Source organism: Kribbella soli (assembly GCF_004331345.1).
GTDB classification, from domain to species: domain Bacteria; phylum Actinomycetota; class Actinomycetes; order Propionibacteriales; family Kribbellaceae; genus Kribbella; species Kribbella soli.
In genome coordinates, this window is record NZ_SJJZ01000002.1 from 1,138,939 (window position 1) to 1,251,860 (window position 112,922).

Sequence of the window (112,922 nt, forward strand, 5' to 3'; positions counted from 1 at the left end):
TGTCTGCCGCCGGCCTGGTCGACGTACACACGCTGGAGTACTCCGAGACGACGGCGGGCGGCACCGACGGCTGCCTCCTGCACCGCAACCTCAACCAGCAGGCAGAAGCCCTCCTGCTGTCCGTCGGCGCCGCCCCGGCCGAACTGACGCGCTACCGCGAGCTGATGACCGACCCGTCCTTCAGCGCGTGGTTCTACCAGTTCTTGTGTACGTCGGGACAGCGCCCTAAGTGCTCCGTCGTCTAGAGGATGGGCGCCTCCGGCTTCATCGTGTCGGCGGGGTTCGCGTCGTCGACGCGTTCCAGCTCGTCGACGGCGATGCGGGTGGTCCAGCGTTGGTCGGGGTCGGGTTGGGGGATGGAGTCGAGGAGAAGCTTGGTGTACGGGTGGGACGGCTCGTGCATCACCGTGGAGACCGGGCCGCGTTCGACGATCTGGCCCTTGGTGATGACCATGACCTCGCCGCCGAGGTAGTACACCGTCGACAGGTCGTGGGTGATGAACAGCGTCGTCATCCCGTGCTCGGTCTGGAAGTCGAGCAGGATGTCCAGGAAGTGCCTACGCACCTGGGCGTCCAGCATCGACACCGGCTCGTCCGCGATGATGAACGACGGGCGCAGCATGTGGACCCGGGCCAGCATGATGCGCTGGCGCTGACCGCCGGAGAGCTGGTGCGGGTACCGTCCAAGCACGTTCTCCGGCTCCAGCCGGACCGCGCGCAACGACTCCTCGATCAGCTCGAGGCCGGCGGCACGGGTCGACGCCAGCTTGAACTTCTGCACCGCCTTCCAGAGCACGCGATCGACCCGGTAGAACGGGTTGAAGATCGCGTACGGGTCCTGGAACACCGGTTGGACGTCGCGCCGGTACTCGTCGTACTCGGCGCGGCTCAGCTTGAAGATGTCCTTCCCGCCGTACAGCACGGATCCGGCCGTGGGTTTCTGCAGGCCGAGGACGTTGCGGGCGATCGTGCTCTTCCCGCTGCCGCTCTGGCCGACCAGGCTGATGATCTGCGGCGGCGACGCGGCCAGGCTGAAGCTCACGTCGTCCACCGCGGTGATGTAGCCGTCGGCGACCCCACGGGCGTGGAATCGTTGCTGTACGCCACGAAGTTCGAGTTCCGACTTCACGATGCCCTCCGTCCTAGCTTCGGGATGGACTCGATCAGCTGCCGCGTGTAGGGATCCCGCGGATCCTTGAACACCTGCCGTACGTCGCCGACCTCGACCAACTCACCCTCGTACATCACCGCGACCCGGTCCGCGAGCTGTGCGTGCACGCCCATGTCGTGCGAGATCACCATCAGGGTCACGCCGAAATCGGTGCGCAGATCCGCGAGCGACTGCAGGATCACCCGCTGGATCGTCACGTCCAGCGCGGTGGTCGGCTCGTCCGCGATCACCAGGTCGGGTTCGAGCGCGACCGCGATCGCCATCAGCACCCGCTGCTTCATCCCGCCGGACAGCTCATGCGGGTACATCTTGGCCACCCGCGGCTCGAGACCCACCTGTGCGAGCAACCGCGGGATCATCTCGTGCAAGGAGTTCCTGCGATCCGGCGCGTGCTCCAGGATCACGTCCTTGAACTGGTCCTGCACGCGCATCACCGGGTTCAGCGAGCTCATCGAGCCCTGCGGGAGATACGAGAGAGAGCTCCACCGCAGGACCCGCAGTTCCTCGCCGTGCACCTTCAGCAGGTCCACGGGCGAACGGCCGGCCGGGTTGAACACCACAGAGCCGCCGGTCACCTTGCCCGGCGCCTTCAGGAGCCGGAGCAGTGCGACCGCGAGCGTGCTCTTCCCGCTGCCAGACTCCCCCGCGATCCCGAGGATCTCACCGCGGCGTACGTCGAGATCGATCCCGCGGACCGCTTTCACGTCGCCACGGTTCGTGGAGTAGACGACCTCGAGCCCGTTGATTTCCAGGACGCTTTCCGAGACGTTATTCACCGGCCACTCCTCTCAGCCGCGGGTTGTAGACCTCTTCCAACCCGATGTTCACCATGTTGAGCGCCGCGAACAGCAACGTCAGCAGCACGATCGGGACCACGAACATCGGCCACGCCCCGAGCGTCAGCGCGCCGGTGGTGATCGCGTTGTAGATGATCTGGCCGAGGTCGACGACACCGCCCGGCCCGAGCCCGATCACCTCCAGGCCGACCAGTCCGAAGATCGCGCCGAGCGCCGAGGACGCGAACCCGACGCCGATGAACGGCAGCAGGTTCGGCAGCAGTTCGGTGACGATGATCTCCAGGTCGCGGGCCTTGCTCACCCGCGCCAGGTCGACGTACGGCCGGGTCCGCAGGCTGAGCACCTGGGAACGGATGGTCTTGGCCGCGAACGGCCAGGCGAAGATCGAGATCATCACCCCGACCTGGAACAGCGTCACGTTCTTCGCGTACGCCGAGAGTGCGATCAGCAGCGGGAACGTCGGGATCACCAGCAGGATCCCGGTGAACGTCGACAGGATGCCGTCGATCCAGCCGCCCTTGTAGCCGGCCACGAACGCCACGATCACACCCACGACGGTGGAGATGATGCCCGCGATCGCCCCGATCTGGAGAGAGACCGACAGCGCCTTCATCACCATCGCGAACACGTCCCGGCCGAACTGGTCGGTGCCCAGCAGATGTCCCGGCCCGGGCACCAGCCACTTCTCGTACGCCGCCACCTCGATCGGATCCTTGCCATTCCCGATCGCGTTCACGATCAACGGGCTGAACAACGCCAGCAGGACCATCACCCCGAGGATGATCAACCCGGCCGCCAGCCGCCGGCTGTTCCGGATCGTCCGTACCACCGCGGTCAGAATTCTCATCGTCATCACTACTTCCAGTACTTGACCCGCGGGTCCAGCAGCGGGAGCAGGAGGTCGAGGAGGAGTACGGCCGTCAGCACCGAGAAGATCGCGATGTTGGTGACACCGAGGATCGTGTTGAAGTCGAGCTGCTGGATCGCGGTGACCAGCGTCGTCCCGAGACCCGGGTAGTTGAACAGCTGCTCGACCAGGACGTTGCCGTTGAAGATGAAGCCGAGCGAGATGCCGAACGCGGTGATCTGCGGCAGGTAGCAGTTCCGCAGCGCGTACCGGGTCAGGATCCGCCAGCCCTTCAGGCCCTTGGCCTCGGCGTACACCAGGTAGTCCTCACCGAGGACCGGAACCATCAGCATCCGGGTGGACAGGATCCAGCTGAACGTCCCGATGATCACGATCGACAACCCGGGCAGCAACCCGTACTTGAGCACGCTGCCGATGAACTCCAGCGAGAGCCCGGGAGTGATGTTGGAGTCGTACGCCGATCTCGCCGGCAGCACGCCCAACGAGTACGCGAAGATGTACACCAGGATCAGTGCGACGAAGAAGTACGGAACGTGGGAGAGCGCGATCGACAGGTTGGTCGCGATCGCGGAACCGAGTTTCCCGCGCCGCCAGCCCGCGATCGCGCCGAGGATCACGCCGAAGATCCAGGCCAGCACCGCGGAGATCCCGAGCAGACCGATTGTCCAGGGCAACGCTCTCAGGATCACGTCCTGGGCCGGCGTCGGATAGTTGATGAGGCTCGGCCCGAGATCACCGTGCAGAACGAGTTTCTCCATGTACTTCAGGTACTGGGAGAACAGGTTCCCGGTGAGACCGAACTCCTGCTGGTAGCGCGCGATGAGCTCGGTGCTCGCCTGCTGGTTGTACATGTAGTTCTGCTGCAGCGTCTGGATCAGCGTCTGGATCGGGTCGCCCGGGATCAGACGGAAGAAGAAGAACGCGATGGTGAGCGCTCCCCAGAGCTCCACGAAGTAGAGGCCGACCCTTCGGATCGCGTACGCCGCCAGCGGATGCCGCGACAGCCAGACCCGCACCCCCGAAGGTGGTGGTGCGGAGTCCTGGCTCTCGTCGACAACTACCACCGGCGGGGCATCCGCCGTCACGCCGGTCCCTTCTGGCCGGTGGCCTGGATCTTGCCGAGCACGAGGATGAAGTGCGGCCACCAGTTCAGCGGCACCTCGTACAGGTTGTCGTCGGTCGGCCAGTCCTTCCAGAAGGCGGTGTTGAAGAACTGCGGGTACCCGGTCTGGATCACCGGCAGCAGCGGCAGTTTCTGGAAGTAGATCTCCAGCGCCTGCTTGAGCAGCGGCTTCGCCTCCTCGCTGTCCGGGTCCATCCCGGACAGCTTCTGGGAGATCGCGTCGAAGGCCGGGTCCTTGAAGCGCATCTTGTTCTTACCGGCGGCGTTCTTGCCGATCGGCTGCGCCTTGCCGCTCTCCCAGTCGGTGTACAGCTGCTCGGGGTCGATGGCGAACCCGGCCCAGCTCGAGTCGATGTCGTACTCGCCGCGCTGGAACTTCTCGTCGTGCACGCTGCCGGACAGGCTGCGCAGCGTCGCGGGCACCCCGACCTTGGCGAGGTCGGCCTTCAGTACGTTCGCGATCGCGTACTCGGCCTTGTCGACCTGCGCGGGCGTGATGATCTCGAGGTTGATCTCCTTGCCCTTGTAGGTGCGCTTGCCGGCCGCGTTCTTCGGCGCGATCTCGTCGAGCAGCTGAGTCGCCTTGTCGAGGCTGAACTCGAACTTGTACTTTCCTGCGAGCTCGTCGTCCTTCCACTTGTCGTTGGTCGGGTAGTCGGCCCACGGGTAGATCGCGGGCGGCACCTTGACGTCCCAGACCGACGTACCGATCTTCTCCCGGTCGAGGCAGTAGTTGATCGCCCAGTGCATCTTCTCCTCGGCCATCACGCCGCGGGCCGGGTCGCAGTTCAGCCACATCACCCGCGGGTTCGGGTCGTGGAACTGCGTCGTGACCAGGTTCGGGTAGCCGGTGTTGGCCAGCTGCGTGGCGTGCTGCGCGTCGATCGAGCCGACGTCGAACTCGGCTCGCTCGAACGCCAGCGACGCCTGGTCGAGCTGCTTCGAGGTGCTCTGGAAGATCACGTACTGCGGCTTGACGTCGAGCTTGTCCTTGTTCCAGTAGTTCGGGTCCTTCTCCCAGACGAACATCTTCTGGTTCCGGATCGCCTGCTTCAGCTTGTACGGACCGGAGCGGACCGGCGGGTTGTCCTTGTACTTCGTCAGGTCCTGCGACTTCCAGATGTGCTCGGGCATGATGTTGTTCGGCGCGCCCGCGATCGCCGCGATGAAGTTGTAGTGGAACCGCGGCGTCGGCTTCAGGAACTTGACCACCGCGGTCTGCGGATCCGTGACCTCGACGGTCTTCACGAACTCCTTCAGGTCGCCGCCGCCGCCGAACAGGTCGGCCCGGTCCTTCAGCGCCATGACCGTGAACTTGAAGTCGTTCGCGCCCAGCGGCTTCCCGTCGTTCCAGTGCGCCTTCGGGTCGAACTTGATGGTCAGCTCGGAGTGGTCGTCGTTGTACTTGTACTCGGTCGCCAGCCACGGCGTGAGCTTGCCGGTGGCGAAACTGAGGAAGAACAAGGGCTCGGTGGCCAGCTCCACGCCGGCGCCGCCCGGTGATCCGTTGGGGATCATCCCGTTGAAGCTGTCGAAGACGGTGTACTCGACCTGACCGACGATCACCGACTGGTCCCGTGGGACCGGGATGTTGGCCTTGCCGATCTGGATGGACTTGGTGGCGACCGGCTTGTTGCTGTTGGCCGGTTTGTCGGAGTAGGAGCCGCCGCTGGAACAGGCAGCCAGGAAGGCGGTCAGCGCGGCGGCACCGCCACCGATCATGCTTCGCCGGGTCAACTGGTACCGGACGACGTCTTCAACATCTTCGTACTGCGGGCGCGGCGCTGGGGCTTCGTTCATGACGAAGGTCACCTCCGTTTTACATTGCGTGGACTGGCGGATCACCGACCGAGAGGTGCCACGGACTATAAGTAGCGTTGACAACGTTGACAAGAGTTCGTTGCCACGTTGAAGCGGAGACGTCATATCCGCAGCTCAGTCGATATACCAACCTTTGACAACGTTGCTCGCTCTGCGTGACTCCCGTAGGCGGAAACGCTTCCAACGACGTCACGCCGCGTAGACGTTCCGGTCCAGGACGGCCGGTTCCGGTCAGTCGTAGACGGCGTCGACCAGAAGTTCCACGGAACGGTCCGGTTCGTTGAGAACCGCGCGGATCACATGCCGCCGGTCCCAGCGCCCGGCGGCCCACGCGAGGGCCTTCGCCAGCCCGTCGAACGTCGCCGCGTGCGGAACACCGTCGGCGTCCACCCACCACGAGACCTCGACACCGTCGACGGTGAGCTCCTCGTGTTCCCACCACGTCGCCGGGACCTCGGGCACGAGTTCGCGGACGATCGCCGGCACGTCGGCCGCCGTACCCTCGCCGTTGATCTTGCCTTCGGCAACTTCCTGGGCGAGCGGTACGTCGAACAGGTCGCTGAGCCCGTCCGCCGCGGCGCCGGATCCGACCACGAACCCGCCGAGGTCGTCGCGCTGCACCCACATCGGCCCGTCGACCACCATCGCGCCGTCCGCGTCGGTGACCCGGGTCCCGCGTCCGTCGGTGTCGAGCACGCGGACCTGGGCCGGCGGGGCGCCCGGGAACAGCGCAAGCGTCCCGAGCCGGTTCCACAGCCGCAGGATCGACGCCTCGTCGACCTCGCGCTCAGGGTCGGCCAGCCGATCGAGAACGAGGCCGATGCCGTCCGCATCAAGGTCGCCGACGTCGCGGACCAGGCCGACCGCCGTACGGACCTCGGGATCGAGCCCGGCCGTCCAAGCAGGGGCTTCGTCGAGGAACGTCGCGAGCACCGGTTCGGCGTCGGGATCCGCGCGTCCGGCGAGCGGCTCGCCGTCATCGAGCAGGACGTGTTCACGGATCCACCAGGCCGCGTACGACGGTACGCCGAGCGGCCGGTCGTCCGGGCCGACGACGCGGACCTGGGTGACGAGCGCGCGGCGCAGTTCGGGCTCAGAACCCAAGATCTGCAGGGCTTTCGGCCAGCTGTCGTCGGTGATCCAGTCGAGGTCGCGGATCGCTTCGAGCTCGCCGATTGTGGCCCCGTACCGGGATCCGTCGGGCGCGACGTCGTGCGCCCAGTCCTCGATCCCGTCGAGGTCCTGGAGGGCCTCGGGGAGGCGGTCGAGGGCGACGTCGGACGCGCCGACGACACCGAGCGAGGCGAGGACGCCGACGGCCTCCAGTGCGGGCAGACCGTACCGGTCGAGGACGTCGCCGGCGATGGATGCGACCTCGTCGGCGTCGAGGACTGCTTGCGCGTCGGAACCCTCGACGACCAGGGCGTTCGCGGGAACGAGTTCGCCGTCCGCGTCGCGAAGTACGAGGTCGGACAGCCACCACAGGCCTTCCGCCTGGGTCGGGTCGGCGGCGACCAGGCTGAGGACGGCGTGCGCGATCGCGTCCGGGTCGTCGGCGTCCGCGGAGTGCTCGACGGCAGCACGGACGGCGCCGTCTTCGAGGAGCGAGCGTGGGGTGGCGGGGATCGCGCCGAGGCGTTCGAGGACGGGGTCGACGGCATCCGGGTGTACGACGCGGACGCCGTACTCACCGAATGCGGCGAGCGTGTCGACCGGAATCTCGGGTCCGGGCAGCAGAAGACCGCGGGCGCCGCGGACGAGCCGGCCGTCGGCGAGCGGAACCGGGAGGGTCCCGAGCGATTCGCGGATCAGTGGGTCGGTGACCATGGTCGAGAGCCCGGCGTAGAGCGTGCGCCACCAGCCGGGCGGTGCCTCTCCCCCGAGCTGATCAACCACCTCCGCCAGCTCGAGGCGTCGTACCTGCAGGGCGTCCAGCGCGAACCGGTCCTCGCGGCGCGCGTGAATCAGCCCTGGTACGAGTGGCGCCAGCACCTCGTTGAACGCCTCGTCGGCGCCGTCCACCACGACCGCCTCGCTCGGTTGCAGCATGGTGCCGTCGACGGCGGACAGGATGGGGATGCTCGGCAGGACGCGGAGGATCTCGTCGCGGAGCATGCGATCGAGTGCACCCGCCGCTAGGCCGGTTGGCACCAGCGGCAGTACGTCGTCTCGGTTCTCGGCTCGCTGGCGCAGCAGTTCGCCGTATGACGTCGCCGCTTCCCGGACCAGGCGATCCGTCAGTGGTCCCGTTGCCACGTGGCGCCGGGTGGAGTCGAGCGGGAAAGTTGCCAGGAGCAAGGCTGGGAGGGAGAAGGGTTCGTCGGTGGGTGTGGGTGCGTGGACTACAGGCGGTAGTTCGGTGAGAGGGCTGCGAGGGAGCGCCCAGACGACCGACCAGGTCGGGCGGGTGCGTTCTTCGGTGGGGCGGTCGGCGAGGAGGTGTTCGCGTTCGACGGTGGTGAAGGTGCCGGCGGCGCGGTGGATGTGCCAGCGGTCGGCCGCGTTCTCGAGGATCCGGTGGGTGTCGTCGGTCTCGATCTCGATGCGTTCGAGGCCCGGGAGCGCCAGGAGGAGCGCGTCGTCGGCTTCGGTGAGCAGGCGGCGGACGAGGTCCGCGGCGGCCTCGTCGCGGAGCGGGAGGATGACCGCGGTGTCGTAGCCGGCAGGCGGTTCGCCTTCGGTCGCGAACGGGAGCCGCAGGACGGGCACCTGGCCGTCGCGACGCCGGAGTTCGGTATCCAGGGACGCGCTGCCGAGGTCGGCGATCGCCGCGGCGGTGTCGGCCTTCGAGAACCGAACACCCCCGGTCCGCGACATCACGACCGGCTCATCCGTCACCGCAAGCACCGCAGAGAACCCCACCCCGAACCGCCCCACCGAGGAAGCCACCCGCTCGTCGCGTTTGGCTGATGCTCGGAGGGTGGCGAGTGACTCCACGCCGTCTGCGTCCAGTGGTGCGCCGGTGTTGGCGACTACGAGGGTGTTGGCGCGGAACTCGTACAGCACGCGCCCCGGCGTACCCGCGCGAGTGGCCGCGTCGGCGGCGTTCTGGGCGAGCTCGATCACCAGCCGGTCGACGTACCCGCCGAGCGCGAGTTCCTCCTCGGCATTCGCGTCCTCTCGGAACCGCACAGGCGCCGCCGCCCACCCAGCCAGCACCCGCTCGCGAATCCCCGCAGTACCGAACACATCGTCAGTCACCGACGCAGTATGACGCACCCCCGGGCACCCACTTCCGTCCCAACAGGCAGTCGTGGGGTTTGGTCGGTCCCCTAAACCGCGAGTCGTGAAATGAGGCTGCATCTGGCCGCCGAAACCCACGACTCGACGGACAGTCCATCGTGGAAGTGCCACGCGGCGGCAACGGCGGGTCATCTATCGTGGTGCGGTGATCGCTTCCGGCAGTCGGTATGTCGCACTCGGCAGCTCGTTCGCGGCCGGGCCGGGGATCCGCCCGATCGTGCACCCGCCCGCGGGACGCTCGGGCAACAACTACGCGCGACTCGTCGCGACCGAGCTCGGCCTCGATCTCGTCGACGTCTCGTACTCCGGCGCGACCACCGCGCACGTGCTCGACACCCCGCAGGACGAGGCGCCGCCGCAGCTCGACGCGCTCACGCCGGAGACCGCTCTCGTGACGATCACGGTCGGCGGCAACGATCTCGAGTACGTCGGGACGTTCCTCCGCGGCAGTTTCCTCAACACGGTCGCGAAACCGGCGTCGATCCTCGGCCGCCGGGTGGCGAACCGGATCCGCGCGCGAGTCAGCTACCTCAAGGACGACGCGTCGTACCAGACCGTCTCGGATTCTCTGACCACGGTGGTCGAGAGAGCCAGAGAGCGCTCTCCGGAGGCGCGGATCCTGCTGGTCGACTACCTGAGCCTGGTCGGGCCGGCGACCCGGCCGCGCCTCGACGTACCGCTGAACGAGGAACAGCTGCCGAGCATCGCGCTGATGGCCGACGGTCTGGCGGCTGCGTTCGCGAAGGCGGCCGCCGCGTCCGGGGCCGACCTGGTGGCGGCGTCGGCGGCGAGCCGGGATCACGCGATCGGATCGGCCGAGCCGTGGACCACCGGATTCACGCTGCGGCCGTCCTATCTGGGCGGCCACGTCTCGTACCACCCGAACGCGGTCGGCATGCGCGCCGTCGCCGACCTGGTTCTCAGGACCCTCCGCACATGAAGGTGCGCGAGGCAACCATTTCGGACGTCGACGCCGCCGTCACCACACTGACCCGTGCCTTGGCCGACTACCCGATGAGCCGCGCGTGCTTCGACCCGGATGGGTACCTCGATCGGCTCACGGAGTACCACCGCTTGTTCGTCAGTGGCATCGGGCTGCCGCACGGTCGCGTCTGGGTCACCGACGACGTGAGCGCGGTCGCCGTCTGGCTCCCGCCCGATCTACCGGCCGATGCGTTCGCGCCCCACGCGGCCGCGTTCCAGGAGCTCGCTGGGTCCCAAGGCCCACTCACAGCGGAGTACGGCCAGGCGATCGCGCTCTTCCATCCTCGCGATCCTGTCTGGCTCCTCGCACTGGCCGCCGTCGACCCGGACCACCAGCGTCAAGGGCTCGGTCGCGCGGTCATCAGCCCCGGTCTCGCAACCGCGGACGCCGCGCACTCCCCCGCCTTCGTGGAAACTCAGGACCCGGCGAACCTCAGCTTCTACGAATCACTGGGCTTCACCGTCATCGCCGAACTGGAACTCCCCCACAACGGCCCGATGCACTACGCGCTCTACCGCCCACCCGCCTGAGCCGCACTCAGCAACTCAAGGGCGTCCAGCGCCTCGCGCGCTATCCCCGGGTCCTCGTCACGCGCCAACGCTGTCAGCGCCTCGGTGAACTCGGGCCACGCCGCGTAAACCATGGCCCACAGCGCAGCCCGCCGTACCGGGACGTCGGCGTGCTGCGCCGAGAACACCAAGTGGTCCAACACCCGCTCGTCGGCTACGACAGGCGCGCCGGCTCCGAGCCGCAGTACCGACTTCGCCCAGCCGGCCGGATAGACGTGGACGTAGCTGTCCTCGATCAGCTCGTCGAGTGTCCACACGGAGAGCGCATTCTCGATGGACGCGTGCGCCGCGTCCGGCGCCAGCAGATAGACGACGTCGGCGAACTCGTCCACGACGTAGTGCGCATCGCCGCCGTCAGTCGACCACTTGGCCTCGTATCCGATCCCGTGCTCGAGATCGCGGTCGATCTGACCCACGAAGGTCCAGCCGGCGGCATCGACGAACGCACGTACGTCGGCGTTCCCGACGTGGTCGCGCAGAATCAGGCGGCGACTCGTCCGGTCGAGAGCAGGCTGCGGCGGCGTCGGCATGCGCGTCACCGTAGCCGAGGCCAGGTTTAACCCGGGGTGTGGACGTACGGCGTCGTGGTGGTGACTGCGAGGAAGCCGAGGCGTTGGAGGATCGGGGAGCTGTCGTCGGAGGCGTCGACGTGGAGGTACTTGTAGCCGAGCTCGACCGCCCGCGCCGCACGGACCGCGACCAGCGCCTTGTAGATGCCCTTGCCGCGCCACTCGGCCAGCGTCGAACCGCCCCAGAGACCGGTGAACTCGGTGCCCTTCTTGTAGACGGCCCAAGCGGCGGAGACCACCTGGCCGTCAACCTCGGCGACATAGACCTCGGTGCCGCCCGCGTGCCGGCGTACCAGGTCGTCGGTCAGCCAGGACCAGTCCTCACCCCAGACCGTCGACTCCATTGCGGCGATGCGCTCGAAGTCCGCGCGCTCGCCGACCATCCGGATCGTGATGCCGTCGACCGCGTCGCGGCCCTGCAGGCGCTCCGCGATGTCCGCGCTCTCGGCGACGAGTACGGTCTCCTGCTCCTCGGGTTCGAACCCGGCGGCCTTCAGCCGGTCCGGAAGGTCGGCCGGCTGGTCGTGACCGCGCAGCTTCCACTCGACGGCCTGTCTCTTGGCGGCGAAGTAGTCGCGTTGCCGGGCAATCAGCGCGTCGATCTCCGCGCCGTCGAGACCGTCGAGGGAGCGGTAGCTGACGAAGCCGCGGTTCGGGTACTCGACCCGGATCACCGGCCCGTCGGTGCTCGTCGGCACGTCCGCCGTCTCACTGGTCCCCCGCAGCTGATCGTCGTACGCCGCGAGCAGGTCGTTCTTCAAAGCATCGGTCACGGGAGGACTCTGGCATGCCTTGTCCAGATCCGCCTCACATTTCGTCCTGCTGAGAACTTCCACGCCTTCCGCTCGGCGCGGCGGCCACGCCCGGCCGGCTCGCTCAGGCCGTGCTTGTTCTCACGCTCGGCGTTCGCGAAGTGGCTCAGCGACACCATCAGGTTCAGCGGTTCCATCGGTCCGTCCTCCGGTCTCTCGGTGCTTACACGGAGACGTCGGATCCGATCGGCCGAACTCGACATGCGGCAGCTAGGAATCCTTCTCGGTGACGAGCACGAGGCGCCGGAGCAGGCTGTCGAGGCGGGTCCGGTCGGCTGCGGGCAGGTGGTGGATCAGTTCCTCCTCGACCCGCAGGATGTCGTCGATTCCGCGTTCCCAGAGAGCGCTCCCCGAGTGCGTCAGCGTCGCGACGACCTTGCGGCGGTCGTCGCGGTCGTGCGTGCGTTCGACGTACCCGCGGCTCTCGAGCGCGTCCAGCCGATTGGTCAGCGCGGCCGGAGACATCCCGAGCTGCCGGGCCAGTTCGCCGGGCGTCGCACGGTACGGCGTGCCGCCGCGGCGCAGCATGTGGAGCGTCTTGAACTCCCACAGTTGCAGCCCGTACGCCGCCAGCACGGCTTCTCGCCGGCGCTCGAGGTACCGCGTCAGCACCTGCAGACGGACGGTGATGCCTTCGACGTCCCGGTCGAGGTCGTCGAGCTCCCCTGCCCAGAGGTCGACGTGTGCGTCTACGAAGTCTTTCACCCGACTAACTTTTCAGCCGCTGAAGGTTAGTTGTCAAATATTTCGATGTCGAAATACTGTGATGGGCATGAGCCAACTCGCAGCCGTCGATGTCGTCACCGCCGCCACCCACCTGATACGCGCCGGCCAGTGGGCCGCTGCGACCGACCTGCTGACCGCCGCCCGGCCTGACGATGCCGCCGAGCGTGAGGTGCTCGCGTTGGGACTGGCCGAGGTCACCGTCGACCAGGACTTCGGGCAGCAGACCGACCACGCCTCTCCCGCGCTCGCAGCCGTCCCCGGCGATTCGTGGGACCTCGCGATGCTGAAGTTCCGCAAGGACTATGCGAGCGCGCTGTTCCAGTCCGGCGGCAAGAACCTGAGTGAGCGCGCTCTCACGCTCATCGACGAGGCTCCCGACGACGGCCGACGCGGCGCCGCGAACTTCTGGGCGGGCGCGATGGCCGACAACGTGTACGAGCAGCCCGCGGAGGCCATCGAGTACTACGAGACCGCCTTGGAGCTGGGTGAGAAGTGCGACGACGAGTGGCTGACGTCGATGGCGCTCCGGCATCTCGGGTACCACACTCATGCAGCCGGCGATCTGGCGCTCGCGCGGACGCAGTGGGAGCGGTCGACCGAGCTCCTGCAGAAAGCCGGGTACCTGCGCCCCGCGCTTGCTCAGCAGACCATGCTCGCCGTCCTGCTCCGCGACGAGGGTGACGCCGCGGGCTCACGGGCGCTCGCGACCGAGGTCAACCGCTGGGCCCGTCAGTTGGGCATCCCGTTCATCATCCAGGAGACCGCGGAGCTCATAGCCTGAGCGGTACGCCGAACTCCGCGGGAACGCCGGCGCTGAACGCGACATGGTCCGGCGGGCGGTCGGGCGGCACGAGGCCCACGGATCGCAGCAGCCCGTCGACGTCCAGCGCCGTAAGGCTTGCGGCGTGGAGGATCCAGGGCGGGTGCTCGTTCGGCAGGTACCAGGTGCGACCGGCGCGGTGGACGTGCAGTCCCCACCGCGCGGTGAGGAAGTCCTCCAACGGCCCGGCCTGCAGGCGTTCGCCCATCTCGACGCCGACGAGCGCTTGCACGCCGGACTGACGGACGGTCGACGCGTACGTGTGATGGCTTTCGTGCCGTTCGTGGCACATCCGCGCCCAGCGGTACGGGAGCCCGAACACCGTGCGCGCGGTTGCCACCACAGCCAGCCGGTTCGCGTCGAGGCTCAGGAACACCACACCACGCCGGCCCGTCTCGTCCACGGAGTACAGCCGGATGTTCGTCTCCAGGAACGATCCGAAGTACGGAACGGACGGGCCGTGCGGGAGTCCGGTGTCGATCATCCGGAACGGGACCAGGCCGACGTACGTGCGTCCCTCGAAGGTGTCCGGCCGGGTCCCCGGCGGGAAGAAGTACGCGACGTCGGCCGGCGCGAAAGCCCAGTGCACAAACGTCAGATCCAGCCACCGCTGCCGCAGAATCCGCGTCCGCGGCAGCCCCGGCGCTACCGGCCAGCTCATGCAACCGAGCGTATCCCCCTAGGACGAGAACGCGGCGTCGAAGGACGCGGTTGGTGGGTCGAAAGCGAGGGAGCGGACGAACTGGAGGGCTTCGGCGGCGCCGACCAGGCGGTCCATGCCGGCGTCTTCCCACTCCACCGAGATCGGGCCGTCGTACCCGATCGAGTTGAGCATCCGGAAACACGCCTCCCACGGGACGTCCCCGTGCCCGGTCGAGACGAAGTCCCAGCCGCGGCGCGGGTCGCCCCAGGCCAGATGCGAACCCATCCGGCCGTTGCGCCCGTTGCCGACCTGACGCTTCGCGTCCTTGCAGTCGACGTGGTAGATCCGGTCCTTGAAGTCCCACAGGAACCCGACCGGGTCCAGGTCCTGCCAGACGAAGTGCGACGGGTCCCAGTTCAGCCCGAACGCCTCCCGGTGCCCGATCGCCTCCAGCGTCGCGGTCGTCGACCAGTAGTCGTATGCGATCTCCGACGGGTGCACCTCGTGCGCAAAGCGCACGGCCACCTCATCGAACACGTCGAGGATCGGGTTCCACCGATCCGCGAAATCCCGGTACCCGGCCTCGATCATCGCCGGCGGCACCGGCGGGAACATCGCGACCGTCTTCCAGATCGACGAACCGGTGAACCCGACCACCACGTCCACGCCGAGCGCCCGCGCCGCCCGCGCGGTCGTCTTCATCTCCTCGGCCGCACGCTGCCGGACACCCTCCGGATCGCCGTCGCCCCAGATGTGCGCGGGCAGGATCGCCTGGTGCCGCTGGTCGATCGGGTCGTCGCAGACCGCCTGCCCGAGCAGGTGGTTGGAGATCGTCCACACCTTCAGGTTGTGCTTCTCGAGGATGTCCAGCCGGTCCCGGACGTACGCCGGGTCCTCGGCGGCACGTCGTACGTCGAGATGGTCGCCCCAGCAGGCGATCTCGAGTCCTTCGTATCCCCACGACGACGCGAGCCGAGCCACCTCCTCGAACGGCAGGTCGGCCCACTGGCCGGTGAACAACGTGATAGGTCGAGCCATGTCCTTCTCCTTGTCAGGGGATCCCGGCGTTCCCGCCGCCGGCCCGGATGACGGGTTCATCAGGCCGCGATCAGGGCGAGCACGAGAAGGCACAGCAAGGTGCGCTCCATCACTAGGATCCCGTGCTCTGCCCTGCGCGGGAGTACTACCGGCTAGATCAACGGACGCCGAGCAGGTGCTCCATCGCCAACTGGTCCAGCCTTTCGAATCCGAGACCGCGCTCGGCCAGCGCGTCCCGGTCGTACGTCGCGTTGCGGAGGTCGTCCAGCGACTCACCCTCGGCCAGGGTGGGTTCGGACAGCTCCGCGACACGTGCGGCGGCGAGTGCCTCCGCGACCTCGGGGTCGGCACGGAACGCCTGCACCTTGTCGCGCAGGATCAGGTAGTTCCGCATGCAGCCACGAGCGGTCTCCCAGACGCCTTCCTCGTCCTCGGTCCGCGGCGGCTTGTAGTCGAAGTGGATGTGCCCGTCGTACGCCGGGTAGCTTCCGGACCCCTGCAGTACGTCGACCGTCCAGAAGGCCTCGCGCAAGTTCCCGGCGCCGAACCGCAGGTCCTGGTCGAACCGCGGACCGTGCTGACCGTTCAGGTCGATGTGGTACAGCTTCCCGTGCCACAAGGCCTGCGCGATCCCGTGCGCGTAGTTCAGCGACGCCATCTGCTCGTGCCCGACCTCGGGGTTGATCCCGACCAGTTCGGGGTCGGCGAGATCGTTGATGAAGGCAATCGCGTGCCCGATCGAGGGGAGCAGGATGTCCCCGCGCGGCTCGTTCGGCTTCGGCTCGATCGCGAACCGGATGTTGTACCCCTGCTCGCGCACGTACGCGCAGAGGATGTCCATCGACTCCTTGTAGCGATCGAGCGCGGCCCGCACATCCTTCGAGCCGCCGGACTCCGCACCTTCACGACCGCCCCAGAGCACGTACGTCGTCGCGCCCAGCTCGGCCGCGAGGTCGACGTTGCGAAGCACCTTCGCCAGCGCGTACCGCCGTACCTGGCGATCGTTGGCGGTCAGACCGCCGTCCTTGAACACCGGGTGGGCGAACAGGTTCGTGGTCATCATCTCGACGGCCATGCCGGTCTCGGCCAGCGCCTTGCTGAACCGCTCCAGCACCTGTCCGCGGGTGGAGTCGTCGGGTACGACGTCGTCGTCGTGGAACGTGACCGCCGCGGCGCCCAGTTCCGCGAGCTTCTCGACCGCGTGCACCGGGTCCATCTTCGGGCGGACCGCCGTACCGAAGACGTCGACGCCTTCCCAGCCGACGGTCCACAGACCGAAGGAGAACTTGTCGTCCTTGGTCGGGGTGTAGTCATTCATTCAGGAATCTCCTGCCATTGTCGGGATGCCGAGCTGGCCTCGACCGCGGCCAGCACGCGCTGGACTCGCAGCCCGTCGGCGAACGACGGTTCCGGATCGGCGCCTTCGGCGATCGCGGTGACCAGGTCGACGACCTGATGGGTGAACCCGTGCTCGTAGCCGAGCAGGTGGCCGGGTGGCCACCACGCCGCGACGTACGGGTGGTCGGGTTCGGTGGCGAGGATGCGGCGGAAACCTGCCGTCCTCGAGTCCTCGGTGGCGTCGTAGTAGTGCAGGAGATTCATGTCCTCGAAGTCGAACGCCAGACTGCCGAGGCTTCCGTTGATCTCGATCCGGATCGCGTTCTTCCGGCCGGTCGCGAAGCGGGTCGCTTCGAAGACGCCCAGCGCGCCGGAGCGGAACGTGGCCAGGAACACGGCCGCGTCGTCGACCGTGACGGGTCCACGCTCGGTGCCCGCCGTACCGGCCAGTCCCGAGTGCTCCGCGGCGACAGGCCGCTCCTTGACGAACGTCTCGAGCCGCGCACTCACCTCACCGATCGTGTCGCCGGTGATGTACTGCGTCAGGTCGATGATGTGCGCGCCGATATCGCCGAGCGCGCCCGACCCCGCCTTCTCCTTGTCCAGCCGCCACGACAGCGGCGCCTCCGGATCGGCGATCCAGTCCTGGAGGTACTGCGCCCGGACGTGGCGGATCGTGCCGAGCTTGCCGTCGGCAACGAGCCGGCGGGCCAGCCCGATGGCCGGCACCCGGCGGTAGGTGAACCCGACCATCGACCTGATCCCCTTGGCCCTGGCCGCCTCGGCGGCCGCGGTCATCGCCTCGGCCTCCTCGACGGTGTTGGCCAGCGGCTTCTCGCACAGGACGTGCTTGCCGGCCTCCAGGGCTGCGATCGCGATCTCGGCGTGGCTGTCGCCCGGCGTGCACACGTCGACCAGCTGGATGTCGTCGCGACCGAGCAGCTTGCGCCAGTCGGTCTCGGTCTCCTTCCAGCCGAGTTTCGTCGCGGCCGCCTGGACGGCCTCGGCGTTGCGGCCGCACAGCACGTTCATGGCGGGGTTCAGTGGCAGGTCGAAGAAGCGCGGCGCGCTCCGCCAGGCCTGCGAATGGGCCGCCCCCATGAACGCGTAGCCGATCAGGCCGATGCCCAGGTTCTCCATGACTCTCCTAGCTCTCTCGAATCAGCTCTCGAATGCGGTGGGCAGGTACTGGTCCACGTTGTCCTTGGTCACCACCGGCGCGTACAGCTGCACGGTGCGCGGCACCTCGACCTCCACCAGGTCGCCGAGGGCCTTCTTCTGCACCAGCAGCCGCGCCAGCCGGACGCCGTCGGCGCCCTGCGTGGACGGGTAGATGACGGTGGCCTTGAGCAACGAGCTGCCGGACTTGATGTCCCGCATCACGTTCGCCGAACCGGCCCCGCCGACCACGAAGAACTCCTTGCGGCCGGAGTTCTTGATCGCGGCCATCACGCCGACGCCCTGGTCGTCGTCGTGGTTCCAGATCGCGTCGAGCTTCGGCGCCGCCTGCAGCAGGTTCGCCGCGGCCTTCTCACCGGACTCCACGGTGAACTCGGCGGCCACCCGGTTGCTGACCTTCAGGCCGCAGTCGGCGAGCGCCTCCTTGAAACCCTTGCTGCGGTCCTGAGTCAACGGCAGCGAGTCGATCCCGGCGATCTCCGCGACCACCGCGTCCTTCTTGCCCTTCAGCTGCTGGCAGACGTACGTGCCGGCCGACACGCCCATCCCGTGGTTGTCGCCGAGCACCGTCGTACGGGCGGCGAACGGGCTGTCGAACTCGCGGTCCACGTTCACCACCGTGATGCCGGCCTCCATCGCCTTCGTCGCGACCGGGGTGAGCGCGGCCCCGTCGAACGGCAGCAGGACGATCGCGTCGACCTTCTGGTTGATGAACGTCTCGACCTGGCTGATCTGCAGGTTCACGTCGTTGGTGCCTTCGGCGACGATCAGTTCGACGTCGGAGAACTTCTTCGCCTCCGCCTGGGTGGCCTTGGTGATCGCACCCATCCAGCCGTGGTCGGCGGCCGGTGCGGAGAACCCGATCTTGACCTTCTTGCCGGGTTCGTCGTTCTTCACCGCGGCCTGTTCGGCCGGTGCGGCCTTGTCCTCCTCGGCCTTGGGTGTGTTGCTCGTACAGGCGGCGAGTGCGAGCACACTCAACCCTGCGATCACGAGTGTTCGAGCGGTACTTCGGGACATCGTTGTCCTCCTCTGTCAGCTGGTGGAACGACGCGCCAGCCGTTGCTGGAGGAGGACGGCGACCACGATGATCGCGCCCTTCGCCACCGACTGGGCGGAGATGCTCAGGTTGTTGAGGGTGAAGACGTTGTTCAACGTCGTGAAGATCAGTACGCCGAACACGGTGCCGACGATCGTGCCGCGGCCACCGGACAGCAACGTGCCACCGATCACCACCGCCGCGATCGCATCGAGTTCGTACAACTGACCGTGGGTCGAGCTCCCCGTTGTGGTCCGCGCCATCAGCATCACCGCGGCGATCCCGCAGCACAGCCCGGCCAGGACGTACAGCGCCACGGTGTGACGCTGGACCTTGATGCCCGCCAGGCGGGCGGCCTCGGCGTTCCCGCCGACAGCGAACGTGCGGCGGCCGAAGGTGGTCCGGTTCAGCAGCACCCAGCCGGCCGCGGCGACCAGCAGGAAGATCCAGATCAGCACCGGTACGCCGATCAGCGAGCCGCCGAAGAAGTCCTCGAACGAGTTGACCGTGATGATCTGGGTCTTCCGGTCGGAGATGATCTCGGCCAGACCACGGGCCGACGCCAGCATCGCCAAGGTCGCGACGAACGGCACGATCTTGCCGTAGGCAACCAGCAGGCCGTTGACCAGACCACACGCGGCTCCGACCGCGAGCGCCGTACTGACCATGAAGATCCAGTGGTAGTCGGCGGCCAGCTGCTGGGTCGCCAGCGTGGTCGCCCAGACCGACGCCAGCGCGACCATCGCGCCGACGCTCAGGTCGATCCCGCCGCCGGTGATGACGAACGTCATCCCGACGCTGACCACCCCGATGACCGCGGCCAGCCGCAGGATGGTCAGCACGTTCGCACCGGTCGCGAACGTGTCGCCCGCGGTCGCGACGCCGACGATGCACAGCAGCACCAGGGCGACGACGAGCCCGAGGTTGCGACCGAAGCCCGACCTCAGCAGGTCGGTCCTCGACCGTGGCCTCGCCGGCTGGGTGACCGTGTCCTGTTTCGATGGAGTCGTGCCACCCTCTTCTATTCTGTTGGCCTCACTCATCACCCCGCACTTCCTTCCATCACCAGGTCCAGGACCTGGTGCTCGTCGATCTCTTGCGCGGGCCCCGTGTGGACGGCACGCCCCTCCCGCAGTACGACGACCCGGTCCGACAGACCGAGCACTTCCGGAACTTCGCTGGAGACCAGCACGATCGCGACCCCGTTGGACGCCAGCTCCCGAATCAGCGCGTAGATCTCCGAACGCGCCCCGACATCGACACCCCGGGTCGGCTCGTCGAGAAGCAGCACCCGGCAGTCCCGCAGCAACCAGCGCGCGAGCACCACCTTCTGCTGATTGCCACCCGACAGGTTGCGCACCGGTTGGTCCACGCCCGGGGGACGCACATCCAGCTCCAGGGCCAACTTCCCGGCCGCCTCCCGTTCGGCCCGACTGTTCAGGAATCCGCTACTGGCGAACCGGCCCAACGTCGACACCGTGATGTTCTTGAACACCGCCTCGTCGAGCAGCAAAGCCTGGCTCTTCCGTTCCTCCGGTGCGAGTCCGACACCGGCCTTCACCGCATCCTGCACCCGGCCCGGCCGCAGTACGGCACCGTCGACCCGGACGAATCCGGTCGCCGCGCGTCGCGCGCCGTACACGGTCTCCAGTACTTCGGAACGCCCGGAGCCGACCAGCCCGGCCAGGCCGACGATCTCGCCGGCGCGAACCTCGAACCCGATCCCGGCGAACTCACCGGGGCGGCTCAGATCGACGACGTCGAGCACGACGGGCGCGGCGTCCGGCATCTCGTTGCGGGGCGGGAACACGTACTCGATCGAGCGCCCGGTCATCAACTGGATGAGTTCCTTGGTCGGCGTCTCGCGGGCGTCGAGACCGGTCGCCACGGTCGCGCCGTCCTTGAGCACCGTGACCCGGTCGCCGATCTCGCGGATCTCCTCGAGCCGGTGCGAGATGTAGACGACCGCGACCCCGCTCTCGGTCAGGCCGCGGATCACCCGGAACAGGTTCGACACCTCCTCCGGATCGAGCACCGCGGACGGCTCGTCCATCACGATCAGGCGGGCGTTGCGGGACAGCGCGCGAGCCATGCTGACCACCTGCTGACCGGCGGCCGGCAGCGAGCCGACGGATCGGTTGGTGGGAATCTCGGGGTGCCCGAGGCCTTGCAGGATCGAGCGTGCCTTGGTGTTCGCCTCGTGGGTCCGGCTGAAGCCGTAGCGGGTCGGTTCGTGGCCGAGAAAGATGTTCTCGGCAACGGTCAGGTCCGGTACGAGGTCGAGTTCCTGGTAGATCGCGGCGATGCCGCGCTGGATCGCCGCGGTCGGGCTGTTCAGCTGCACTGGCTCGTCGTTGATCCGGATCATGCCCGCGTCCGGCTGGTGGGCGCCGGTCAGCACCCGGATCAGCGTGGACTTGCCCGCACCGTTCTGCCCGAGCAGGCAGTGCACCTCACCGGCCCGTACGTCGAGGTCCACACCGTCGAGCGCCCGTACCCCGGGGAACTCCTTGACGATGCCCATCATGTTCAGCAGGTCCGTCATGGCGTGGCCCCGATCCGCGTCGGGTCGACGAAGACCTGGTCGAGCGAGATCTGCGCGCCACCGCGGACAGCCGCCGCGAAGCCGAGCTCCGACCGGACGACCCGGCAGCCGCCGCCGTCCGGTGCGATCACCCGGTCCTGGATCGCCTTCTCCAGTGGTTCTTTCAGCCACGGCCCGAGCACGGCGAAGTAGCCGCCCAGCACGAGCACGTCCGGGTTCAGGATGTTCACCAGAATCGCTCCCCCAATCCCCAGCCAGGTGCCGACGTCCTTCAACGCGGACAGCGTCCGCGGATCCCCCGCTTCGGCCCGCCGGGTGATCCCGGCCAGCCGTTGCTCCACGTCCAGCGACGGATCCCGCACCGGGTCGTCCCTGTCCGTTGCCTTGTGCAACAGTGCGGTCAGTCCGACGACCGTCTCCCAGCATCCGGTCCGCCCGCAGCCGCAGGTGCGCCCGGGCGGGGCGACCGGCATGTGCCCGACCTCGCCGCTGTACCCGTGCCCGCCGCGCATCAGATGCCCACCGGCCACCACACCGCCGCCGACACCGACCGCTCCGGTCAGCAGCACGAGATCATGCAGGGATTCGTCCTCGGTCCGCCGAAGTTCGGCGTACGCCGCCAACGCCGCCAGGTTCGCCTCGTTGTCCACGTGCAACGGGTACGTCGGCTCACCCAGCCGCCTGCGCATCTCCTGCGCGACGGACAGCTCGCCCCAGCCCAGGTTGGGCGCCAGCTTCAACTCACCCGTCTCCACTTGCACAAGCCCGGGCACAGCGAGCGTGACCCCGGCCAACTCTCCGTGCCTCACGTCGACCGCTGTGACGGCTTCCCGGACCAGCTCGGCCAACCGATCGAGCGTCGTACCGGGTTCGAGATGCGCGACGTCGACCGGGACCCGCTTCTCGAGCACGACGTCGCCGGCCAGGTCGAGGGCCGCGACCGCGAGGTAGTCGACGTTGATCTCCGCGCCGACGCCGCAGACCCCGGTGCCGTCGAGTTCGACGAGCTGTCCCGGACGCCCGAGGGCGCGGCTGGAGTCAGCCAGGCCTTCGCGGAGCAGGCCGCGTTCGACGAGTTCGGCGACCAGGCTGCTGACGGTCGCCTTGTTCAGGCCGGTCTCCTCCGCGATCCGGGCCCGGGACCGGGGGCCCAGATCGCGGACGTGCCGCAGTACCACCGAGAGGTTGTTGCGCCGGAGCGACACGTGATCGGCGGCAACGCCCCGGCTCCCCGGGCGACGGCCGTCCGTCAGCGTCATCTGGGCACCCCTCTCCAGATTTTGTCTGTTGAGCCAACAAACTAAGTTCAGGCAGAGAGGCAGGTCAAGAGTTCGCAACAGTCAAGTTATTGCAGGATTTTGTAGCCGTTTGTACGCTCACCGCAACCTCTCCTGCCCGAACGGGCAAGCGGCTCGGCTGTTCTCGTCGTACGACCAACAGACCGTGAACACGCACTTCCAGTGGATGCAGCAGAACGGCTGCGACACGGTCGCGCTGCAGCGGTTCAACCCGACCTGCAGTCTCGACGAGGACGGTACGGCGTGCTCGTCCGACTACTACCTCCGCCTGACGAACGACGGCGGGCGCATGTTCAAGGGACAGGCGCCGTTGACCTCAGTGCGGCCGACGGCGCCGATCGTCTAGAAGAGTTCCATGCTGTCGGCGGTCGCTGTGATCACCGGGTTGTCGAAGTAGAGACGGCAGGCGATCGCGTGGCCGGCGCAGGTCAGCAGCGACGGGCCGGCGGCGTCGACAACCCGGTATCCAACCGGGTGCACGCACCGTTCCACCTCGCCCTCGTTCTCGCGGCCGCAGCCGAGGACGTGGCAGGTGACGGTGTCGCCGACGTTCATCAGCGTCAGGCCGTGCTCGGGACAGACGCCCCAGCCGACGCCACAGGCCTGTCCTTCGTTCGCGGCCAGCCGGACGAGCTTGCCGGCGGTGACCTCCAGCTTGGTCGCCAGGTCGCGGAAGGTGGTCGCGGCCTGGTCGAGATCGCGCCGGAACCGCCGCAGCTCGACGGACTCGGGCATGTTCTGCGTCGCGGCGTGCAGGTCCTCGGCGAGCGTCATCGCCGCGACCGCGATCTCGTCGACCCGCACGGGCGTGTTGAACTGGCGCAGCGTCGGACCGCTGGACTCCCGCGGCCGGTCGCGCACCTCGGACAGCCAGTCCGAACGCGGTACGACGTCCTGCGGCTGGTCCAGGTGGATCTCACCGACCTGCTGCTCCGTCTGCCACTCCGATGGTGGATCAAGGTGAGTGGTTGATTGCGGAGCGTGACCGTTGGCTCCGTTGGCCGGTCCGGTCCCGTTCATCGGGATTCGGCTTTCCTGCGCTGTCCGCCCGTTCATACAGCCTCACTCGTCCAGTGCATGACACCCGCCATTGCGCGTCCCCTGTAGTGCCTCTGGTGGCCGATCGTGCCATGCCTGCGGTACCCACGACCAGAGGAACAACAACGGCGTCACCCACCGCTCCCCCGCGCATGCGGACCGCAACAATCAACCCCCAGGCAACAGCCAGAGTTCCCTACCGCGGGGGCACCAAATCACACCGTGCGGGTTACTCAACGTGGTTTTGACATTTCCACACGGACCGTCGTCAGGCCGTTGCTGTCAGATGCTCCCGGAGGAACTCCACGACCCGTGTCCGGGCGTGGTACGCCGAGTTCGGCGGGTCCTCGCGCAGGTCCCGGGTAAGCACCGAGTGCGCGCTCCGCCCGTACCCGTCCGGGTTCCCCGGCGCCGAATTCAGCTCGATCACCTCGAACGCGTCACCGAGCTGTGCACGGAGCGTGACGAACCGCTCCGCCGGCGCCATCCGGTCCTTGCTGAACCGCATCCCGAGGATGCAGAGCCCGTCGGTACGGACGCGTTCCTTGACCGTTTCGAGCTCCCGCTCCGACAGGCCGGGATCGCGGCGCAGCTTCGTGCTCACCGCGAACGGCGTCGACGGCTGGCTCAGTACCGGCGCCTTCACCACGTCCTCGACCGCGGTGGCGAGCGCGAACCCTCCGGTGAAGCACATCCCGATCACACCGACTCCACGGCCCGGCGTCCGCGCGGCCAGGTCGGTCGCGACGGCCCGCAGGTACTTCGTGATCGGGCGCTCGGCGTTCGCCGCGAAGCATCGGAACTCCTTCGACACGCACAGTCGCGCGATCACGCCCAGCGCGTACCCGGTGGTCTCCGGGCGTCCCGGCGTACCGAACGGCGACGGGATCACCACCGTGAACCCCTCGCTCACCAGGTGCTCGCCGAACGCGGCCACCTCGGGCGTGAGCCCGGGGATCTCCGGGATCAGCACGACACCGGGCCCTTCGCCCTTATCGAAGCAGTCATAGGTCAGGCCGCCGCCACTGAACGGCGCCCTCCGCCAGGAACCCAGCTCTGCATTCACGGCGAGAAGTCTGCTGCATCAGGGGGCGTAATGCTGGACGGCACCCCCCGTGGAGAGGTCTACGAGGGTATGGGCGAGGGCCTTCGCGTCGACCAGGACTTCTGGTAGGTCCATGGTCGTGAGTTGGCGGTCGCGCACCACGACCTGGCCGGCGACCAGCACGGTCACGACATCGGAGGCGCGGACGGAATACACCAGCGCGGCACGTGGGTCGTGAACCGGTTGGTTGTGTGGTGCGCTCAGGTCGACGAGGGCGATGTCGGCTTGACGGCCGGGCTCGAGTACGCCGATCTGGTTCTCGAGTCCGGCGGCTGCGGCACTGCCTCGGGTGGCGAGGCGGAGCGTGTCGGAGAGGGTCATCCATTCGGCGTCGTGTTCGCGCTGCTTCTGAGTGAGGGCGACCATGCGGATCGCTTCCCAGACGTCGAGAGTGTTGTGTACGGCGGCTCCGTCGGTGCCGACGCCCACGTCGACGCCAGCTGATCGCAGGGCCTTGATCGGGGTGACCTCGCCCATCGCGAGCTTGAGGTACACCTTCGGGCAGCACGCGACCGTCGTGCGGTCGGCGTACCGCTCGAGAATCGGCAGGTCCTCGGCGCGGATGCCGCAGCCGTGCGCGATGAGGGCACCGGCCTCGAGGACACCTGTCCGCTCGAGCACCTGGATCGGCGTGACTCCATGCTTGTCGAGCGAGGCCTGCGTCTGGTCGTCGGTCTCAGCGGCGTGCAGGTGGATCCGTCGCCCCTCGGCCCGCGCGAGGTCCGCCGTACGCCGCAGATCCTCGTCGGTCACCGTGTACGTCGCGTGGGGTCCGAGGCTCGCGGTGATACGTGGATGTCGGCTGCTCAGGTCGCGGGTCGTCTCGAACGCGGCATCGATCGCGTCCTCGCCGGCGGAGGAGAAGAACGTCGGCGCGAGATCCGCCCTGATCCCGGACTCGATCGCGGCGGCGGCGATCTGGTCGGCGTGGAAGTAGTGATCGACGAACGTGGTCACGCCGGCCAGCAACATCTCCGCACACGCCAGCCGCGCACCGACCCGCACCCGCTCCGGCGTCAGATTCACCTCCATCGGCCAGATCCGCCGATTGAACCAGTCCTCGATCGCCAGATCCTCCGCCCCACCCCGCATCATCACCATCGGACTGTGCGTGTGCGAGTTCACCAACCCCGGCACTGCCAACAGCCCACTCCCGTCAACCACCTCGGCCGCCGGTTCACCTGCCCCCGGAGCGCCTCCGTCCAGCGTGATGGACGTCGGCATGATCGCGACGATCCGGTCATCCTGGACGTAGATGTCCTGCGCCTCGTCGACGCGGCACTCCCCCTGTTCGGGGACGATCAGGACGGAGACATTGCGGATCAGTACTCGCGACATTCATCCTCCCGGCGCGCTGCTCGACGTACAGCAGTCTTGTCGATCCGCAGGTCCACCACTGCGGGATCCGGGTGGTTGGGGCTGGTTGGTAGGGGAACGTTTGTTCGAGTGTCGGGTATGGTGGGGGGATGGGTGGTGAGCTTCAGGGGTCGTTGCTGGATGCTTTTGCGGATCCTGTGTTGGGGTCTTTGGGTGGGCTGGCGCGGGCTGAGTTGGGGCGCGGGGCCTGGGTTGATGTGCTGCCGGGGTGGTTGACGGGGGCGGATCAGGTGTACGAGCGGCTGGCTCGGGAGGTGCCTTGGCAGGCGGAGCGGCGGCAGATGTACGACCGGGTGGTCGATGTGCCTCGGTTGTTGTGTTTTTACGGGGAGAACGCCGAGCTGCCGGTGCCGATCCTGGATGAGGCCCGGGAAGCTTTGAGTGCGCACTACGCGGACGAGCTGGGTGAGCCGTTCCGGACCGCTGGGTTGTGTTTCTACCGGGACGGTAAGGACAGCGTTGCGTGGCACGGGGATCGGATCGGGCGCGGGAACCATGAGGACACGATGGTGGCGATCTTGTCGGTGGGTGAGCCTCGGATGCTCGCGCTGCGGCCTCGGCCGGGGGCGTCGAGTGGGCCGGTCGGGTCGACTGTGCGCTATCCGCTGGGGCATGGGGATCTGATCGTCATGGGTGGTTCGTGTCAGCGGACCTGGGAGCATGCGATTCCGAAGGCGACGGGGCGCGTTGGGCCGCGGATCAGCATTCAGTTCCGGCCTCGTGGGGTGCGGTGACAGCGTTCAGGCGGCAGCCGGTTCGGTGAGGGCTGGTTGGTAGATGCCGTCCTTGGTGGCTACGTAGAAGCCGAGTAGGCGAATGCCGGCTGCTTGGCAGATGGTGGCGGCGGCTTGGGCCCATTGGGCGTCCAGGTCGGCCATACGGGCGGGGCCGGGGCGGCCCAGGGCGAGGACGAGAGCGGTGCCGGGTGCGGTGTGGACGGCGGGGATGATCGGGTGGAGGGCGGTCGCACAGAGGTAAGCGGGGTTGCCGCTCGGACTGGAGCCCAGAGTGAAGTCTGGGGGAAGGTCGATGGCCACGGTGGCTCGGTAGTGGTTGTTGGGGTCGCAGATGAGGACGGTGAAGGTGCCTTGGCGGCGGTCGCCGAGGCTGACCATCAGGTCTACGGCGTCGGCGGCAACGCCGGGGTCGGTGAGTGGTTGGTCGGCCCAGGTCGCGGAGAGGTTCTCGAAGCTCATGCCTGTAAAGGTGCCGTGATTCCGGCCGCCGATCCGGGTTGTCCACAGGGCAAAGTGGCCCATGATTTCGCAGCGCAAATGGATCTCTCATCTGGGCCGCCGAAACCCTAGGCTCAAGGACATGAGCAGCAGACTTGGGCAGATGCTTCCCCCGGCCGGAGCGCCGCGGGACCTGGCGATGGCGCAGTTGGCGAACGCGGTCGGCGACGGTGCGTTCGTCGTCACCTCGGCGTTGTTCTTCACCCGCGTCGTCGGGCTCTCGACCGCGGAGGTCGGGCTCGGGCTGACGATCGCCTGGCTGGTCGGATTCCTGGCGGGCGTACCGCTCGGGAACCTCGCGGATCGGCGCGGAGCACGCGGCACCGCGGTCCTGCTGGCGCTCACGACCGCGACGGCTGTCGCGTCGTTCCTGGTCGTCAGGAGCTTCGCCGGCTTCCTCATCGCGGCCATCGTTTACGCGTGCAGCCAGACCGGGCTCACCGCGGCGCGGCAGGCGTTGCTGGCCGGGTTGGTCGCCCCGGCGGAGCGGACCAGGATCCGCGCGTTCCTGCAGTCCACGGTGAACGCCGGGCTCGCACTCGGCGCGCTCCTCGGCGGTGTGGCGCTCCGGTTCGACAGCGAAGCGGCGTACCTGATCGTGTTCGGGATCGATGCGCTCAGCTTCCTGATCGCGGCCGGGCTGCTGCGTCGGGTGCCGTCGATCGCGACGACCCAGCGGGTCATGGGCGAGCCGCGGCTCGCGGTGCTGCATGACCGTCCGTACGCCGTTCTCGCGCTGATCAATGCGGTGATGCTGCTCTTCATGCCGCTGATCAGCCTGGTCGGCCCGCTGTGGATCGTCACCCGGACCAATGCTCCCAGCTGGGTGGTCGCCTCGCTGATGATCGTGAACACGCTCGGCGTCACGTTCTTCCAGGTCCGGATCGCGAAGAGCGTCAAGGATCTCCGCACTGCCGCCCGTTCGGTCCGGTACGCCGGTGTTGCCATGCTGGCCGCCTGCGCGGTGTTCGCCGTCACGGCCGCCGATCTCGGCGCGGCTTCCACCGCCGGTGTTCTTGTGATCGCCGCCGCGCTGCTCACCCTCGGCGAGATGAAGCTCGCGTCCGGCGCCTGGGAGATCAGCTTCGGACTCGCGCCGGCCGACAAGCAGGGTCAGTACCAGGGCTTCTTCGGCACCGGCCCCGCGGTGGCCCGAATGCTCGGCCCCGCGCTGCTCACCACGGTCATCCTGGGCTGGGGTCCGATCGGCTGGCTGGTGGTCGGTGCACTGTTCCTGGGGACCAGTTGCGCAACTGGTCCCGCCGTACGATGGGCTGCGCGGACGAGGGCCGTCAACGAGGACGCCACGCCGTCGCTGGTAGAGGAGAGCGCCGCCTGATGGAGATTCCCGGACTGGTCGAAATCACTACGCAGGACGAGCTGCGGGAGATCGTCCCGCAACCGCTGGCCGCAGCAGCCGGCAAGACTCGCAAGGAGTTGCACGAGCTGGATCGCGAGTGGCTCGCGGCGTCGCCGTTCTGCCTCGTCGCCACCTCCGCCGAAGACGGCACCTGCGACGTCTCCCCCAAGGGCGACCCGGCCGGATTCACGAAGGTCCTCGACGGCTCCACCATCGCGATCCCCGAACGAGCCGGCAACCGGCGCGTGGACGGGTTCATCAACATCCTCTCCAACCCGCACGTCGGGCTGATCTACTTCCTGCCCGGCCGCGGCGACACGCTGCGGATCAACGGCCGCGCGCGGATCGTCAGCGAGGCGCCGTTCTTCGACGAGATGATCGTGAAGGGCAACCGCCCGCAGCTCGCCCTGCTGGTCGAGATCGAGGAGATCTTCCACCACTGCTCGAAGGCGTTCCTGCGCTCGAAGCTGTGGAAGCCCGAGACCTGGGAGCCCGACGCGGTGACGACCCGGGCGCGGATCTCGCAGACCCTGGAGCGCACCGACGAGGACCTCGCGACGCTCGAGGAGTACTACGGGCAGGCGTACGAGGAGAAGATCTACAAGGTCAAGTACTGAACTACCGCAGCGGGCGCAGGCCCAAGTACTCCGTGGCGACGATGACATCGCCCCGGCCGCCCTCTACGGTTTCGTAGTGTGAGCGAACCTGTCCACGTCCCGACCTTCGGGGCCCGCGTGCGCCGCGTCCTGCTGCCGGTGGCGCTGGCCGTGTTCTCGGTGGTGGGGGCGTTCGGCGCATCGCGTGGTCAGACCGACCGCCACGAGCCCGACTGGCTCATGGTGGTCCTGCTGCTGGTCGGCGCGCTCTCCCTCTACTGGCTGCGCACCAAGCCGATCCCGGTGCTGTGGGCAACTGTCATCTCGACGCTGATCTACATGCTCCGCGAGTACCCGTGGGGCCCGGTCGTGTTCGCGTTCGTGATCGCCGTGTTCACCACGATCCGGCTCGGTCACCGGCTGGCGGGCTGGCTCGGGCTGATCACGCTGTACGTCGGGCATGTCGGCGGCCGGATGATCCTCGGCATCAACGAGCAGGGCGTGTACCAGGTCCTGCTCGTCGGCACGTGCTTCTGCGTACTCGGGTTCCTCGCCGAACTCTTCCGGGCCCATCGCGACCGCGTCATGGCCGCGGCGCGGACCCGGGAAGAGGAAGAGCTGCGCCGCGCCGGCGAGGAACGCCTGCGGATCGCGCAGGAGCTCCACGACGTCGTGGCACACCACATCTCGCTCATCAACGTGCAGGCGTCCACCGCGCTGCACCTGGTCGACCGGCAGCCCGAGCAGGCCGCCCCTGCGCTCGCCGCGATCAAGGACGCGAGCAAGGAGGCCCTGGTCGAGTTGCGCTCGATCGTCGGCGTACTGCGTCAGTCCGACGAGTCCGCGCCCCGTACACCGGTCGCCGGGCTGGATCACCTGGACCACCTCGTCAGCCGCACGGCGCGGGCCGGTCTCGAGGTGCACAAGATCGTTCACGGCGAGCCGCGGCCGCTCCCGAGCGGGCTCGACCGGGCCGCGTTCCGCATCATCCAGGAGTCGCTGACGAACGTCGTACGGCATGCGCGCGCGACATCGGCGACGGTCCGGATCCAGTACGGCGAGCAGACGCTGGTGCTCCAGATCGACGACAACGGGGACTGTCTGACCGCGGCACCGAAGGAAGGCAACGGCATCTCCGGGATGCGCGAACGTGCGACCGCGCTCGGCGGCACGCTGACCGCGAACCACACGCCGGCCGGCGGTCTGCGGATCACGGCCACCCTGCCGCTGTAGGTTTCCTGTGAATGCGGGCGCTCGCCGGACTCGCGCCGGAGCGGATTCACAGAGTTCTCCCAGAAACTCCCGGTAAGCACTCAGATCGGTTCGTCAGGCTGCGAGGCATGACAACGATCGAAGTGCGCGGGCTGACCAAGCGGTACGGCTCCGACGTCGTGGTGGACGACCTGTCGTTCTCCGTCGCGCCGGGCCAGGTGACCGGGTTCCTCGGGCCGAACGGCGCGGGCAAGTCCACGACCATGAAGATGATCATCGGGCTGGCCGCGCCGACCCACGGCATCGTGACCGTCGGCGGCCGGCGGTACCAGGACCTGCCGGTGCCGCTGACCGAGGTCGGCGCGCTGCTCGACGCGAGCGCGGTGCACGGCGCGCGGACGGCGTACGACCATCTGCTGGCGCTTGCCGTGAGCAACGGTCTCCCCCGGCGCCGGGTCGACGAGGTGCTCGCCCGGACCGGGCTCGAAGGGGTGGCCGGCAAGCGGGCCGGCGGGTTCTCGCTCGGGATGCGGCAGCGGCTCGGGATCGCCGCGACGCTGCTCGGCGATCCGAGGGCGCTGATCTTCGACGAACCCGTGAACGGGCTCGATCCGGAAGGGATCCGGTGGATCCGCGACTTCATGCGCTCGCTGGCGGCCGAGGGCCGGGCGGTGCTGGTGTCGAGCCACCTGATGAGCGAGATGGCGCAGACGGCGGACCACCTGGTCGTGATCGGTCGCGGCCGGCTGATCGCCGACATGGGCATGGCTGACCTGATGCACGCGAACGGCGACGGTACCGTCCTCGTCCGCACAGGTGAACCGTTCGCCCATCACCTGACCGCAGCGGGCGGCACGGTCCGGGACGGGCTCGAGGGCGCGCTGGTCGTGTCCGGTCTGTCGAGTACGGAGATCGGCAAGCTGGCGGCCTACCACGGTGTGCCGCTGAGTGAGCTGACGCCGCAGCGGGTGTCGCTGGAGGACGCGTTCATTGAGCTGACCAGGGAGAGCGTCGAGTATCAGGGGGCGGCCGCATGAATACGTTGCACGCGGAGTGGATCAAGCTGCGCAGTCTGCGCTCGACCTGGTACACCGTGGCCTGTCTGTTCGTATTCGGGCTCGGCATCACGGCGCTGTCGATGAGCGGCGCCGGCACGGAGTACCGGGGCGGGACCGACGCGGACCGTGCTGCATGGGACCCGACCAGTCAGAGCTTGAAGACGTTCATCGTGGCTCAGTTGATCGTCGGTGTGCTCGGCATCCTGGTGGTGACGTCGGAGTTCGCGACCGGACTGATGCAGACGACACTCGCAGCGACCCCACGCCGGAACCGGCTGCTGGCTGCGAAGGCGATCGTGGCCACCGCAGTCGCGGCCGTGGCGGGACAGGCGCTGATGTTCATAGCGTTCTTCATCGGTCAGGCGCTGCTGGCCGGACAGGACGTGCCGTACGCGCGCCTGGGCGACACCGGCGTCCTGAAAGCGGTTGTCGGCGGTGGGCTGTACCTGTCCGCGATCGCCTTGCTGGCCGTGGGTCTGGGCGCGATTCTGCGCGCGACGGCAGGCGCACTCGCGACGCTGGTGGGGATCGTGTTCCTCGTACCGGCGCTATCGGGGCTCTTCCCGGACTGGATGCAAGGGATCTTCGACTTCTGGCCGACGCTCGGAGCGGCAGCGATCTTCGGCACCCTACCGGACGAGAACTTCCCGCATCCCTGGCTGAATCTCGGTGGGCTGTGGCTGGGTGTCGCCGTCGTGCTGACCGCCGCGTTCGTCGTCTTCCGGCGTCGCGACGTCTGACCGCATCCGTATTCTGGCGATCATGACTCGGCTGCTCGTGGTGGACGACGAGGCGACGGTGCGCGAACTGCTGTCCGCGACCCTGCGGTTCGCCGGCTTCGACGTGACCTCAGCGGCGACCGCTGCCGAAGCGGTCGCCGCCGCGGCCGAGGAGCCGCCCGATCTCGTCCTGCTCGACGTGATGCTGCCGGACATGGACGGGTTCGAGGTCGTACGGCGCTTGCGCCCGACGCCGGTGCTGTTCCTGACCGCTCGCGACGGGCAGGCCGACAAGATCCAGGGACTGTCGCTCGGCGCGGACGACTACGTGACCAAACCGTTCGACCTCGAGGAACTGATCGCCCGGATCCGCGCGGTCCTACGCCGGACGACCGGCCGCGCGAACGACGACGTACTGACAGTCGGTCTGCTCGCACTCGATGCCGAGGGCCACCAAGTGACGCGGGCGGGCAGTCCGCTGCGCATCTCCCCCACCGAGTTCCGGCTGCTGCACTACTTGATGGAGAACGCCGGCCGGGTGGTGTCCAAGGCGCAGATCCTCGAACGCGTCTGGCGGTACGACTTCAACGGAGACACGAGCATCGTGGACACCTACATCTCGTACCTGCGCCGCAAGGTCGACGACCAGGATCCGAAACTCATCCACACCGTGCACGGCATGGGCTACGTGATGCGGGCGCCCAAATCGTGAAGCTGTCGCTGCGCGCCAGATTGCTGCTGCTCACCACGGGCCTGCTGCTCGCGGGGCTGACCCTGATCAGCGCGGTCGTGTCGAGTCAGCTGGAGAGATACCAGCTCGATCGGCTCGACAGCCAGCTCCGCTCGTTCACCGAGATCATCGCGCAGGTGTCACCGAGCGGCCCGAGCCGCGAACAGCCCGCCCATCCAGAGCTCCTCGACCCCGCGCTGGATCTGATCGGTGCGCCGTACCTGGCGTACCTCGGCCCGAACGGGGCGGTCGTCGGGACGCTGCGCTCGTCCCGAGTAGCTGCCAAGTCCTTCCCCGCGGACAACGAGCTCCGGTCGCTGCCCGTCGACGGATCGGCCCGCGTGCTGCAGGCGGCCAACCAAGATGGCCGCTGGCGGGCGGTCGCGCGACCGGCGGTCGGCTGGAGTGGGACGGTGATCGCGGCCGCGCCCCTCACCGAGGCCGACGCCACGATCGCGAAGCTCCGGACCACCAGCCTGATCAGCGGGGCCACGCTGCTCGTCCTGCTCACCGCGATCGGCTCGTGGGCACTCGGGCGTGGATTACGTCCGCTGCGCCGGATCGAGAACACGGCCGCCGCCATCGCGGACGGCGATCTGACCCAACGCGTGCCCGGATTAGCCGCGCCGGGGACCGAGATCGGCCATCTGGCGGCGTCGCTGAACACGATGCTCGGCCAACTGGAGCAGGCGTTCGCGGACCGGGCCGCTGCCGAGACGCGGATGCGGGCGTTCCTCGCCGACGTCAGCCATGAGCTGCGTACGCCGCTTGTCGGCATCAAAGGTTCGACCGAGCTGTACCGGATGGGCGGATCCGATGTCGACGAGGCCATGGGCCGCATCGACCGCGAAGCCACTCGGCTGACCGTGCTGACCCAAGACCTGCTCCTGCTCGCGCAGTTGGACGAGGCTCCCGAAGGACAGCTCGACTGCGCACCGATGGATCTGCGGACGATCGCCAACGATGCACGGCACGACCTCCGTGCGCTGGATCCGTCCCGGTCGATCACGCTCACCGGACCACAAGGTCGCGGCGCCCCCGGCCCAGCTGCCGTGAACGGTGACGAGGATCGGCTCCGACAGGTCGTCACCAATCTGGTAGGGAACTCCATCGCCCACACCCCACCCGGTACGCCGGTCCGCATCAGAGTCGGTACGGAAGGCGACCACGCGGTGCTGGTGATCGAGGACGACGGCCCCGGCATGACCGAGGAGCAGGCCGGCCGGGTCTTCGATCGGTTCTATCGAGCTGACCAGGCCCGCAAGCACTCGGCGGGTGCAGGCACCGGCCTCGGGCTGGCGATCGCGCGGTCCATCGCACGGGCGCACGGCGGCGACATCGTGCTCTCCACGGCCCTCGGCGCGGGGGCCTCGTTCTGGTTGATGCTGCCGACGCTCGGATCAGGGCAGGCGGACGTGGGACGGGTTCAGGTCGGCCACGCTGGAGACGCCGAGTAAGGCCATCGTGCGACGGACCTCCTTGGTGAGGATGTCCGCGGCGCGGGCGACGCCGCGCTGGCCGCCGGCCATCAGGCCGTACAGGTACGCGCGGCCGACGAGGCAGGCGTCGGCACCGAGCGCGATCGCCGCGACGATGTCGGCGCCGGACATGATGCCGGTGTCGAGGTAGATCTCCGCGTCGGTGCCGACCGCCTTGCGGACCTCCGGGAGGATGCGCAGCGGCGTCGGAGCGCGGTCCAACTGACGACCGCCGTGGTTGGACAGCACGACAGCGTCGGCGCCCGCGTCGACCACCCGGCGCGCGTCCTCGACGGTCTGGATGCCCTTGACGATCAGCGGGCCGTCCCAGATCGACCGCAGCCAGGTGAGGTCGTCGATCGTCATCGTCGGGTCGAACAGCTTGTCGAGCAGCTCGGCGACCGTGCCGTCCCACGTGGACAGCGAGGCGAACGTCAGCGGCCGCGTGGTGAGCAGGTTCGCCCACCAGGCCGGGTGCAGGGACGCGTCCAGGACGGTCTTCACGGTCAGCGACGGCGGGATCGTGAAGCCGTTGCGCACGTCGCGGAGACGAGCGCCGGCGACCGGTACGTCGACGGTCAGCATCAGCGCCTCGTACCCGGCGGCGGCCGACCGCTTCACCAGGTCCTCACCGGCGGTGCGGTCCTTCCAGACGTACAGCTGGAACCACTTGCGCGCGTTCGGCGCCGCGGCCGCCACGTCCTCGATCGAGGTGGTGCCCATCGTCGACAACGCGTACGGGATGCCGACCTGCTCGGCGACCTTCACGACCGCACTCTCACCCTCGTGGTTCATCATCCGGGTGAAGCCGGTCGGCGCGAACGCGAACGGCAGCTCGGAGCGGCCACCGAGGATCGACGTACCGAGGTCGATGTCCGAGACGTCCCGCAGGATCGACGGCTGCAGCTCCATCTCGGCGAACAGCCGGCGGGCGCGGCGCAGGCTGATCTCCGCCTCGGCGGCGCCGTCGGTGTAGTCGAACACCGAGCGCGGCGTCCGGCGCTTCGCGATCGCCCGCAGGTCCGCGATCGTCAGCGCCTTCTCCAGCCGCCGCTCGGTCGCGTTCACCGTGACCGGCTTCGGCCGCAGCAGCGGCTTCAACTCGGACCATTTGGGCATCTGGCGATCGGTCATCACAACTCCCGGCTGAATCTGTGGTCGGACCACACCCTACCCTGTGGTCCGACCACAGAGGTAGGGTCGTCCACGTGAAGAACTACGAGCTGGTCCTGCATCGGGTCGAGGCCGACCTGGCGGCGGGGCGGCTGCGGATCGGCGGGCGGTTACCCGGTGAGCGGGCGCTGGCCGAGCAGCTCGGGATCAGCCGGCCGTCGGTGCGGGAGGCGGTCCGGGTGCTCGAGGCGATGGGCGTGGTGCGGACCGCGACCGGGTCCGGTCCCGAGGCAGGTGCGGTGATCGTGGCGGAGCCGGTGTCGCCGTTGACCGCCGTACTGCGGTTGCACCTGGCAACCAATCACCTGCCGATGGGTGACGTCGTGCAGACCCGTCTGCTGCTCGAGTCCTGGTCGGCGCGGGAGGCGGCGGCGCGGGAACTCGGGGCGGGCGAACTGAAGGTCGCGGAGGAACTGCTGGACCGGATGGACGACGCCGGGTTGTCGCCCGAGGAGTTCCATGTGCTCGACGCGGAGTTCCACGTCGCGCTGTCCGGGCTCGCCGGGAACGTGCTGATCGCCGCGGTGATGACGTCGTTGCGGTCGGCGATCCATGGGTACGTGCTGGCCGCCGTACCCAATCTGCCGGACTGGGAGGCGACGGCTGTCGGCCTGCGGTCCGAGCACCGGGCGATCCTCGCTGCGGTGCGCGGTGGTGAGCCGGAGCGCGCGGCCGAGCTCGTGACCGCGCACATCCGGGGGTTCTACCAGGCAGCTCAATTAGCACCGTTCGGCGGCGGTGAGGGCGGTACGGCGGAGGCCGAAGATGACGATCGCGCCGACGACAAGGTGCAGTGACGCGAGGCCGAGCTTGGCGCCGGTGCCGATCCCGTTCGTCAGCGGGCTGCCGAGCGACGTGACGCAGACGATCGTCGCGACGACGATCCAGATGTTGCGGGCGCGCGGCGTACGGCGCTCCAGGATCGAGAGCAGGCCCCAGCCGGCGAAGCCGACGAAGATCGTCGAGACGACCACGGCGATGGCGCCGATGTGCTGGGTACCGCCCTGGCGGGCCTCCAAGGTGAGGCCGGCCAGCGGGGCGAGGATCGCCCAGTCCGCTAGCGCTGCTAGCGCGGCGACACCGACGACCGCCAGCCGGCTCCGACCGGGCACGCGGCGAGGCGCCTGAGCGGTCTCCGACGAGGTGTCAGGAGTGGCGGCGGGCATCGGGGGCATCGCGGTGAGGGGGTTGGGCTTCGGCATTGCGGGCTCCTCAGGTGAAGGGGTTGTGGGATCACCTTGCTGCGGAGGGGGAACACCGGGCATCGGCCGGGAAGCTGGGGTGGGTTCGACTTTGGTCGGTGGTGGGATGCGGCCGCGGCCGCCTAGTCTCGGCGGCATGGAGGAGATGTGCGCGCCGCGGAAGCCGGCGAAATGGATGGACTTCGCCGCGACCGGCGCGATCGGTGTGCTGGTCGCGATGACGATCGTCGGGCGGCTCCCGGACCCGGAGCACCGGAAGTTCTTGCTGCTCGACATCGCGGTCGGCATCGTCTCCGTCGCGCTCATCCCAGTGGTGGCCCGGCGGCCGGTGCCGGGTGCGATCGCCCTGGCGGTGCTCGCCGCCCTCTCCCCTGCCGCGACTCCGCCGTCCACCGTCGGCACGCTGACCGTCGCGTTGCGCCGGCCGTTGCGTACGACGATCCTGGTCGCCCTCGCCGGTACGGTCGCGCATCTCATTCAGGGCCTGTGGCAACCGATCCACGGCCTGCCGTTCCTGTGGTTCGCCGTACTGGATGTCGTCGTGCACGCCGCGCTGGTCGGTTGGGGTCAGGGCACTCAGGCGCGGCAGCAGTTGCTGTTGTCGCTCCGGGAGCGTGCCCGTCGCGCGGAGGCCGAGCAGGGGCGCCGGGTCGCCGAGGCGCGGTCCAACGAGCGCACCAAGATGGCGCGCGAGATGCACGACGTACTCGCGCATCGCCTGTCGCTGCTCGCGACGTACGCCGGTGCGCTCGAGTACCGGCCGGACTCGTCGCCGGAGAAGCTCGCTCAGGCGGCCGGCGTGATCCGGACCGGCGTGCACCATGCGCTCGACGAGCTCCGCGAGGTGATCAACGTCCTGCGCGACGAGGATGTGTACGAGGGGCGGCCGCAGCCGACCTTCGGGGACCTGCGCGCGCTGGTCGACGAGTCGCGGGAGGCGGGTACGACGATCGCGTACGACGACCAGGTGGCGGATCCGGCGTCGTTGCCACCGGCAACCGGCAGGACGGCGTACCGGGTCGTGCAGGAAGGACTGACGAACGCTCGCAAGCACGCCGCGGGATATCCGGTGACCGTGCTGGTGGCCGGACGAGCGGGCGACAGGCTGCGGATCGAGCTGACGAATCCGGCGTCGAACGGTACGCCGTTGGCGCCGGGTAGCGGCACCGGGCTGGTCGGGCTGACCGAGCGCGTCCAACTCGCGGGCGGCACGCTGGACCACGGGCGAGCGCCCGGTGGCGGGTTCCGGCTGGAGGCCTCGCTACCGTGGCCCTCATGAACATCCGGGTGCTGGTGGTGGACGACGACGCGTTGGTCAGGGCCAGCCTGGAGATGATGCTCGACGGCGCGAACGGGATCTCCGTGGTCGGGCAGGCCGCCGACGGGGACGAAGTACCGGCCGCGGTCGACGCGCACTTCCCGGACATCGTGCTGATGGACCTGCGGATGCCGCGGGTGGACGGCATCGTCGCGACGCGACGGGTGCGGGCGCGGAAGAATCCGCCCGAGGTCGTGGTGCTCACCACCTTCGACACCGACGAGAACGTCCTGCACGCGCTCCGCGCCGGGGCGAGCGGGTTCCTGCTCAAGGACACGCCGCCGGCGCAGATCGTCGAGGCCGTACGGCGGGTCGCGGCCGGTGACCCGATCCTGTCGCCGGCGATCACGCGGCGGCTGATGGACCGCGCCGCGACCCAGGCCGATGCGCACACGATCGCGCAACAGAAGCTGCAGCGGTTGTCGCCGCGGGAGTACGACGTGATGCTCGCGGTCGCGCAGGGCAAGGCGAACGCGCAGATCGGTGCGGAGCTGTTCATGAGCCTGGCAACGGTCAAAGCGCACATCTCGCACATCCTCACCAAGCTCGAACTCGGAAACCGAACCCAGATCGCACTGCTCGCCCACGACGCCGGGCTGGCATAAGCTCCAGCGCATGATTCGGGTGTTGCTGGCGGACGATCAGGCGTTGGTGCGGGCCGGGTTCCGGTCGTTGCTGAACGCCGAGGACGACATCACGGTGGTCGGCGAGGTGCCGGACGGTGCCGAGGCGGTCGTGGTGGCGCGGCGGGAGAAGCCGGACGTTGTGCTGATGGACATCCGGATGCCCGGGACGGACGGCCTGGAGGCGACGCGGCAGATCGGCGCGGATCCCGAGCTGGCCGACGTCCACGTGGTGATCCTGACGACGTTCGACCTGGACGAGTACGTGTTCGAGGCGCTGCGGGTCGGGGCCAGCGGGTTCCTCGTGAAGGACACCGAGCCGGTCGAGCTGCTGCAGGCTGTGCGGGTGGTCGCTCGCGGGGACGCGCTGCTGTCGCCTGGCGTGACGCGGCGGCTGGTGGCGGAGTTCGCGTCGCGGTCGCGGCAGCCGCATGCCAGCAAGGAACTCGACGTACTCACGGAACGCGAGAAGGAGATCGTCGCGCTGGTCGGCGAAGGCCTGTCGAACGACGAGATCGCCGCACGGCTGGTGCTGAGCCCGGCCACCGCAAAGACCCACGTCAGCCGCGCCATGATCAAACTCGGCGTCCGCGACCGCGCCCAACTCGTCGTACTCGCCTACCAAACCGGCCTGGTACGCCCAGGCTGGCTGGGCTGACGTTCTGGTTGGTGGGCCGGAGTGTGCAAGGTCGACAGGACATATATGTCCACTGGGCCCGCCGGCACGCGTGAGGCTGGTTCGATCGCGAGGCAGTAGGCGTATACGTCCTGTCGGGCTTGCACAAGCTCCGACGCCGGCCGCCCCAGCTCAAGCCGGGTTGCCGCTTTGCGGAACATTTCTGCCACCAGGTGCAACATTGTTTCCGGATTGACCTTCTAGCTGGTCGAGGGCAGAAGGTGCTCGCATGATGCACCTCGAAGAGATGACGGCGGCGGTTGAGCTCGGTCGCACCGGGGAACGTGAAGCTGCACGTACTCAACTGACCGCACTATGGGAAGCGTGCGACGACCCGCAGACGCGGTGTGCGATCGCGCACTACCTGGCCGACGTACAGGACGAGACCGAGGACGAGCTGTCCTGGGACCTGCGTGCGTTGGAAGACGTGGAGGACGACGGCTGGCTTCCCTCACTCCACTTGAACCTCGCCGACGACTACCGACGACTGTCGCAGACGCAGCTGGCCGAGGACCACCTGAGTATCGCGCGGGGGCTCCTGTCGGGTGTGCCTGAGGGAGCCTACGGTGACCTGATTCGGAGTGGGGTGGTGCACGTCGCGGAGGCGTTGGCGGCGGGGAGTGTGCGTCGGTTGGAGACCAACCCCAGCAGCTGAGTACTCCGTCGGGGGTAGGTGGGGTCACTCCCCCGAGGCGACGCGGTAGGTGGGGCTGGGACGGCACTCTCGTCGTATGGATGCGCTAGTTGAGGTCAGTGGGCTGACTAAGAGGTATGGCGGCACCTTGGCGGTTGATGGTGTCGATCTGACGGTGTTGCCGGGTGAGGTGTACGGCTTTCTGGGGCCGAACGGTGCGGGGAAGACGACCACGCTCCGGATCCTGACCGGGCTGATCGCGCCGACGAGTGGGAGCGTGCGGGTGCTGGGCGGGCGGCCGGGGGATGCCCGAGTGCTCAAAGGAACCGGGTCGATGATCGAGTCGCCGGCGTTCTACCCGTACCTGTCGGGGCTCGACAACCTGCGGCTGCTGGCCGAGTACGCCGGGGTGTCGCGGCAGCGGATCGACGAGGTACTGGAGCTCGTCGACCTCGCCGATCGCGCGAGGGACCGGTTCTCGACGTACTCGCTGGGGATGAAGCAGCGCCTCGGTGTCGCGGCCGCGCTCCTCAAGGACCCGGAGCTGGTGATCCTCGACGAGCCGACCAACGGCCTCGACCCGGCCGGTATGCGCGACATGCGCCGCCTGATCCGCGAACTCGGCACCGAGGGCCGGACCGTGCTGCTGTCCAGCCACCTGCTCGGCGAGGTGCAGCAGATCTGCGACCGGGTCGGCATCATCAACGCCGGCCGGATGGTTGCCGAGCACAACGTCGAGGAACTGCGCGGTGAGCAGGAACTCGTCGTCCGCGCCACCCCTCGCGACGATGCACAGCGGCTCCTGACCCGCTTCGGCAACGTTCACCAGTACGACGACACGCTCCGGGTTCAGGTGGATCCGGATCGGGCCGCCGAGGTGAACCGCGCACTCGTCGAGGCCGGTATCGAGGTGTCCGAGCTGCACACCACCGAACGCGCGCTCGAGGACATCTTCTTCGAGCTGACGACCGCGAAGGAGAAGACCGATGTTGGGTAGCTACCGCGCGGAGATCCTGAAGCTCCGCAAGCGATCCGCGGTCTGGGTGCTGTTCGGCGCCGGCCTGGTGCTGAGTCTGATCTTCGGCTACCTGCTGCCGTACCTGGGCTACGCGACCGGCGACGACAACCCGCAGACCGACGGCGTACCGCGCGCCGAGATCCTCCGCGGCATGCTGCCGGCGCGCGTCGTCGACAACGCGATCGGCGGGTACCCGATCTTCGCCGGTGCACTCGCGCTGGTCCTCGGCGCGATCGTGATCGGCGGCGAGTACACCTGGGGAACGCTCAAGACCATCCTCACCCAGCGCCCGCGGCGCGGCACGATCCTCGGCGCCCAGTTCCTGGCGCTGGGCACGATGATCGCGCTCTGGGTGCTCGGAATCTTCGCCGCCTGCGCGCTCTGCAGCGTCGGCATCGCCGCAGCCGAAGACGGCTCGACGAGTTGGCCGGGCGTCGGCGATCTCCTGCAAGGACTCGCGGGCGGCTGGTTGGTCCTGATGATGTGGTGCCTGGCCGGCGCTGTACTGGCCATTGCCTTCCGCAACGTTGCACTGCCGATCGGCCTCGGCGTGGTGTGGATCCTCGGGATCGAGACGCTGTTGGCCGGCGTCGTGAGCAGCCTGCTGCCGAGCCTGAAGTGGCTCGCCAACGTCCTGCCCGGCACCAACGCCGGTTCCCTCGTCTTCAGCGTGACAGGGATGGCGGCGTCCGATGCGCCACCGGGAGTGCGTGATGCCGTCGGAGGTGGCCGCGCCCTCTTGACCCTGCTCGCCTACTGCGCGGTGTTCGCAGTACTCGCGGCCTGGACCACCCGCCGCCGCGACGTCACCTGATGCCGGCGTGTACCAGGGCTAGTTCGCAGAACATCGCGTTGGCCCAGGAGAACCATTCGCGGGTGAACTGGCGGGGGTCGTCGACGTCGAAGCCCTCGTGCATCTGGCCGGTGCCGCCCGTGGTGTCGCGGAGGAGCTCCAGCAACCGTTGGCGCTCCTCCGCCGACGTGCTCGATATCCCCTGTACAGCAAGGGCGATGTGCCAGATGTAGCGCGGCGGGGTGTGCGGGCTGCCGATGCCGGCGGCCGCAGTTCCGCTGTAGTAGTACGGGTTCTCCGGGCTGAGCAGCAGCGCCCGGGTCGCGAGGTACGTCGGGTCGTCCGCGGCGGCGTACCCGGTCAGCGGGATCGACAGCAGGCTCGGCATGTTGGCGTCGTCCATCAGCAGCGTCTCGCCCAGCCCGTCCACCTCGTAGGCGTAGACGCGACCGTGCTCCGGATGCTCCACCGTGCCGAACGAAGCGATGCCCTCGTCGATCTCGGCCTTCAGCCCCTTCGCACGATCGGCCAGCGGCTCGTCCCGCAGTACCTCGGTCGCGATCTCCTGCAGGTACCCGAGCACCACCGACGCGAACATGTTGCCGGGCACGTTGAAGCCCAGCTCCGTCGCGTCGTCACTCGGCCGGAACGCGCTCCACGACATCCCGGTCGGCCGGGTCAGCCGCCCACGTCCCTCGCGGACGAGCGTGTCCGACGGGCGGTCGTCGTGTCGCTGGAAGCGGTACGGCGAACGCGCCTCATGGTCCTGCTCCACGGTCCACAGCTCGACGATCGCCTCCGCCGCGGCCCGGAACCGGTTGTCGATCACGTCCGCGCGACCGGTGATCCGCCAGAGCCGGTACGCCAGGTCGAGCGGGAAGCACAGCGAGTCGATCTCGTACTTGCGCTCCCACACCCACGGCGACATCTCGGTCTCGTCGGAGGTGTGCCCGGCGCCGTTCGCCTCCTTGTTGAAGGCGTTAGCGTACGGGTCCAGGACGACGTACTCGAGCTGCCGGTGCAGCACGCCGATCAGGACGTCCTGCAGGCCCGGGTCGTCCTTGCACAGCAGCAGGTACGGGCGGAGTTGCGCGGCCGAGTCACGCAGCCACATCGCGGGGATGTCGCCGGTCAGGACGAACGTCGTACCGTCCGGGAGCCGCTCGGCGACGGCCGGCAGGTTGCCGGCCATCGAGCGCTGGAACATCTCCGCGATCACGTCGTCACCGGTGGCCTCCCGGACGGCCGCGGCGGCGCGGGCGAGGACCTCGGGGTCGATCATCAAAACATCTACCTTTCAGCGGCAAGTGCGGGGTCGAGGGAGGGGTTGGGCGAGAAGGTCCGGTCGAGGACCAGGCTCGCGGCGCCGATCGCGCCGACGTCCGCGCCGAGCGCCGTACCCGTGACGTCGAACGGGTGCACCGCCGCCAGCAGGAAACGACCTTCCAGCGCGGTGCGCACGCGGTCGTGCAGAACCGGGGCGAGCTGCTCCCAGTGCGGACCGCCGAAGACCACGCGCTCCAGGTCGAGGAGGTTCGCGATGTCCTCGACCACCTTGGCGATCCGCTCCGCGAGCGTGGTGACGATCTCCTGCGCGGCATCGGAACCGTCAACGGCCAGCGCGCACAGCCGGGCGAAGGCCGCGTCCACGGCGTGCCGATCGTCGAGGTCGATGCCTTCGGCAAGTACGCCGGCCTGGACCGCCTGCTGCACCAGGTACCTGGGCTGGCTGGCCTCGCCGACACACCCACGCCGCCCGCAGTAGCAGAGCGGTCCGTCGGGGTCGACGATCACGTGACCGATCTCGCCGACGTTGCTGGACGAACCGCGGACCACCTCGTCGCCGATCACCAACCCGGCGCCGACACCGGTGCCGAGGTAGAAGAAGACGAAGCTGCCGCCGTGACCGGCCCACTTCTCCGCGGACGCGGCCGCGGTCACGTCCTTGTCCAGGACGATCGGCAGACCGGTCCGTTCGCTCAGCTCGTCGCGGAGCGGGACGAGGTGCCAGGTCGAGAGGTTCGGCGGGTCGACGACCACACCGCGCTCGACGTCGATCGGCCCGGGCGCGGCGATCCCGACACCGCTGACCCGGTGGCGCGGTGCGCCGGACGCGGCGATCACCTCCTCGATCGTCTTCGCGATGCCGTCGATGAGTACGCCGGGGTCGTCGGCGTACTGGTCGACCGGCCGCCGCGCGACCACTTCACCAGTGAGATCGAGCAGTACGACGGTGACGACGGACGGATCGAGATGGACGCCGACGGCGTACTGTCCGGTGGGTTCGAGCTCGAGCAGAGTCCGTGGTTTGCCGAGGCCGGCGCCGCGCAACCGTCCGGCTTCGCGGACCAGGCCGGCGTCAAGGAGGCGGCGCACGATGTTGGAGATCGCCTGACCGGACAGGCCGGTCGCCTCGGCCAGTTCGACCCGGCTCAGCTGCTCGCTGCGACGGATCGCGTCCAGTACGACGGCATCGTTGAATCCCCCGACGCGATCGAGGTTCGTCCCCCGTCTAACCAATTGGATCCGCACCCCACGGTTGCGACCAGTCGTAACGAATGGTGTCGTCGCCCGCCCGCCACACGTTCGGCGTCGTGTTGACGAGCCAGTCGGCCGGCTCGATCCCTGAATCACTCACCGCACCGCCATTGAGCGCCAACCGTATACCGTCGCGCAACGCGCGGTCCGTCCGCTCGGTCCGGGCCGCCGGGTCGATCGACAGGAACAACGCCGTGCCGGAGCGCGCGACCAGATCGAGGAACCGTTCGTTCAGCTCCCACGGCGTCTGCGGCGTACAGGGCACGCAATCGGCGTCGACCGTGAAGAACCGGTTGTGCTGCGGGAGCCGGAACGCGAGCGTGTTCACGCCCATCTTCCGGGTCCGCTCCCAGTCCCGGCCGGACGTGTCGTCGCCGGTCCGCTGGACGTCAACGAGCCCCGCGGCGAGGTGGCCGACGGTGTTGCAGCCGATCAGTACGACGTCGTCCGCGGCCGCCCGGATCTCCCGGTAGAACGCGAGGATGATCTCGGCCGTTGTCCGCGACCGGTCGTGGAACTGCCAGCCGTCGCGCGTCAGCCGCGACCCCATCGCGGGGCCGAACGCCCCGAACACGTCGTACGTGCTGAAGTCGTGCTTGACCAGCTCGAAACCCCAGTCCTTGAACCGCTGCAGGTCTGCGCGCACGCCATCCAGGACCTCGGGGTACGACGGATCGAGCGCCCGCCCCGGCTTGTCATGCGGGCCCTTTGAGGCCAACGTCGACGGCTCGCGGACCAGGAGCGGGCGGAACCACAGGCCTGGCCGCGCACCGATCTCCTTGATCGCGGCCGCCGTACCGGCGAGGTCGTCGAAGACTCCCGGCGTACCGCGGTCCCAGGGGCCGCCGGAGGCGATGCCGCCCGGGTACCAGCCGTCGTCGACGACGCTGAAGGGTTTCACCGGGTGGCCGTCGGCGAGCTCGACGATCGTCGAGGCGTCCTTCAGAACGGCCTTCTCGTCGAAGTTCTCGCCGTACGCGTAGTACCAGTTGTTAGCCCCGACCACCGGCGCGGGCTCAGGTCGCGCCGGTAGTCGGGTGCTCATGGAGGCGACTGCTGCGTTCAGCGTCTGCCAGGGTGTGCCGGCGTCGTCGAATCGTCGCACGACTGCTGCCGTCAGCGTACGACCGTCCAAAAGCGTGGGACCGCCGCCGTTGCGCAGGTCGAGCCAGAGGGTGAACCCGTCACCGTCGACGGTCCACCCACAGAACGCGTTCGGCTGGACGTCGACGCCCATGCCGAACGTGCCTGCTCCCGAGTGGGCCAGGAAGTACCACGGCAGCAGACGCTCGGGTTGCTGGTGACGCCATTGCAGGTCGCCGTACGAACGCTCCCACGCGTCGCCGAGGATCAGCGCGTCGCTCGGCAGCTTCTCCGACCAGCGCAGCGCGACCCGGGAGATCCGCGTCGCGGTGACCTCGACGGCTCCGTCGTTCCAGCGGATCTCGGCACCGGCGCGCGGCGGGGAGACCAACTCTCCCGAGGGATCCACCTGGACGAAAACAGCGCTCGGTTCTCTCACTTGGCTCCCTCGGAGTTAATTTCCCCAGAGACTTTAGTTAGTGCCTCTCGGGCCGGTCAAGGCGGAGACCGCGGCCAGGAGACGGTCCACGTCCGACTGGTCGGTGTACGGCGCGAGACCGGCGCGGATCGCACCGGCCGGGCCGAGACCGAGGTGGCGGGCGGGCTCGTAGGCGTAGAACGAGCCGGCCGGGGCGTTCACGCCCGCCTTCGCGAGGTTCTCGGAGACCGCCGCCGGCGTGTGACCGTCGAGGGTGAAGAGCAGGGTGGGCGTGCGGTTGGCGGCGTGGCCGTAGAGGGTGACGCCGGGGATCGCCTTCAGGCGGGCCTCGAGGTCGTCGCGGAGCGCGTCCTCGTGCGCTTCGACGCTTTCGAGGGAGCTGACCAGGCGCTCACGCCGGGTGCTGCCGGTGCCCGCGAGACCGGCGATGAAGTCGACGGCAGCGGTCGTGCCGGCGAGCAACTCGTACGGCAGGGTCCCGAACTCGAAGCGCTCCGGTACGACGTCCGTCGACGGCAGCAGCTTGTCGGGCTTCAGCGTCTCGAGCAGCTCCGGCGCCGCGGTCAGGACGCCGAGATGCGGGCCGAAGAACTTGTACGGCGAGCAGACGAAGAAGTCGGCGTACCGCGCGTCGATCGGCGCGTGAGCGGTCAGGTGGACGCCGTCGACGTAGATCAACGCGCCGGCCTCGTGTACCTGGTCGGCGATCTTCTGCGTGTCGGGGCGCGTGCCCAGGAGGTTGGACGCGGCGGTGACCGCGACCAGGCGGGTGCGGTCGGTGAGCAGCGGGGCGATGTCGTCCAGCTCGGAGGTCTCCGGGTCGAAGCCGAGCCACTTGACCGTGGCACCCACTGCCTCGGCGGCCTGCACCCACGGACGGACGTTCGCGTCGTGGTCGAGGCGGGTGACGATCACCTCGTCGCCGGTGGACCAGGTCTTGGCGAGGGTGCGGGAGAAGTCGTACGTGAGCTGCGTCATGCTGCGGCCGAACACGATCCCCTGTGCGGTCGTACCGAGCAGGTCGGCCATCGCCTGACGGGCGCCGAGCACGATCTCGTCGGCCCGGCGTTCGGCTGCGGTCAGCTGGCCGCGGTTGGCGAGCGCCGAGGTCATGGTCCGAGCCACCGCATCGGCGACGGCCTGCGGGGTCTGCGAACCTCCAGGCCCGTCGAAGTGCGCCGCTCCCTCGTCGAGCGCGGGGAACTGCTTCCGGACGGCGACGACATCAAAGGCACTCATGCGCGTCATCCTCTCTCGCTCCTGACAGTCGCCGCCACTGCCTGCCCGAATGCGGATATAAATGCGCGAACTGTCCGCGCAGTAGTGCAGGATGTCAGGAGTGAGCACGGTAACGACTCCTGACAGCACTTCCAGCCCCGCCCCGGTCCGGGCCTGGCTCCCCGTCATGCTGGCCCTCGCCGCGATCTGGGGCTGCAGCTTTCTGTTCATCTCGGTCGGCGTCCGCGAGTTGCCGCCGCTCTATCTCGCGCTCGGACGGGTGGTCGCGGGGTCCGTCGTACTGCTCGCGATCCTCGCCCTGAAGCGCGAGCCGCTGCCGCGGGACCCGCGGCTGTGGGCGCACTCGTTCGTGGTCGGGGCGATCGGTTCGGCGATCCCGTGGACGCTGTTCGGGTACGGCGAGGAGCGGATCCCGTCGCTGCTCGCCGGCATCTGGAACGGGATCACCCCGCTGGTCGTGCTGCCGATCGCGGTGCTGATCTTCCGGACCGAAAGGTTCTCGGCGCAGCGCGGGTTCGGGCTGCTGATCGGGTTCCTCGGGATGCTCGTCGTGCTCGGAGCCTGGCAGGTGCAGGCCGGCGCGAACCTCCTCGGCCAGGGCCTGTGCATGCTGGCTGCTGTCTCGTACGGGCTCGCGATCCCTTACCAGAAACGGTTCCTGGCCGGGACGACGTTGTCCGGCACCGCGCTGTCGACCAGCTTGTTGCTGTGCGCAACGGTCCAACTGGCCGTCGTCGCTCCCCTGGTCACCGGGCAGGCTCCCCCGGCGCCGTGGTCACTGTCGGCCAAGACGGTGCTGAGCGTTCTCGCCCTCGGCGCGCTCGGCAGCGGACTCGCGTTCGTGCTCAACATGCGCAACATCCGGCTGATCGGCGCCAGTCGCTCGTCGATGGTCACGTACCTGATGCCGATCTTCTCGATCATCGTCGGCGTACTCGTCCTGGACGAAGACCTCACCTGGTACCAGCCCGTCGGCGGCCTCATCGTCCTCTTGGGCGTCGCAGTCTCCCAGGGCGTCCTGGGCGGCTTCCGCCGCAAGCCGACCGTCGTCGCGCCAGCGATCACCTGAGTTCGGCGGACCTGCGCCACTCACCAACCCCCGCTAACGGGGTGCGGCCAGCCCTGGCTGAGCGTGAGCCGCCTGGGCGGCGTGCGGTTGGTGAGTGGCGCAGATCCGCCTCCTCAATCGCGGCGGAGGTTGGGTACGGCGGCGACCACCACGGCGACCAGTGCGAGCAGGGTGCCGGCGACGACTGGAGTCGTGATCGGCTTGTCGGCGACGGGCAGGAAGACGTCGATGAACAGGCTGGCGATCAGTTGGCCCGCGATTGTGCCGAGGCCGAGGACGAAGACGCCGACCACTCGGACCACGGCGGCCGCGGCGCTGATGAAGATGACGCCGCACGCGCCGCCGAGGTACAGCCAAGGCTCGCTCGGCAGGTGCCGTGGCGCGCCGCGGAGCGCGAGATCGACGGCGAACACGATCAGCAGAGCGACGAATCCGACCAGGAAGTTCACCACTCCAGCCGCGACCGCGCCGTACGCATCGGACGAGGCGGACCGCGCCACCCGCCCGTTGATGGCCTGCTGCACCGCGGTTCCGACGCCTGCCAGCGCAGGCAGGATCGCCAGCATCAGCCCGTCGGGGTGACTCAACTGCTCCGACACGGCCAGGCCGACCGCGGCCAGCGCGATCAATGCACCGACGATCCGTACGGCGGTGAGCGGCTGCGGGCCGGCCGGACCGAATCCGAGGCGGTCGACGACGAGGCTGCTGATCGCCTGTCCAGCCACACCCGCCACCAAGAACACCGCGACACCGATCACAGAGACGGTGATCGACTGCGTAGCGACGAGAAACGCGCCCGCGAGACCGCCGAGACATTGCCACCAACGCAGACCGCCGTACCCGCGCATCGGCCGCCGGATCGTGCGCCAGACCTTGACCAGTCCGCGCCGGACCGGAGGCACCACTGCCGTCGCGACCAGCAGGATCAGCAGGCCGGTGCCGAACGAGATCAGCGCTGCCGGGATCCCGTCACCGAGGATGCCGCCGAGCTCGCCGTTCAGACGTGACTGGACCGCTACCAGCATCCCGATCCCGAACGCAGAGGCGAGACCCACGACGTGATGCCGCCGGGTCGAGGGCGCGGGACGGGTGGCGGTTGTTGTCACCTCACCATCATGACCGTTCGTCTGATAGCGCCTGACAGCAGGTCCGGATTATGACCGGCGGATCAAGGCCAGGTACATCGCGTCGGTGCCGTGCAGGTGCGGCCAGAGCTGGATATCAGGTCCGTCACCCAGATCCGGTACGCCGGGGAACAGCGGCCGTGCGTCCTCGAGGGTCGCGTCGTCGCGGCGCCCCAGGACCGCGTCGACCACCGCGCGGGTCTCGTCGGGATGCGGCGAGCAGGTCACGTACGCGACCACTCCACCCGGCCGGACCGACGTGATCGCCGAGTCGAGCAACGCCTCCTGGAGCGGGCGGAGCTCCTCGACGTCCTGCGGCGTACGGCGCCAGCGGGCTTCCGGACGGCGGCGCAGCGCACCGAGACCACTGCACGGTACGTCGGCCAGCACGCGGTCGAACGAGCCCTCCGGCCAGGTCGGCTTCGTCCCGTCGCCGACGAGCACCTTGTGGTTGCCGGGAATCGCCCGCAGATTCTGGCGGACCAACTCCGCGCGGTGTTTGAGCGGCTCCACAGCAGTCAGCTGACCGTCCTGCACGAGCGCGGCCAGCAGGGCCGACTTGCCGCCTGGCCCCGCACACAGGTCGAGCCAGTTCGCGTCGTCGCCGTCGACCTTCGCCGACGCCAGCGCGATCGCGACCAGCTGCGAGCCTTCGTCCTGTACGCCGGCCCGCCCGGTCGCGACCGCTGCGATACGCCCCGGATCGCCACCGCCGTCGAGCACCGCGCCGTACGGCGACCAGCGCGCCGGAACCGCGCCGGCATCAATCAGCTCATCCACATCGGACAGCCCCGGCCGAGCCACCAAGGTCACGCGAGGAGGCTCGTTGTCCGCGACGAGCAGGTCCTCCAGGCCTTCGTCGAGCACCCGGTCGAACGCCTCGATCACCCACCGCGGATGGGCTTCGGCGATCGCCAGGTAGCCCAGGAGATCCTCGTCGGGCCGCGGCGCGGTCGTCGAGATCCACTGCTCCAGCGAGCGCTGACTGATCTTGCGGAGTACTGCGTTGACCAGGCCGGTGCGCTTCTGCCCGAGCTCGGACCGAGTGAGCGTGACCATCTCGTCCACTGCGGCGTACGAGTCCACCCGCATGTTGAGCAGCTGGTGGGCGCCGAGACGGAGCACGTCCAGGAGTTCGGGGTCGAGGTCCGCGAGTGGACGCGACACACACCGCGTCAGGAACGCGTCGTACGTGCCCTGCCAGCGCAGCGTGCCGTGCACCAGCTCGGTGCAGAACGCAGCATCACGGCCGCCGAGTCGGGCGTCGCGGAGGGCCTTGTTCAGCGCGAGGTTCGCGTAGCCGCCCTCAGCGGTGACCTGCCGGATGACCTGGTACGCGACCCGCCGTACCGGATCCGAGCGCCGCTGCGGCGCCCGATTGCGTGGACTCCGGTCACTCACCCGAGGAAGTCCTCGTCGGTGAGGCGGATGCCGCGGGCCCAGTCGGCCGCCGCCATCGGCTTCTTGCCCTGCGGCTGAACCGTCACGAGTTCGATCGCCTTGCTCCCGGTGCCGACCTTCACACTCGACTTGGTCGCCTGCAGTTCGCCGGGCTTCAGCTCGTCGTCGGTCAGCCGTACGGCGAGCACCTTCAGCCGCTCGCCACGGAACGTCGTCCACGCCCCGGGCGCCGGGTTGCACCCGCGCACCAGCCGATCGACGCGCTGCGCCGGCGCGTTCAGGTCCAGCTCGGCGTCCTCGACCGTGAGCTTCGGCGCCAGCGTCACCCCGTCGGCCGGCTGCTCGCGGGCCTCCAGTACGCCGGCCTCGATCCCGTCGAGCGTGTCGACGAGCAGCTTCGACCCGGACACCGCGAGCCGGTGCAGCAGGTCACCAGAGGTGTCCTCGGGACCGATCGGTTCGGTGAGTACGCCGTACACGGGGCCTGCGTCGAGCGCCTTCACGATCCGGAACGTGCTCGCCCCGGCCACATCGTCGCCCGCGATGATCGAGTGCTGCACTGGCGCGGCCCCACGCCAGGCGGGCAGCACCGAGAAGTGCAGGTTGATCCAGCCGTGCTGCGGGATGTCGAGCGCCGCCTGCGGCAGCAGCCCGCCGTACGCGACGACCGGGCAGCAGTCCGGCGCGATCTCCCGCAGCCGGGCCAGGAACTCGGGGTCGCTCGGCTTGACCGGCTTCAGGATCTCGATCCCGCCGAGCTCCTCGGCGTACTGCGCGACCGGCGACGCCACGAGCTTGCGGCCCCGGCCCGCGGGCGCGTCCGGGCGGGTGACGACCCCGACGAGTTCGTGGCGACTGGCAACGATCGCCTGGAGCGCGATGACGGCAGGTTCCGGCGTACCGGCGAAGACGACTCTCACAGGCCAAAACCGTTCGTAGGGTGGGGTGAGACCTTGAGTTGCGGCGGGCCGTTCAGGCCGGACCAGTCGGACTCGCGGATCGCCTTCATCGCCTGCTTGCGGGTCTCGCGGTCGAGCCGGTCCACGAACAGGACGCCGTCCAGGTGGTCGGTCTCGTGCTGGATGCAGCGGGCGAGCAGGTCCGAACCCTCGATCACCACCGGGTCGCCGTACATGTTGAAGCCCTTCGCGATCACCGACTGGGCGCGGCGGCAGTCGAAGGTCAGGCCGGGGATCGACAGGCAGCCCTCGGGGCCGAACTGGTCCTCGAGCGACAGCGTCAGCTCCGGGTTGATCAGGTGCCCGAGCTCGCCCTCGACGTGGTACGTGAACACGCGCAGGCCGACGCCGATCTGCGGCGCGGCCAGGCCCGATCCGGGCGCGTCCTGCATGGTGTCGGTGAGGTCCGCGACCAGGCGGCGCAGCTCGGCGTCGAAGTCGACGACCGGGTCGGCCTTGGTGATCAGCACGGGGTCGCCGAACAGGCGGATGGGTTGGACCGACACAGACTCTCCACAGCACTCCACGGACCTGGACCGGGCAAGTCTACGGGGCCCATCTGGTGGATTCCCGACGGGAGGGCCCTCCCGTTTGTTGCCACAAGCACGTACTGTGGTCCCAGGCGTACCCTCAGTCACTGTCGTCACACGCCGCTCGGGAGACCCAATGCTCACAGCAGCACGGGGGGCAACTCTGATCCTCCTGGGTGCACTGCTCGCCCAGGCACCCCTCACCGCCCAGGCCTACCAACCGCGCGACCCCGCCGGTCCTGCCGCGCCGCTACCCACCGCGCCGCCACCCACCGCGACGCCCACTGCGACGCCGCCGACCATGACTTCTGCGACGCCCACCCCCACGTCGTCGCCCACGTCTGCACCTACCTCCGCGCCGACCTCCGGGGTGCCAAGCGAGGCTCCCGCGCGGTCCTGGAGTGAGGTGGTGCAGCAGGTCACCGCGAGCTCGCCAGGTGACGTGCAGCTCAGATCGGCGGACACGTCCGCGCAGGCCGCCTCGATGCTCCGGTGCTTCAAGCTCGACACCGAGAACTACTGCCTCGGCCTCGGCTTCGTCAGCCAGGTGCCGACCGGCGCCCAGCGGCACGCCCTGATGGCCGAACCGAACGTCCGCACCGCGGACGAGACCGGGCAGGTCAGCGCCGAGCAGGACATCGCCACCGGTGATCTGACGCCGTCCGCGTTCGTGTCCGAGCGTGCTGCGCTGCCGAAGAGCCAACGCGTCACCGCGGAACTCGACGAGATGGAAGCCGCCTGGAACGGCCGCGCGAAGGCCCGCGAACTCCGCGAACTCGCCGAAACCGAAACCCCACCGCCCAACCCCGAGCCCACGCCGGAAGCCGCGCCTCTGCCGACCCCGACACCGACACCGACGTCGACTCCGACGCCGGTGCCGACCAGGACTGCTCCTACCTTGGGTACGTCGACGCCCGTGCCGTCGACTCCGGTAGCGCCGGTTGCCGCGCCTGCTTCGGCGTACATCATGAAGGGGTTCCAGACCTCGCAGGAGAAGGGGTACTGGTGCGGTCCCGCGACGTTCCAGTCGATCGACTGGGCCGACGACAACCAGAAAGACACCCAGGCGTCCTGGGCCAAGGACCTCGGTTCGACCACGTCCGGTACGGCGATCTCCGCGATGGTGAAGCAGACGAACCTGAAGACCGCATGGCCCAAGTCCGCCGGCACGTACATCGTGCAGAACGTCTCGAACTGGAACGCGCAGACCTTCTTCACCGTGCACCAGAAGCACCTCGGCGTGTACAAGGCCCCGGTGATCGAGCACGTCCAACTGCTCAAGCGGTACTTCCCGTACCTGGCCTTCAACCACAGCGGGCACTACCAGGTCGGCCGCGGCTACGACAAGGCGAAGGGCACGATCGCGATCTTCGAGGTGTTCAACGAGCGCCGCTTCAACAGCCGCGGCAACGTCACCGACGGCCCGAAGAACATCCCCGCAAGCGCGCTGTTCAACGCCACCCTGGCCAACTCCTTCAAGAACATCGGGCTGTGATGCCCTCAGTCATGCGCTGTCGTACGGTTGCCGTTGGCACCCTTCTGCTCCTGACCGTGGCGGGCTGCTCCTCCAACACACCGGAGAGCAGTCCGTCACCGAGCAGCACCCCCTCACCCAGCAGCACGCCCTCACCGACCAGCAGCCCGACGCCGACTCGGCCGTCGGACACCGGTACGGCGCTGCCCGCCTGGGCGAACGTCCTGCGCCAACCAGTCGACGGGCAGCACCTCGTCACCCAGCAACGCAAGTACGTCGTGACGCGCGGCAGCGACGAAGCCGGTACGACGACCATCGCGGACCGCGCCAGCAAGAAGCTCGTCGTACGGCACGTGCCCGCGAGCGGCTTCATCGCCCAGTCCCCCGTCGTCATCGACGACCACTGGGCGCTGATCGAGGACATCCGCTCCGACGGCCCCGACCCGCAGATCAAAGTCGTCCGCTACGACCTCACGACCGGCAAGGCGACCACTCCGACCGCACTCCCGACCGTCTCCGAGCCGGAGATCGGCGCGTACGACGGCACGTTCGCCTACAGCTCCACCGACGCGAAGAACCGCTCCTGCCTGATCGTGGCCGACCTCGCGACGCTCAAGTCCCGCACGGTCACCTGCGTCGCGGCCCCCGGCTACGTGGCCGATCCCGTGGTGTCCGCCGACACGGTGACGTTCAGCGAGATCATCGCGCCGGAGACCGCCCGCCGCTGCAAGCGAATCCTCACCGCTCCCCTGTCCGGAGGCGCCGCGCAACCGGTGCCCGCAGCAACGAACTGCATCCAGTGGAGCGGCGTGACGCTACGCGGTGCGACGGTCTGGTCCGAGGTCGGTGCCTCGGACCCGGACCAGTACCAGAGCAAGGCCTACGTCCGGGAGTCCGGCGACTCCCCTGCCCGCTCGCTCGGCACGGTCGTCACCGACACGATCCTTGCCTGCGGCAACTGGATCCTGTGGGAGACCAGAACGGTCGGTTCCGGCGGCGAGGAGACCTACCAGATCAACCGCTGGCGTTCCGGTCTGTCCGCCCCGCAACGACTGTACGGCGCCAAACCCGGCGTCGCCCTGACTCCGATGACATGCCAGGACAACACGGTGTACGTCGAAGCGGCGTACCTCGCGAGCACCCCGACGTACACCGAAACCATCTCGGCCGCCCTCTAGACAGACGCGCTCTAGCGGCGGGCGTGCCGGATCTTCAGGCGGCCGAAGCCCATCACGCCGGTGATCCGGATCCGCGGGCCGTCGCCGGTGGAGTTCCGCGGCGGCTTGTACCGGGTGTCCTTCCACTCGGTGCGGACGGCGTCGAAGTCGACGATCGCGTCGCGGGGCAGCGTGATCTTGACGCCGCCGTGCATCACGTTCAGGTCGATGTCGACGTCCCCGTGCTCGAACTGCGCCTGCGACAGATCCAGCCGCACCCGCCCGTGCATCGACTCGACCTTGAGATGCCTCGGCACCCGCCAGACGCCGCGCCGGACGATCCGGCCGGCAGAGGCGCCGATCGTCGACGAGCGGCCCGGCTGCTCGGCCGGGAGCGCGGCGACGGCGACCTCGAGATCCTGGCGGGTCCTCGCGGCCAGCACCTGGTGCAGTTGCAGCTCCAGCTCGTCGTGGGAGAGGTACCCGCCGGTGTACGCCGCCTGCACGCGCTCCACCGCGGCGTTGCGGTCCACGTCCCCGATCGCGGGCGAGCGGTCTTCTGGCACGGAAGTCACCGGATCACTGTAGTGGCAGGCCGCGCTCACGCAGCTGGGTACGCAGGTCCGCGGCACCGGTGAAGACCTCGGCGTCGAGTCCGACCGCACGCGCACCGTCGACGTTGTACGCCATGTCGTCGGTGTAGAACGTGCGCGCCGGGTCCAGACCGAACCGCTCGATCAGGATGCGGTAGATCTTCTCGTCCGGCTTCGCCGTCTGCTCGACCCCGGACACGACCTCACCGTCGAAGCGGGTGAGGATCGGGAACGCCTCCTTGGCGACCTCCCACTTCTCGCCGGAGAAGTTCGTCAACGCGTACGTCGGTACGCCGAGCGCCTGGAGCTCGACGAGCGCCGCGGCGGTGTCCTCGAACACGCCCTTGACCATCTTCAGCCAGCCGGTGTCGTACGCCTCGATCCACTCGGCGTGCTCCGGGTGCAGGCCGGTCAGCTCGGCGACCGCCTCCGCCCACGGACGCCCCTCGTCCTGCTTGTGGTTCCAGGCCGGCGTGGCCACGTTGGTCAGAAAGTGCGTCCGCTGCTCCTCGTCCGGGATCAGCTCGGCGTACAGGTACGTCGGGCTCCAGTCCAGCAGCACCCCACCGATGTCGAACACCACTACGTCGATCGTCCGCGCGCTCATACCCGCAACCCTACGAGACCGGGCGAGAACGGCGCCGCGGCCTTCACGGTCCGCAGGACCGGGACGGTCTCGATCGCGGTGATGTGCTCGATCGCGCCGACGCGTTCGGTCAGGTAGGTGTGCAGGGCGTTCGGGCTCGCGCAGATCGCTTGCGCGACGAGGTTGGTCCGGCCCGTCGTCGCAGCGACGAACCCCAGTTCGTCGTGCTCGGCGAGCGCCCGCCCGACCGCATCGAGGTGTGCGGGCGGCACGGACAACCACAGCATCGCGCTCGTGGTGAAGCCGAGCGCGGCCGGATCGACGTCCACGTCGAAGAAGATCGCACCACTCTGCTGCAGCTCGTCCATCCGTCTCGCGACGGTCGCGGCCGACCAGCCCGTCCGTACGGCGAGATCCGCATGCGTCGCCCGGCCGTCCGCACCAAGCGCGTCCAGCAGTTTCCCGTCGCCGGCATTCAACCCCCGCACCGATCCCCGATCCGGAGTCGCAGCCGCCGCTGGCGAGGAGAAACTTCGGAACGCGCTCTCTTGTGCTGCGGTGAGGCTTTTGGCTCGTCCGCGCCAGGCTGTCGGACCGCCGACGTACAGGTGCAGCAGGTAGTGCGCCGACACCGAGGTGATGCCGGCGGTCCGCGGGATGTCGTGCAGGAGCAGGGCGTTCCCGTCGGACTGGCTGCTGTGCACGATCGACACGATCTCGGTGCCGCCGGACGCCAGCTTGATCCAGCTCGTGTCGGAACGGCGGGAGAGCGCTCCCGCAAGATCTTGAGCCGCGTGCGGGGCCGCAGTGAGGCGGAGGAGCCACTGCGATCGTCCCGCGACCTGCGGATCCGGCAGGCCGATCACCCGCAGCCCGGCCTCGGCCCGCAGCCGGTTGAACCGCCGCGCGACCGTCTGCGTGGAGACGCCGAGCACCTCCCCGATCCGGCTGTACGGCGCCCTGCCGTCGAGCTGCAACGCGTGCACCAGGGCCCGGTCGATCGCATCCACCATGGTGACGATCATCGCCCCAGCGCCGCTCGAATGGAAGATTCCCGCAGATCTTGCCCGCTGAGTGGAAGATCATCCGGCCCGCCGCGGATGGTGGCGCCATGACGAACAAACGATGGATCGGGCTGATCGCCCTGCTGATCGCCGAAGCGATGAACCTGCTCGACGCGACGATCGTCCAAGTCGCGGCGCCGGTGATCCACACGGACCTCGGCGGCCGGACCGCGGACATCCAGTGGTTCAGCGCGGCGTACACGCTGCCGTTCGCGGCCCTCCTGATCACCGGCGGCCGGCTCGGCGACCGCTTCGGCCGGCGGCGGATGTTCCGCGTCGGTGTCACGGTCTTCGTCCTGACGTCGGCCGCCTGCGCGCTCGCCACCGCCCCCGCCGAGCTGATCGGGTTCCGTGCGGTCCAAGGTGCCGCGGCCGCCCTGGTGATCCCGCAGACCATCGGCCTGATCAGGTCGAGCTTCACGGGGAGCGCTCTCTCGAAGGCGCTCGGCACGATCGGTCCGGTGATGGGCCTGGCCGGCATCTCGGGCCCGTTGCTCGGCGGGTTCATCACCGAGGCCAGCTCCTGGCGAGTCGTCTTCCTGGTGAACGTGCCCCTCGGCATCGGCGTACTCGCCCTGTCGCACCTGCTCCCCGAGTCCGCATCTCCGCAACCGCCACGGATCGACATCCTCGGAACGCTGCTGCTCACCGGCGGTACGGCGCTGGTCGTTTACCCGATCCTGCAATCACGCGACTGGTTCCTGCTGGCGGCCGGAGTCGTGCTGCTCGGGCTGTGCCTGCTGCGGAAGGACGGGCGGCTGATCGAGGTGAGCCTGTTCGCACACCGCGGGTTCGCGCCGGCGCTCGTCACGTCGACGTTGTTCTTCGCGGTGATGAGTGGCCTGACGCTGGTCGTCGTACTCCATCAGCAGCTGACCTTGCACCACAGCGTGATGCGCTCGAGCCTCGCGTTGCTGCCCTGGTCCGCGGCAACCGGGATCGCTGCACTCGTCGCCGGCCAGTGGTTGGTCACGCGACTCGGATCCCGCTTGATGTACGTCGGACTCGGCGTACAGCTCGTCGGCCTCGCGACCGCGCCGTACGCGCTGCTGCCCGCACTGGCCGTCGGCGGAATCGGCGTCGGGTTGTTCACGACCGCGTTCTTCACCGAGGCGCTGCACCGGGTAGGGCCACACGAGACCGGGTCCGCGGCTGGGCTGCTGAACGCGGTACAACAGTTCGGCGGAACGCTCGGAGTCGCGGTGTTCGGCACGATCTTCCTGCACCACCCGGCGACGATCGATCGCGCGGCGTGGGTCGCGGTCGCGGTCGTCGTGGTGACGGTCGCGACCGCTCACCTCATGCGTTCGCCGCATTCGACTCGGCGCGGGCGTGCAACGCCGGAGCCAGTGCGTACTGGCCGATGAAGATCGCGACGCCGAGAACGGCGCAGCCGAGCCAGGTCGCGGTCGGACCGAGGTGCTCGAGCGCGTTGGTGCCGACCAGCGGCCCGATCACGGTGCCGACGCCGAACGCCATACCGGACAGGCCCATGTAGCGGCCGCGCAGGTCGATCGGCGCGAGGTCGGCGAACACCGCGCCGATGACCGCAGCGAAACCGATCTCCCCGATCGTCCACACCACGACCGAAACGCCGTACCCCCACCAGGTGTGCACGACCGCTCCCAAGCCGAACCCGAGACCGACCACCAGCATCGAGGCGGCGAGCAGTTTCGGCCGGTCGAGCTTCGCCATCCACCGGCCGAGGAACGGCTGGGCGAGCACGATCACCACGCCGTTGAGCGCGATCACGAGCCCGTACGTCCGCGACGACAGACCGTCCCCGGCCATCGCCAGCGGCAGAGTCGAATAGCCCTGCATGTAGATGGTCGCGTAGCCGATCTGGATCAGGACCATCAGCAGGAACACCGTGTCCCGCGCGACCACCGGCAACAGCGACCGGCCGGCCGAGTCGTCCTCGGGTGCCGGGCGGCTCTCCGGCACCATCATCCAGATGACCAGACCAGCAATCACCGACGTGGCGGCGTTCACCCAGAACAGCAGGCCATAACCGAAAGATGCCAGTACGCCGGCGCTGACTGTCGAGACCGAGAAGCCGAGGTTGATCGCCCAGAACAGGAGGCCGTACGCACGGACCCGCTCAGTCGGCTGCAGCAGGTCCGCGACCGTGGCCTGGACCGCCGGGCGGAACAAGTCGCCCAGCAGGCCGACGAGGAAAGCCGTCACCCAGATCAGCACCATCGATCGGGCGGATCCGAGCAGGATCAGCGCGGCGCCGGTACCGAAGAAGCAGATCAGCATCGTCACCCGGCGTCCGGCCCGGTCGGACAACCAGCCGCCGACGAGTTGCGCGCAGACAGTTCCGGCGCCGACAGCGGCCGCGACGGCTCCCGCCGTACCTGCAGAGAGGTGGCGGTCGTGGGTCAGGTACAGGACGAGGAACGGTTGTACGAAGCTGCCGAGCCGGTTGACCAGCTGGCACACCCACAACGCCCAGAAGGCCCGCGGAAGTGCGGTGGGCGTGGGGTTGCCGACGGCGATTGCGCTCATGGGTCAACTGTCCGGGGTCGCCGCGGCATTGTCGACGATTAGGCTCAGGGCTAATCTGGCCCGGTGATCACGATCAGGCTGAGTGCCGGGGACGTCGGGCGGATCCGGTTCGCGCTGTCGCCGGTGTGGGAGGCCGTGACGAGTGTGCGGGCGCTGAGCAACAACACCGCGCGCAGCGTGCACGGGCCGTGGCTGCAGAAGGTCCGGCCGACGATCGAGGGCGACGACCTGAGGTTGCTCAGAGCCCTCATTCCGTCGGACGGCTATATCCCGGACTTCCTGACGCCGGCCCCGCCGCGCCGGTCGACGAGCCTGGAGTCGGGTCTCGCCGCGATCGCCGCGACGCCGCACGATCTGGTCGCCGGCGAGATCGCGAAGCTGCACGCGGAGAACCCGGACCCGGTGCTGCCCGAGCTGATCGTGCACCCCGCGAAGGCGCTGGACCTGATCACCAAGGCGCTCGAGACGTACTGGCGACGGGCGATCGAACCCGACTGGCGGCGGATGCGGTCGCTGCTGCAGGAGGATCTCGCGTTCCGGCTGGACGAGCTGGCGAGTGGCGGGATCGAGCGGTTGTTCCGCAACCTGCATCCGTCGATCAAGTACGCCGGCGACCGCATCGAGATCGACCGGCCGTTCTGCTGCGACGGCGAACCGATGACCGGACAGGGCCTGCTGCTGGTGCCGTGCGTGTTCGCCTGGCCGGCCGGGCTGGCCGTCACCGGTGCGCCGCACGTCCCGACCATCACGTACCCGCCGCGCGGCCTCGGCCGCTTGTGGGAGGACCGTCAGGACACCACGGACTCCCCACTCGCCGACCTGGTCGGCCGCACCAGAGCCGCGATCGTCAGCCACCTCGACCTGCCCATGTCCACAACCCATCTCGCCCACCAGCTAGGCGTCACGGCCCCCACCCTCAGCGTCCACCTCAGCATCCTCCGCAACGCCGGCGTAGTAACCTCCCGCCGCGACGGCCGCACCGTCCTCTACCACCGCACCCCGTTGGGCCACCAACTCCTCACGGCATCAACCTCGCTGGCCTCAACCGCCTAGCCGAAGCTTGGGGGGTCTACCTGGATTCGGACCGTGCCGGGGTTCTTCTTGGTGGTGCGGGCTGATTGGGACTCTTTGAGGGAGCGGACCAAGGTGGTGCCGTGCGCGCGGGGGGTGCGGACGACGGCTCGGACGGTTTCTTCGTCGAGGTCGACCGGGCCGAGGACCTCGAGGCCGGCCGACGGTGGCATCAGGTCGCGGAGGCGGGTGACGAGGTCGTTGACGGATTCGGCCGGGCCGGTGAGTTCGGCGAGTTTGGCGGCCGGGGCGAGGCGGGCGGTACGGCGTTCCTCGATCTCGCGGGCGGCGTACCCCTCGGGGCTCCACCGCACGATCGCCTGCAGCGGCAGCGCCGACGGGTCGCCGACCAGGATCACCATCCCGCCGGCGCTTGCCGGACGGACCAGGGCAGCCGCGTTGAACCAGCGGCGTACGGCCTCTTCGGAGGCCCGGAGGTCGGGGCGGGCGAGCATCAGCCAGGTGTCGAGGAGCAGCGCCGCGCTGTACCCGCCCTCGGCGACCGGCTCGGCCCCCGGTGTGCTGACGACCAACGCCGGCGCATCCGGTACGACGTCGAGCATGTTGTCCCCGCCCGACGTACGCACCACGACTCCGGGGAACGCGCGCCCGAGTTCCTCCGCCGTACGACGCGCGCCGATGATCGCCGCGCGCATCCGGGTGTCCCCGCACTCCGGGCACCGGTGATCCGCAGCCGGACGGCCGCACACGCTGCAGCTCGCCGGCCCGGATCCTCCGGTACGACGCAACGTTCCGCCACACGTGGCACATCGCGAAGGCGCCCGGCACGTCTGGCACACCAAACTCGGCAAGTACCCCGCCCGCGGCACCTGAACGAGCACCGGTCCGGTCCGCAGGCCCTCGCGTGCGATCTCGAACGCCCGGGACGGCAACCGCGCCGCGCGCGCCGACGGGTCGCGTGCCAGATCGATGTCAGATTCCCCCGCGATGTGCACCGACGGCGCCGCCGCCCGCGTCACCTTCCGGTCCGCGATCAGCTCGTGCGCGAACCCGGACTCCACCAACGCCGCCGCCTCCGCGGACCGCGCGTACCCACCGAGCAACGCCGCGCACTTCTGTCGGAACGCCCGTAGCAGCAGGACTTCCCGGGCATTCGGGTACGGCGCCCGCGGCTCGGCGTACGACTCGTCACCGTCGTCCCACATCGCCACCAACCCGAGATCCGCCACCGGAGCGAACGCCGCAGCGCGCGTCCCGATCACCACCCGCGCACGGCCGTGCAACGCGGACAGAAACGCGCGATAGCGAGCCGTCGGCCCCAGATCCGCGGACAACGTGACGAACCCGGACTCCCCCAGCACCTCAGCACACGCAGCAGCGAGCCGCTCCAGGTCCCGCGCGTCCGGCGCCAGCAACAGCGCGCCCCGACCGGAGGCCGCACACACGGCCGCAGCCTGCGCGAACGCGAGCGGCCAATCAGCCCCCGGTACGGCGGTCCACACCGCCCGCGGCGACTCGGCGCGCTCGATCGCATCGAGAAATCCAGTCGGGTACGGCGACCACTCCGAGCGGGACGTCGACACGGGCGGACGCGGCGGCTGATCGCAGCGCAGCGCCTCGCCCTCCACCTTCGCGTGCCGCGGCGGCACCGCGAGGCGCGTGACGTCCGCGAGCACCCCGGCGTACCGATCGGCGACCGCCCGGCAGAGGTCCGCGATCTCCGGCGTCAGCACCTGCTCGGGCGACACGACCTTGCGCAGCCGGACCAACTTGCCGTCGTGGTCCGACTCATCGAGCCGCTCCAGCACGAACCCGTCGAGGTCCTTGCCGGCGAACCGCACCTTCACCCGCGCACCGGGTTGCGCAGCCTTGGCCAGGTCGTCCGGCACCAGGTAGTCGAACGGACGGTCCAGGTGCGGGAGCGAGACATCGACCGCGATCCGGGCCACCGGCAACGTCGTGGTGATCTCGGCCGGTTCCTTCGTGCGCGACTTGCGAACGGTGTCGCGCAGCAGCGTCAGCTGCTCCGGCGAGTCTCCGTTCGATGTCACCGGGAAACTCTAGTCGGCTGCGACGACACTCCGTGGGACGCGGACGGCCGGGCTGTGGATAAACCACAGCCCGGCCGCGCGCGTACGTCGTACTTACTTGCTGACCGCGGCCTTCAGGGCCTCGACGCGGTCCGTGCGCTCCCAGGTGAAGCCCTCGCCGGTGCGGCCGAAGTGGCCGTTCCGTGCGGTCTGGGCGTAGATCGGCCGGAGCAGCTCAAGGTCGCGGATGATCGCGGCCGGCCGCAGGTCGAAGACCTCGCGGACCGCGGCGGCGATCTTGTCCACCGCGACCTTCTCGGTGCCGAACGTGTCGACGTAGAAGCCGACCGGCGCGGCCTTGCCGATCGCGTACGCGACCTGGCACTCGACCCGGTCCGCGAGCCCGGCCGCGACGATGTTCTTCGCCACCCAGCGCATCGCGTACGCCGCCGACCGGTCCACCTTGGACGGGTCCTTCCCGGAGAACGCGCCGCCGCCGTGCCGCGCCATACCGCCGTAGGTGTCGATGATGATCTTCCGCCCGGTCAGCCCGGCATCGCCCATCGGGCCGCCGATCTCGAACCGGCCGGTCGGGTTCACCAGCAACTTGTAGTCGGTCGCATCGATGTCGAACTGCTCGAGCACCGGGTCGACGACGTGCTTCTTGATGTCCGGCTGCAACATCGTCTCCAGGTTGATGTCCGCCGCGTGCTGGCTGGACACCACCACGGTGTCGATCCGGACCGCCTTGTCATCGTCGTACTCGACCGTGACCTGGGTCTTGCCGTCGGGCCGCAGGTACGCCAGCGTGCCGTTCTTGCGGACCTCGGCGAGCCGCTCGGACAGCCGGTGCGCGATCGTGATCGGCAGCGGCATCAGCTCCGGCGTCTCGTTGGACGCGTAGCCGAACATCAGTCCCTGGTCGCCTGCCCCCTGCAGGTCCAGTTCGTCCTTGGACGCGTCCGAACGCGTCTCGTACGCCGTGTCGACACCCTGGGCGATGTCCGGAGACTGGCTCCCGATGGCGACCTGCACCCCACAGGACGCGCCGTCGAAACCCTTCAGGGACGAGTCGTAGCCGATCTCCAGGATGCGCGCACGCACGATCCCCGGAATATCGACGTACGCCGTCGTCGTGACCTCACCCGCGACGACAACCAGACCCGTGGTGATCAGGGTCTCGACCGCGACCCGGCTCTTCGGGTCCTCGGCCAGCAACGCGTCGAGGATGGAGTCGCTGATCTGGTCAGCGATCTTGTCCGGGTGACCTTCGGTCACGGACTCGGACGTGAAAAGGCGCCTCGCCACAGTTCTCCCTCGGATTCCTCTTGTGCCGCCCGGTTGCGCGTTGGCACAGCCGCACGATCCCCCCATGCACCGGCGGTTGGCGATGCATCTTGGGAAGTATGCCAGCAGTTTCCACCCGCGTCCCGGTGACGCTCCGAATTCATCCAGGATACGAGATTCGTGATCACATTCTGGACAGTCGGCACTGGTTCAGGCGTGCGCACCGACCGTTACGTCGCCGAGTGTGAGCGACGGCGCACAACCAAGGATCGCAGCCAACCGGTCCACCTCGGCGTCCAGCAGCTTGCGCCGGCGCCGATTCAGCGGGGTCAGCGCCTCGACTGTCACGTCCAGCTTCCGGCCGGCCTTCTTCTGGTGCCAGACACCCGCCACGATGCCGTCGACGAGAAGCAGCGGATAGTTGCCGGCCTGGCCGCGGGCGGTCGCCCGGTCGAACGCTTTACCCGGAAAGAGCAGTTCACGCGGGAAGCTGCCCACGCCGTACGCATCGAAGTACGGCAGCAGCCGGACGCCCTCCGCGCGCTCGTCGGGGAACTCGTCGTCGCCGGGAGCGACCCAGGCGGTCTGGCCGTTGAGCTCGACCTGCGGCAGGTCGTCGAAGTACGGCTTCACCATGGTCGGCGTGGCCTTGAGCCAGCGGGCGAACTGCTGCGGGGTCGCGGGCCCGTAGGAGTAGAGGTACCGGTGCAGGAGTTCGGTGAGCGCTTTCTCCGCGGGCATCGGGTCGAACGGGCGGAGCCGGTGCGGATTCGAGTACGTCGTGAGCCGGCCGCGCATCGGCCCGTGGCAGAGGACACCGGCGTGCGCGGCGACATGGACCGCCTGCCGCCAGCGTGCCCAGGCCCCCTGGAACGCCGGGATCGTCGGCGTCCGGGCCCATTCACCGGTACGCCGTACGACTTCCTCAGTGAGCTCGTCGACGGTCAGGTCGTCGTTGGCGAGGGCCTCGCCGATCGCGGCCACGATCTGGTCGAGCTCGTCCGGCGTCATTCGGATCGGTTCCGGCTGCTGGCCGCCCGCCGGCAGCGCGGTCAGCGCACCGGTCCACATCGGCAGGTCGTCGAGCGGCAAGAGGTGCACGGTCCCGCGCGGCCCGAACGTCTTCACCAAGCCTTCGTCGCGCTGCACCGACTCACGGTTCGCCCCGTTGACGCGCAGCGCCACCGACACCTCCCCCGCCGCCGCGATCTGCGCATGCGCCCCACACATCGCCCGTACGGCATCCACCGGCGTCTCCGCAGCCTCGATCAGAAAATGCCGCCGCATCCGCCGCGCAACCACGGCCTCCCAGGAGATCTCCATGCCCTCAGCCTAGGGATGGAAGCGGACAGCTTCTGACCTCTGCTGCCGGCGAGGCAGCGGACGTTGCAGTTCGATGACGGCAGTCCTGCGGCGGAATGATGTGTGCGAGGTTTTGCCCCGTGGGGTCTCTTCATTCGCGGGAGCGGGAGCGGGAGCGGGCGCGGGCACGCCGGCGAGCCGTGGCCGCGGCAGGCTTCTTGGCGTCCGCGGCCGTCGCGACCTTGGCCGGGTGCGAGACCGTTGCGGGCGCAGGGAGGACAGGTATCAGTGTCGATGCGCAGGCTCGGCCGGTGATCGTGTTCGCTCTGTGCAACGACCACATCGATGGGGCGACGATCTTCCGTGATCGCACCAAGGCCGACCCACCAGGGGACAACTCAGTCTCAATCGCTAGCTGGGACGCGGTTTCGCCGGTGACGCCATCGACTGCGATCGATGCCAAGCTGAACACCGTCGAGCCGTCCCGGTCGTGGTCCCGAGTTGGTCGCGCTCAGGCATTGAGGCCAGGTGTCGTCTACACCGCCTACGGGTGGACGCGCGACAACACGTGGTACACGGGTCATGTCGACTTCACGCTGGAACGTCTTTCCAAGCTGAAGCCCGGCCAAGTGCTTACCCAGACCTACGTCTCTGCCGAAGACCGAGACGTGGACGCCGTGCAGTCCTACGAGCAGTTCACGGCGGAGGCGTGCAAGTGAATGCATTGGGGCAAAATCTGGAGCCCTTTGCAGCAAGCTGAGGCAAGCTGTCGTCATGACCACGAGCATCCGGACCGCGATCACCGACGCCGACTACGAAGCCTGGCGCGCGGTGCGGATCGCGATCATGCCGTACGAGCGCTGCCCGAGCGTCGCCGAGCTCCGCGAACTCGACCGCCCCGGCCGGCTGATGCTGCTGGCGGAGATCGACGGCGAGGTGGTCGGCAGCGGCCTGGCGGATCGCTCGGGCGACGGCGAGCGGGCGGCACTGGCGGCGCGCGTCCATCCGGACTTCCGCCTGCGCGGCGTGGGCACCGACCTGCTCCGGGTTCTCGCCGACCATGCCGTTGCCCAGGGCTACGATGTCGCGGGCGCCAGCGTCGACGACGCGGGGTCCCGGCTGTTCGCCGAGCGGTTCGGCTTCGTGGAAAGGAATCGGGAGGTCGAACAACTGCGGAAGATCGGCGACGAACCGCGGCCGGCGCCGCCGACGGAGTACGCGATCGTCTCGGTCGCCGAACGCCCGGAGCTGTGGGCGGCGGCCTATCACCAGGTAGCGGTGCCGACGTTCCCGGACATGGACCATCCGGTCGCGCTGAAGGTTTCCGAGGACGATTGGGAGAAGGAATGGATCAACGACCCGGCCGCGATGTTCGTGGCCGTCGCCGGTGACGAGGTGGTCGGCGTGGCGGGGCTGATGCTCGACTCCGATCGCCCGGAGCGCGCGGAGGTCGCCTACACCGCCGTACGCCGGGAGTGGCGCGGCAAATCGGTCGCCGCGACCCTCAAACGCACCAGCATGGCGTGGGCCGCCGAGCACGGAATCACCGAGATCTACACCTGGACGCAGCGCGGCAACGACGCGATGCGCCGCCTCAACGAACACCTCGGCTTCACCTACGGCATCACCAGCATCAGCATGCGCGCCCCGCTACCGCTCAAGCGGGACTAGCTCTCTGATAGCGGAAGACCTGCCGCGAACCACCCTCCGGACCGTCTTCCGCGGCCTCGGCCGGCACGAACCCGAGCCGCTCGTAGAAGGCCCGCGCCCCGCTGGTCACCGCCCCCGGATGATCCACGCCGAACGTCACGACCTCGACGATCTCCGCCTCGGCGAGTCCCCGGCCCGCCGTCAGCCGGTCGATCACCGCGTCCATCAGCTGCCGTCCGGCACCTCGGCCTCGAGCCCGCTCGGACACGACCAGCCAGTGCACCGCGTACCGCGGTGCGGCCCCGCCGAACAGCACCGCTCCGGCCAGCTGATCCGCGTCGGAAGCCACCAGCGCCCGGTCGTCGGCGATGTGCTTGTGGAGCGCGCGATGGAAGCCCGGCTCGGCGACCATCGGACCGAACCAGTGCTCGACCTCACCGGCCAGCTCGAGGATGCCCGGTAAGTCGGCCTCGGTCGCCGACCTGACCCTCAGCACGGCTCAGGCCCAGTGGGCGGCGACGAGATTCCAGATGACGCCGGCGAGGGCGTCTTTGCTGCCGGAAGGGACAGGGAGGGCGTTGCCCGCGCGGTCGAGGATGACGGCCTCGTTGAGATCGCTGCCGAAGACCTTGCCACCGGAGACGTCGTTGACGACCAGGAGGTCGCAACCCTTGCGTTCCAGCTTGGCGCGGCCGAGCTCGAGGACGGTGTGGTCGGCGTCGCCGGTCTCGGCGGCGAACCCGACGATCACCTGATCGGTGCGGGACCGGTCGTGCGAGATCGTCTGCAGGATGTCAGGGTTCTGCACCAGGCTGACCGCGGGCACGGAGCCGTCGGCGGTCTTCTTGATCTTGTGCTCGGCGACGTCGGCCGGGCGGAAGTCGGCCGGGGCCGCGGCCATCACGATCGCGTCCGCGTCGGCGGCCCGCCCGGTGATCTCGTCGTACAGGTCGCGGGTGCTGGTCACCGGGACGACCTGGACTCCGGCCGGGTCGGGCAGTTCGGAGTTCGCCGCGACCAGGGTGACCTTGGCGCCGCGGGCGGCCGCGATCCGGGCGAGGGCGTAGCCCTGCTTGCCGGACGACGAGTTGCCCAGGTACCGCACCGGGTCGAGGTGCTCGCGCGTCCCGCCGGCGCTGATCAGCACGTGCTTGCCGGTCAGGTCGGCGACCGACTGGCCGGCCGCGCGGGCGGCCTCGTCGGCGAGCATCAACTGGCTGATCGCGAAGATCTCCGACGGCTCCGGCAGCCGGCCGCGGCCGGTGTCGGCGCCGGTCAGGCGTCCGACGGCAGGCTCGAGGACCGTGATCCCCCGGGAGCGCAGCGTCGCGACGTTCGCCTGGGTCGCCGGGTGCTCCCACATCTCGGTGTGCATGGCGGCTGCGAACAGGATCGGGCAGCGCGCGGTGAGCAGGGTGTTCGTGAGCAGGTCGTCGGCCAGCCCGTGGGCGGCTTTGGCGATCAGGTTGGCGGTCGCGGGAGCCACCACGACCAGCTCCGCCGCCTTGCCGATCCGGACGTGCGGCACCTCTTGCACGTTGTCGAACGGGTCGGCGGTCACCGGCTGCCCGGACAACGCCGCCCAGGTCGCCGCGCCGACGAACTCCAGCGCGGCCGCCGTCGGCACCACGCGCACGCTGTGCCCGGACTCGGTCAGCCGGCGGAGCAGATCACAGACCTTGTACGCCGCGATGCCGCCGCCGACGCCCAGCACCACGTTGGGCTTGTGCTTGGGAACGACGTCAGCCCCCGGACCGTGCTCGGTTCCGGGGGTCTGGTCACCGGTTGCGGACATCTGCGCGGACTCCGTTCCCGGGCGGTCTGTTCTAGGTGACTACTCGGACTTCTCCGCGGCAGCGGCTTCCGCCTCGGCCTCGGGGTCGATGTCCGTGCAGGTCAGCACGCCCTCGTTGATCTCGCGCATCGCGATCGACAGCGGCTTCTCCTGGACGTGCGTCTCGACCAGCGGTCCGACGTACTCCAGCAGGCCCTCGCCGAGCTGCGAGTAGTAGGCGTTGATCTGCCGCGCGCGCTTGGCCGAGTACAGCACCAGCTTGTACTTGGAGTCGGTGCGGGTGAGCAGGTCGTCGATCGGCGGGGACGTGATGCCGATGGCGACGGGCTGGTTGCCAGACAAGGTCAGGCCTTTCCAGAGATGTGGGGTGATCGAATCAACTTTACCAACTGATCGGCGGCTTCCCGAACCGAGGCGTTGACGATCGTCACGTCGAACTCCTTCTCGGCCGCCAGTTCGACGGTCGCGGTCTCCAGCCGCCGCTCCCGCTCCTCCGGCGTCTCGGTGCCGCGGTAGAGCAGACGGCGGACCAGCTCGTCCCAGCTCGGCGGGGCCAGGAAGACGAACTGCGCCTCCGGCATCGTCGCCCGGACCTGGCGCGCGCCCTGCAGATCGATCTCCAGCAGGGCCGGCCGGCCCGCGGCGAGCTTGTCGAGCACCGGCTGCCGCGGCGTCCCGTAACGGGCCGCCTTGTGCACCACCGCCCACTCCAGCAACTCGCCGTCGGCGATCATCCGGTCGAACTCGGCGTCCGAGACGAACAGGTAGTGCACGCCGTGCACCTCGTTCGGCCGCGGCTTGCGGGTGGTCGCGGACACCGAGATCCAGATGTCCGGGAACCGCTCGCGGATGTCGGCCGCGACGGTTCCCTTGCCGACGGCGGTCGGGCCGGCCAGCACCGTCAGCCGGGCCGGGGTGTCACCAGGGTCCGTGGTCATCGTCACACCAGTGTCCAACGAACCGGTCAGCGTCTGGCTCACTCGGCGAATTCGCGCTCGAGCGCGGCGATCTGGTTCGAGCCGAGGCCGCGCACCCGCCGCGTCTCCGAGATCCCCGCGCGCGCCATGATCTGCTGGGCGCGGACCTTGCCGACACCCGGGATGCACTGCAGCAGCTGGCTGACCCGCATCTTGCCGATGACGTCGTTCTTCTGCCCCTCGTGGAGCACCTCCGTCGGAGACGCTCCCGAGTGCCGGATCCGGTTCTTGATCTCGGCTCGTTCACGCCGCGCCGCCGCGGCCTTGTCCAGAGCGGCCGCACGCTGCTCCGGCGTCAAAGAAGGAAGTGGCACCGTTTCACCTGTCCCGTTGTATGGCTTCGCAAGGGAACCTAACACGGGTTCAGCCCGAGTTCTGGTGGTGGTGGAACAGAGTCGCGGGACAAGCGGGCGATTGGAACGATCAGTTGATCAGTTCAGTGCCGGAAGGTCGACCTTGCAGCTGTCCTTGGCCTGGCTGGTGATGTTCTTGTACGCCGTCATCACGCTGCCGGTCTGCTTGCTCAGTTTCGCGATCTCGGCCGCGTCCGTGCCGGCCTTCTTGGCCTTCTCGGCGAACGCGACGACGACACCCCAGTCGTCCTTCACGTCCTTCGGCGCGGACTCCTGGAGCTTCTTGGCGTCATCCAGGATCTTCACGTAGTCGACCGGCTTCTGCGGGTCGACGTCGACTGCCTTGGCGGCGTACTTGGCGAGGTCCACGCAGTACGCCTGCTCGTCGGTGCAGGCAGTCAGCACACCTGCGGTTGCGGCCATGGTCGCGAGAACGGCGAGAGAGCGCTTCACGACCTTCACGCTACAGGTAGGCAGGACTACCGGGCGAAACCGGCCGGCTACCTGGCGCGCTGGTGGGACGGAACGGGCAGAGCCGTCCCACCAGGCTGCGCCGAACGGCAGGTCAGCTACCGGAGCCCGGCAGGTCGATCTTGCAGGTGTCCTTCGCCTGCTTGGTGATCGCGTCCATCGCCGGCTGGATCTTGGAACCGTCGGACTTGGCAAGCTCCATCAGCTTGTTCGTGTCGCCCTTCGCGTCCTGCGCCTTCTCGGCGTAGTCGATGACGGTCTTCCAGTCGTCCTTCAGGTCGTCCGGCGCCGACTTCGACACCTTCTTCGCCTGGTCCAGCATCTTGCCGACCGCGTTGGAGTCCTTGATGTCCAGGTCCTTCGCCGAGTCGACGTAGCCCTGCAGGTCTCCGCAGTAGTCGCCGCCCGAGCATGCCGTCAGGGCGCCAACACTCATCGTCACAACGGCCGCGAGGGCTGCCAGCTTCCGCATCGTGTTCCTTCACTGTGTCGCGCGGGAAGTCCGTGGCTCCCCGTCCGCCGACACCTTTCCGAACGCCGGGGTCACCGCGAGCTCCGGCACGCCGTGAAGAACATCGCACCGGCCGACTGGAACCGGGTTGTGATCTACCGCGTCGTCGTTCGAGTCCACTTCAGGTACGCCGTACTTCTCGCCGCCGAACGTGATGGCGACGGCGTTCGCCGACACGATCACCAGGATCGCCGCCCAGTCGACGAGCGCCAGCTGCTGATCGAGAACAACCAGCCCGACAAACGCCGCCAGCACAGGGTTCACGCTCATGAAAACGCCGAAGAACTGCGCCGGAACGCGGCGGAGAGTGAGCAGGTCAACAAGAAACGGCACGGCCGACGACAGCACGCCGGCCACCAGTGCGTACGACGCTGCGGCGACCGTCGGCGGGTGATGCAGCAGCACGACCACGCCGATCGGGACGTACGCGAGGCCCGACAACGCTGCCGCCGCGGCCGAACCAGTTGCGCCCGGCAACTCTCGCCCGACCTTCCGGTTGAGCAGGATGTAGAACGCCCAGCACAGCGCGGCGAGCAGACCCAACCCGATCCCGAGGTAGTCCGTCGTCGCCTGCGGGCGGGCGATCAGGACGACAGCGGGCGCAGCGACGAGTGCACAGGCCAGGTCGAGCACCCGCCGTGATCCCAGGAGTGCGACGGCCAGCGGGCCCAGAAACTCCAGCGTGACGCCCAGGCCGAGGCCTACCCGGTCGATGGCGGTGTACAGGGACAGGTTCATCACGGCGAAGACCGCCGCCAGCCCGACGACGAGGCGCCATTGCGGGGCGGTGATCGACCGCAGCCGCGGTCTCCCGATCGCGAGCAGCACGATCGCAGCGACCCACTGCCGGATCGCCACCACGCCCGCCGGACCGATCACCGGGAACGCGAGCGCCGCCACCGACGCACCGACCTGCGTCGACAGCCCGCTCCCGAGCATCATCATCACACCGACCAACCGTTCTCGCCTCACGATCACGAGAGTCCGCCCGGCGTGGACCTACGCAAAATGCATCCGGCCGCCGATCTATACGCTGGAGTCATGGATATCCGGCAGCTGCGGTGCCTGGTGGAGATCGTCGACTCGGGCACGTTCACCGACGCCGCGATCGAGCTCGGGATCTCGCAGGCCGCGGTGTCCCGCAACCTGCTGGCCCTGGAACGCGAACTCGGCGTGCGTCTGCTGCACCGGACCAGTCGTTCACTCACCCCGACCACGGCCGGCGTCCGGGTGCTCGCGCGGGCGCGGCACATCCTGGCGGAGATCGACGAGCTGGTGAGTGAGGCGACGAGCGGTCACACCCGTCTGCGGGTCGGCCACGCGTGGTCGGCGTTCGGGAGCCGCACCCGCGAGTTCCAGCGCCGGTGGGCGGCGGAGCATGCCGGCATCGAGCTGCAGCTGGTCCGCACCAACACCGCGACCGGCGGGCTCGCCGAAGGGCTGTGCGATCTCGCGGTCGTCCGCAGCCAGTTGGAGCTGCGTCGATTCGGGCACGTGTTGCTGACACAGGAGCGGCGGTACTGCGCTCTGCCCGCCGACGACCCGCTGGCTCGTAAACGGGCGCTGACGCTCGATCAGCTCCGGGACAGGACGCTGGTGATCGACCGTCGTACCGGGAGCACCACGGCGGATCTTTGGCCGGAGAGCGCTCGCCCGGTTCTCGAGTACACCCAGGACGTCGACGACTGGTTGGCCGCGATCGCGTCCGGGCGGTGCGTCGGCGTGACACCGCAGGCGACCTCGACCCAGTACCGGCGGGACGGGGTGGTCTACCGCCCGCTGCGGGATGCGCCGCCGGTCGACGTACACCTGATCTGGCATCGCGAGGACCCACATCCCGCCACGCAGGCGGCCGTCGACCTGCTGATCGCGCTCTACCGCGAGTCGAGCAGCCCGACCAGCTGACGACGGTCCGCCACCCGCCACAGCACAGTGCGGACCTGCTCGATCCCACCGACCGGCCAGCGCTCCAGAAGTCGCCGTACATCTGGATCCTGGATGTCGGCGGTGAGCGCGCCGATGAAGTCACCCCAGACGACCTCGAACGGCCGGTCGCACATCCGCACGACGCCGAGCTCGATCGGCGGGGTGATCGCGAGCTGGTTGTGCAACTCCCCCACCGCCAGGTAAGCAGCCGAGAGCGCTCTCTCGCGTTCCTGCCAGCTCTCCGCCCGCAACACCTCGCGACACAGCGGCCCGATCGACGGACCGCAGGACAGCCGGCCGAAGGCGCTCCCGAACCACTTCGAGTACGGCGCGTACTGCCGCTCCATCAGGAAGCACAACCGCATCAGGTCCTCGACCATTCGCGCACCGATCAACGCCGACCCGAGGTCGTCCCCGACGTACCCGGCCCGGCCGACCAGGTTCATCTCCGGATGCACGCGCCACCAGGCGGTGATCATCAGGTAACGCCAGACGTCGTCCGGGTAGTACGCGAGCCGATCACGGATGTCCTCGAGACCGAGCTCGTCGTGGAACACACCGCCCGCGGTGAACTGCCGCAGAATGGACTCGGGAGAGGTGAGCCAATCGCGAACCGTCAACGCGACGTCGACATCGAAGCCCATTTGGTCGAGGAAGTACCCGCGCACGGTGTGGACCTCGACCAGCGCCGTCCGCCCCTCGAACGTCGGCGGCACCTCGAGTCGTAGCTCGACGCCGTCCGGGACGAACACCAGCGCCCGAGCCTCGCAGTTGTGGTCTGTCGACATCTCGTCGTCGAACCCGAGCACCTCCGAGCCCCGCCCGAGCAACGCCGCGCTGTGCGGCACGTCCACCACGTGCCGCACAACCTCGTCATAGAACTTCCGGCACAGCTCCAGGCCCGAGGTCATCCCCGATCAGTACCCCAGGACCGTCCGGTAGGCGTCGTTGGTGCGGGCGGCGGCGTCCTGGAGGGCGGTGGCGTCGGGGCCGGCGCCGAGGATCTCCCGGGAGCTGGACGGTACGACGTTGCGCACCGCGGACCCGAACACCTCGATCAGGCCCTCGGCCGTGCCGCCCTGGGCACCGAGCCCCGGTGCGAGCAGCGGGCCGTTGATGTCCAGGTTCTCGTCCGTCGAACTGATGGTGGCCCCAACGACCGCGCCGAAGGAACCGAGACCGTCGGCGTCGGCGTTCAACTCCCGCAGACCGTCGAGGACCGCCCCGGCGACGGTCGGGCCGTCGGCGGTGCGGGCGGTCTGGAACTGCGGGCCCTCCGGGTTCGAGGTGAGCGCGAGGACGAACAACCCCGCCCCCGCCTCCCGGGCCTCGTCGATCGCGGGCTGCAGCGAGCCGAACCCGAGGTACGGGCTGACCGTCAGCGCGTCACACGCCAGCGGGCCCTTCTCGGCCAGGTACGCCGACGCGTAGCCCGCCATCGTCGTACCGATGTCACCGCGCTTCGCGTCGATGATCACCAGCGCCCCGGCGTCCCGCAGCCGGATCGTCGCCTGCTCCAGCACGGCGACCCCGGCAGACCCGAATCGCTCGAAGAACGCGGACTGCGGCTTGAACACCGCGACCCGGTCGGCGAGCGCGTCCACCACGCCGTACGTGAACGAGGCCAGGCCCTCCGCGGTGTCGGGCAGACCCCAGGCGTCGAGCAGGTGCGCGTGCGGGTCGATGCCGACGCACAGCGGGCCGCGGGTGTCCATCGCCGCCCGCAACCGGGTGCCGAACGGTTTGCTACGCATGTCGCTCCCGAAGGTCTCGTTGCTCATGGCAATCTCCTGTTGATCTGCCGGATCAGACCGGGTCCCCGGTAGATCAGGCCCGTGTACACCTGGACGAGGCTCGCGCCGGCGTCGAAGAGGCGGGCCGCGTCCGACGGGTCGACGATCCCGCCGACTCCGATGACGGGGAGCGCTCCCCCGGTTTCCCCGTGGATGTGCGCGACGACCTTCGCCGAGGTCTCGGCGAGCGGCCGCCCGGACAATCCGCCGGTCTCAGCCGCCAGCGGATGTCCCGCAACGCCTGCCCGGTCGATCGTCGTGTTGGTGGCGATGATTCCGGCGACCCCGGTGCCGGTGCAGACCTGGAGGAGCTCGTCGATCGCCGACGTGGTCAGGTCCGGCGCGATCTTCACCAGGATCGGCTTCGGAGCGAGCCCGGCGACGGTCAGCGAGGCGGCCTCGGTGTGCAGTGCGGTCAGCAGTTCGCGGAGGTGGCCGGCGTCCTGCAGAGAGCGCAGTCCCGGCGTGTTCGGCGACGAGACGTTGACCGCGAAGTAGTCGCCGTACCGGTAGAGGCGGCGCAGCGAGGTCACGTAGTCCTCGACCGCCTCCTCCAGCGGCGTCACCTTCGACTTCCCGATCGAGATGCCGAGCGGGTAGCCGAGATCGCCGTACGCCGCCAGTCGCGCGGCCAACGCTTCGCTGCCGAGGTTGTTGAAGCCCATCCGGTTGATGACCGCCTCGTGCTCGACGAGGCGGAACAGGCGAGGCTTCTCGTTGCCCGGTTGCGGATGCGCCGTCACGGTGCCGACCTCGACGAAGCCGAAACCGATCGCGGGCCACGCGCGCAGTGCGATCCCGTTCTTGTCCATGCCGGCCGCCAGTCCGACCGGCGACGGGAACCGGATCCCGAAGACCGTGCGGGCCGAGGCCGAGGCGACGCGGCCGCCTCGCCCCTGGACGCCGAACAGGCGGGCCCCGGCCGCGGCGGCGCCCGGCACGCGCCCCAGGAGGCGCATACCGTTGAGCGTCTGTTCGTGGGCGACCTCCGCGTCACCGCGACCCAGCCGGTACAGGACCGGCCGGACCACTCGCCTATACACCGCGGATCCTCGGCACCCAGTCCTGCAGCGACCGGACGCCGATGTCGCCGGCGCGCTGCGCCTCGATGCCCTGCACCGCGGCCGCGAGCCCCTGCACGGTGGTGATGCACGGGATGTTCCGCGCCACCGCCGCGCTGCGGATCTCGTACCCGTCGATCCGCGGCGAACCGCCTTGGGTGATCCCGATCGGCGTGTTGACGATCAGGTTCAGCTCGCCGTCCTGGACCATCTGGACGATCGTCGGCTCACCGTTCGGGCCCGGGCCCTGGCTGCTCTTGCGGACCGTGACCGCCTCGACGCCGTTGCGCCGCAGGACGTCCGCCGTGCCTTCGGTCGCGTAGATCTGGAAGCCGAGGTCGGCCAGCCGCTTGACCGGGAAGATCATGTGCCGCTTGTCCCGGTTCGCGACCGACACGAACACCTTGCCGTTGATCGGCAGCGGCTGCGACGCCCCCGCCTGCGACTTCGCGAACGCCGTACCGAACGTGTCGTCGATGCCCATCACTTCGCCGGTGGACTTCATCTCCGGCCCGAGCACCGTGTCGACCGACGAACCGTCGATGGTCCGGAACCGGTTGAACGGCATCACGGCCTCCTTGACCGCGATCGGCGTCGTCGGCGGCAGCGTCCCGCCGTCTCCGGTGGCCGGCAGCATGCCTTCCTCGCGGAGCGCGGCGATCGACGCGCCGAGCATCACCCGGGCCGCGGCCTTGGCCAGCGGTGTCGCGGTCGCCTTCGACACGAACGGCACCGTCCGGGACGCCCGCGGGTTCGCCTCCAGCACGTAGAGGACGTCGCCGGCGAGCGCGTACTGGACGTTCAGCAGGCCCCGGACACCGACGCCGCGGGCGATCGCCTCGGTGGACTTCCGGATGTTCTCGATGTCCGCGTTCCCGAGCGTGATCGGCGGCAGCGCGCAGGACGAGTCGCCGGAGTGCACGCCGGCCTCCTCGATGTGCTCCATCACGCCGCCGAGGAACAGTTCCTCGCCGTCGAACAGCCCGTCGACGTCGATCTCGACCGCGTCGTCGAGGAACCGGTCGATCAGCACCGGGTGCTCCCACGAGCCCGAGCCGGCGCTCAGCCGGTCCAGCGCCGCGGTCAGCTCGGCCGAGCTGTAGACGATCTCCATCCCGCGACCGCCCAGCACGTACGACGGCCGGACGAGGACCGGGAACCCGATCTCCTCCGCGACCTCGTGGGCCGCCTCGGCAGACATCGCCGTACCGTGCTTCGGCGCCGGCAACTTCGCGTCCGCGAGCACCTTGCCGAACGCACCCCGCTCCTCCGCCAGGTGGATCGCCTCGGGCGACGTTCCGACGATCGGTACGCCGGCGTCCGCGAGCCGCTGCGCCAACCCGAGCGGCGTCTGGCCGCCGAGCTGGACGATGACACCCGCGACCGGTCCGGCCTGCAACTCGGCGTACACGATCTCGAGCACGTCCTCGCAGGTGAGCGGCTCGAAGTACAGCCGGTCGGAGGTGTCGTAGTCGGTCGAGACGGTCTCCGGGTTGCAGTTCACCATCACCGTGCAGTAGCCGGCCTCGCGCAGCGCCATCGACGCGTGCACGCAGGAGTAGTCGAACTCGATGCCCTGCCCGATCCGGTTCGGGCCGGAGCCCAGGATCAGGACGGCCGGGGTGTCACGCGGTGCCACTTCGGTCTCCTCGTCGTACGACGAGTAGTGGTACGGCGTCTCCGCCTTGAACTCGGCCGCGCACGTGTCGACCGTCTTGTAGACCGGCCGGATCCCGAGCGCCTGCCGGACACCCCGGACGACGTCCTCGGTCAGCCCGCGGATCTCGGCCAGCTGCAGGTCGGAGAACCCGTGCCGCTTCGCCAGCTTGATGACGTCCGGCGTCATCCGCGGCGCGGCCGCAACCTGGAGAGCGGTCTCGTGGATCAGGTACAGCTGGTCCACGAACCACGGGTCGATCTTCGTCGCGTCGAAGATCTGCTCCGGGGTGGCGCCGGCCCGGATCGCGTCCATGACGATCCGCAGCCGGCCGTCCTGCGGCGTCTTGATTGCCTCCAGCAACGGCTCGAGTTCGCTGGCGGGCTGGCCGGCCCAGGAGAACCGGGCCTCCGGCTTCTCCAGCGACCGCAGCGCCTTCTGCAGCGCCTCGGTGTAGTTGCGGCCGATCGCCATCGCCTCGCCGACGCTCTTCATGTGCGTGGTCAGCCTGGCGTCCGCGGCCGGGAACTTCTCGAACGCGAACCGCGGCACCTTCACCACCACGTAGTCCAGCGTCGGCTCGAAGCTGGCCGGCGTCTGCCGGGTGATGTCGTTCGGGATCTCGTCGAGCGTGTAGCCGATCGCGACCTTCGCGGCGATCTTCGCGATCGGGAAGCCGGTCGCCTTCGACGCCAGCGCCGACGAGCGGGACACCCGCGGATTCATCTCGATGACGATCAGACGACCGTCCTCCGGGTTGACGGCGAACTGGATGTTGCAGCCGCCGGTGTCGACGCCGACCTCACGGATGATGCCGATCGCGAGGTCCCGCATCACCTGGTACTCGCGGTCGGTCAGCGTCATCGCCGGCGCGACCGTGACCGAGTCGCCGGTGTGCACGCCCATCGGGTCGACGTTCTCGATCGAGCAGATGATCACGACGTTGTCGGCCTTGTCGCGCATCACCTCCAGCTCGTACTCCTTCCAGCCGAGGATCGACTCCTCGATCAGCACCTCGGTGGTCGGGCTGGCGTGCAGTCCGGCGCCGGCGATCCGGCGCAGGTCCGCCTCGTCGTAGGCCATCCCGGAGCCGACGCCGCCCATCGTGAACGACGGCCGCACCACCAGCGGGTAGCCGAGCTGCTCGGCGGCACCCATCACGTCGTCGATCGTGTGGCAGATCACCGACCGCGCGGTCTCCGCGCCGAGCTTCTCGACGATCTGCTTGAACGACTCCCGGTTCTCGCCGCGCTGGATCGCGTCGACGGACGCGCCGATCAGCTCGACGCCGTACTTCTCCAGTACGCCGTTGTCGTGCAGGGCGATCGCCGCGTTCAGCGCGGTCTGGCCGCCGAGGGTGGCGAGCAGCGCGTTCGGGCGCTCCTTCTCGATCACCTTCTCGACGTACTCCGGGGTGATCGGCTCGACGTACGTGGCGTCGGCGAACTCCGGGTCGGTCATGATCGTCGCCGGGTTGGAGTTCACCAGGACGACCCGGAAGCCCTCCTCGCGCAGCACCCGGCAGGCCTGGGTACCGGAGTAGTCGAACTCGCAGGCCTGGCCGATCACGATCGGGCCGGACCCGATCACCAGGACCGAATCGATGTCTGTCCTGCGCGGCATCAGTTCCGCCCTTCCATCAGTTCTACGAAGCGGTCGAACAGGTACGCCGAGTCGTGGGGACCCGCCGCCGCTTCAGGGTGGTACTGCACAGAGAACGCGAGCACCCGGCCGTCGTGGCCGGTCAGCTTGAGTCCTTCGACCACGTTGTCGTTGAGCGAGACGTGCGAGACCTCAGCGGTTCCGTACGGCGTCTCGACCACTGAGTCGATCGGCGCGTCCACCGCGAAGCCGTGGTTCTGCGCGGTGATCTCCACCTTGCCGGTCGCCCGGTCGAGCACCGGCTGGTTGATCCCGCGGTGCCCGTACTTGAGCTTGAACGTGCCCAGTCCGAGCGCCCGCCCGAACACCTGGTTGCCGAAGCAGATGCCGAAGTACGGCTTCCCCCGCTGCAACAGTTCCTTCAGCAGCGTGGTCGGGTGCTCGGTGGTCTCCGGGTCGCCCGGGCCGTTGCTCATGAAGATGCCGTCCGGGTTCACCGCGAGGATCTCGTCCAACGAGGTGTTCGCAGGCATGACGTGGACCTCGATGCCGCGCTCGGACATCCGCTTCGGCGTCATCGTCTTGATCCCGAGGTCGAGCGCGACCACCGTGAAGCGCTTCTCCCCCTCGGCCGGTACGACGTACGGCTCGAACGTCGTCACCTCCGAGGCGAGGTCCGCGCCGACCATCGGCGGCTGCTCGAGGACCTTCTGCAGGAGCTCTGCGGGGTCCAGGATCTCGGTGGAGATCCCGGCGCGCATCGCACCGCGCTCACGCAGGTGCCGGGTCAGCGCGCGGGTGTCGATCCCAGAGATCCCGACGATCTCCTGACCCTTCAGCTGGTCGTCGAGCGATCGCTTGGCGCGCCAGTTCGACGGCACGCGGGCCGGATCGCGGACGACGTACCCGGCGACCCAGATCTTCTGCGACTCGTCGTCCTCGTCGTTGATCCCGGTGTTGCCGATGTGCGGCGCGGTCTGGGTGACGATCTGCCGGTGGTACGACGGGTCGGTCAGTGTCTCCTGGTAGCCGGTCATCCCGGTGGTGAACACCGCCTCGCCGAACGTGGATCCGGTCGCCCCGTACGACGTACCGGCGAACGACCGTCCGTCCTCCAGGACGAGCAGCGCTGGCTGGCTCATAGTGCTCCGATCAAGGTCGAGATTGATGCGGTCAGGGCGGCGGTGTCGGCCTTACGACGCGGACGGAACCCGGTGTCGAGTTCACGGCCGTCGTGGGTCCAGGTGACCACGACCAGGCCGGACTTCTCCGCGGTCACCTTCCCGGCGATGCCACGGTCGGTCCGGACCCCGGTCAGGCGGTCCGCGGGGATGAAGACATCCGCCGCACCCTGCCGGTGGAAGATCAGGCCGGCCTCACTGACGGCCAGGTCCGCGGTGGCGCGGACGCCCAGTTCGTGCACGGCGATCCGGTCCATCCAGTCGCCGGCACTCGTCGTCGCGACGTAGACACCCTCGATGCCGCGCGTCGTTTCCGCTGGCGCCGCGGGCAAAGGCGACAGGTCGGCCTGCCGGGTCTGGCGGTTCCGCCAGCCCCGGTACATGCCGAAGTAGCCCGCTGCCAGCACCAGCAGCGTGCCGAGAATGCCGAGGAACGCCCTCACCGGGTGAGCTCACCGTCCAAGACGGTCGGCGTACCGCGCAGGAACGTCGCCACTACCTTGCCCGGCAGCGTCATCCCTTCGAACGGCGTGTTCCGCGACAGCGACACCGAATCCTCCGGAACGACGATCCGCTCGACCCTGGGGTCGTACAGGACGACGTTCGCGGGCGCACCGGCCTCCAGCGGGCGGCCGTGCTCGGCGGCTTGACCGATCGCGGCCGGCCGGTAGCTCATCCGGTCCGCGACGTCGGCCCAGGTCAGCAACTTCGTGTCGATCATCGCGTGCTGGACCACCGAGAGAGCGGTCTCCAGGCCGGTCATACCGAACGCGGCCGCGCTCCACTCGCAGTCCTTGTCCTCGACCGGGTGCGGCGCGTGGTCGGTGGCGACGATGTCGATCGTGCCGTCGGCCAGGCCCTCGCGGACCGCCTCGACATCCTCCTTGGTGCGCAGCGGCGGGTTCACCTTGTAGACCGGGTTGTACGAGGTGGCGAGCTCCTCGGTCAGCAGCAGGTGGTGCGGGGTGACCTCGGCGGTCACCTCAAGACCGCGGCGCTTCGCCGCGCGGACGATCTCCACCGAGCCCTTGGTGGACAGGTGGCAGACGTGCAGCTTCGACCCGACGTGCGCGTTCAGCAGGATGTCGCGGGCGATGATCGCCTCCTCGGCGACACTCGGCCAGCCGGTCAGGCCGAGAACGCCGGAGAGCGCTCCCTCGTTCATCTGCGCGCCCTGGGTGAGCCGCGGCTCCTGCGCGTGCTGGGCGATCACACCGCCGAACGCCTTCACGTACTCGAGGGCGCGGCGCATCAGCGCGGCGTCCCAGACGCAGTCGCCGTCGTCGGAGAACACCCGCACCCGGGCGGCGGAGTCCGCCATCGCGCCGAGCTCCGCGAGCTGCGTGCCCTTCCGTCCGACCGTGACCGCGCCGATCGGGTACACGTCGGCGTACCCGGCGTCGCGGCCGAGACGCCAGACCTGCTCGACCACACCGGCGGTGTCGGCGACCGGGTCGGTGTTGGCCATCGCGAAGACCGCGGTGAACCCGCCCTTCGCGGCGGCGCGGGTGCCGGTGAAGACCGTCTCGGCGTCCTCCCGGCCGGGCTCGCGCAGGTGCGTGTGCAGGTCGACCAGACCCGGCAGCGCGACCAGTCCTTGCGCATCGATCGTCTGCGCGTCGGCAGGCGCGTCGAGGCCGGTGCCGGTGGCAACGATCTCGCCGTTGTCGATCAGCAGGTCCGCCACCTCACCGCCAACAATGCTTGCGCCGGTGATCAGGTACGCGGTCATGCGGTCTGCTCCTCTTCGTTACTACCCGACAACAACAGATAAAGGACGGCCATCCGGATCGCCACGCCGTTCGTGACCTGCTCGACGATCACCGAGCGGGTGGAGTCGGCGACCTCGGCGCTGATCTCCATACCGCGGTTCATCGGCCCGGGGTGCAGCACGATCGCCTCGTCCGGCAGTTGCGCCATCCGGTTCTTGTCCAGGCCGTAGCGGCGCGTGTACTCGCGGGCGCTCGGGAAGAACGCGTCGTTCATCCGCTCCCGCTGCACCCGCAGCATCATCACCGCGTCGCTCTTCGGCAGCACCGCGTCGAAGTCGTACGACGTGGCGCACGGCCACCTGCTCATGTCGACGGGGACCAGCGTCGGCGGGGCGACCACGGTGACCTCGGCGCCGAGCGTCGAGAGCAGCAGCACGTTCGACCGCGCGACCCGCGAGTGCAGGACGTCGCCGACGATCGTGATCCGGCGGCCGTCCAGCGAGCCGAGGTGCCGGCGCATCGTGAACGCGTCGAGCAACGCCTGCGTCGGGTGCTCGTGGGTCCCGTCGCCGGCGTTCACCACCGACCCGGTCATCCAGCCGGACTTCGCCAGCAGGTGCGGTGCGCCGGAGGATCCGTGCCGGCAGACGACGCCGTCGGCGCCCATCGCCTGGAGGGTCAGCGCGGTGTCCTTCAGGCTCTCGCCCTTGCTCAGGCTCGAGCCCTTCGCGGAGAAGTTGATGACGTCCGCGGACAGTCGCTTGGCCGCTGCCTCGAACGAGATCCGCGTCCGGGTGGAGTCCTCGAAGAACAGGTTCACCACCGTCCGCCCGCGCAGCGCGGGCAGCTTCTTGATCGGGCGGTCGGCCAGCGACCGCATCTCCTCGGCGGTGTCGAGGATCAGTTGGGCCTCGTCACGGCTCAGGTCCGCAGCGCTCAGCAGGTGCTTCATCAGCCCTTCGCCCCCTTGTCAGCGATCAGTACGGCGTCTTGCCCGTCGTACTCGGTCAGGTGGACGGTGACGCGCTCCACCAGGGAGGTCGGCAGGTTCTTGCCCACGTAGTCGGCGCGGATCGGCAGCTCGCGGTGGCCGCGGTCGACCAGGACGGCGAGCTGGACGGCGCGCGGGCGGCCGATGTCGCCGAGCGCGTCGAGGGCCGCGCGGATCGTCCGGCCGGAGAACAGCACGTCGTCGACGAGCACCACGACCTTGCCGTCGATACCGTCCGCCGGAATGTCGGTGTGTTCCAGGCCACGTGGTGGTTTGAGACCGATGTCGTCGCGGTACATGGTCACATCGAGTGACCCTGTCGGCACGCTCTGCCCCTCGACGGCCTGGATCCGGGCCGAGACGCGTTGGGCCAGCGGGACTCCGCGGCTGGGGATGCCGAGCAGGACGACCGGGTCGGCGCCGCGGTTCCGCTCGAGGATCTCGTGAGCTATCCGGGTCAGTGCCCGGGAAATGTCGGAAGCGTCGAGGACCTCGCGGCTGCTGCGTTTCGGCGGCTGCGCGGCCTCAGGTTGCTCTGCGCTCTGGGCAGGGCTCATCGCTACCGTTCCTCCTTTCCCGCCTCTCTGGACGGGTCTTTAAAGGACGTTCGGACCGCTTGACATGGTATCGGATGTGACACGCCGTCTTGACGCTGGCCTCCGGCCCGGAATATTGTTACTCTGTGTAATCGAGGGGGGTTTCACCTTTCGACCCGTTCCCTGCGGGCCGGACATGACGAAACTAGTCGGAGGGAAGAACCAGCGTGCCGAGCGAATACGCGAAGACACTGGGTGGCAAGCTACGTGCCATCCGCCAGCAGCAAGGTTTGTCGCTGCATGGCGTGGAAGAGAAGTCCAAGGGTCGCTGGAAGGCGGTTGTCGTCGGCTCGTACGAGCGCGGCGATCGAGCCGTCACGGTCCAGAAGCTCGCGGAGCTCGCCGATTTCTACGGCGTGCCGATCCGTGAGCTGCTCCCTGGGTCCGCCAGTGCGGCTGCTGCGGCTGCCGCTCCTCCCCGGTTGATCCTCGACCTGGAGGCCCTGCAACACCTCGACGCGAGCGAGGCCGGTCCGCTGACGCGGTACGCGGCCACGATTCAGGCTCAGCGTGGGGACTACAACGGAAAGGTCCTGTCGATCCGTCAGGACGACATGCGGACACTCGCGGTGATCTACGACGAGTCGCCGACGACGCTGACCGAGCGCTTCATCTCCTGGGGTGTACTGAACCCGGAGGCGAAGGGTGACGTCGAGGAATCGTCCGAGGCCGCCGGCGCCTGACGCCTGAGAAGGCAGAAATCTGGCGAAGGCACTAGACGGTCGGGGCTTGTAGCAGCTGGCCCGCGGCCGCCCGCCTTCCTCAGCAGACGGAACAGAGCACTACCGAACGCAGTACCAAGCGCAGTACAAGCGGCAGGTAACACCTCACCGGCCGCACACGGGGACGCAACGGCGGCCCGGGACCGTACCGAGACGGTCACCGGGCCCGACAAAGAGGGGCTCGCCCCCCTCAATTCCCAGCAGCGATTCAGACGCCCAGTGTGGGCTTCAGCTGCAGCAGTCTGGCCAGCAGTCCGTTGACGAACGTCGGGGACTCGTCGGTCGACAGGTCCCGCGCCAGCGCGACCGCCTCGCTCACCGCGACCACGTCCGGCACCTGGTCGTCGAACAGGAGCTCGTAGGCACCGATCCGCAGGATGTTCCGGTCGACCGCCGGCATCCGGTCCAGCGTCCAGCCGACCGAGTGGGTCTCGAGCAGGTCGTCGATCTGCTCGCTGTGTTTCGCGACCCCTTCGACCAGCGCCACGGTGAACTCGTTCACCGGCGGGTCGTTGTCGGCCACCCGGTCGGCCAGGGTCCCGCCGACCGGCAACCCCCTGACCTCCGACTCGAACAGCACGTCGAGAGCGCGCTTGCGGGCCTTGCTCCGGGCAGACATCTTCTGTTGTCGACTTTCCCTAGAGGTTGCGCGGCTCAGGAGGTGACGCGGCCGAGGTAGTCCCCGGTGCGGGTGTCGACCTTGACCTTCTCACCAGTGGTCAGGAAGAGCGGGACCTGGATGTCGTAGCCGGTCTCCAGCTTGGCCGGCTTGGTGCCACCGCTGGAGCGGTCGCCCTGCAGACCCGGCTCGGTGTACTCGACCGTGAGCTCGACCGAGGCCGGGAGCTCGACGTACAGCGGGAGCTCGTCGTGCACCGCGACGATCGCGTCCTGGTTCTCCAGCAGGAAGTGGGCGGCGTCGCCGACCACGTCGGGCTGGATCTGCAGCTGGTCGTACGTCGACTTGTCCATGAAGACGTAGGCCGCACCGTCGTTGTACAGGTACGTCATGTCACGCTTGTCGACCGTGGCCACGTCGACCTTGACGTCGGCGTTGAAGGTCTTGTCCACCACCTTGCCGGACAGCACGTTCTTCAGCTTGGTCCGGACGACGGCGCCGCCCTTGCCCGGCTTGTGATGCTGGAACCAGACGACGGACCACAGCTGCCCGTCCAGGTCGAGCACCATGCCGTTCTTGAGGTCGTTCGTCGTTGCCACGCGGGTATGCCCTTCGAAGTGATCAGCGGTAACAGCAGATTGTAGCGGTCACTACCGCTTTCCTCCGATTCCGCCGATCTGCTAGACCCGGCCGGCCGTAGTCTGGCAGTACCGAGGCGCCAGGAGGCCGACATGGTGGAGTTCGTGATCTTCGTCGTCGTGATGATCGTGCTGAGCCTGATCTCCAAGGCCCGGCAGGGATCCAAGGGCGGCAACGGCCAGCCGAACGCCCGGATGCAGGCGCTGATCGAGCGGATCCAGGCCCAGCAGGGCGGCAACCAGCCGGTCCAGTTCCAGGGCCAGTTCACGCAGGCCGCCGGTCCGGGTGGACCGCCTCCGGCACCGATACCAGGGCAGATGCAGACCGGGAGTGCGCAGGGCAGTCAGCAGGCCGCGGCTGTTCTCCAGCAACTCCTGCAGAACGGTCGACAACCACGCCACCTGGGCGAGCGGAACTCCCCGGGCCAGGCGGCACAGCAACCCGGCACCGGTACGCCGTACCAGCCGCCGGCGCAGTATCAGCCTTCGCAATACCCGGTGCAGTACAACCCGGGCCCGTATCAGCCGCCGGCGCATCGGCCGCAGCAGAACAACCTGCCGACGCCGAAGCAGGACCTGGACGCCAGGGTGCGGGACTTGATGAACGCAGGCAACGAGGTCGGTGCGGTCCGGTTGCTGAGCGACGAGCGCGAGCTGGGGATCCTGGAGGCGCAGAAGTACGCTCGCACGCTGGTCGCGCCGCCGGCAGCTCAGCAGAGTGCCGACGTACTGGACGAGCCTGATGGGGACGAGGAGCGGTACGTCGGTTCGGCGGCGTTCGCGGAGTCGATCTTCAACGTCAACGACCGCGACGAGAACGTGTGGGCCAGCGGCTGGGTCGACGAACCCGAGCCGGAGGATCGCTCCGACATCGAGGAGCTCTGGCAGACCGTCAGCAACCCGCCGCGGGTTACTCCTCCCACGTCACAGTGATGTAGCTGTGCCGCCGGGCGATGTGGAAGCCGGGCGGCAGCACAGCGTTCGAGGCATGCACCTGGAACGCCGGACCCCTGCGGTGCTTGGCGTCCCAGCTCTGCACCTGGTCGAGCATGTGGCCGATCAGCTGACTGGCGTGCGGACCATGACCTCTGCAGCCGAGTTCCACGTGCGCCTCGTCGCGGCCGCTGCGTGAGGTGAGGTACGCCAGGCTGTCCGCCGTTGCGACGGCTGCCACCCACGACCACTCCTCACCGGACAGAACGCAGTACCCGGGCAGCTTGCTCGCCAGCCACAGGTAGAGGTCGAGCAGAGGCTCCTCGCGATGCACCTCTACTCCGGACCACGTCTGCTCAGCCGGCAACGTCAGTACGTCGTACTGCGGATGCGGCTCGCCCTCCTGGTCCTCGTCGAACGTCAGACCGCCTTCCTGCAACGGAACCAGCCGCTCGTAGTCCGCACCCGCCCCCTGCATGCTGACGAACCCGCACACCGTCGTGGACCGGCTCTCGAGGTGGTCACCGACCAGGTCGAACGCGATCGCCCGCGTCTGCCCACGCAGCCGCAGCGGTACGACGATGCGCCCGCCCGGACGCAGCTGCTGCATCCACGCGCTCGCGATGTCCCAGGCGGTCACCGTCACCACGATCCGGTCGTACGGCGCTCGCTCCGGAACACCGAACGCGCCATCGGCCCGCACCACGGCCACATCGCCGTACCCGGCCTCGTCGAGAGACTCGCGCGCCCGGTCCGTCACCTCCGGATCGATGTCGACCGACGTCACCGCGCCATGCGGACCGGCCAGCTCCCGCATCAGCGCGGCATTGTACCCACCGGAACCGATCTCGAGGACCCGGTCCCCCGGCCGGATCGCAGCCTGCTGCAGCATCAGCGCGACGATGCTCGGCTGCGACACCGAACTGGTCACCACACCAGCCTCGTTCTGCTTCATCAGTACGACGTCGTCCGCGTACGCGATGTCGAGCGAAGCCTGCGGGACGAACAGGTGCCGTGGGACGGCTGCGAAAGCAGCCGCCACCCGCTCGTCGCGGATCGTGCCGGTAGCTACCAGCTGCTGGACGAGGGCAGTCCGCAGCGACTCCGCCGGTGCTGAGTCACTGCTGACACCCGTCATGACCAGTCAGTCCCGCTTGTCGCCGAGCGACTCCAGCAAGGTCCGCAGCAGACCTGCCAGCTGGTCGCGTTCAGCCAGCGACAGACCGGAGAGTAGCTGCGACTCGGTGTCGACGTGCGTCGGCAGCACCTTGTCGATCAGCTCGAGCCCCTCGGGCGTCAAGGTCACCAGCACGCCGCGGCGGTCGGTCTCACTCGGTGCCCGCGTCACCAGCCCGCGAGCCTCCAGCCGATCCAGGCGCTGGCTGATCGCACCTGACGTGACCATCGACGAGTGCATCAGCCCGGCCGGCGTCAGGCTGTGCTCGGCGTTGCTGCGCCGCAGGGTCGCCAGTACGTCGAAGGACGCGCGATCCAGGTCGTGCTTGCCGAAGTTCCGCCGCAGCTCGGCGTCGAACAGCGCGCCGAGGCGGCTCATCCGACCGATGACGCCCATCGGCGACGGATCCAGGTCGGGCCGCCGCGCACGCCACTGTTCCAGCACCAGGTCGACGTGATCTGCCATTCGCCCAGCCTAGCCCCAGATTGCTTAGCGGTGAGGGACTTGAAAGTTCCTTAGCGCTGAGATACTTTATCTTAGTGCTAAGCAATCGACGTTCGACCATCCTCCTGACCACGGCGATCGCGCCGATGCTCTGGGGCACCACCTACGTGGTGACCACCGAGTTCCTCCCGCCCCATCGCCCGCTGCTGGCCGCGCTCCTGCGGGCGTTGCCGGCCGGCCTCCTGCTCGTCGCGATCACCCGTGTCCTGCCGCGCGGCAGCTGGTGGTGGCGTTCGCTGGTCCTCGGCACGCTCAACATCGGCGCCTTCAACGCGCTGCTGTTCGTTGGTGCGTACCGGCTGCCAGGTGGCGTGGCTGCGACCGTCGGTGCCATCCAGCCGCTACTGGTCGCTTTGCTGTCAGCTGGGCTGCTGCGGCAGCGCCTGTCGCTGCGCACCGTTCTCACTGCCCTAGCAGGCGTGTTCGGCGTTGGACTGCTGGTGCTGCGGGCTACCGCACGGCTCGACATGCTGGGCGTACTCGCGGCTGCCGGCGCTGCGGTGGTCATGGCGTTCGGCGTCGTACTCAGCAAGCGCTGGACGTCACCTGCTCCCCTGCTCGCCACGACTGGTTGGCAGCTCGTCGCCGGTGGACTGGTGCTCCTACCAGTGACCTTCCTGGTCGAGGGCGCATTCCCCGCCTTCACACTGCGGAATGTCGCCGGCTACACATACTTGGCGCTCTTTGGTTCGGCAGTCGCCTATACGTTGTGGTTCCGCGGACTCCGGGAACTCGTTCCGACCGAGGTCACGTTCCTAGGGCTGCTGAGCCCGGTAGTAGCGACCACAGTGGGCTGGCTGGTCCTCGCCCAGCACCTCACCGCACTGCAGGCGGTCGGCGGCCTGATCGTGCTGGTAGCCCTCGTGTTTGCACAGCTACGACCGACAGCTCGGTTCAGGGCCTCAGATCAGGCCCTCGCGCAGTGCATAGGCGACGGCGTGGGAGCGGTTCCTGAGCTGCAGGCGGCTGGTGACGTCGTGGAGGACGTTCTTGACCGTGCGCTCCGAGTAGGACAGCTCCCGGGCGATCTCCTGCGTGTCCATTCCGTCCGCGACCAGTCGCAGTACCTGCGTCTCCCGGTCGGACAGACCGGTGTGGGACAGCCCTCGCGGCTCCAGTACGTGCCGCTGCTTCCGCGACACCTGACCGAGCAGCCGTCCCAGCAGGTCCGGAGGCAGGCTGCCGTCACCCGCAGCGGCGGCCTGCACCAGGTGCACGATCCGGTCACCGGTCGCCTCGGTACGCCGTAGTACGCCGGAGACCCCCAGCTCGACCGCGGTCATCAGCGCTTCGTCGTCGATCGCGCTGCCGATCAGCACGGTCCGGCGGCAGCCCCGCTGCGTCGCGGCCCGCAGTACCTGAACAGCACCCGCGTCCAGCGAGTCGACTGCGACCAACGCGACCACTGGCGGGGCAGTGCGCTGGTCGGCCGACTGCGAGGGCAGCTGTGCCGCCAGCTCGGCGTCAGCGATCAGGCTGATCTCCGGGCGCTGCCGCAGCGTATGCACCAGCCCGAACTGCGACAGCGGGTCGAGCGCCTTGACCCAGACCGGAATGCGGTGCTGCTGACCCAGAGGTTGCCCCACCTGTTGTGTCGTCATCCTTGTCACTCCCCCAGAGCGCTGTTGAACGGAACCCATCGAACCCGTAGTCACACGAACCCCCAATGCGTCGATCTCCTCCCGATCGCGCCGCCAGTCGGTGAAACCTGCCCGCAGTGCGGTTCGAAAGCTGCCCACAACCATCTGATGCCCGAAAGGGCAGATTGGTTATGAATCGAGGCTGGTGAGCGCGCGGAGCGCGAGCCGGTACGAGTCGAGCCCGAAGCCGGCGATGGTCCCGGTCGCCACCCCGGCGACCACACTGGTGTGCCGGAACTCCTCGCGGGTGGCCGGGTTGGTCAGGTGGATCTCGATCAACGGGGCAGTCCGCTGCGCGATGGCGTCCCGCAGCGAGTACGAGTAGTGCGTGAACGCGGCCGGGTTGAGTACGACGGGGATCCGGCCGTCCGCAGCCTCGTGCAGCCAGCCGACCAGCTCGGCCTCGTCGTCGGTCTGCCGTACGTCGACCTCGAACCCGAGCTCGGCGCCGGTCTTCTCGCACACCCCGACCAGCTCGGCGAACGTCGTCGAACCGTACTTCTCCGGCTCCCGCGAACCCAGCCGCCCGAGGTTCGGCCCGTTCAGCACCAGCACCCGCCTGCTCACATCCGTCACAGCACTCACCCTAGAGGGTGTCGCGTGAAACCATCAGACACCCTCTAGTCGCGCGAACGCCACGTCGGCCTCCGCGACCGCGGCCGGGTAGCGCTCGGCGGCGGGCTGCCCGCCGGAGATCGCCAGCCAGTTGCGGTAAGCCAGGATCCGCTGGGTCGACAGCAGTTGCGCGGACAGCAACTCCGCGGTGAGATCACCGCCGAGAACCTCGGTGAGCGCTCTCTCGTCGTCGTCCATGAACGCGCGCAGCCGGGTCGCGAGGGCCGGCGTACCGAAGACGAGGTTGTAGTAGGCAACGACCTGCGGGTGGTCGTTCAGCCCGGTCGTCGGCTCCCGCTCGGCGAGGCCGGTGCGGAAGTGGTCGCGGAGCGCCTCGACCGGCGGCGCCGGCGACGCGCGGACGATCCGGGCCGCCTCCCGACGGTGGTCCGCGATCCGGTGCATGACCAGGTCTTCCTTGGTCGGGAAGTACTTGAACAGGGTCGGCTTGGACACGTCGGCGGCGGCCGCGATGTCGGCGACCGGTACCTCGTCGAAGCCGAGTTCGAGGAACAGCGCGATCGCCGCCTGCGACAAGGCGTCGTACGTCTGCTGCTTCTTGCGTTCGCGGAGTCCGGTCACAACGTCATGTTAACCTAGGCAAAAGATTGACCGAGTTAATCTTTTGCGGAGGGATGGATGAGGGATCTCGACGAGGAACGCGCGTACGCCGACCGTTGCCGGCAGGCACTGCGGCGGATGGTCGCCGGCGCGCGGGAGAACGTGGCTGTCGGCGAGGACACCTGGGGCGACCGGTACACCGCCGAGCGGCTGGGCTTCTACCTCAAGACACTGGCGCGGGACATGGGCGAGGAGGGCGACAACCCGCCATTCTTCGGCATGATCACGTACGGCGCCACGGACCCGGCGGCCGGCGAACACCGCAGCCAGACGTACTACCTCGGCCGCCGGCACATCTCGGACGCGATCGGCCGCCCGCCGATGGTGATCGACTGGCGCGCGCCGGTGTCGGCCACGTTCTACCAGGCGTCCGCCGTCGAGCCACGCGGGATCGACACCCGCCGCCGCTTCGGCTGGTCGGCCAACACGCTGACGAGCTTCGAGGACGAACACCTCCGGACGGGTACGCCGTCGTCGGCCAGTGAGCTCGTACGGCGGGAGATCGAGCGGGCCCGGGTGGGTCCGATGCGGGACATCGTCGCCACGATCCAGGGCGCACCGGGGACCGGCAAGACCGCGGTCGGCCTGCACCGCGCCGCCTACCTGCTGTACGCGTACCGGTCGCGACTCGAACGCAACGGGGTCCTCGTCCTCGGACCGAACCGGGCGTTCCTGCACTACATCTCCGCCGTACTCCCGACGCTCGGCGAGGTCGACGTGGAGCAGACCACGATCGAGCAACTGCTGGATCGCGAGGTTCGCGCGGTCGACGACCCGGCGGCGGCCGTGGTCAAGCACGACGTACGGATGGCCGAGGTGCTGCGGCGGGCGGTGTACGGCCGGATCGGGCAGCCGGACGAGGCGGTCGTGGTCCGAGACGCGTCGTACAAGTGGCGGGTCAACCAGCACGAGTTCGCGGAGATGGTGGTTGAGGCCGAGGCTGAGGCGATGACCTACCTGACCGGACGCGAGCGGGTGATCGCGCGACTCGTCGCCGCGTTGCAACGTCAGGCCGAGGCGCGCGGGCAGAACTGCAACGGCGTCTGGCTACGGCGCATGGCGCGTGCGGTGACGCCGTACGTCGAGGAGGTCTGGCCGTTCCTCAAGGCCGACGAGGTGCTGGCCGAATACCTGAGCGATCCCAGTCAGGCGGGCGTCCTGACGGCGGACGAGCAGCGAGCCATCGCCTGGCCGCGCCCGCGCAAGGCGAAGACGGCGCGCTGGACGGCTACGGACGCCGTACTGCTCGACGAGGTGAGCGCGTTGCTGGAGCGCTCCCCGACGTACGGCCACGTGATCGTGGACGACGCGCAGGACCTCTCCCCCATGCAGTGCCGGGCGATCGCACGGCGGAGCGAGCACACCTCGATCACGGTGCTCGGTGATCTTGCGCAGGGTACGACGGCCTGGGCCGCGAACGACTGGCCGACGCAGCTCACGCACCTCGGGCTCGGTCAACCAGGGAAGGCCACCGCGGAGATCGTTGCCCTGAGCACCGGATATCGCGTCCCGGCGACCGTGGTCGAACTGGCGAACCGTCTGCTCACCGCGCTTGATGTCGCGGTCCCACCGACCACGTCCTTCCGCTCCGACGGCGAACTGACCATCACCCGCGTCGACGACCTTGCGGTCGCCTGCGTCGAGAACATTCGGAGAGCGCTCTCTGTCGAAGGCTCGATCGGCGTTATCGCCGCCGATCACCAGTTGCCGGCGGTGAGCGATGCGTTGAAGGCGGCCGGAATCGAGACCTCGGCGGCGGACGGCGACGGCCGGGTGGCCGTCGTACCGGCGAGCCTGGCGAAGGGGCTCGAGTACGACCATGTGATAGCACTCGAGCCGGCCGAGATCGTCGCCTCCGAGACCCGCGGCCTCAATCGCCTGTACGTCGTCCTCACCCGGGCGGTGTCCCGGCTGGACATCCTGCACAGCCGGGAGCTTCCGCCCGAGCTCGGACGCTAGTTGCTCCAGGGGGCGCCGGGGCCGCCCATGCGTTGCGCGTACGGCGTACCGTGGGCGAGCTCACCGCGGCGGATCGGCTTGTCGGTGAACGCGGAGGCGTAGATGGCCGCGGCGAGCTCGAGCGTGTTGCGTGCCTCAGCCAGCGTGACCGGGGTCGGCGCGCCCGCAGCCTTGGCATCGAGGATCGCGGCGAGCTGTGCCGTGTGACCGCTCGCCACATCCGGCAGATCGGTCGACCACGCTGCGGCGATGTCTTCGTGGCCGGGAGCGGGCGTGATCGTCCAGTCAGGGTTCTTGTACCCGTACAGGTGCTCCAGCTCCACGGTCGCGTTCTCGCAGTCGAAGCGGAGCTGGGAGGTCTGCCGCGCGGACACCAGCGAGTTCACGACCGACGCCACCGCGCCGTTCTCGAACGTCACGAGCGCCATCGACACATCCTCGGTCTGCGTCGGTCGCGCCTGCCGGGCAGCGAGCGCGGTCACCTTCTCCCAGGGGCCGAGGATCGACAGCAGCAAGTCGTACTGGTGGATCCCGTGGCCCATCGTCGGGCCGCCACCCTCGACGTCGAACGTGCCGCGCCAGGGCACCGCGAAGTACGCGTCGTCGCGGTACCAGACGGTGTTGCACAGGGCAACCAACGGACGCCCGAGGACGCCGTCGGCCAGCAGTTCACGCAGCCGGACCGCGCCGGAGCCGAAGCGGTGCTGGAACACGCACGCCACCTGCGCCGCGGACTTCTCCTCCGCGGCCGCCAGGGCGTCGAACTCGTCGAGCGACAGGGTCGGCGGCTTCTCCATGTACACGTCGACATCCGCGGCCAGGCACTCGGCGGCCAGCGGGACATGCGAGTTCGGCGGCGTACACAGGTGCACCAAGTCAACCTGGCCGGCCGCGAGCAGGTCGGTCAGACTCGGGTACGTCGCCGGGATGTTCCACTGGGCGGCGAACTCCTTCGCCCGATCCAGATCGACATCGACGGCCGCGACCAACTCAGCCCGGTCAGGCAGCGCCGCAACGGCCCGCGCATGCGAGGCGGCAATCCCTCCGGTGCCGACAATCGCAATCCGATACTTCCGCTCACTCATATGGAAAGCCCTTTCCGAGGCATCGACAGCATCCTCCGCGCCCCACCCCCATCCCACAACCCACCGCCCGCCATCTGACCACATCCGGACACCCCACCAGCCCCCACCCAACCCACACGGCGCGGGGCACAGCAGGCGCCGGGGCACAGCACACCGCGCGGGTGCGTGAGACAGGAAATACCAGGTCCCCAGCCACCAGTCCCTGTGCAACGCCACAAGAGTCGGCGCGCGCGGGCGCGGGAGATGGGCGCGTGGCGTTGGGCGCGGGACATGCGCGCGGGGGCGCGGAACGGGAGTCGGGCCGTAGCACGCGGCGCGGGGGCGTGAGACAGGAAATACCAGGTCCCCAGCCACCAGTTCCTGCGCAACGCGACAAGAGCCGGCACCCGCGGGGGTGCGGCATGCGGCACGCCACCGGGCACGGCACGGCACGGCTCAGCACGGCTCGGCACGGCTCGGCACGGCACGGCAGGGCACGGGTCGCGGGGACACGGCGCGGGGGCACAGCCCAGGACGTGGGGGCGCAGCACGCGGCGCGGGTGCGTGAGACAGGAAATAGCAGCTGCCTGGGCACCAGTCCCTGTGCAACGGCACAAAGTCGGCGCGGAGATGGGCGCGGGAGGCGGGTGCGGGGGCGCGGAACGGAAGTCGGGGCATAGCCCGCGGGTCGGGGGCGTGAGACAGGAAATACCAGGTGCCCAGGCACCAGATTCTGTGCAACGGCACAAATGGCGGTCCCCCGGGGGACGGGGGGGCGGGGCACAGCACAGGCTGCAGGGGCGGAGCGCGCGGTGCGGGGCGGAACGCGCGGTGCGGGGCGGAACGCGCGGTGCGGGGCGGAACGCGCGGTGCGGGGCGGAACGCGCGGTGCGGGGGCGGAGCGCGCGGTGCGGGGGTGTGGGACAGGGATTGGCAGGTGTTTGGGCACCGGATTCTGTGCAACGGGCCCGGGGGGGTTGCCGGCGTGGCGGGGGCGCGGCGGGTGGGGGGTTAGGTGGTTTCGGTGTAGGCGGCTATTAGGAGGCTGGGGTCGGGGGCCTCGAGGATGGTGGGTTTGGCTAGGGCGTCCAGGATTACGAAGCGGAGGCGGTTGGCTCTGGTTTTCTTGTCTAGTTTCATGGCGTCTTGGAGGTGGGGCCAGGCGTCGGGGCGGTAGGTGACGGGGAGGCCCAGGGACTCCAGGACGGTGCGGTGGCGGTCGGCGGTGGCGTCGTCCAGGCGGCCGGCGGCGCGGGACAGTTCGGCGACGAAGATCATGCCGATGCTGATGGCGGCGCCGTGGCGCCACTTGTACCGCTCGACGCGTTCGATGGCGTGGCCGAGCGTGTGCCCGTAGTTGAGTGCCTCGCGCCCGATCGGCCCGCCCGCGGCGGTGGTCCGCTCGCGCAGGTCCGCGCCGACCGTGTCCGCCTTTACCTGGATGGATCGGGCGATCAGCTCCTCGGTCGCGCCGTACGACGGACTTGTGGCGCCGGCCGGGTCCTTCTCGACGAGGTCGAGGATCACCGGGTCCGCGATGAAGCCGCACTTCACGACCTCCGCGAGGCCGCTGACGTAGTCGTTGACCGGCAGCGTCTCGAGCGAGGCGAGGTCGCACAGTACGCCGGCCGGCTCCCAGAACGCGCCGACCAGGTTCTTGCCCTCGGCCGTGTTGATCCCGGTCTTGCCGCCGACGGCCGCGTCGACCATGCCGAGCAATGTGGTCGGGATGTGCACGACCTTCACGCCGCGCAGCCAGGTCGCGGCGACGAAGCCCGCGAGATCGGTCGTCGTCCCGCCGCCGACGCTGACGATCGCGTCCGAGCGGGTGAAGCCGGCCTGCCCGAGGACCGACCAGCAGTACGCCAGCACCTCGGCGGTCTTGGCCTCCTCGGCGTCCGGGATCTCGATCGCGTGCGCGGTGAACCCGGAGCCGGTCAGGTCGTCGCGGATCGCGTCACCGGTCGAGCGCAGCGCCCGCGGGTGGACGACGGCGACCCGCTGCACGCCGTCACCGAGCAGTGCGGGCAGTTCCCCGAGCAGGTTGTTGCCGATCACAACGTCGTACGGCGCGGCCGCCTCGACGCGAATCCGGGCGCTCACGAGAGCTGCTCCAGGATCTCGTCAGCGATCTGGTCCGGGGTCTTGCCGTCGGTCAGCACGGTCTGTTTGGCGACCTCGCCGTACAGCGGACGACGGGCCTCCATCAGGTTGCGGAGCTGGGTCCGGACGTTGCCGAGCAGCAACGGCCGCGCGACGCTGAGGCCGACGCGCTTGCTCGCCTCCGCCAGGCTGACGTCGAGGAAGACCACGGTGTGGCCGGCCAGGTCCGCGCGGGTGCCGGCGTCGAGGATCGCGCCGCCGCCGAGCGACAGCACCTCGCCGTCGCCCTGCAGTGCCGCCGCGATCGCCGCGCGCTCGAGCTCGCGGAAGTGCGGCTCACCCTCGTCGACGAAGATGTCCGAGATCGGCTTCCCCGCGCCGGCCTCGATGTCCGTGTCGGTGTCGCGGTGCGGTACGCCGAGCCGCTTCGCGAGCAGCGCCGCGATCGTGGACTTGCCCGATCCGGGCGGGCCGACCAGGACGACGACCGGGCTCACTCCCACTCCCGCGGGGTGATCGTCTTCGGCAGGTTCGCCAGGTACGACTCGTGATTGCGTGCGGTCTCGGCGACCGAGTCGCCGCCGAACTTCTCCAGCGAGACGTCGGCCAGCACCAGCGCGACCATCGCCTCGGCGACGATGCCGGCGGCCGGTACGGCGCAGACGTCCGAGCGCTGGTGGTGCGCGGCGGCGGCCTCGCCGGTGGCGGTGTCGATCGTGCGGAGGGCGCGCGGGACGGTCGCGATCGGCTTCATCGCGGCGCGGACCCGGAGCGTCTCGCCGGTGCTCATCCCGCCCTCGGTGCCACCCGAACGGCCGCTGGTCCGGCGGACCGAGCCGTCCTCGGCGACGATCTCGTCGTGCGCCTTGGAGCCCGGTGTCCGGGCCAGCTCGAACCCGTCGCCGAGCTCGACGCCCTTGATCGCCTGGACGCCCATCAGCGCGCCGGCGAGCTTGGAGTCGAGGCGGCGGTCCCAGTGCACGTAGCTGCCGAGGCCCGGCGGGAGTCCGTCGACGACGACCTCGACGACGCCGCCGAGCGTGTCACCGGCCTTCTGCGCGGCGTCGATCTCGGCGACCATCTGCTTGCTCGCGTCCTGGTCGAGGCAGCGGACCGGGTCCGCGTCCAGCGCCGCGACATCGCCGTACGCCGGGATCACGCCGTACGGCGCCTTGACGGTGCCGAGCTCGACGACGTGGCTGACGATCGTCACGCCGTACGCCTGGCGGAGGAAGCGGGCCGCGACCTCGCCGAGCGCGACGCGGGCCGCGGTCTCGCGGGCGCTTGCGCGCTCGAGCACCGGGCGGGCCTCGTCGAACCCGTACTTCTGCATACCGGCCAGGTCGGCGTGGCCGGGCCGCGGGCGGGTCAACGGCGCGTTCCGGGCGAGGCCGGCCAGCGTTTCCGCGTCGACCGGATCCGCGCTCATCACCTGTTCCCACTTGGGCCACTCGGTGTTCCCGACCTCGATCGCGACCGGGCTGCCGAGGGTCAGCCCGTGCCGGAAGCCGCCGACGAACGTCACCTCGTCCCGCTCGAACTTCATCCGGGCGCCGCGGCCGTAGCCCAGCCGACGACGAGCCAGGGCGTCGGCCACGTCGTCCGTGGTGACCTCAACGCCTGCGGGAAGACCTTCGAGTACGGCGACGAGCGCTTGTCCGTGCGACTCGCCGGCGGTAAGCCAGCGCAGCATGCGCCGATTCTTTCACGCCGGGCTCACCATCCAGACAGCGGTCTCAGTTGTCGAAGGGGTTCAGCAACCGTACGCCGGTGTGCTCGACGTCGGCGGCGTTGCGGGTAACGAATGTCCAGTCGTGCACGAGTGCAGTCGCGGCCATCAGCCCATCGACCAGCGGGAGTGGGCCGGCCGCGTTCAGACGACCCCAGGCCTCGGCGACCTCCAGGGACACCGGGACGATCCGGTCCGCGTAGCCCCGGACCAGCCGCTGCCTCCAGTCCTCGATCGAGGCGGCCTGCTTCGGGTCCCTGGCCGCGAGCCGCTCGACACCCTGCTTGATCTCTCCGACCACGAGAACACTCAGATACAACTGACTCGACCGGACCGAGCCGATCCAGTCGGCCGCGCCGGCATCCGGCGACTTCTTGCGGAACTCCGACACCACGTTCGTGTCGAGCAGAAAGCTCATTCGAAGTCGACCTGCCGCGCCGGCTCGGTCGAGCGCTCGATCTCGAGACCGCTCAGATCTGGCGCCGAGGCCAGGAAGCTCTTGAAATCCACCAGTTCCACCCCGATCATCCGCCGGTAGTCCACGATGTCCAGCACAACAGCGACCTGCTGGCCATGCCTTGTCACGAACTGCGGACCGTCGGTCCGGACTGCCCGGATCAGCTCACTGAAATGCTGTTTCGCCTCTTGCAACTGCCATTGCCCAGCCGTAACCGTCATGACCATCACCTCGGGAACAGTCTAGACAGACTGGACAGAATTCTCAATCTCAGTCGCAGGCCTGGTTGTCCTGGGTGGGGCCGGTGCGGACGGCGAGGACCGCGTTGAAGGTCTTGGCGATCGGGGAGTCCTTGCAACTGGTGCTGGCCGTGGCTGCCTGACCGCCGGCGATCGCGGCGCCCGTGAGGGCGGTCGTGGCGAGGGCCGCCATGGCCAGGCGCCCGGCGGTACGACGGAATGCGGTGGTCATCGTTCGCTCCTTCTACGATCCGTTGCTCTCTACCAACGACCGTAGAAGCTGCGAGCGCCGCGCGAACTGGCTCCAGATCCCGTCTTGGGGGTAGCGCTGGCACCACCCCGGATAGGGTCCTGGCATGACTCGGGTGGCTGAGGAGACGTGGCGGGCGCGGGTGCGTGGATGTCTGCTGGGGGGTGCGATCGGGGACGCGCTGGGTGGGCCGGTGGAGTTCGAGGACGCGCAGTCGATCCTGGCGAAGTACCCGGACGGTCTGCGAACGTTCGTCGCCGGAGGGTGGCCTGCGGGGACGATCACCGATGACACCCAGATGACCCTGTTCACGGTCGAGGGCCTGATCCGGGCCAGCGTGCGGACCGACCGCGGGCTCGGCTTCACCGTGGCCGTCGTACAGCATGCGTACGACCGCTGGCTGGACACGCAGAACCTGCCGGGGCCTAATGGCGAGCAGGACGGCTGGCTGCTGGGCGAGCAGTGGCTGTACGCCCGCCGCGCGCCGGGCAACACCTGCCTGACCGCATTGACCCAGGCTCGCAAGGGTGCGGCCCGGATCGCGCAGTACGGCGACCAGGCGGTCAACGACTCGAAGGGGTGCGGCGGCGTGATGCGGGTCGCGCCGTTCGGGCTGCTGCCGGAGTACTTCCCGGCCGAGTGGATCTTCGACTCGGCCGCGACCGCCGCCGGGTACACGCACGGTCACCCGACCGGCAAGCTCGCCTCCGGTGCCTTGGCCGCGATCATCTGCGAACTGTGCGGCGGCGCCAGCATCGACGACGCGATCTCCACTGCCACAAACCTCCTGACCAAGCACGAGGGCCACGAGGAGACCAGTACGGCGCTTGCCTTCGCCAGGCATCTGGCCGCGACGGCACCTCCCGGACCGGTCACGGTCGAGCGTCTCGGTGGCGGCTGGATCGCGGAGGAGGCACTCGCGATCGCCGTCTACGCGGCCCTCGTCTATCCGGAGCCGGAGCAGTTCCTCGATGCCCTCGCGCTGTCGGTCACCCACTCCGGGGACAGCGACTCCACCGGCGCGATCTGCGGGAACATTCTCGGCGCTCTCCACGGTGAGACGGCTCTGCCCGCAGAGCTCGTCTTCACCGTCGAGGGACGTCCGGTGATCCTCCAACTCGCCGACGATTTCGCGCTGGAGTTCAGCCAGGGGAAGCGGCTGCACGGCGACTACGGGCCGCACACCGCGTGGACCACCCGCTACCCCGGCTGGTGACTCAGCGCGGCTCGATCGAGAGCTTGTGGTGGAACACGTTGCGCGGATCCCACTTCGACTTGATCTGCTGCAGCCGCGGATAATTGCCGAGGTAGTACAGGTCGTGCCACGGCACGCCTGACTTGTTGTACGCCGGATCCGCCAGATCCACGTCCGGGTAGTTGATGTACGACCCCGCGTTGATCGCGTTCGGCACCGGGACACCGCCCGTGTCGCGGTAGATGTCGGCGTACACCTTCCGTGCCCACGCGAGGTTCTTGGCGTCGTCGGCCGCGGTGTCCCACGACGCGCTGAGCACCATCTTGGCGACCACGTCGCGCTGCGCGGCAGCGGTCGCGTCGGACGGCACGGAGTTCACCTTGCCGCCGTACGGGACCAGCAGGACCGACGACGTCGGGCCGGTGTACGTCGAGTCCGTCAGCCCGCGGTACATCGCCAGGATCTGCTCGTCGGTGTACCCCTTCTTCAGGTACCCGGCCTTGTACTTCCCGCGCCCCGGCGACGCCGTCTCGCCGATCGACCGCTCCATCGTGGTGTGCAGGAACGGCCCCTCACCGGCGTCGATCACCTGCGGTTTCGGGTCCACGCCGGCGACCATCGCCGCGTTGAACGCGTTCATCAGCTCCGCCGCGTTCGGCGCGGCCGCGTCGATCTGGGTGGAGAGCAGGAACTGCCCGGCCGACGAGTGCGTGAGGATGAACGGCGCGTAGAGCGTCGCGTACGGCGAGTCCGCGGTGTTGTGCTGCTCGAAGAAGTCGAACCAGTTCCGCACCGTCCGCAGGAAGCCGGCCGGTGTCGTCGTCTTCCAGTCGTACAGCAGCAGGCTGGACCGCAACGCGGCCGGTGCCTTGGGCAACGACTCCGCCGGCGACCGGCCGGACGTGCCGTTGGTGCGCATCAGGTACCGGGTGACGACACCGAAGTTCCCGCCGCCACCACCCGTGTGTGCCCACCACAGGTCGCGGTGCTCGTTGTCGCGCGTCGCGACCACCGATCGCGCCCGTCCACGGGCGTCGACGACCACGATCTCCACGCCGTACAGGTGATCGACGACCGAACCGTACTTGCGGGACAGCGGCCCGTACCCACCCCCACTGAAGTGACCGCCGACGCCGACGCCGAGGCACCCGCCGCCGGGCACCGTGAGGCCCCACCCGAAGAACAGTTCCTTGTAGACGGTTTCGAGGATCGCCCCCGCGCCGATCGAGAAGGCCCGGTACTGCGGGTCCCACGTCACCGCGTCGTACGTCGACATGTCCAGCAGCACCTCGATGTCGCTGCTGTCCACGAAGTCCTCGAAGCAGTGTCCGCCGCCGCGCACCGCGATCCGCTTCCCGCTGCGGACCGCGTCCTGCACGGCCGCGACGGCGTCCTCGGTCGACTGGATCACCCGCGCGTAGTCGGGTTTGCCGACGAAACGGCGGTTCTGGCCGCGCTGCACGAGATCCTGATAGCGCACGTCACCCGGGCCGATCTTGGCGCTGGTGGTGACGACGGCGGCCGACGCCGTACCAGGTATGGCGAGTGCGGCACCCGCAACGGCTGTTCCGGCCAGGAGACCACGACGACTGACTGGCATTGACATTCCCTCCCGAGAGTTCGAAATGCTTCGACCCTAGGAAGGTGGGCGATGTCCGCACATCAGCCATCTGGTGGAGTGCAGGACTCCCCTATCCGGCGTACAACCGCTCCAACGGAGCACCGAGCAGTACGCCGGCCAACGCCCCGACGAGCATGAACGGCCCGAACGGGACCATCTGTTTGCGGGTCATGATCCGGGCCGCGATCAGCACGATGCCGACGATCGCGCCGAGGAAGAACCCGCCGTACAACCCGGACACGAACTCGCCCCAGCCGAGCCAGCCGAGCGCGATCCCGAGCAGCCCGGACAACCGCACGTCACCGAACCCGACCCCGCGCGGGAACGCGAACCACAGCACGTAGAACACCGCGAACCCGATCGCTCCGGCGATCGCCGCCCGGCGCAACGAGCCCCACTCCCCCGTCGCCAGCGCCGCGGCCACCAGCCCGGCACCGACCACGAAGTACGTCGGCCAGATGATCACCGACGGCAGGAACCGCGTGCGCGCGTCGATGTACCCGAGCACCGAGCCGGCCACCACGAGCACCAGCCACGCGGGCAGCACGGCGTCCAGACCGAGCATCCAGCCGAGAATGCCTCCGGCCAGCGCGGCGAGCCCACCGCACCAGTACGTCGCTCGCCGTCCGGCCAGCGACGCGTACAAGACCTTGGTCTCGCCGTCCTCGAGCTCCGGCTCGGGGATGCGCCGCATCAGCCACGGACCGAGCGTGGACGCCGCGGCGCCGCAGGCGATCACGCCGATCCCCGCAGCGAGCAACGCGTTGTCAGCCGGCACGATCCACGACCCTAGACGACTACTTGCGGACGCCCGCGGCCGCCCGCCGGGCCAGCACCCGCGCGAGGACCAACGCCCCACCGACCAGCAGCAGCAAGAGACCGACGAGCACCGCGACCGTGCTCCAGAACCCTTCGTTCTTGGTGACGTACGTGACCCGCTGGTACTCGTCGTCGTTCGCCGCCTGGGTGAACGTGAAGTCGTCCGTGATCTTGCCCGGCTCGCGGTACGTCGCCGTGTAGGCGGTCAGGAAGTCAGTCGGCTTGGGGAGCATGTCGGTGTCGACCCGGCCGGCGAAGAGCAGCTCCGGGGTCACGTCGGCGTCCGGCACCTTCGTGGCGTCGACCCGGTGCTCCGCCGCGACGTACACCGTGACGGTCTGGGTCGTGGTCGCGCCCTTGCTCAGCCGCATCGGGTAGACGATCCGGTCCGACGCGAACGTCAGCCGCAGCGGCGGTGTCGCGCCGGACAGGCTCTCGCCGTCCTTCCTCGGCGCCAGCTTCACCGCGACGATCTCCCACTTCTCGGTCAGGTACGGCGTGAGGTTCGCGGCCAGCGTCGACGGTACGACGTACCCGTTCGTGCGCAGCCAGTCCGTGACCGCCGTACCGCTGGTCCCGCCGAGCCGGGTGACCGCGAACGGGCCGAGCGTCATCTGCTCCTTGACGCTCACCCCGGTTCCCGGCGCCGGGGCGCCGGCCGAGTCACCCCGACCGCGGCCCAGGCCGAGATCGCGGAACGGCCAGTACGTCTTCTTCACCACGCGCTTCGGCTTCGTCAGCTGGTCGAGCCGGTAGAACAGGTAGTTGTCGTCGGCGAGGTCGACCTTCGCGGCCGCCGGGACCGGCATGATCCAGGCCGCCTTCTTCGACGCGCCGTGGACCGACATCGAGAGCGTGATCTGCTCGGTGCCCCCGGCGTGCTGGACCAGCGCGTTCTCGCCGTACGCCCGGGCCTGCGACTGCGCGTCCGGCAGGTAGCCGCCGCACGCACACGCCCAAGCAGGGGTCACCCCGGCCACGACGAATCCGGCAGCCAGCACACCCGCGATCACACGCCAAAGCTTCACGGGCCGAACACTAGCTAGCTAAGGGTGTACGGGGTGTGGAAGAAGTTCGCCGGGTCGTACTTCTTCTTCGCGGCCTGCAGCTTGGCCGCGCTCGCGCCGTAGTACGAGCTGACCGCCCGCCCGGACTCGACGTAGTTCACGTAGCCGCCGGCCGAGGAGGACCGGACCGCGCGGTGACCGTTCGAGATGAAGGTCTGCGCGCTCGTGCCCTGCGCCGACGAGTACCACTGGATGACGGCCAGCGCGCTACGCCACGGCCAAGACGAGCCACCGGCGGGTTCCTTCGCGGCCTGTCCGCCGAGCGGGTCGAGGATCGCCGACGCCGGTGTCCCGGCGCGCGCGGCCGCCTTCACCGCACCGAGCAGGCCGGTGATCGTCGCCGCGTCCATTGGCCCCTTGAGTACGTCGGAACCGGCGAGGAACCCCTGGCGCGGGCTCGTCGTACCGCCACCGAGGTACTGGACCGCCTCCAGATGCGACTTCACCGAGAGCGTCCGTGCCGACGCCTTCGCACCGACGAACGACTCCAGTTGCGCGGCCGCCGCGGTCCCGTCACCGGTGGTGGAGACGCCGAGCACCCGGATCGACAGCGTTCCGTTGCTCTTGGCATCGATGTGCAGGTTGCCCCAGACCGTGGTCGGTGCGCTCTGGGCGAACTTCTGCCAGCCGTTGACGACAGCCGCCGCCTGCGACTCCGGCCAGGTCAGCCGGAAGAAGCCGAGCTTGGTCGCCGGGATCGTCGCGAACTGGAACGACGTGACCACGCCGAGGTTGCCGCCGCCGCTCCCCCGCAGCGCGGCAAAGAGATCGGACTCAGAGGTCGCGCTGACGTTGTGCGCCTTGCCGTCGGCGGTGACAACGCCCATCGACACGACGCGGTCGCAGGTGAGGCCGTAGGTCCTCGTGTGGATCCCCATCCCGCCGCCGAGCGTGAGGCCGGCGACGCCGACGGTCGGACAGGTGCCGGTCGGCAGCGAGCGGCCGTAGCGATCGAGGAACGCGTGTACGTCGTACAGACGGGCCCCGGCGCCGACGGTGAGTACGCCGTTCGCGTAGCTCATGCCCTTCAGCGCGCCGACGTCGAGCTGCAGGCCGTTGGCGATCGTCGACGCACCGACGTACGAGTGGCCGCCGCTCTTCGGGACGAGGACGAGTTTGTTGGTACGGGCGAAGTTGACCGCCTTCTGCACGTCGGCGGGGTTCGCGGCCTTCACCACGGCCGTCGGGCGGACGCTGTCCCAGCGGGGGTTGAAGAGCTGGTGCGCGGCGGCGTACCCGGAGGTGGAGGGCAGGTAGACGCGGCCCTTCAGGGAACTGGCGAAGGTGTTCCAGTTCGGCGCGGTCGACGTCAGCGTGGGTGCCGACGTGCTCGGGGTGCTGCTCGGCGTCGTGGGGACGGTCGTGCTGGGAGGTGGTGTCGTCGAACTCGGTGCAGTCGCACTAGGAGTCGGCGACGGGCTCGGTGTACTGCTTGAGTCCTTCGAGTCACCGCAGCCGGCCAAGGTGACAGCGACGCCGGCTATCAGGACGGTACGACGGTCAAGCAGGCTCACGATCCCCCAGCTCCTCACGCGCAGCAGCCCTCATGGCCGCCAGAGGAGCCGGCGACCTACCCGTCATCATCTCCACCTGGAGGGTCGCCTGATGCACGAGTAGGTCAAGTCCGTTCAACAGCTCTGTACCGATCCGGTGCGCGGCGATCGCGAGCCGGGTCGGCCAGGGGTGGTAGGCCACGTCGAAGACCACCGGCGCGACGGCGGCGAAGTGCTCGGCCCACGGGTCGACCGCGCCGCCGGGCAGCGTCGAGATGCACAGGTCGAAACCGCCGATCTGCTCGACCTGCGAGAAGTCCGCGACCGATGTCCGGAATCCCAGCTCCGCGGCCAGATCGAGCAACCGCTCGGCCTTCGACAGGTCCCGCACGACGACGGTGATCTCGCTGACCCGCAGCCCGCGCAGCGCGGCGAGCGTCGACGCGGCGGTCGCGCCACCGCCGATCACGACGGCGGAGTCGGCGACGGTGATGCCCCGCTCGGCGAACGCGTTCACCAGCCCGGGTACGTCGGTGTTGTGCGCCGACCGGGATCCGTCCGGCTCGAACAGCATCGTGTTCGCCGCGCCGATCAGCTCCGCGACCGGGTCGACCGTGTCGACCAGATCGAGCGCGACCCGCTTCAGCGGCATGGTCAGCGACAGCCCGCGGACGTCGTCACCGAGCGACGCGACGAACCCGCGGAGCTCGTCCTCCTCGACCTCGAAAGCGTCGTACCTCCAGTCCAGCCCGAGCGCGGCGTACGCGGCCCGGTGCATGGCCGGCGACAACGAGTGCGCAATCGGCGAACCGAGAACGGCACAACGGGTCAAATCAGCACCTGCCCTTGTGGGCCTGGCACCAGGTCTGCAGCTTCTCCACGTTCGCCTGGTGCTCCTCGGCCGAGCTCGCGAACGCGGTCTCGCCGGTGTCCAGGTTGACCAGCGTGAAGTACAGCCAGGAGCCCTGCGCCGGGTTGATCGCCGCCCGTAGCTCGTCGCGGGTCGGCGAGTTGATCGGGGTCGGCGGCAGGCCCTTGTACTTGTAGGTGTTGTACCGCGACGGGTTCTCGCGCTGCTCGGGCGTGGTGAAGACACCGCCGTCCTTGCCGACCACATAGTGGATCGTCGAGTCCATCTGCAGCCGCATCCCGGCCGCGAGCCGGTTGTAGATCACCCGCGCGACCTTGGCGTAGTCCTCCGACCGGTTCGTCTCCGCGCCGATGATGCTGGCCACGATGACCGCCTGATACGGGTCGAGCTTCTTCCGGGCCGCGGTGTTCGTCAGGTCCAGCGACGCGGCGGTCTTCGCGTACTGGGCGGTCATCAGCTTGAGCATCGTGTACGCGTTCGCGTTCTTCGGCACGTCGTACGTCCCCGGGAACAGGAAGCCCTCGGCGTTGTTGTGCGCGTACGGCGGGAGACCGAGCGAAGCCGGCTTGCCGAGTGCCGTGGCGGCGGCGCCGGCCGGCAGCTTCATCTTCGAACTCTGCAGGATCACCGCGACCTCGGCCTTGGTCTTGCCGGCCGGGACGCTGACCCGGGCCACCCGGACCGACTCGGCGGTGTTCAGCATCAGGTCGAGAGCGGCCTTGGCCGACATGTGCTTGCGCAGCGTGTAGGTGGCCGCCTGGATCTGCAGCGACCGCGGATCGTCGCGGGCCACCCGCTCGAACGCGCGGGCGCTCTTCACGACTTCCTTCTTCTCCAGCGTGTCCGCGATCGACGCGGTCGCCTGGCCCTTGGTGATCTCGACGACCACCGTGCCGGTGCCCGCGCCCTCGTAGTCAGGAGCGGAGAAGAGTCCCTCGAGCGCGTCCTTGCCCTTGCCGAAGCCGACCACCGCGCCGGCCACCAGGGCGCCGACGACGAGCAGCGAGATCAGGCCGGCGAAGCAGCCGAAGGCGCGCCGGCCGCGCGCGCGGCGGCGGTTCGCCCGGCGCTCGACCCGGGTCTCCGGGCGCAGCCCGAGGCCGGTGCCCAGGTCGTCGTCGCGCTGGTCCTCGCCCTCGTTGAGCTGTTCATCCACCGATGGTCCGTTCACAGGGGCCTCCCGGGTGGGTTGCCGGTCTCGCGCTCGAGGTCGAGCGCATGTTGCAGAATCACGACGGCCGCGGCCTGGTCGACCACTGCCCGCCGTTTGGAGCCTTTCTTTCCCCGTTCCCGCAGCATCCGTTCGGCGGTGACCGTGGTGAACCGCTCGTCCACCAGCCGCACCGTCGTCCCCGAGTTCACTACCAGTACCTTGTCCCGCACCTGCGCCGCCGTCTCCCGGATCTTCACCGCGGCCGGCCCTTCGCCCCCGGACAGGGAGCGCGGCAGCCCGACCACGATCTCGAACGCCTCCAGTTCGGCAGCGAGTGCCGCGATCCTATCCAGATCGCCGGGCCCACGCCGGACGGTTTCCACAGGCGTAGCCAGGATTCCGTGCGGATCGCTGCTCGCGACACCGATCCGGGCATCGCCGATATCGAGCGCGATCCGCACGCCCGTCCTCATCGCCGGCTCATCTAGCCGGTGACCTGGTGGCCGATCGCGTGCTCGACGGCGCTCAGCGCGTCGTCGGCACCGGCCGCGTCCGTGCCGCCACCCTGCGCGACATCGTCCTTGCCGCCACCGCGGCCACCGAGCTTCTCGGCCGCGATCCGGACCAGGTCGCCGGCCTTCAGCCGCCACTCACGAGCCATGTCGTTGAGCGCGATCACCACGCCGGGCTTGCCGTCGTTCACGCTCAGCACGGCGACCACGGCCGGCTTGTCGTTCGGCATCCGGCCGCGGACGTCCAGCGCCAGCTTGCGCAGGTCGCCGCCGTTCACGCCGTCGGGTGCGCGGTGGCCGACGTACTGGACGCCGAAGACGTCCTTCGGCTCCTTCGCCAACTCGGCCGCGGCCTCCAGCACCTGCGCGGCGCGCATCCGCTCGAGTTCCTTCTCGGCCACCCGCAGCCGCTCGGCCAGGTCGGCGACCTTGGCGGGCAGCTCCTCCGGGCGGGCCTTCAGGTTCTCGCTGAGCAGCCGGACCAGGGCCCGCTCGCGGCCGAGGTAGTGCAACGCCTCCATGCCGACGAACGCCTCGATCCGCCGGACACCGGCGCCGACCGAGGACTCACCGGTGACGGTCAGCGCACCGACCTGCGACGAGTGCTTCACGTGCGTACCGCCGCAGAGCTCACGCGACCACGGCCCGCCGATCTCGACCACGCGGACCTGCTCGTCGTACGTCTCACCGAACAGCGCCAGCGCGCCCCAGTCCCGGGCCTCGGGCAGCGTCATGTACTGCGCCGACACCGGAAGGTCCTGCCGTACGGCGAGGTTCGCGACCTCCTCGATCTCGGACCGGGTCGCGGGGTCCAGCGCCGACGACCACGCGAAGTCGAGCCGCAGGTAACCGGGCTTGTTGTACGAACCGCTCTGCAGCGCGTTCGGGCCGAGCACCTGGCGCAGCGCGGCGTGCACGACGTGCGTACCGGAGTGCGCCTGGCAGGCCGAGACCCGCCACTCGTGGTCGACCGCGGCGTGCACGTCCTCGCCGGGACGCAGGACGCCCTCGACAACCTCGACCTTGTGCACGATCAGGCCCTTGACCGGGCGCTGTACGTCGAGCACCTTCAGCTTCAGGCCGTCGCCGACGATCAGGCCCTCGTCGGCGATCTGGCCGCCGGACTCGGCGTAGAACGGGGTCTTCTCGAGCACGACCTCGACGGTCTCGCCCTGCTCGGCGAACGGCGCGACCGCACCCTCACGCAGCAGGCCACGGACCTGGGAGTCGCTGGAGAGCTCCTGGTAGCCGGTGAACTCGGTGACGCCCTTCTCCCGCAGCTCCCGGTAGCCCGAGGTATCCGCGTGACCGGCCTTCTTGGCACGGGCGTCGGCCTTGGCCCGCTCGCGCTGCTCCTTCATCAGCGAGCGGAAGCCCTCGGTGTCGACGTTCAGGCCCTGCTCGGCCGCCATCTCGACGGTCAGGTCGATCGGGAAGCCGTACGTGTCGTGCAGCTGGAACGCCTTCGCGCCCTCGAGCTGGTGCGCACCGCCCGCCTTGGTGTCGCGCACCGCCACGTCGAAGATCGTCGTACCGGCCGTGAGAGTACGGCGGAACGCCTCCTCCTCGGCGTACGCGACCTGGCTGATCCGGCCGAAGTCGGTGACCAGCTCCGGGTACGACTTCTTCATCTGCTCCAGGCTCACCGGGAGCAGCTCGACCAGGCTCGGGTCCTCGTAACCGAGCAGACGCATCGAGCGGATCGCCCGGCGCAGCAGGCGACGCAGCACGTACCCGCCCTGCTCGTTGCCCGGCGTGACGCCGTCGCCGATCAGCATCAGCGCGCTGCGCACGTGGTCGGCGACGACCCGGAACCGGACGTCGTCCTCGTGCTCCGCGCCGTACTTGCGGCCGGTCAGCTCGGTCGCCTTCTCGATCACCGGGTAGATCTCGTCGATCTCGTACATGTTGTCGACGCCCTGCAGCAGGTACGCGACCCGCTCCAGGCCGAGACCGGTGTCGATGTTCTTCTTCGGCAGCTCGCCGAGGATCGGGTAGCCGTCCTTGCCGCCACCCTCACCGCGGATGTTCTGCATGAAGACCAGGTTCCAGAACTCCAGGTAGCGGTCGCCCGCCTCCCAGTCCCGGTCCGCGCCGAACTCCGGGCCGCGGTCGATCAGGATCTCCGAGCACGGGCCGCACGGACCCGGGATGCCCATCGACCAGAAGTTGTCCTTCATGCCGAGCCGGACGATCCGGTCGTCGGGCAGCCCGGCGACCCGCTTCCAGATGTCGATCGCCTCGTCGTCCTCGTAGTACACCGAGGCGTAGAGGACGGACTCGTCGAAGCCGTAGCCGCCCTCGTTCTGCGGCTTGGTGACCAGCTCCCAGGCGAACTTGACGGCGTCTTCCTTGAAGTAGTCGCCGAACGAGAAGTTGCCGTTCATCTGGAAGAAGGTGCCGTGCCGGGTGGTCTTGCCGACCTCCTCGATGTCGAGGGTCCGCACACACTTCTGCACGCTGGTCGCGCGCGGGTACGGCGGGGTCTGCTGGCCGACGAAGTACGGCACGAACTGGGCCATGCCGGCGACATTGAACAGCAGGTTCGGGTCCGGCGACGGCAGCGGCGCGCTCGGCACCACGGTGTGGCCCCGGTCCTCGAAGTACTGCAGGAACCGCCGCCTGATCTCACTGGTTTCCATGGGTGTTACCGGTAGTCCTCACGCTGTGTCGAATCAGTCTGGGATGCGTTCTCGATGCCCAGCGCGTCGCGCAGCTCGGTCTCCCGCTCGGCCATGCCCTCGCGGACCTGGTCGCCGAAGTGCCGGACCGCGGCGGCAAGCTTGGCCGCGGACTCCTGGACACTCTCCGGAGCGAGGATCTGGGCCCGCTTCTTCAGCCGGGTCACGGCGTACACGCCGACGGCGATCCCGACGATCAGCCAGAAGATCCGCTTCACCGCTTCCGCGCCTTCCGCTCGGCCTTCATCTCTTCCTTGACGCGCCGCGACACGTCCTTGCGCTGCTGCTCACCGAGCGCCCGGCGGACGCCGTAGGTGAACGCAGCCGCCTTCACCAGCGGGCCGCCGGCGGTAGCCGAGAACAGCGACATCAGCGCGGCCGCGTTCGTGGTCACGGTGGTCGCGTTGTCGGTGATCGTGTCCACCTTCGCCAGCTGGGCGTTCGTGGTCGCCACCGTGGTGGTCACCTCGCCGAGCAGCGGGACACTGGAGTCGGAGACGCCCTTCACCATGATCCGGGTCTCGTCGAACACCTTGCCGAGCTTCAGGATCGGATAGGCCAGCAGGCCCACCAGGATGAGCAGCGCGCAGGCGGCTATCAGCCCCGCTACTTCACCGACGCTCATGGAAACGATCCACCTTCCGTAGCGACCTCATGCGACCTGCCGCGAACTCTGTGCGACCTTGTGGACCGCCCGACCTTATCGCGCGCCCCTGTAGCACTCCGCTCCAGGACACCATCCCTCACATCACAGTCCCTCACCAAACCGCGTTGTGAGGGTCAGGAGTTGCCGCGCTCGCAGGCGATTCCGTCGCCGTTGCTGTCCAACTCCGGGGTGTAGCCGGGGTCGCCTCGGTACAGCGGAGCCTTGCCGGCGGCCCTGACCTCGGCGCAGTCCCGGTAGACGACCGCGGGCGTGCTGCTGGGCGTGGCCGACGGTACGGCGGTGCTCGCGGTCGGTGTCGGCGTCGGCGTACTGGGTGACGGGGTGGTCGGGGCCGGCGTGGTGGTCGTCGGCGTCGTCGGCGTCGTCGGCGTGATGGGTGACGGGGTGCTTGATGACGGTGCGGTGGGTGCTGTGGTCGTGGGTGACGTGGTGCTTGCTGTTGGGGTGCCGGGTGGGGTTCCCGTCGTGGGGTCCGGGGTGGTCGGGTCGTTCGTGGTCGGGTCGTTCGTGCTCGGGCCGGTCAACGGCGTGTTGGACGTGGACCCTGCGCTCGTCTGCGGTGCGAGGGGGTTCAGCGGCTTTCCGACCGGGAACGTCGGCCGCGTGCTCGATCGCGTCGTACCTTCCGACCGATCGATCGTCGGACTGTACGAGCTGCCGGCCTGCGGTGCCTGGCCGGACTCCGAGTGCTGGGACCTGAACGGGAACAGGAACACCGCTCCGGCCAGCACAGCGACTGCTGCCGCGGCCACACCGAGCTTGAGCACCGGCGGACGCTTACGAAGATGCCGTGGACCGTTCTGGGGATGGGGCTGCCTCAAAACCAAATACCTTCCGCCCCCAGGCCGAGATGCAGCCTACCGACTCGAACGCTTCAATCGAAGCTCACGGTGAGTGCCTGCACGGCTCCGTCCGGCGCCCAGCGCAGCTCCATCGAGCCGGTTCCACCACCTGACCAGCGAAAACGCGCCCGCTCGTCGCCGTCCTCGAGCAGCGTCATCGTCTCAGCCGGCGGATTCTCCCGGTACGCCGCAGCAACCGCCGTCCGCCCTTCGAACGGACCGACCGGGACGCCGACGAACCGCATCGTCGCGTCGGTGGCGAACCGATCGGCGAACGTGTGCCAGTCGCCCGTGGTCACCGCCAGGTTGAAGGCGTCGACGTGGTCCGCCGTACGACTCATCCGCGGCTCATTTGCGGTCCCGGAGGATCTTGCGGATGGCGGCGACGCGGTCGGCGTACGCCGCTTCGCCGCCGCGGCGGGTGGGCTTGTAGTAGTCGGTGCCGTCGATCACGTCCGGGGCGTACTGCTGCGGGAGGACGCCGCGCGGGTCGTCGTGGGAGTACTGGTACGACGACCCGTGGCCGATCTTCTTCGCGCCGGCGTAGTGCGCGTCCCGCAGGTGCGGCGGGACCGGGCCGACCTTGCCCGCCTTCACGTCCGCGATCGCCGCGTCGACGGCCATGATCACCGCGTTGGACTTCGGCGCGAGTGCGAGCGCGACGACCGCCTGGGCGAGATTGATCCGCGCCTCCGGCATTCCGATCAGCTGCACTGCCTCGGCGGCGGCGATCGCGACGCCGAGCGCGGTCGGGTCCCCCATGCCGATGTCCTCGCTGGCCGAGATCACCAGCCGGCGCGCGATGAACCGTGGGTCCTCCCCCGCCTCGATCATCCGGGCCAGGTAGTGCATCGCCGCGTCCACGTCCGAACCACGGATCGACTTGATCATCGCGGAGGTGACGTCGTAGTGCTGATCCCCGGCCCGGTCGTACCGCACCGCAGCCCGATCAACCGCAGTCTCCAACGTCTTGAGGTCGATCAGCGCAGGCTTACCAGGCTCGGTCTGCTCCTGCTTGGCGCGGGCTCCGCCGGCCGCGGCTTCCAGGTACGTGAGTGCCCGGCGGGCGTCTCCGCCGGCCATCCGGAGCAAGTGATCCCGCGAGTCC

At 68.9% G+C, this 112,922-nt stretch carries 115 protein-coding genes and 1 pseudogene (2 of these 116 only partly in view); 33 read left to right on the forward strand and 83 right to left on the reverse strand.

Going from position 1 to position 112,922, the window contains the following annotated elements:
* On the forward strand, positions 1-245 hold the final stretch of the coding sequence (locus E0H45_RS19495; RefSeq protein WP_165546520.1) for a class I SAM-dependent methyltransferase. Its footprint begins 547 nt before the window's first position; only the last 245 of its 792 coding nucleotides appear in the window; the start codon falls outside the window, past its left edge; its stop codon occupies positions 243-245.
* On the opposite strand, the gene E0H45_RS19500 is transcribed toward E0H45_RS19495, so the two are convergent.
* From E0H45_RS19500 to E0H45_RS19525, 6 genes are all read right to left on the reverse strand, one after another.
* Positions 242-1,129, reverse strand: a complete 888-nt coding sequence (locus E0H45_RS19500; protein WP_131339209.1) for an ABC transporter ATP-binding protein — start codon at positions 1,127-1,129, stop codon at positions 242-244. The two genes, E0H45_RS19495 and E0H45_RS19500, sit on opposite strands and share 4 nt — an antisense overlap.
* Entirely contained in the window at positions 1,126-1,947 is an 822-nt protein-coding gene (locus E0H45_RS19505) for an ABC transporter ATP-binding protein (RefSeq protein WP_131339211.1), read from the reverse strand. The genes E0H45_RS19500 and E0H45_RS19505 overlap by 4 nt, the downstream gene beginning before the upstream one ends.
* A complete protein-coding gene (locus tag E0H45_RS19510) occupies positions 1,940-2,821 on the reverse strand; it encodes an ABC transporter permease (RefSeq protein ID WP_131339213.1) in 882 nt (293 codons plus the stop codon). Before E0H45_RS19510 ends, E0H45_RS19505 begins: the two co-directional genes overlap by 8 nt.
* A 2-nt stretch (positions 2,822-2,823) precedes the next feature.
* Entirely contained in the window at positions 2,824-3,921 is a 1,098-nt protein-coding gene (locus tag E0H45_RS19515; RefSeq protein WP_131339214.1) for an ABC transporter permease, read from the reverse strand.
* Positions 3,918-5,759 carry an ABC transporter substrate-binding protein gene (locus E0H45_RS19520; protein ID WP_131339216.1) on the reverse strand — a complete coding sequence of 614 codons (1,842 nt, stop codon included), beginning with the start codon at positions 5,757-5,759 and terminating at the stop codon, positions 3,918-3,920. Before E0H45_RS19520 ends, E0H45_RS19515 begins: the two co-directional genes overlap by 4 nt.
* 252 nt (positions 5,760-6,011) lie before the next feature.
* Complete coding sequence (locus tag E0H45_RS19525; protein ID WP_131339218.1) at positions 6,012-8,981, reverse strand: sacsin N-terminal ATP-binding-like domain-containing protein; 2,970 nt, start codon at positions 8,979-8,981, stop codon at positions 6,012-6,014.
* A gap of 187 nt (positions 8,982-9,168) precedes the next feature.
* On the opposite strand from E0H45_RS19525, the gene E0H45_RS19530 reads away from it, so the two are divergent.
* Together E0H45_RS19530 and E0H45_RS19535 are read left to right on the forward strand one after the other, a co-directional pair.
* Entirely contained in the window at positions 9,169-9,963 is a 795-nt protein-coding gene (locus E0H45_RS19530) for an SGNH/GDSL hydrolase family protein (RefSeq protein WP_202872399.1), read from the forward strand.
* Positions 9,960-10,538 carry a GNAT family N-acetyltransferase gene (locus E0H45_RS19535; protein ID WP_131339220.1) on the forward strand — a complete coding sequence of 193 codons (579 nt, stop codon included), beginning with the start codon at positions 9,960-9,962 and terminating at the stop codon, positions 10,536-10,538. The genes E0H45_RS19530 and E0H45_RS19535 overlap by 4 nt, the downstream gene beginning before the upstream one ends.
* Here the strand turns inward: E0H45_RS19535 and E0H45_RS19540 are convergent.
* From E0H45_RS19540 to E0H45_RS19555, 4 genes are all read right to left on the reverse strand, one after another.
* Positions 10,520-11,107, reverse strand: coding sequence for a HEAT repeat domain-containing protein (locus tag E0H45_RS19540; RefSeq protein ID WP_131339222.1), 588 nt, complete (start codon positions 11,105-11,107; stop codon positions 10,520-10,522). The genes E0H45_RS19535 and E0H45_RS19540 overlap by 19 nt on opposite strands.
* Positions 11,108-11,133: 26 nt before the next feature.
* Complete coding sequence (locus E0H45_RS19545; protein ID WP_131339224.1) at positions 11,134-11,919, reverse strand: GNAT family N-acetyltransferase; 786 nt, start codon at positions 11,917-11,919, stop codon at positions 11,134-11,136.
* Positions 11,916-12,095, reverse strand: a complete 180-nt coding sequence (locus E0H45_RS19550; protein WP_131339226.1) for a hypothetical protein — start codon at positions 12,093-12,095, stop codon at positions 11,916-11,918. Before E0H45_RS19550 ends, E0H45_RS19545 begins: the two co-directional genes overlap by 4 nt.
* 73 nt (positions 12,096-12,168) lie before the next feature.
* On the reverse strand, positions 12,169-12,663 hold the full coding sequence (locus E0H45_RS19555) for a MarR family winged helix-turn-helix transcriptional regulator (protein WP_131339228.1): 495 nt from the start codon (positions 12,661-12,663) through the stop codon (positions 12,169-12,171).
* 67 nt (positions 12,664-12,730) lie between these two features.
* On the opposite strand from E0H45_RS19555, the gene E0H45_RS19560 reads away from it, so the two are divergent.
* On the forward strand, positions 12,731-13,465 hold the full coding sequence (locus E0H45_RS19560; RefSeq protein ID WP_131339230.1) for a hypothetical protein: 735 nt from the start codon (positions 12,731-12,733) through the stop codon (positions 13,463-13,465).
* Here the strand turns inward: E0H45_RS19560 and E0H45_RS19565 are convergent.
* The 8 genes from E0H45_RS19565 to E0H45_RS19600 all read right to left on the reverse strand — a co-directional run bounded on the left by E0H45_RS19565 (position 13,455) and on the right by E0H45_RS19600 (position 22,545).
* On the reverse strand, positions 13,455-14,165 hold the full coding sequence (locus E0H45_RS19565) for a YqjF family protein (RefSeq protein ID WP_131339232.1): 711 nt from the start codon (positions 14,163-14,165) through the stop codon (positions 13,455-13,457). The genes E0H45_RS19560 and E0H45_RS19565 overlap by 11 nt on opposite strands.
* A gap of 18 nt (positions 14,166-14,183) precedes the next feature.
* The gene (locus E0H45_RS19570; protein WP_131339234.1) at positions 14,184-15,185 is read right to left on the reverse strand and encodes a sugar phosphate isomerase/epimerase family protein; all 1,002 of its coding nucleotides are present in this window, start codon (positions 15,183-15,185) and stop codon (positions 14,184-14,186) included.
* A gap of 157 nt (positions 15,186-15,342) precedes the next feature.
* On the reverse strand, positions 15,343-16,503 hold the full coding sequence (gene xylA, locus E0H45_RS19575) for a xylose isomerase (RefSeq protein ID WP_131339236.1): 1,161 nt from the start codon (positions 16,501-16,503) through the stop codon (positions 15,343-15,345).
* On the reverse strand, positions 16,500-17,663 hold the full coding sequence (locus tag E0H45_RS19580; RefSeq protein ID WP_131339238.1) for a Gfo/Idh/MocA family protein: 1,164 nt from the start codon (positions 17,661-17,663) through the stop codon (positions 16,500-16,502). Before E0H45_RS19580 ends, xylA begins: the two co-directional genes overlap by 4 nt.
* A gap of 21 nt (positions 17,664-17,684) precedes the next feature.
* A complete protein-coding gene (locus E0H45_RS19585) occupies positions 17,685-18,722 on the reverse strand; it encodes a substrate-binding domain-containing protein (protein ID WP_131339240.1) in 1,038 nt (345 codons plus the stop codon).
* 15 nt (positions 18,723-18,737) lie between these two features.
* Positions 18,738-19,784 carry an ABC transporter permease gene (locus E0H45_RS19590; protein ID WP_131339242.1) on the reverse strand — a complete coding sequence of 349 codons (1,047 nt, stop codon included), beginning with the start codon at positions 19,782-19,784 and terminating at the stop codon, positions 18,738-18,740.
* Entirely contained in the window at positions 19,784-21,286 is a 1,503-nt protein-coding gene (locus tag E0H45_RS19595) for a sugar ABC transporter ATP-binding protein (protein WP_131339244.1), read from the reverse strand. Before E0H45_RS19595 ends, E0H45_RS19590 begins: the two co-directional genes overlap by 1 nt.
* Complete coding sequence (locus E0H45_RS19600) at positions 21,283-22,545, reverse strand: ROK family transcriptional regulator (RefSeq protein ID WP_131339246.1); 1,263 nt, start codon at positions 22,543-22,545, stop codon at positions 21,283-21,285. Before E0H45_RS19600 ends, E0H45_RS19595 begins: the two co-directional genes overlap by 4 nt.
* 109 nt (positions 22,546-22,654) lie before the next feature.
* Between E0H45_RS19600 and E0H45_RS19605 the strand changes: the two genes are divergently transcribed.
* The gene (locus E0H45_RS19605) at positions 22,655-22,930 is read left to right on the forward strand and encodes a hypothetical protein (RefSeq protein ID WP_131339248.1); all 276 of its coding nucleotides are present in this window, start codon (positions 22,655-22,657) and stop codon (positions 22,928-22,930) included.
* Here the strand turns inward: E0H45_RS19605 and E0H45_RS19610 are convergent.
* From E0H45_RS19610 to E0H45_RS19620, 3 genes are all read right to left on the reverse strand, one after another.
* Positions 22,927-23,640: a hypothetical protein gene (locus tag E0H45_RS19610; protein WP_131339250.1), complete on the reverse strand. Its 714-nt coding sequence runs from the start codon at positions 23,638-23,640 to the stop codon at positions 22,927-22,929. The two genes, E0H45_RS19605 and E0H45_RS19610, sit on opposite strands and share 4 nt — an antisense overlap.
* Before the next feature lie 250 nt (positions 23,641-23,890).
* Positions 23,891-24,688, reverse strand: a complete 798-nt coding sequence (locus E0H45_RS19615) for a dienelactone hydrolase family protein (protein ID WP_131339252.1) — start codon at positions 24,686-24,688, stop codon at positions 23,891-23,893.
* Between the two features lie 18 nt (positions 24,689-24,706).
* Positions 24,707-26,065, reverse strand: a complete 1,359-nt coding sequence (locus E0H45_RS19620) for an amidohydrolase (protein WP_131339254.1) — start codon at positions 26,063-26,065, stop codon at positions 24,707-24,709.
* Positions 26,066-26,334: 269 nt separating this feature from the next.
* Here E0H45_RS19620 and E0H45_RS19625 point away from each other — a divergent pair, with 269 nt between their 5' ends.
* A complete protein-coding gene (locus tag E0H45_RS19625; protein WP_272948995.1) occupies positions 26,335-26,838 on the forward strand; it encodes an alpha-ketoglutarate-dependent dioxygenase AlkB in 504 nt (167 codons plus the stop codon).
* Positions 26,839-26,844: 6 nt separating this feature from the next.
* Here the strand turns inward: E0H45_RS19625 and E0H45_RS19630 are convergent, their stop codons facing one another.
* A complete protein-coding gene (locus E0H45_RS19630; RefSeq protein WP_131339258.1) occupies positions 26,845-27,300 on the reverse strand; it encodes a hypothetical protein in 456 nt (151 codons plus the stop codon).
* A gap of 121 nt (positions 27,301-27,421) precedes the next feature.
* On the opposite strand from E0H45_RS19630, the gene E0H45_RS19635 reads away from it, so the two are divergent.
* From E0H45_RS19635 to E0H45_RS19665, 7 genes are all read left to right on the forward strand, one after another.
* On the forward strand, positions 27,422-28,678 hold the full coding sequence (locus E0H45_RS19635; protein WP_131339260.1) for an MFS transporter: 1,257 nt from the start codon (positions 27,422-27,424) through the stop codon (positions 28,676-28,678).
* Positions 28,678-29,316, forward strand: coding sequence for a pyridoxamine 5'-phosphate oxidase family protein (locus E0H45_RS19640; RefSeq protein WP_131339262.1), 639 nt, complete (start codon positions 28,678-28,680; stop codon positions 29,314-29,316). Before E0H45_RS19635 ends, E0H45_RS19640 begins: the two co-directional genes overlap by 1 nt.
* A gap of 78 nt (positions 29,317-29,394) precedes the next feature.
* The gene (locus tag E0H45_RS19645) at positions 29,395-30,528 is read left to right on the forward strand and encodes a sensor histidine kinase (protein ID WP_238155098.1); all 1,134 of its coding nucleotides are present in this window, start codon (positions 29,395-29,397) and stop codon (positions 30,526-30,528) included.
* Between the two features lie 107 nt (positions 30,529-30,635).
* Positions 30,636-31,544, forward strand: a complete 909-nt coding sequence (locus tag E0H45_RS19650) for an ABC transporter ATP-binding protein (RefSeq protein ID WP_131339264.1) — start codon at positions 30,636-30,638, stop codon at positions 31,542-31,544.
* Positions 31,541-32,305 (forward strand): ABC transporter permease, encoded by a 765-nt coding sequence (locus E0H45_RS19655; RefSeq protein WP_131339266.1) that lies wholly within the window; start codon positions 31,541-31,543, stop codon positions 32,303-32,305. The genes E0H45_RS19650 and E0H45_RS19655 overlap by 4 nt, the downstream gene beginning before the upstream one ends.
* 22 nt (positions 32,306-32,327) lie before the next feature.
* On the forward strand, positions 32,328-32,996 hold the full coding sequence (locus E0H45_RS19660; RefSeq protein WP_202872400.1) for a response regulator transcription factor: 669 nt from the start codon (positions 32,328-32,330) through the stop codon (positions 32,994-32,996).
* Entirely contained in the window at positions 32,993-34,471 is a 1,479-nt protein-coding gene (locus E0H45_RS19665; protein ID WP_238155099.1) for a sensor histidine kinase, read from the forward strand. Before E0H45_RS19660 ends, E0H45_RS19665 begins: the two co-directional genes overlap by 4 nt.
* Here the strand turns inward: E0H45_RS19665 and E0H45_RS19670 are convergent.
* Positions 34,415-35,626, reverse strand: coding sequence for an alpha-hydroxy acid oxidase (locus E0H45_RS19670; RefSeq protein WP_131339275.1), 1,212 nt, complete (start codon positions 35,624-35,626; stop codon positions 34,415-34,417). The genes E0H45_RS19665 and E0H45_RS19670 overlap by 57 nt on opposite strands.
* 74 nt (positions 35,627-35,700) lie before the next feature.
* On the opposite strand from E0H45_RS19670, the gene E0H45_RS19675 reads away from it, so the two are divergent.
* A complete protein-coding gene (locus tag E0H45_RS19675) occupies positions 35,701-36,462 on the forward strand; it encodes a FadR/GntR family transcriptional regulator (RefSeq protein ID WP_131339277.1) in 762 nt (253 codons plus the stop codon).
* Here E0H45_RS19675 and E0H45_RS19680 read toward each other — a convergent pair.
* A complete protein-coding gene (locus tag E0H45_RS19680; protein WP_131339278.1) occupies positions 36,385-36,867 on the reverse strand; it encodes a DUF6069 family protein in 483 nt (160 codons plus the stop codon). The genes E0H45_RS19675 and E0H45_RS19680 overlap by 78 nt on opposite strands.
* Positions 36,868-37,003: 136 nt before the next feature.
* On the opposite strand from E0H45_RS19680, the gene E0H45_RS19685 reads away from it, so the two are divergent.
* The 6 genes from E0H45_RS19685 (at position 37,004) to E0H45_RS19710 (ending at position 41,950) form a co-directional block, all read left to right on the forward strand.
* The gene (locus tag E0H45_RS19685; protein WP_131339280.1) at positions 37,004-38,146 is read left to right on the forward strand and encodes a sensor histidine kinase; all 1,143 of its coding nucleotides are present in this window, start codon (positions 37,004-37,006) and stop codon (positions 38,144-38,146) included.
* The gene (locus E0H45_RS19690; RefSeq protein WP_131339282.1) at positions 38,143-38,790 is read left to right on the forward strand and encodes a response regulator; all 648 of its coding nucleotides are present in this window, start codon (positions 38,143-38,145) and stop codon (positions 38,788-38,790) included. Before E0H45_RS19685 ends, E0H45_RS19690 begins: the two co-directional genes overlap by 4 nt.
* Before the next feature lie 10 nt (positions 38,791-38,800).
* Entirely contained in the window at positions 38,801-39,466 is a 666-nt protein-coding gene (locus tag E0H45_RS19695) for a response regulator (protein ID WP_130388498.1), read from the forward strand.
* Between the two features lie 247 nt (positions 39,467-39,713).
* On the forward strand, positions 39,714-40,139 hold the full coding sequence (locus E0H45_RS19700; protein ID WP_131339284.1) for a hypothetical protein: 426 nt from the start codon (positions 39,714-39,716) through the stop codon (positions 40,137-40,139).
* 76 nt (positions 40,140-40,215) lie between these two features.
* A complete protein-coding gene (locus E0H45_RS19705; protein WP_131339286.1) occupies positions 40,216-41,115 on the forward strand; it encodes an ABC transporter ATP-binding protein in 900 nt (299 codons plus the stop codon).
* Positions 41,105-41,950 (forward strand): ABC transporter permease, encoded by an 846-nt coding sequence (locus E0H45_RS19710; protein WP_131339288.1) that lies wholly within the window; start codon positions 41,105-41,107, stop codon positions 41,948-41,950. Before E0H45_RS19705 ends, E0H45_RS19710 begins: the two co-directional genes overlap by 11 nt.
* Here the strand turns inward: E0H45_RS19710 and E0H45_RS19715 are convergent.
* The 4 genes from E0H45_RS19715 to E0H45_RS19730 are packed head-to-tail and all read right to left on the reverse strand — an operon-like array spanning position 41,943 to position 47,228.
* Entirely contained in the window at positions 41,943-43,211 is a 1,269-nt protein-coding gene (locus E0H45_RS19715) for a glycoside hydrolase family 125 protein (RefSeq protein WP_131339290.1), read from the reverse strand. The genes E0H45_RS19710 and E0H45_RS19715 overlap by 8 nt on opposite strands.
* 8 nt (positions 43,212-43,219) lie before the next feature.
* Positions 43,220-44,449, reverse strand: a complete 1,230-nt coding sequence (locus tag E0H45_RS19720; RefSeq protein ID WP_131339292.1) for an ROK family transcriptional regulator — start codon at positions 44,447-44,449, stop codon at positions 43,220-43,222.
* Positions 44,442-45,989 (reverse strand): alpha-amylase family protein, encoded by a 1,548-nt coding sequence (locus tag E0H45_RS19725; RefSeq protein WP_131339293.1) that lies wholly within the window; start codon positions 45,987-45,989, stop codon positions 44,442-44,444. Before E0H45_RS19725 ends, E0H45_RS19720 begins: the two co-directional genes overlap by 8 nt.
* A gap of 33 nt (positions 45,990-46,022) precedes the next feature.
* The gene (locus E0H45_RS19730) at positions 46,023-47,228 is read right to left on the reverse strand and encodes a cysteine desulfurase-like protein (protein ID WP_131339295.1); all 1,206 of its coding nucleotides are present in this window, start codon (positions 47,226-47,228) and stop codon (positions 46,023-46,025) included.
* Positions 47,229-47,328: 100 nt separating this feature from the next.
* Between E0H45_RS19730 and E0H45_RS19735 the strand changes: the two genes are divergently transcribed.
* Positions 47,329-48,297 (forward strand): DMT family transporter, encoded by a 969-nt coding sequence (locus E0H45_RS19735; protein WP_202872403.1) that lies wholly within the window; start codon positions 47,329-47,331, stop codon positions 48,295-48,297.
* Between the two features lie 113 nt (positions 48,298-48,410).
* Here the strand turns inward: E0H45_RS19735 and E0H45_RS19740 are convergent, their stop codons facing one another.
* Genes E0H45_RS19740 through def form a run of 4 tightly spaced genes read right to left on the reverse strand, consistent with a single transcriptional unit; the run spans position 48,411 to position 52,287 of the window.
* Complete coding sequence (locus tag E0H45_RS19740; RefSeq protein WP_131339299.1) at positions 48,411-49,403, reverse strand: DMT family transporter; 993 nt, start codon at positions 49,401-49,403, stop codon at positions 48,411-48,413.
* 48 nt (positions 49,404-49,451) lie between these two features.
* Positions 49,452-50,822 carry an RsmB/NOP family class I SAM-dependent RNA methyltransferase gene (locus E0H45_RS19745; RefSeq protein WP_131339301.1) on the reverse strand — a complete coding sequence of 457 codons (1,371 nt, stop codon included), beginning with the start codon at positions 50,820-50,822 and terminating at the stop codon, positions 49,452-49,454.
* Positions 50,819-51,742 (reverse strand): methionyl-tRNA formyltransferase, encoded by a 924-nt coding sequence (gene fmt, locus E0H45_RS19750; RefSeq protein WP_131339303.1) that lies wholly within the window; start codon positions 51,740-51,742, stop codon positions 50,819-50,821. Before fmt ends, E0H45_RS19745 begins: the two co-directional genes overlap by 4 nt.
* Positions 51,739-52,287, reverse strand: coding sequence for a peptide deformylase (gene def, locus E0H45_RS19755; RefSeq protein WP_131339305.1), 549 nt, complete (start codon positions 52,285-52,287; stop codon positions 51,739-51,741). The genes fmt and def overlap by 4 nt, the downstream gene beginning before the upstream one ends.
* Before the next feature lie 433 nt (positions 52,288-52,720).
* Here def and E0H45_RS43650 point away from each other — a divergent pair, with 433 nt between their 5' ends.
* Both E0H45_RS43650 and E0H45_RS19765 read left to right on the forward strand, forming a co-directional pair.
* Positions 52,721-53,806, forward strand: a complete 1,086-nt coding sequence (locus E0H45_RS43650; RefSeq protein WP_272948996.1) for a C39 family peptidase — start codon at positions 52,721-52,723, stop codon at positions 53,804-53,806.
* Positions 53,807-53,817: 11 nt separating this feature from the next.
* A complete protein-coding gene (locus tag E0H45_RS19765; RefSeq protein WP_238155100.1) occupies positions 53,818-54,963 on the forward strand; it encodes a hypothetical protein in 1,146 nt (381 codons plus the stop codon).
* 11 nt (positions 54,964-54,974) lie between these two features.
* On the opposite strand, the gene E0H45_RS19770 is transcribed toward E0H45_RS19765, so the two are convergent.
* The 3 genes from E0H45_RS19770 to E0H45_RS19780 are packed head-to-tail and all read right to left on the reverse strand — an operon-like array spanning position 54,975 to position 57,134.
* Positions 54,975-55,517 carry a DUF1707 SHOCT-like domain-containing protein gene (locus tag E0H45_RS19770; RefSeq protein WP_131339309.1) on the reverse strand — a complete coding sequence of 181 codons (543 nt, stop codon included), beginning with the start codon at positions 55,515-55,517 and terminating at the stop codon, positions 54,975-54,977.
* A gap of 4 nt (positions 55,518-55,521) precedes the next feature.
* Positions 55,522-56,142, reverse strand: a complete 621-nt coding sequence (locus E0H45_RS19775) for an HAD family hydrolase (RefSeq protein WP_131339311.1) — start codon at positions 56,140-56,142, stop codon at positions 55,522-55,524.
* Positions 56,139-57,134, reverse strand: a complete 996-nt coding sequence (locus E0H45_RS19780) for an Lrp/AsnC family transcriptional regulator (protein ID WP_131339313.1) — start codon at positions 57,132-57,134, stop codon at positions 56,139-56,141. The genes E0H45_RS19775 and E0H45_RS19780 overlap by 4 nt, the downstream gene beginning before the upstream one ends.
* A 98-nt stretch (positions 57,135-57,232) precedes the next feature.
* On the opposite strand from E0H45_RS19780, the gene E0H45_RS19785 reads away from it, so the two are divergent.
* The gene (locus E0H45_RS19785) at positions 57,233-58,552 is read left to right on the forward strand and encodes an MFS transporter (RefSeq protein ID WP_131339315.1); all 1,320 of its coding nucleotides are present in this window, start codon (positions 57,233-57,235) and stop codon (positions 58,550-58,552) included.
* Here E0H45_RS19785 and E0H45_RS19790 read toward each other — a convergent pair.
* The gene (locus E0H45_RS19790) at positions 58,485-59,696 is read right to left on the reverse strand and encodes an MDR family MFS transporter (RefSeq protein WP_131339317.1); all 1,212 of its coding nucleotides are present in this window, start codon (positions 59,694-59,696) and stop codon (positions 58,485-58,487) included. The two genes, E0H45_RS19785 and E0H45_RS19790, sit on opposite strands and share 68 nt — an antisense overlap.
* Positions 59,697-59,759: 63 nt before the next feature.
* Here E0H45_RS19790 and E0H45_RS19795 point away from each other — a divergent pair, with 63 nt between their 5' ends.
* Entirely contained in the window at positions 59,760-60,749 is a 990-nt protein-coding gene (locus E0H45_RS19795; RefSeq protein ID WP_131339319.1) for an ArsR/SmtB family transcription factor, read from the forward strand.
* Here E0H45_RS19795 and E0H45_RS19800 read toward each other — a convergent pair.
* From E0H45_RS19800 to E0H45_RS19810, 3 genes are all read right to left on the reverse strand, one after another.
* Positions 60,746-62,779, reverse strand: a complete 2,034-nt coding sequence (locus E0H45_RS19800) for a primosomal protein N' (protein WP_131339321.1) — start codon at positions 62,777-62,779, stop codon at positions 60,746-60,748. The genes E0H45_RS19795 and E0H45_RS19800 overlap by 4 nt on opposite strands.
* A 93-nt stretch (positions 62,780-62,872) precedes the next feature.
* Complete coding sequence (gene metK, locus E0H45_RS19805; RefSeq protein ID WP_131339323.1) at positions 62,873-64,066, reverse strand: methionine adenosyltransferase; 1,194 nt, start codon at positions 64,064-64,066, stop codon at positions 62,873-62,875.
* A 189-nt stretch (positions 64,067-64,255) separates the two neighbouring features.
* Complete coding sequence (locus E0H45_RS19810; protein WP_131339325.1) at positions 64,256-65,368, reverse strand: winged helix DNA-binding domain-containing protein; 1,113 nt, start codon at positions 65,366-65,368, stop codon at positions 64,256-64,258.
* A 290-nt stretch (positions 65,369-65,658) separates the two neighbouring features.
* On the opposite strand from E0H45_RS19810, the gene E0H45_RS19815 reads away from it, so the two are divergent.
* Positions 65,659-66,066, forward strand: coding sequence for a hypothetical protein (locus E0H45_RS19815; protein ID WP_131339327.1), 408 nt, complete (start codon positions 65,659-65,661; stop codon positions 66,064-66,066).
* A gap of 55 nt (positions 66,067-66,121) precedes the next feature.
* Positions 66,122-67,018, forward strand: a complete 897-nt coding sequence (locus E0H45_RS19820; protein WP_131339329.1) for a GNAT family N-acetyltransferase — start codon at positions 66,122-66,124, stop codon at positions 67,016-67,018.
* On the opposite strand, the gene E0H45_RS19825 is transcribed toward E0H45_RS19820, so the two are convergent.
* The 8 genes from E0H45_RS19825 to E0H45_RS19860 all read right to left on the reverse strand — a co-directional run bounded on the left by E0H45_RS19825 (position 67,005) and on the right by E0H45_RS19860 (position 72,076).
* Positions 67,005-67,493 carry a GNAT family N-acetyltransferase gene (locus E0H45_RS19825; protein ID WP_202872404.1) on the reverse strand — a complete coding sequence of 163 codons (489 nt, stop codon included), beginning with the start codon at positions 67,491-67,493 and terminating at the stop codon, positions 67,005-67,007. The two genes, E0H45_RS19820 and E0H45_RS19825, sit on opposite strands and share 14 nt — an antisense overlap.
* A gap of 3 nt (positions 67,494-67,496) precedes the next feature.
* Positions 67,497-68,792 carry a bifunctional phosphopantothenoylcysteine decarboxylase/phosphopantothenate--cysteine ligase CoaBC gene (gene coaBC / locus E0H45_RS19830; RefSeq protein WP_238155101.1) on the reverse strand — a complete coding sequence of 432 codons (1,296 nt, stop codon included), beginning with the start codon at positions 68,790-68,792 and terminating at the stop codon, positions 67,497-67,499.
* 39 nt (positions 68,793-68,831) lie between these two features.
* Positions 68,832-69,134: a DNA-directed RNA polymerase subunit omega gene (rpoZ, locus tag E0H45_RS19835; protein ID WP_130388473.1), complete on the reverse strand. Its 303-nt coding sequence runs from the start codon at positions 69,132-69,134 to the stop codon at positions 68,832-68,834.
* 2 nt (positions 69,135-69,136) lie between these two features.
* On the reverse strand, positions 69,137-69,730 hold the full coding sequence (gene gmk / locus E0H45_RS19840) for a guanylate kinase (protein WP_131339331.1): 594 nt from the start codon (positions 69,728-69,730) through the stop codon (positions 69,137-69,139).
* Positions 69,731-69,768: 38 nt separating this feature from the next.
* Entirely contained in the window at positions 69,769-70,083 is a 315-nt protein-coding gene (gene mihF / locus E0H45_RS19845; RefSeq protein WP_130388471.1) for an integration host factor, actinobacterial type, read from the reverse strand.
* Between the two features lie 117 nt (positions 70,084-70,200).
* On the reverse strand, positions 70,201-70,575 hold the full coding sequence (locus E0H45_RS19850; protein ID WP_238155102.1) for a hypothetical protein: 375 nt from the start codon (positions 70,573-70,575) through the stop codon (positions 70,201-70,203).
* 112 nt (positions 70,576-70,687) lie between these two features.
* Entirely contained in the window at positions 70,688-71,065 is a 378-nt protein-coding gene (locus tag E0H45_RS19855; RefSeq protein ID WP_238155103.1) for a hypothetical protein, read from the reverse strand.
* A gap of 9 nt (positions 71,066-71,074) precedes the next feature.
* The gene (locus E0H45_RS19860) at positions 71,075-72,076 is read right to left on the reverse strand and encodes an EamA family transporter (protein WP_238155104.1); all 1,002 of its coding nucleotides are present in this window, start codon (positions 72,074-72,076) and stop codon (positions 71,075-71,077) included.
* A gap of 69 nt (positions 72,077-72,145) precedes the next feature.
* Between E0H45_RS19860 and E0H45_RS19865 the strand changes: the two genes are divergently transcribed.
* Positions 72,146-73,009 carry a LysR family transcriptional regulator gene (locus tag E0H45_RS19865; protein ID WP_131339333.1) on the forward strand — a complete coding sequence of 288 codons (864 nt, stop codon included), beginning with the start codon at positions 72,146-72,148 and terminating at the stop codon, positions 73,007-73,009.
* Here E0H45_RS19865 and E0H45_RS19870 read toward each other — a convergent pair.
* Genes E0H45_RS19870 through pyrR form a run of 9 tightly spaced genes read right to left on the reverse strand, consistent with a single transcriptional unit; the run spans position 72,979 to position 83,584 of the window.
* The gene (locus E0H45_RS19870) at positions 72,979-73,941 is read right to left on the reverse strand and encodes a DUF4037 domain-containing protein (protein ID WP_131339335.1); all 963 of its coding nucleotides are present in this window, start codon (positions 73,939-73,941) and stop codon (positions 72,979-72,981) included. The two genes, E0H45_RS19865 and E0H45_RS19870, sit on opposite strands and share 31 nt — an antisense overlap.
* Before the next feature lie 6 nt (positions 73,942-73,947).
* Positions 73,948-74,811, reverse strand: coding sequence for an orotidine-5'-phosphate decarboxylase (gene pyrF / locus E0H45_RS19875; RefSeq protein ID WP_238155105.1), 864 nt, complete (start codon positions 74,809-74,811; stop codon positions 73,948-73,950).
* On the reverse strand, positions 74,808-75,866 hold the full coding sequence (locus E0H45_RS19880; RefSeq protein ID WP_131339337.1) for a quinone-dependent dihydroorotate dehydrogenase: 1,059 nt from the start codon (positions 75,864-75,866) through the stop codon (positions 74,808-74,810). The genes pyrF and E0H45_RS19880 overlap by 4 nt, the downstream gene beginning before the upstream one ends.
* The gene (gene carB / locus E0H45_RS19885; RefSeq protein WP_131339339.1) at positions 75,859-79,164 is read right to left on the reverse strand and encodes a carbamoyl-phosphate synthase large subunit; all 3,306 of its coding nucleotides are present in this window, start codon (positions 79,162-79,164) and stop codon (positions 75,859-75,861) included. The genes E0H45_RS19880 and carB overlap by 8 nt, the downstream gene beginning before the upstream one ends.
* Positions 79,164-80,285: a glutamine-hydrolyzing carbamoyl-phosphate synthase small subunit gene (carA, locus tag E0H45_RS19890; protein ID WP_131339341.1), complete on the reverse strand. Its 1,122-nt coding sequence runs from the start codon at positions 80,283-80,285 to the stop codon at positions 79,164-79,166. Before carA ends, carB begins: the two co-directional genes overlap by 1 nt.
* Entirely contained in the window at positions 80,282-80,767 is a 486-nt protein-coding gene (locus E0H45_RS19895; protein WP_131339343.1) for a PH-like domain-containing protein, read from the reverse strand. The genes carA and E0H45_RS19895 overlap by 4 nt, the downstream gene beginning before the upstream one ends.
* Complete coding sequence (locus E0H45_RS19900) at positions 80,764-82,056, reverse strand: dihydroorotase (RefSeq protein WP_131339345.1); 1,293 nt, start codon at positions 82,054-82,056, stop codon at positions 80,764-80,766. The genes E0H45_RS19895 and E0H45_RS19900 overlap by 4 nt, the downstream gene beginning before the upstream one ends.
* Complete coding sequence (locus E0H45_RS19905; protein ID WP_202872405.1) at positions 82,053-82,988, reverse strand: aspartate carbamoyltransferase catalytic subunit; 936 nt, start codon at positions 82,986-82,988, stop codon at positions 82,053-82,055. The genes E0H45_RS19900 and E0H45_RS19905 overlap by 4 nt, the downstream gene beginning before the upstream one ends.
* Positions 82,988-83,584: a bifunctional pyr operon transcriptional regulator/uracil phosphoribosyltransferase PyrR gene (pyrR, locus tag E0H45_RS19910; RefSeq protein WP_131339349.1), complete on the reverse strand. Its 597-nt coding sequence runs from the start codon at positions 83,582-83,584 to the stop codon at positions 82,988-82,990. The genes E0H45_RS19905 and pyrR overlap by 1 nt, the downstream gene beginning before the upstream one ends.
* Before the next feature lie 206 nt (positions 83,585-83,790).
* Between pyrR and bldD the strand changes: the two genes are divergently transcribed.
* Positions 83,791-84,306, forward strand: coding sequence for a transcriptional regulator BldD (gene bldD, locus E0H45_RS19915; RefSeq protein WP_130388461.1), 516 nt, complete (start codon positions 83,791-83,793; stop codon positions 84,304-84,306).
* A gap of 247 nt (positions 84,307-84,553) precedes the next feature.
* On the opposite strand, the gene nusB is transcribed toward bldD, so the two are convergent.
* Entirely contained in the window at positions 84,554-84,964 is a 411-nt protein-coding gene (gene nusB / locus E0H45_RS19920) for a transcription antitermination factor NusB (RefSeq protein WP_131293877.1), read from the reverse strand.
* Positions 84,965-84,999: 35 nt separating this feature from the next.
* Entirely contained in the window at positions 85,000-85,563 is a 564-nt protein-coding gene (gene efp / locus E0H45_RS19925; protein WP_131339351.1) for an elongation factor P, read from the reverse strand.
* Positions 85,564-85,695: 132 nt separating this feature from the next.
* Here efp and E0H45_RS19930 point away from each other — a divergent pair, with 132 nt between their 5' ends.
* On the forward strand, positions 85,696-86,535 hold the full coding sequence (locus E0H45_RS19930) for a hypothetical protein (RefSeq protein WP_131339353.1): 840 nt from the start codon (positions 85,696-85,698) through the stop codon (positions 86,533-86,535).
* Here E0H45_RS19930 and fxlM read toward each other — a convergent pair.
* Both fxlM and E0H45_RS19940 read right to left on the reverse strand, forming a co-directional pair.
* Positions 86,513-87,673: a methyltransferase, FxLD system gene (fxlM, locus tag E0H45_RS19935; RefSeq protein WP_131339355.1), complete on the reverse strand. Its 1,161-nt coding sequence runs from the start codon at positions 87,671-87,673 to the stop codon at positions 86,513-86,515. The two genes, E0H45_RS19930 and fxlM, sit on opposite strands and share 23 nt — an antisense overlap.
* Before the next feature lie 6 nt (positions 87,674-87,679).
* Complete coding sequence (locus tag E0H45_RS19940; RefSeq protein WP_131339357.1) at positions 87,680-88,177, reverse strand: MarR family winged helix-turn-helix transcriptional regulator; 498 nt, start codon at positions 88,175-88,177, stop codon at positions 87,680-87,682.
* 74 nt (positions 88,178-88,251) lie between these two features.
* Between E0H45_RS19940 and E0H45_RS19945 the strand changes: the two are divergent.
* A pseudogene (locus E0H45_RS19945) lies at positions 88,252-89,073 on the forward strand (EamA family transporter); the annotation flags it as partial.
* Between the two features lie 45 nt (positions 89,074-89,118).
* On the opposite strand, the gene E0H45_RS19950 reads toward E0H45_RS19945, so the two are convergent.
* The 3 genes from E0H45_RS19950 to E0H45_RS19960 form a co-directional block, all read right to left on the reverse strand.
* Positions 89,119-89,817, reverse strand: coding sequence for a helix-turn-helix transcriptional regulator (locus E0H45_RS19950; RefSeq protein ID WP_131339359.1), 699 nt, complete (start codon positions 89,815-89,817; stop codon positions 89,119-89,121).
* A gap of 168 nt (positions 89,818-89,985) precedes the next feature.
* Positions 89,986-90,423: a type II 3-dehydroquinate dehydratase gene (gene aroQ, locus E0H45_RS19955; protein WP_131340628.1), complete on the reverse strand. Its 438-nt coding sequence runs from the start codon at positions 90,421-90,423 to the stop codon at positions 89,986-89,988.
* Between the two features lie 42 nt (positions 90,424-90,465).
* Entirely contained in the window at positions 90,466-91,053 is a 588-nt protein-coding gene (locus E0H45_RS19960) for a TetR/AcrR family transcriptional regulator (protein WP_131339361.1), read from the reverse strand.
* 57 nt (positions 91,054-91,110) lie between these two features.
* Here E0H45_RS19960 and E0H45_RS19965 point away from each other — a divergent pair, with 57 nt between their 5' ends.
* On the forward strand, positions 91,111-93,051 hold the full coding sequence (locus tag E0H45_RS19965; RefSeq protein ID WP_131339363.1) for a HelD family protein: 1,941 nt from the start codon (positions 91,111-91,113) through the stop codon (positions 93,049-93,051).
* Here E0H45_RS19965 and E0H45_RS19970 read toward each other — a convergent pair.
* From E0H45_RS19970 to E0H45_RS20000, 7 genes are all read right to left on the reverse strand, one after another.
* Positions 93,048-94,136, reverse strand: coding sequence for a Gfo/Idh/MocA family protein (locus E0H45_RS19970; protein ID WP_131339365.1), 1,089 nt, complete (start codon positions 94,134-94,136; stop codon positions 93,048-93,050). The two genes, E0H45_RS19965 and E0H45_RS19970, sit on opposite strands and share 4 nt — an antisense overlap.
* Before the next feature lie 990 nt (positions 94,137-95,126).
* Entirely contained in the window at positions 95,127-96,218 is a 1,092-nt protein-coding gene (gene aroB / locus E0H45_RS19975; protein WP_131339367.1) for a 3-dehydroquinate synthase, read from the reverse strand.
* A complete protein-coding gene (locus E0H45_RS19980) occupies positions 96,215-96,715 on the reverse strand; it encodes a shikimate kinase (RefSeq protein WP_131339369.1) in 501 nt (166 codons plus the stop codon). Before E0H45_RS19980 ends, aroB begins: the two co-directional genes overlap by 4 nt.
* Entirely contained in the window at positions 96,712-97,911 is a 1,200-nt protein-coding gene (aroC, locus tag E0H45_RS19985) for a chorismate synthase (RefSeq protein ID WP_131339371.1), read from the reverse strand. The genes E0H45_RS19980 and aroC overlap by 4 nt, the downstream gene beginning before the upstream one ends.
* A 43-nt stretch (positions 97,912-97,954) precedes the next feature.
* On the reverse strand, positions 97,955-98,365 hold the full coding sequence (locus E0H45_RS19990) for a type II toxin-antitoxin system VapC family toxin (RefSeq protein ID WP_131339373.1): 411 nt from the start codon (positions 98,363-98,365) through the stop codon (positions 97,955-97,957).
* Positions 98,362-98,625: a type II toxin-antitoxin system Phd/YefM family antitoxin gene (locus E0H45_RS19995; RefSeq protein ID WP_202872406.1), complete on the reverse strand. Its 264-nt coding sequence runs from the start codon at positions 98,623-98,625 to the stop codon at positions 98,362-98,364. Before E0H45_RS19995 ends, E0H45_RS19990 begins: the two co-directional genes overlap by 4 nt.
* A gap of 49 nt (positions 98,626-98,674) precedes the next feature.
* On the reverse strand, positions 98,675-98,875 hold the full coding sequence (locus tag E0H45_RS20000) for a hypothetical protein (RefSeq protein ID WP_131339375.1): 201 nt from the start codon (positions 98,873-98,875) through the stop codon (positions 98,675-98,677).
* A gap of 124 nt (positions 98,876-98,999) precedes the next feature.
* Between E0H45_RS20000 and E0H45_RS20005 the strand changes: the two genes are divergently transcribed.
* Positions 99,000-100,109 (forward strand): ADP-ribosylglycohydrolase family protein, encoded by a 1,110-nt coding sequence (locus tag E0H45_RS20005; RefSeq protein WP_131339377.1) that lies wholly within the window; start codon positions 99,000-99,002, stop codon positions 100,107-100,109.
* A 1-nt stretch (position 100,110) separates the two neighbouring features.
* On the opposite strand, the gene E0H45_RS20010 is transcribed toward E0H45_RS20005, so the two are convergent.
* The 13 genes from E0H45_RS20010 to E0H45_RS20070 form a co-directional block, all read right to left on the reverse strand.
* A complete protein-coding gene (locus E0H45_RS20010; protein ID WP_131339387.1) occupies positions 100,111-101,688 on the reverse strand; it encodes an FAD-binding protein in 1,578 nt (525 codons plus the stop codon).
* A 91-nt stretch (positions 101,689-101,779) separates the two neighbouring features.
* The gene (locus E0H45_RS20015) at positions 101,780-102,487 is read right to left on the reverse strand and encodes a prepilin peptidase (RefSeq protein WP_238155106.1); all 708 of its coding nucleotides are present in this window, start codon (positions 102,485-102,487) and stop codon (positions 101,780-101,782) included.
* A gap of 19 nt (positions 102,488-102,506) precedes the next feature.
* A complete protein-coding gene (locus tag E0H45_RS20020; RefSeq protein WP_131339391.1) occupies positions 102,507-103,556 on the reverse strand; it encodes a DUF2330 domain-containing protein in 1,050 nt (349 codons plus the stop codon).
* Positions 103,557-103,570: 14 nt separating this feature from the next.
* Positions 103,571-105,109, reverse strand: coding sequence for an FAD-binding oxidoreductase (locus E0H45_RS20025; RefSeq protein ID WP_131339393.1), 1,539 nt, complete (start codon positions 105,107-105,109; stop codon positions 103,571-103,573).
* Positions 105,096-105,920 carry a shikimate dehydrogenase gene (locus tag E0H45_RS20030; protein WP_131339395.1) on the reverse strand — a complete coding sequence of 275 codons (825 nt, stop codon included), beginning with the start codon at positions 105,918-105,920 and terminating at the stop codon, positions 105,096-105,098. Before E0H45_RS20030 ends, E0H45_RS20025 begins: the two co-directional genes overlap by 14 nt.
* Before the next feature lies 1 nt (position 105,921).
* On the reverse strand, positions 105,922-107,115 hold the full coding sequence (gene mltG / locus E0H45_RS20035) for an endolytic transglycosylase MltG (RefSeq protein WP_131339397.1): 1,194 nt from the start codon (positions 107,113-107,115) through the stop codon (positions 105,922-105,924).
* 11 nt (positions 107,116-107,126) lie between these two features.
* Complete coding sequence (ruvX, locus tag E0H45_RS20040; RefSeq protein WP_131339399.1) at positions 107,127-107,585, reverse strand: Holliday junction resolvase RuvX; 459 nt, start codon at positions 107,583-107,585, stop codon at positions 107,127-107,129.
* 11 nt (positions 107,586-107,596) lie between these two features.
* Positions 107,597-110,266, reverse strand: coding sequence for an alanine--tRNA ligase (alaS, locus tag E0H45_RS20045; RefSeq protein ID WP_131339401.1), 2,670 nt, complete (start codon positions 110,264-110,266; stop codon positions 107,597-107,599).
* A 5-nt stretch (positions 110,267-110,271) separates the two neighbouring features.
* Positions 110,272-110,523 (reverse strand): DUF6167 family protein, encoded by a 252-nt coding sequence (locus tag E0H45_RS20050; RefSeq protein ID WP_131339403.1) that lies wholly within the window; start codon positions 110,521-110,523, stop codon positions 110,272-110,274.
* Positions 110,520-110,930 carry a DUF948 domain-containing protein gene (locus tag E0H45_RS20055; RefSeq protein ID WP_130388436.1) on the reverse strand — a complete coding sequence of 137 codons (411 nt, stop codon included), beginning with the start codon at positions 110,928-110,930 and terminating at the stop codon, positions 110,520-110,522. Before E0H45_RS20055 ends, E0H45_RS20050 begins: the two co-directional genes overlap by 4 nt.
* Before the next feature lie 155 nt (positions 110,931-111,085).
* Positions 111,086-111,739, reverse strand: coding sequence for an excalibur calcium-binding domain-containing protein (locus E0H45_RS42920; protein WP_238155107.1), 654 nt, complete (start codon positions 111,737-111,739; stop codon positions 111,086-111,088).
* A 107-nt stretch (positions 111,740-111,846) separates the two neighbouring features.
* A complete protein-coding gene (locus E0H45_RS20065; RefSeq protein WP_131339405.1) occupies positions 111,847-112,155 on the reverse strand; it encodes a nuclear transport factor 2 family protein in 309 nt (102 codons plus the stop codon).
* 7 nt (positions 112,156-112,162) lie between these two features.
* Positions 112,163-112,922: the 3' portion of a replication-associated recombination protein A gene (locus E0H45_RS20070; protein WP_131339407.1), read on the reverse strand. 629 nt of this gene lie beyond the right edge of the window; only the last 760 of its 1,389 coding nucleotides appear in the window; its start codon lies off the right edge, out of view; its stop codon occupies positions 112,163-112,165.

What these genes read in the sequence shown, in the direction of transcription:
- ruvX (WP_131339399.1), bottom strand. Translation starts at nt 107,585, where the DNA reads ATGAGGACGGGCGTGCGGATCGCGCTCGATATCGGCGATGCCCGGATC.
- E0H45_RS19970 (WP_131339365.1), bottom strand. Translation starts at nt 94,136, where the DNA reads ATGAGTGAGCGGAAGTATCGGATTGCGATTGTCGGCACCGGAGGGATT.
- E0H45_RS19600 (WP_131339246.1), bottom strand. Translation starts at nt 22,545, where the DNA reads ATGACGCTGACGGACGGCCGTCGCCCGGGGAGCCGGGGCGTTGCCGCC.
- E0H45_RS19865 (WP_131339333.1), top strand. Translation starts at nt 72,146, where the DNA reads ATGGATATCCGGCAGCTGCGGTGCCTGGTGGAGATCGTCGACTCGGGC.
- E0H45_RS19940 (WP_131339357.1), bottom strand. Translation starts at nt 88,177, where the DNA reads ATGGCAGATCACGTCGACCTGGTGCTGGAACAGTGGCGTGCGCGGCGG.
- E0H45_RS19900 (WP_131339345.1), bottom strand. Translation starts at nt 82,056, where the DNA reads ATGACCGCGTACCTGATCACCGGCGCAAGCATTGTTGGCGGTGAGGTG.
- nusB (WP_131293877.1), bottom strand. Translation starts at nt 84,964, where the DNA reads ATGTCTGCCCGGAGCAAGGCCCGCAAGCGCGCTCTCGACGTGCTGTTC.
- E0H45_RS19610 (WP_131339250.1), bottom strand. Translation starts at nt 23,640, where the DNA reads ATGAACGGGCGGACAGCGCAGGAAAGCCGAATCCCGATGAACGGGACC.
- E0H45_RS19635 (WP_131339260.1), top strand. Translation starts at nt 27,422, where the DNA reads ATGAGCAGCAGACTTGGGCAGATGCTTCCCCCGGCCGGAGCGCCGCGG.
- E0H45_RS19685 (WP_131339280.1), top strand. Translation starts at nt 37,004, where the DNA reads ATGGAGGAGATGTGCGCGCCGCGGAAGCCGGCGAAATGGATGGACTTC.
- E0H45_RS19590 (WP_131339242.1), bottom strand. Translation starts at nt 19,784, where the DNA reads ATGAGTGAGGCCAACAGAATAGAAGAGGGTGGCACGACTCCATCGAAA.
- E0H45_RS19820 (WP_131339329.1), top strand. Translation starts at nt 66,122, where the DNA reads ATGACCACGAGCATCCGGACCGCGATCACCGACGCCGACTACGAAGCC.
- E0H45_RS19630 (WP_131339258.1), bottom strand. Translation starts at nt 27,300, where the DNA reads ATGAGCTTCGAGAACCTCTCCGCGACCTGGGCCGACCAACCACTCACC.
- alaS (WP_131339401.1), bottom strand. Translation starts at nt 110,266, where the DNA reads ATGGAAACCAGTGAGATCAGGCGGCGGTTCCTGCAGTACTTCGAGGAC.
- E0H45_RS19775 (WP_131339311.1), bottom strand. Translation starts at nt 56,142, where the DNA reads ATGAGCGCGCGGACGATCGACGTAGTGGTGTTCGACATCGGTGGGGTG.
- E0H45_RS19585 (WP_131339240.1), bottom strand. Translation starts at nt 18,722, where the DNA reads ATGTCCCGAAGTACCGCTCGAACACTCGTGATCGCAGGGTTGAGTGTG.
- E0H45_RS19620 (WP_131339254.1), bottom strand. Translation starts at nt 26,065, where the DNA reads ATGTCGCGAGTACTGATCCGCAATGTCTCCGTCCTGATCGTCCCCGAA.
- xylA (WP_131339236.1), bottom strand. Translation starts at nt 16,503, where the DNA reads ATGAATGACTACACCCCGACCAAGGACGACAAGTTCTCCTTCGGTCTG.
- E0H45_RS19855 (WP_238155103.1), bottom strand. Translation starts at nt 71,065, where the DNA reads ATGCGGAAGCTGGCAGCCCTCGCGGCCGTTGTGACGATGAGTGTTGGC.
- E0H45_RS19660 (WP_202872400.1), top strand. Translation starts at nt 32,328, where the DNA reads ATGACTCGGCTGCTCGTGGTGGACGACGAGGCGACGGTGCGCGAACTG.
- E0H45_RS19690 (WP_131339282.1), top strand. Translation starts at nt 38,143, where the DNA reads ATGAACATCCGGGTGCTGGTGGTGGACGACGACGCGTTGGTCAGGGCC.
- E0H45_RS19640 (WP_131339262.1), top strand. Translation starts at nt 28,678, where the DNA reads ATGGAGATTCCCGGACTGGTCGAAATCACTACGCAGGACGAGCTGCGG.
- E0H45_RS19560 (WP_131339230.1), top strand. Translation starts at nt 12,731, where the DNA reads ATGAGCCAACTCGCAGCCGTCGATGTCGTCACCGCCGCCACCCACCTG.
- E0H45_RS19950 (WP_131339359.1), bottom strand. Translation starts at nt 89,817, where the DNA reads ATGACGACACAACAGGTGGGGCAACCTCTGGGTCAGCAGCACCGCATT.
- carA (WP_131339341.1), bottom strand. Translation starts at nt 80,285, where the DNA reads ATGAGCCAGCCAGCGCTGCTCGTCCTGGAGGACGGACGGTCGTTCGCC.
- E0H45_RS19520 (WP_131339216.1), bottom strand. Translation starts at nt 5,759, where the DNA reads ATGAACGAAGCCCCAGCGCCGCGCCCGCAGTACGAAGATGTTGAAGAC.
- E0H45_RS19710 (WP_131339288.1), top strand. Translation starts at nt 41,105, where the DNA reads ATGTTGGGTAGCTACCGCGCGGAGATCCTGAAGCTCCGCAAGCGATCC.
- E0H45_RS19790 (WP_131339317.1), bottom strand. Translation starts at nt 59,696, where the DNA reads ATGAGCGCAATCGCCGTCGGCAACCCCACGCCCACCGCACTTCCGCGG.
- E0H45_RS19765 (WP_238155100.1), top strand. Translation starts at nt 53,818, where the DNA reads ATGCGCTGTCGTACGGTTGCCGTTGGCACCCTTCTGCTCCTGACCGTG.
- E0H45_RS19650 (WP_131339264.1), top strand. Translation starts at nt 30,636, where the DNA reads ATGACAACGATCGAAGTGCGCGGGCTGACCAAGCGGTACGGCTCCGAC.
- E0H45_RS19595 (WP_131339244.1), bottom strand. Translation starts at nt 21,286, where the DNA reads ATGACGGACCTGCTGAACATGATGGGCATCGTCAAGGAGTTCCCCGGG.
- E0H45_RS19785 (WP_131339315.1), top strand. Translation starts at nt 57,233, where the DNA reads ATGACGAACAAACGATGGATCGGGCTGATCGCCCTGCTGATCGCCGAA.
- E0H45_RS19510 (WP_131339213.1), bottom strand. Translation starts at nt 2,821, where the DNA reads ATGACGATGAGAATTCTGACCGCGGTGGTACGGACGATCCGGAACAGC.
- E0H45_RS19990 (WP_131339373.1), bottom strand. Translation starts at nt 98,365, where the DNA reads ATGAGCTTTCTGCTCGACACGAACGTGGTGTCGGAGTTCCGCAAGAAG.
- E0H45_RS20055 (WP_130388436.1), bottom strand. Translation starts at nt 110,930, where the DNA reads ATGAGCGTCGGTGAAGTAGCGGGGCTGATAGCCGCCTGCGCGCTGCTC.
- E0H45_RS19700 (WP_131339284.1), top strand. Translation starts at nt 39,714, where the DNA reads ATGATGCACCTCGAAGAGATGACGGCGGCGGTTGAGCTCGGTCGCACC.
- E0H45_RS19550 (WP_131339226.1), bottom strand. Translation starts at nt 12,095, where the DNA reads ATGGAACCGCTGAACCTGATGGTGTCGCTGAGCCACTTCGCGAACGCC.
- E0H45_RS19715 (WP_131339290.1), bottom strand. Translation starts at nt 43,211, where the DNA reads ATGATCGACCCCGAGGTCCTCGCCCGCGCCGCCGCGGCCGTCCGGGAG.
- E0H45_RS19570 (WP_131339234.1), bottom strand. Translation starts at nt 15,185, where the DNA reads ATGGCTCGACCTATCACGTTGTTCACCGGCCAGTGGGCCGACCTGCCG.
- E0H45_RS19535 (WP_131339220.1), top strand. Translation starts at nt 9,960, where the DNA reads ATGAAGGTGCGCGAGGCAACCATTTCGGACGTCGACGCCGCCGTCACC.
- E0H45_RS19705 (WP_131339286.1), top strand. Translation starts at nt 40,216, where the DNA reads ATGGATGCGCTAGTTGAGGTCAGTGGGCTGACTAAGAGGTATGGCGGC.
- E0H45_RS19580 (WP_131339238.1), bottom strand. Translation starts at nt 17,663, where the DNA reads ATGGAGAACCTGGGCATCGGCCTGATCGGCTACGCGTTCATGGGGGCG.
- E0H45_RS19780 (WP_131339313.1), bottom strand. Translation starts at nt 57,134, where the DNA reads ATGGTGGATGCGATCGACCGGGCCCTGGTGCACGCGTTGCAGCTCGAC.
- E0H45_RS19730 (WP_131339295.1), bottom strand. Translation starts at nt 47,228, where the DNA reads ATGAGTGCCTTTGATGTCGTCGCCGTCCGGAAGCAGTTCCCCGCGCTC.
- coaBC (WP_238155101.1), bottom strand. Translation starts at nt 68,792, where the DNA reads ATGTCCGCAACCGGTGACCAGACCCCCGGAACCGAGCACGGTCCGGGG.
- carB (WP_131339339.1), bottom strand. Translation starts at nt 79,164, where the DNA reads ATGCCGCGCAGGACAGACATCGATTCGGTCCTGGTGATCGGGTCCGGC.
- gmk (WP_131339331.1), bottom strand. Translation starts at nt 69,730, where the DNA reads ATGACCACGGACCCTGGTGACACCCCGGCCCGGCTGACGGTGCTGGCC.
- E0H45_RS19870 (WP_131339335.1), bottom strand. Translation starts at nt 73,941, where the DNA reads ATGACCTCGGGCCTGGAGCTGTGCCGGAAGTTCTATGACGAGGTTGTG.
- E0H45_RS20010 (WP_131339387.1), bottom strand. Translation starts at nt 101,688, where the DNA reads ATGCCAGTCAGTCGTCGTGGTCTCCTGGCCGGAACAGCCGTTGCGGGT.
- E0H45_RS19810 (WP_131339325.1), bottom strand. Translation starts at nt 65,368, where the DNA reads ATGGAGATCTCCTGGGAGGCCGTGGTTGCGCGGCGGATGCGGCGGCAT.
- pyrF (WP_238155105.1), bottom strand. Translation starts at nt 74,811, where the DNA reads ATGAGCAACGAGACCTTCGGGAGCGACATGCGTAGCAAACCGTTCGGC.
- E0H45_RS19965 (WP_131339363.1), top strand. Translation starts at nt 91,111, where the DNA reads ATGAGGGATCTCGACGAGGAACGCGCGTACGCCGACCGTTGCCGGCAG.
- E0H45_RS20000 (WP_131339375.1), bottom strand. Translation starts at nt 98,875, where the DNA reads ATGACCACCGCATTCCGTCGTACCGCCGGGCGCCTGGCCATGGCGGCC.
- E0H45_RS19680 (WP_131339278.1), bottom strand. Translation starts at nt 36,867, where the DNA reads ATGCCGAAGCCCAACCCCCTCACCGCGATGCCCCCGATGCCCGCCGCC.
- fxlM (WP_131339355.1), bottom strand. Translation starts at nt 87,673, where the DNA reads ATGACGGGTGTCAGCAGTGACTCAGCACCGGCGGAGTCGCTGCGGACT.
- E0H45_RS19930 (WP_131339353.1), top strand. Translation starts at nt 85,696, where the DNA reads ATGGTGGAGTTCGTGATCTTCGTCGTCGTGATGATCGTGCTGAGCCTG.
- E0H45_RS19695 (WP_130388498.1), top strand. Translation starts at nt 38,801, where the DNA reads ATGATTCGGGTGTTGCTGGCGGACGATCAGGCGTTGGTGCGGGCCGGG.
- E0H45_RS20065 (WP_131339405.1), bottom strand. Translation starts at nt 112,155, where the DNA reads ATGAGTCGTACGGCGGACCACGTCGACGCCTTCAACCTGGCGGTGACC.
- E0H45_RS19670 (WP_131339275.1), bottom strand. Translation starts at nt 35,626, where the DNA reads ATGACCGATCGCCAGATGCCCAAATGGTCCGAGTTGAAGCCGCTGCTG.
- pyrR (WP_131339349.1), bottom strand. Translation starts at nt 83,584, where the DNA reads ATGAGCCCTGCCCAGAGCGCAGAGCAACCTGAGGCCGCGCAGCCGCCG.
- E0H45_RS19540 (WP_131339222.1), bottom strand. Translation starts at nt 11,107, where the DNA reads ATGCCGACGCCGCCGCAGCCTGCTCTCGACCGGACGAGTCGCCGCCTG.
- aroC (WP_131339371.1), bottom strand. Translation starts at nt 97,911, where the DNA reads ATGCTGCGCTGGCTTACCGCCGGCGAGTCGCACGGACAAGCGCTCGTC.
- E0H45_RS20005 (WP_131339377.1), top strand. Translation starts at nt 99,000, where the DNA reads ATGACTCGGGTGGCTGAGGAGACGTGGCGGGCGCGGGTGCGTGGATGT.
- E0H45_RS19565 (WP_131339232.1), bottom strand. Translation starts at nt 14,165, where the DNA reads ATGAGCTGGCCGGTAGCGCCGGGGCTGCCGCGGACGCGGATTCTGCGG.
- E0H45_RS19905 (WP_202872405.1), bottom strand. Translation starts at nt 82,988, where the DNA reads ATGAAGCACCTGCTGAGCGCTGCGGACCTGAGCCGTGACGAGGCCCAA.
- E0H45_RS19655 (WP_131339266.1), top strand. Translation starts at nt 31,541, where the DNA reads ATGAATACGTTGCACGCGGAGTGGATCAAGCTGCGCAGTCTGCGCTCG.
- E0H45_RS19995 (WP_202872406.1), bottom strand. Translation starts at nt 98,625, where the DNA reads ATGACGGTTACGGCTGGGCAATGGCAGTTGCAAGAGGCGAAACAGCAT.